Here is a 111970-nt window from a genome sequence, read left to right as displayed (position 1 = left end):
GGACCCGGGGCCGGCCGAGGGCTCCTCACCCTGAGGGGGCGGGGCCGTACCCGTCAGGCACCACCCCGCCTACCCGTCACGCACCGCCCGTCTACCCGTCACGCACCGCCCCGGTGGAGGCCGTCCAGCACGGCCAGCTCCTCCTCGGTCAGCCGCAGGGCGCCCGCGGCCACGTTCGCCGCCAGGTGCTCCGGGTCGCCGGTGCCGGGGATGGCCAAGAGGTGCGGGCCCTGGTGGAGCGTCCAGGCGATCCGTATCTGCGCCGTGCTCACCCCGCGCGCCCGCGCCACGGCGAGCAGTGCGTCGGGCTCGGTACCGGCCGCGCCCGCCTCGCGGCCCGTGCCGGCGATCGAGTAGAACGGCACGAAGGCCACGCCCTGCTCGCCGCAGTCCCGCACGAACGTGTCGTGCTCGGGACGCACACTGAGGCCGTACGGGTTCTGGACGCAGACCACCGGCGCGATGGCCAGGGCTTCGGCGAGGTGGGCGGGGGTGACGTTGGAGATGCCCAGGTGGCGGATGAGGCCCGCCTGGCGCAAGTCGGCCAGGGCGCCGAAGCGTTCGGCGATCGAGTCGCTGCCGACGATCCGCAGGTTCACCACGTCCAGATGGTCCCGGCCGAGCTGGCGCAGGTTCTCCTCGACCTGGCCGCGGAGCTCGGCCGGGGTGGCGGCGTGGCGGATCCAGGCGCCCGAGGGGTCGCGGCCCGGGCCGACCTTGGTGGCGATCACCAGGTCGTCGGGGTAGGGGGCGAGCGCCCGGTTGATCAGCTCGTTGGCGGAGCGCAGGGACGAGAAGTAGAACGCGGCGGTGTCGATGTGATCGACGCCGAGTTCGACGGCGCGCCGGAGCACGCCGATGGCCCGGTCGCGGTCGCTGGGGGCGGCGTCCGCGGCGAACGCCGCTCCCCGCTGCGTCAGTCGCATCGCGCCGAACCCGATCCGGTTGACCTCCAGGTCGCCCAGCTTCCAGGTCCCCGAGGCCGCGGCGTCGATCGTCTCCTGCGTGGTGCCCTCGGTCCTGTCGTCGATCGTGCCGTCGGTCGTCCGTTGCGTCGTGTGTTCGGTCATGCCGGGAATGATCACCCGCGGGCGGTCCCCGCACCAACACTGCGGGCATGACCGCATCCTTGGGCCTAGGAGGTGTCTTGTCGATCAGGCCCGATGAACTGGACGACGCGGTCCGCGCGGCCCTCGCCCTGTGCCTCTCCGACCTCGGCCGGGAACGCGAGGGCCTCTCCCTCATCTTGGGAGCCCTGGCCGACCATCTGCCGCGCTCTCAGCGGTCGATGCGGAACCACCCCCGTCTCCTGATCGAGCCCGAGGCGGCACAGCCGCCCCCGCGGGGACGGAAAACCATTACCGCGCAGGCCGCGCGAGGCGGAGACTCGTCGCATGAGTGACATGGGGGCGTTCCGGGAAGCGGTCACCGCGTGGGCGGCCGGTGGTCCCGGCGACGCCGCGCGCGAGCTGGCGGCGCGGCTGCCGGTCCGTACGGTCGTCCTCCTCGAAGGGCCGAGCGACGTCGCGGCGGTCGGCGCGCTGGCCCGGCGGCGCGGCCGGGACCTCGCCGCCGAGGGCGTCTCCGTCCTGCCGATGGGCGGCGCGATGAACGTCGGCCGCTTCGCCCGCCTCCTCGGGCCGACCGGTCTCGGCCTGCGCCTGACCGGTCTGTGCGACGAGGCGGAGCGTCCGTACTACGCCCGGGGGTGGGAGCGGGCCGGAGCGGCGGAGCAGGGGATCTTCGTCTGCGCGGCGGATCTCGAGGACGAGCTGATCCGTGCCCTGGGCCCGCCCCGGGTGGAGGCGCTGGTCGGCGCCGAGGGGGATCTGCGCGCCCTGCGGACGTTCCTGCGCCAGCCCGCGCAGCGGGGCCGCACCGCACAGCAGCAGTTGCGCCGGTTCCTGGGCACGAAGAAGGGGCGCAAGATCCGGTACGGCCACGTGCTGGTCGAAGCCCTCGCCCCGGACCGTGTCCCCGCCCCCCTCGACGACCTCCTCGCCGGTCTCTGACGCGACGCCCTCGCGGCCCGCGCCCCCAAAGCGCCCGGTCGCCCGGGTTGGCGTGACCTGGGTCATTTCGGACGACCTGGGGCGCCGGTTAAGGTGCCGGGGTTTACGCTCCCCATCCGTACGGACGGTCAGCCGTGCCCACAGACGACCTCCTCGCCCCGCTCACGGCGGCGACGACGCAGTGGCTCCTGCGCGCCTACCCCCCGGGCCCCGGCGCGGTCCAGCGCGGCCTCGCGGAGGCCCAGGCCCGGCAGGCCGTGACGCTGGCGGCGTGGCTGCGCTATCCGACGGAGCTCGACGCGGAGCTGGTCGTGCTCTCGGGGCCGGGCGGCGCGGCCCATCTCGACTGGGTCACCGGCGCGGACGCGGACCGGTCCGCGGGCACCGAGGCGTGGCACTCCTGGGTCGACGAGGTCGTGGCCAGCTGGGCCGCCTGCCTCCTCGCTTCGGCGCCCCTCGCCTCCGCCGCCGCCGACGCCGTCACCGCGGCGCGCGGGGAGCGCGTCCCCGTGTCCTTCCGCCGGCTGACGGACCCCGCTGAGGCGGACCACCGGTCGGCGGGTCTGCTGCGCCACCCCGACTTCCTCGCACCGATAGCCGACCTCCACCGCCCGCAGCTCCGCGCCCGCCTGGAGGCCGCTCAGGCGGTGTGACGGACGCTGTACGGGGTGTCGTCTCCGCGGCCTTGACGGGCGCGACCTCTCCGGGGCGGTTCCCGTGGCCGCTGTCGCCGCGCTCTGCCCCGGCTTCCCGGGCGCGCCCGTCGGTGGGCGGGCGTCGAGGCCGCGGGGCGGCCCTCCGACGTGATCGTCGCCCCTGCGCACGCCTCGGGCCCGCAACCGCCCACATCCGCCCGCTTTCGCCCGCGCGCAGGGAAGCGAGGGCCCGGCACGTGCCGGGCCCTCGCTTCCCTGCGCCGGGGGTCAGCCCTGCCGGCCGCGGCCGGAGAGCATGTCCCGCAGGCGGTCGACCATGCCGGTGCCCGGCGCGAGGATCTTGTTCGCCGGCGGGGTGTCCGGCGCGGAGGGGTGGGGGCGGGTCGGCGCGGTCTTCTTCGCGGAGCGGACCTTCTCGCCCAGGTCGTCCAGCGCCGAGGCGGAACAGGACTCGGCCAGCAGCGGGAACAGCCGGTTCTCCTCGTCGGCGACGTGGGCGCCGACGCTCGCCTTCAGCCGGGTGATGAGCGTGTCGAACATGCCGTCGCCCGGCTCGCAGCCTTCGAGCTCCTTCAGCATCCGCTCGACTTCGGCGTGGTCGGCGACCTCCTTGTCGGCGAGGTCGTCCCCGTCGTCGACGAACCGGCGCACGGACGGGTACAGGTACTGCTCCTCCGCGACCGAGTGCCGGATGAGCTCCATGGTCAGCTGGTCGGCCAGGTCCCGTCGCCGCTCGTCGCCGCTGGGCAGCGCTTCGATCTTCGCGAAGAGTTCGTCCACCTCGCGGTGGTCCGCGGTCAGTTCCTGGATGACGTTTCCGCCGTGTCCCATGATTCGCTCCTTGTCGTTCGAGGCGAGACCGCTCGGTCGCGTGCGGTTCAGCGGCCTTGTACGGGTCCCCCGTGAGGCGCCGGGGTTGTCGCCCCGGCCTCGTACGTCACCCCGGTGGCCGACAGGGCACCACGGCATGGCGCAAGCCCGCCCCTCCGCGGCCGGGCCGGTGGCGTCGGCCCGGCCGGGCGCGGTCAGCCCTGCTCCACCAGCTCCTTGAGGGCGATGTTGAGCCGGAGGACGTGCACGCGGGGCTCGCCGATGAAACCGAGGGTGCGGCCGTCGGTGTGGTCGGCGACGAGCTTCTCGACCGCCCCGACGTCGAGGGAGTTCCGTTCCGCGACCCGATGGACCTGAAGGGCGGCGTACGCGGGTGAGATGTGCGGGTCCAGGCCGGAGCCGGAGGAGGTGACCGCGTCGGCCGGGACGTCGGAGGGCCGCACCGGGAACGTGGGGGTGGAGTTGTCCTCGACGACGGCGGCCTTGGCGTCCGTGACCCACCTGATCAGGTCCTCGTTGTCGCCGGACCGGTTGGTGGCGCCGGAGAGGAGGAGGGAGTACCGGGTGTTGACGCTGTTGGTGCCGAGGCCGTTCGAGGGGCGCGGCTGGAACCATCGCAGGTCCGGGCGCGCGGTCTCCTCGCCGGCCGCGAGGGGCAGCCGGTAGGTCTGGCCGATGAGTTCGGAGCCGACGACCCTGCCGCTCGCGTCCGTGATCTCGGAGCCGGCGGCTTCGGCCGGGAAGGCGACCCGGGCGATGCCGGTGACGGTCAGCGGATAGAGGACGCCGGTGATCACGGTCAGGACGAGGAGGGCGCGGAGACCCGCCCAGAGCAGCCGCCCTGTGGTGCCTGCGGAGTTGTTCATGGTCGGTCAGCCGATTCCGGGGAGGAGGGAGAGGAGCATGTCGATGAGCTTGATGCCGATGAACGGGGCGATCAGGCCGCCGAGGCCGTAGACGCCGAGGTTCCGGCGGAGCATCCTGTCGGCGCCGGCCGGCCGGTAGCGCACGCCCTTCAGGGCGAGCGGCACGAGGGCGACGATGATCAGTGCGTTGAAGACGACGGCGGAGAGGATCGCGGACTCCGGCGACGAGAGGCCCATGATGTCGAGCCTGTCCAGCGAGGGATAGGCGACGGCAAACATCGCGGGGACGATCGCGAAGTACTTGGCCACGTCGTTGGCGATCGAGAAGGTGGTGAGCGCGCCCCGGGTGATGAGGAGCTGCTTGCCGATCCCGACGATCTCGATGAGCTTGGTCGGGTCGGAGTCGAGGTCGACCATGTTGCCGGCCTCCTTCGCGGCCGACGTGCCGGTGTTCATCGCCACCCCGACATCCGCCTGGGCGAGCGCCGGGGCGTCGTTCGTCCCGTCGCCGGTCATCGCCACGAGCCTGCCGCCGGCCTGTTCGCGCTTGATGAGGGCCATCTTGTCCTCGGGGGTGGCCTCGGCGAGGAAGTCGTCGACGCCGGCCTCCTCCGCGATGGCCCGGGCGGTCAGCGGGTTGTCGCCCGTGATCATGACGGTCCTGATGCCCATGCGGCGCAGCTCGGCGAAGCGCTCCCGCAGGCCGTCCTTCACGACGTCCTTGAGGTGGACGACGCCGAGGACGCGCGCCCCCCGGTCGTCCTCCACGGCCACCAGCAGCGGTGTGCCGCCGGCCTGCGCGATCCGGTCGGTCAGCGCCCGCGTGTCCTGCGGTACGGTCCCGCCGCGCTCCTCGACCCAGGCGACGACGGATCCGGTCGCTCCCTTGCGGATCATGCGGCCGCGTCCGTTCTCGACGAGGTCGACGCCGGACATACGGGTCTGGGCGGTGAACGCGATCCACTCGGCGTGGTCCGGTTCGCCTTGGAGAGGGGCGGGCTGCGGGTACTTCTCCGTCGCCAGGGTCACGATGGAGCGCCCCTCGGGCGTCTCGTCGGCGAGCGAGGACAGCCGGGCGGCGTCGGCGAGTTCGGCCTCCGTGACGCCCGTGACGGGGGCGAATGCGGCGGCCTGCCGGTTGCCGAGGGTGATGGTGCCGGTCTTGTCCAGGAGCAGGGTCGACACGTCGCCGGCCGCCTCCACGGCACGGCCCGACAGGGCCAGGACGTTGCGCTGCACGAGCCGGTCCATGCCGGCGATGCCGATCGCCGAGAGCAGGGCCCCGATCGTGGTCGGGATCAGACAGACCAGCAGCGCGGCGAGGACGACGAGTGAGGTCTGCTCGTCGGCGCCGGCGTAGATCGCGAAGGGTTTGAGGGTGACGACGGCGAGGAGGAAGACGATCGTCAGCGAGGCGAGCAGGATGTTCAGCGCGATCTCGTTGGGGGTCTTCTGCCGGGCGGCGCCCTCGACCAGGCCGATCATCCGGTCGATGAAGGTCTCCCCGGGCTTCGTCGTGATCCTGACGACGATCCGGTCCGACAGCACCTTCGTACCGCCGGTGACGGCCGATCGGTCGCCGCCCGACTCGCGGATGACCGGGGCCGACTCGCCGGTGATGGCCGACTCGTCGACCGACGCGACCCCCTCGACGACGTCGCCGTCTCCGGGGATGGTGTCGCCGGCCTCGCAGACCACCAGGTCGCCGACGCGCAGCTCGGTGCCGGGGACCCGCTCCTCGCCGGTCGGGGCGACGCGGCGGGCGACGGTGCCGGACTTCGCCTTGCGCAGGGTGTCGGCCTGGGCCTTGCCTCGGCCCTCGGCGACGGCCTCCGCGAGGTTGGCGAAGACGGTGGTCAGCCAGAGCCAGCCGGTGATCGCCCAGCCGAACAGGTCGTGCGGGTTCCTTATCGCGAGCACGGTGGTGACGACCGATCCGATCAGCACCACGAACATGACCGGGGACTTCACCATCACCCGCGGGTCGAGCTTCCGGATCGCGTCGGGGAAGGAGGCGAGGAGCTGCCGGGGGTCGAAGAGGCCGCCGCCGATCAGCGCTCCGGCCGCGGGGGCCGGCGCTCCGTGGGGCCGTACGCCCTGGCTGGGTACGCCTTGGGGCCGTACCCCGTGGGTGCGTATATCGTCGGTCATGCCGCGAGCCCTTCGGCGAGCGGGCCCAGTGCGAGGGCCGGGAAGTAGGTCAGGCCGGTGGTGATCATGATCGTGCCGATCAGGAGGCCGGCGAAGAGGGGTTTCTCGGTCCGCAGGGTGCCCGCGGTCTCGGGTACGGGCTGCTGCTCGGCCAGCGAGCCCGCAAGGGCGAGGACGAACACCATGGGCAGGAACCGGCCGAGGAGCATCGCGATGCCGAGGGTCGAGTTGAACCACTGGGTGTCGGCGTTCAGTCCCGCGAAGGCGGAGCCGTTGTTGTTGGCGCCGGAGGTGTAGGCGTAGAGGATCTCGGAGAAGCCGTGCGCGCCCGTGTTCGTCATCGAGTCCGCCGGAGTGGGCAGGGCCATCGCGGCGGCGGTGAAGGAGAGCACCAGGGCCGGGGTGATCAGCAGGGAGCAGGCGGCGTACGTGATCTGGCGGGTGCCGATCTTCTTGCCCAGGTACTCCGGCGTGCGGCCGACCATCAGGCCGGCGATGAAGACGGCGATGACCGCCATGATCAGCATGCCGTAGAGACCGGAACCGACACCGCCCGGGGCGATCTCGCCGAGTTGCATGCCCAGCAGGGTGAGGCCGCCGCCGAAGCCGGTGTACGAGGAGTGGAAGGAGTTCACCGCACCGGTGGAGGTGAGCGTGGTGGCGACCGCGAAGATCGACGAGCCGCCGATCCCGAAGCGGGTCTCCTTGCCCTCCATCGCGCCGCCCGCGAGGTCGAACGCCGGGCCGTGGTGCGCGAATTCGGTCCACATCATCAGCGCGGTGAACCCGAGCCAGATCGCGCCCATCGTCGCGAGGATCGCGTACCCCTGCCTGAGCGAGCCGACCATCCTGCCGAAGGTGCGGGTCAGCGCGAAGGGGATGAGGAGGATCAGGAAGACCTCGAAGAGGTTGGAGAGGCCGCTGGGGTTCTCGAAGGGGTGGGCGGAGTTGGCGTTGAAGTAGCCGCCGCCGTTGGTGCCCAGCTCCTTGATGGCCTCCTGCGAGGCGACCGCGCCGCCGTTCCACTGCTGGGTGCCGCCCGTGAACTGGCCGACCTCGTGGATGCCGGAGAGGTTCTGCAGGGCGCCGCAGGCGACGAGCACGAGGGCGCCCACGACGGAGATCGGCAGCAGGATCCGGACAGTGCCGCGGACCAGGTCGGACCAGAAGTTGCCCAGCTCGCCCGTGCGGGAGCGGGCGAAGCCGCGGACCAGGGCGACCGCGACCGCGATGCCCACCGCCGCCGAGACGAAGTTCTGTACGGCCAGGCCGCCGGTCTGCACGACGTGGCCCATGGCCTGCTCGCCGTAGTAGGACTGCCAGTTCGTGTTGGCCACGAAAGAGGCGGCGGTGTTGAACGCCTGGTCCGGGTCGATCGACGCGAAGCCCAGCGAACCGGGCAGGCTCCCCTGCACGCGCTGGAGCAGATAGAGGAAGAGGACGCCCACCCCGGAGAAGGCGAGCACGCCGCGCAGATAGGCGGGCCACCGCATCTCCGTGTCCGGGTCGGCGCCGATGGCCCGGTAGATCCACAGCTCGACGCGCAGGTGCTTCCCGGAGGAGTAGACGCGGGCCATGTGGTCGCCGAGGGGGCGGTACGCCAGCCCGAGCGCGACGGCCAGGGCGAGAAGCTGGAGCACACCGGCGAGCACGGGACTCATGGGCGTGGAACTCATGTGCGTGGGACTCATAGCCGTGCTCAGAACCTCTCCGGCTTGAGCAGGGCGAGGACGAGATAGACCAGCAGGGCGACGGCCACGAGCAGACCGACGATGTTCTCGGCACTCACAGCTTCGCCACCCCCTTGGCGATGAGAGCCACCAGCGCGAACACCGCGATCGTGGTGACGACGAAGGCCACGTCGGCCATCGTGAGCTCCTGAGGGAAGAACGGTTTCTCTGACGTGACGAGAAAACCTCCTCCCCGCCGGTCCGCCGCTTCCGTTGACGCCTCCCATACGCGGGGCGGCGCCCTCTTGACGGATCTCCTACGGGGACACGGCGAGCTCAGCCGGGGTGACCGCCCCACGCGGGTCCGCAGGAGTTCCGTCACCGGCCGTGTCACGTGGACGGAAGGCCCCTGCCCGCCCCCCGGGCGGCCGGGCTATCTCCTCCGGCGACTGCTCAGCAGCAGGGCTCCGCACAGCGCCCCGAGGACGAACATGAGGAGCAGGGCCAGGTAGAGCGGCATGGTGACGACGGGGACGAGCAGGCGGATCCTGACATCGGCGGTGTTCTGGGCGATGAGGACGATGGCGAGGGCGGCGAACACCAGCATGGCGATGCGGGGCGGGGTCAGCATGCCCCGCCCCCTGCCGGCGCTCCTGTGCCCGTCCGACCGACCGGATTTCCGCGTGTCTTCTCGGCTCATGGGGTCATGCTCGCCTCGATCGGGCGGGAGGGCCCGGATGGGCGGGGCCACCCGGGTGAATCGTGTGACGGCCGGTCCCGTCGGTCGGGTGCGGGCGCCCGGCCGTCCCCGGGTGTCGCTGGGCCGCGGCCGGGCGCCGTCGAACTACCGTGGCATGTCCGATCCGATCATCGACAAGGGTGAGCGCATGGCAGAGCCGAACACCGGACAGAGCACCACGTTGACCGTCCTGGAGCAGGACGGAGCGCTCCTGCTGCGGGCCGTCGGCGGGGTCGAGCCGCCCGCGAGTCTGCCGGTGGTGGACGAGCGGGGACGGATGGTGGGGGTCTACACCCTCTCCCCCGGCGACAGCACCGACGACTTCCCGCCGCTGGGCCGGCTGAAGGTCGGCCGCGAGGACACCGGCTCGGACCTCACCTGAGGTCCGGCCTTCCCGGCGCCGCGTGCGGGCGCCCCTCCACGTCGTCGAGCACCGGCGGGGGCCTTACAAGGACATCGTGCCGAGCTCGCGGGCGATGCGGACGAACGACCGGACCATCGGGCTGTCGTGGTCCGACCGCCAGACCAGCCCCCAGCGGAGGAGGGGCATGTCACGCACGGACACGTACGTCACGTCGGGGCGGACGTAGAAGCGGGTGACCTGATTGCCCAGGGGGTGGATGACCTCGCCGTCGGCCACGAGCGTGTACAGCTCGTCCAACGTCGTGACCAGGAACTTGCGTTCGATAGCACGACCGCCGGCTGCGGAGAACGGGACGAAGGCGTCCTCGAAGTACGCGGGCTGGAGTCCGTCCGGCCCCGCGACGCCGTGGTCCGCGAACGCCTCCACGGTCACCGACGAGCGCCCGGCCAGCCGGTGGTCGGCCGCCACCAGTGCGACCCTGGGCTCCTCGAACAGCACCGGCCCCACGGTCAGATCGGGTTCCTCCACCGGAAGCCAGGACAGCAGCAGGTCGATCTCTCCGTTGCGCAGCGGCGCGAACGGGTCGATGTAGCCGTTGTGCTTCAGTCGCAGTCCCCACTGCGGATGGCGCGAGCGGAAGGCGTCCCAGAAGGGCCGCAGTTCGTGGCCGTTGGTGACCATGAGGCCGATCCGCAGGATGTCCGTCTTGCCCTGGGCGGTGAGCCGTGCCCGGTCCACGCTCGCCTTCAGGCCCAGGAACGCCGGCCGCAGGTCCCCGAGCAACTGCTCCCCCACCGGCGTCAACGTCACCCGGCGGCTGGTCCGCTCGAAGAGTTTCGCCCCGATCGACCGTTCCTGCTTCTTGATCGCCTGACTGATCCGTGCCGCCGAGACGTGCAGCCGCTCGGCCGTCCTTCCGAAGTGCAGCTCCTCGGACAAGGTCAGGAAGATCTCGATGTCGCGCAGCTCCACGCTCCCCCACGCCCCCGCTCGTTCGTTAACCCCGGGCTTAACCGGCGTTGCATGATCGGCCGTCGATCCGCCTCTTGTCCAACCCGGACCCTCACGGCCCCTGGCGGCGGGCGGCGGGGCGGCAGAGACGTCGCGGCGCAGGTCGGCTCCGTACGAGACCGGACCGGCGGCGCCGATGACGAGCGTGAGGCCTGACCGCGGCACCGTGGCTGTCCCGTCGGCCGCGGACGCCGAGGCCACGGAACCAAGTCCCCAGGCGTCAGTCGCTCCGCGGCCCGGGGGCCACGCACAGGGCCCAGATGACGAAGGCGTCGATCGCGATGAAGAGCAGCGCCCACCACGGTGTGTAGGGAAGCCACATGAAGTTCGCGATCATGCTGAGACCGGCAAGCCCCACGCCGACGACCCGGGCCCAGGTGGCGCCCTTGAACAGGGCGAAGCCGGCGAGCGCGATCACGATGCCCAGGATGAGGTGGATCCAGCCCCAGCCGGTGAGATTGAGCTTGTAGACGTAGTCGTTGGTGGCGATGAAGACGTCGTCCTTGGCGAGGGCAGAGATGCCCGCGAGCAGTGTCATGATGCCGGTGAAGATCATCATGACGGCGGCGAAGACGAGCCAGCCGCTGCCGTGCGCCGTCTTTCTCGAACCGGATTCCCGCACATGGGTCGTCATGACAGGTTCCTCCCTGTCGTTCCGGGCTGCCCGTCGACGTTTCCGTACGACGAGTCGGATACATCCAATCTGAGCCCTCGCGTTCCACGACGCACATCGACGCCCCACACGGCCTCGTCGATCCGTCATGGAGCCCGCGGCACGGCCTCCATGGCGGTCACGCGCACTCGAGCCGTGCGCACCATGGCGTCCCCCCACATACGCCTCTGACCTGTGCGTTCCCTCGTATGGACCCCCTGTGGGGTCACTGCCTGCCCTCGGACCATCCGGCCAGGTGGGACGCCTCGCGGCCGATCGTCGTGGATTCGCCGTGGCCGGTGAGGACCGATGTCTCCGGGGGCAGCGTCAGCAGCCTCTCCCGGATCGAGTTCACGATCGTCGGGAAGTGGGAGAAGGACCGGCCGGTGGCGCCGGGTCCGCCCTGGAAGAGGGTGTCGCCGGTGAAGACGGTGGCCAGGTCGGGGGCGTACAGACAGACCGCTCCGGGAGCGTGCCCCGGGGTGTGCAGGACTGTCAGCCCCGTACCTGCCACCTCCAGGACGTCTCCGTCGGCGAGTTCCCCGTCGGGCTTCCGATCCGGGTGGGTCTGCTTCCACAGGGGCTGGTCGTCGGGGTGGAGCAGGATGCGGGCGCCGGTGGCGGCGGCGAGGGCCGGGGCGGCGTCGATGTGGTCGTTGTGGGCGTGGGTGCAGACGATGGCGCGGAGGGTACGGCCGTCGAGGGCGGCGAGGATGGCGGTGGCGTCGTGGGCGGCGTCGATGACGATCGCCTCGGTGTCGTCGCCGACGATCCAGACGTTGTTGTCGACGTCCCAGGTGCCACCGTCGAGGGAGAAGGTGCCGGAGGTGACCAGGTGGTCGATGCGGGTGGCCATCAGAACACCACCACCGAGCGCAGGACGTCGCCCTCGTGCATGCGGGCGAACGCCTTCTCCACATCGCCCAGGCCGATGGTCTCGGTGACGAACGCGCCCAGGTCGATGCGGCCCTGCTGGTGCAGGTCGATCAGCATCGGGAAGTCCCGGGAGGGCAGACAGTCGCCGTACCAGGAGGACTTCAGCGCACCGCCGCGGCCGAAGACGTCCAGGAGCGGGAGGTCCAGGCGCATCTCAGGGGTGGGCACACCCACCAGGACGACGGTGCCGGCCAGATCGCGGGCGTAGAACGCCTGCCTGTACGTCTCCGGGTGGCCGACGGCCTCGATGACGACATCGGCGCCGAAACCGCCGGTGAGTTCGCGCACGGCCTCGACCGGGTCGGTGGAGCGGGAGTTGACCGTGTGGGTGGCGCCCATGGAACGGGCCGTCTGCAGCTTCCGGTCGTCGATGTCGACGGCGATGATCCGCGCCGCACCGGCGAGGCGGGAGCCGACGATCGCCGCGTCCCCCACACCACCGCAGCCGATGACCGCGACCGTGTCGCCGCGGCCGACGTTCCCGGTGTTGATCGCCGCGCCGATACCGGCCATGACACCACAACCCAAAAGACCGGCGACCGCCGGAGCCACGGACGGGTCGACCTTGGTGCACTGACCCGCGGCGACGAGGGTCTTCTCGGCGAAGGCACCGATACCCAGGGCCGGGGAGAGCTCGGCCCCACCGGCGAGCAGCGTCATCTTCTGCCGGGCGTTGTGCGTGTCGAAGCAGTACTGCGGACGCCCCCGCAGACAGGCCCGGCACGCCCCGCACACGGCACGCCAGTTCAGGATCACGAAATCGCCCGGGGCCACGTCGGTGACACCCGCGCCGACCGACTCGACGACACCCGCGGCCTCATGACCGAGGAGGAAGGGATAGTCCTCGCTGATGCCACCCTGCTTGTAATGCAGGTCGGTGTGACAGACCCCGCAGGCCTGGACCTTCACCACGGCCTCACCCGGACCCGGATCGGGAACGACGATCGTCTCCACCCGTACGGGTTCCCCCTTGCCCCTGGCCACCACGCCTTGTACCTGCTGTGCCATCGCTCGGCCCTTCTCGTCGCTGCTGTTCGGTGGTTGGTCGGTTCGTTCGGTCCGCGGGATCGACCGGTGTCGGCCGCCCGGGCGGTCAGGGGAGGTGACGTGCGATCACGATGCGCATGATGTCCGAGGTGCCCTCCTCGATCTCCTCCAGCTTGGCGTCCCGCATCCACTGCTCGACCGGGTACTCGCGGGAGTAGCCCCAGCCGCCAAGGGTCTGGACGGCGGCCCAGGTGCAGAACATGGCGGCGGTGGACGCGGTGAGCTTCGCCATGGCGGCCAGGCCGGTGATGTCCGCACCCTGGTCGGCGGCCCGGGCGGCGCGCAGGACCATCAGCCGGGCGCCCTCGATGCGGTTCGCCATGTCGGCGAGCCGGAAGGCGACGGCCTGGTGCTCGATGATCGGTTTGTCGAACTGGATGCGGGTGCGGGCGTAGTCGCGGGCGTACTCGTACGCGGCGCGGGCGGCGCCGACGGCGGCGGCGCCGAGCACGATGCGGGAGATGTCGAAGGTGCGCATCAGGCCGTGGAAGCCCTGGCCTTCGTCCCCGAGGCGGTTCTCCTCGGGGACGAACACGCCGGTCAGATAGAGCTCACGGCAGACGATGGCACGCTGGCCCATCTTGCGCATGGGCTCGCCGAAGGTGAGGCCCTCGGTCTCCGCGTCCAGCAGGAAGGCGGTGACTCCCCGGGACCGCAGGGAGGGGTCGGTCTTGGCGAAGACGACGTACTGGCGGGCGGCGCCGGCGTTGGAGATCCATGCCTTCTGGCCGTCGAGCACGTAGCCCCCGTCCGAGCGCCGGGCGGTGGTCGTGATGGAGGCGGCGTCGGAACCGGCTCCGGGTTCGGTGGTGGCCAGGGCCGTCATCGGCGCGTCGGGGCCGGTGAGCGGCCGGAGCCAGCGTTCCTTCTGCGCGTCGGTGCCGAGTTCGAGGACGGGGTCGGCGAAGAAGCCGTTGGAGCACACGAGGTTGCCGATGCCGGGGTCGCCGAAGCACAGCTCCTCCTGGACGAGGCACTGGGTGAACACGTCGGTGAACCCGCCGCCGCCGACCTCGGCGGGGAGCATGAAGTCGGTGATGCCGACGTCGGCGGCCTTGCGCCAGATGTCGACGGGGGTGACGACGTCGGCCTCGTCGACCTCGCGGCCGCGGGGACGGATCTCCTTGGCGGCGAAGTCGCGGCAGAGTGCGACGACCGCCCGCTGTTCGTCGGTGAGCGGCCAGGGTTCGGTGAGGGCGTTCATGGTCTTCCTCCGGTGGTGAGGCTGGGGCGGGGGTCCCGGGGGCTCGCGAGGGGTGCCGGGTTTCAGCGGCCGGTGTCCTCGATGAGGTGGATGAGGGTGGGCCGGTCACTGTGGAGGGCGGCCTCCAGCAGGGGGCCGAGTTCGTCGGGGGTGTCGGCGCGCACCCCGTGGCAGCCCATTCCGGTGGCGATCGCGGCGAAGTCGGGCCGGGGCAGGTCGACGGCGTGGACGGGGTCGGCACGGTCGGCCATCTCGTTGCGGATCTCGCCGTAGCCGCCGTTGTCGGAGACGACAACGGGCAGGGGCAGCCGCAACTGGGCGGCGGCGGCGAGTTCTTGGACGGTGAACATGATCCCCCCGTCGCCGTGCAGGGCGATGACGGGTGCGTCGGGGTGGGCGAGCTTCGCGCCGATGGCGGCGGGCAGGCCGTAGCCCAGGGTGCCGAGGCCGCTGGGGTAGAGGAACGAGCGGGGGCGGTGGGCGGGGAGGTTGGACAAGGCGCCGTAGTAGCAGGCCATGGCGGAGTCGCCGGCGAGGTGGCCGTCGCGGCCGAGCGCGGTGGCGAGCCGGGCGGTGAGGCCGAGGTGACCGGCTCCTTCGGCGCGGGCCTGGGCGGTGAACGCGGCCCGGGCGGCGGCGGCCCGGGCGTGGGCGGGGCCCGCGTCGGCCGGCGGGCCGGGCGGCAGCCGGTCGGCGAGGGCGCGCAGGGCGAGGGCGGCGTCGCCGAGCACGATGACGTCGGGTCGGGCGTTGGTGACGGCGCTCTGCGCGTCGATGTCGACGCGGACCAGGGGGCCACGGATGTCGAAGGGCCCGTTCCACAGGTCGCTGGGGGCGAGTTCGGTGCCGACGGCGAGCACGGCGTCGGCTTCGGCGACGAGGGTGCGGACGGCCTCGTGGTGGAGGCCGGCGCCGATCGCGAGGGGGTGGTCGTCGTCGAGGGTGCCCTTGCCGTTGGCGGTGGTCACGACGGGTGCTCCGAGGCGTTCGGCGAGTTCGCGGAGCTCGGGTGCGGCGCCGGCGCAGCCGCCGCCCGCGAGGATGACGGGGCGCAGGGCGGTTCCGAGGACGTGGGCGGCGGCCGTCGCCTGTTCCGTTCCGGGGACGGCGGGGGGTACGGGGACGGGTGGTACGACGGGGGCGGGGGCCCGCTCGTCGAGCAGGTCGAGGGGGATCTCCAGGTGGACGGGGCGGGGGCGGCCGGTGGCCATCGCCGCGTACGCCTGGGCGACGGCGAGGGGGATCTCCTCGACGCTGGTGACGCGGTGGCTGTAGGCGACCACGGCGTCGAGTGCGGCTCGCTGGTCCTTGACCTCGTGGAGGTGTCCGTTGCCGCGGCCGGGGTGGCGGAGCGGGAGGCCGGGAGAGACGAGCAGGACGGGGATGGAGTCCGAGTAGGACTGGGCGGCGGCGGAGGCGGCGTTGAGAACGGCGGGGCCGGTGGTGGTGAGGCAGACGCCGGGTCGACCGGTCACCCGGGCCCAGCCGTCGGCGGCGAAGGCGCCGCCCTGCTCGTGGCGGGGGGTGACGTGCCGGATGCCGTGGCGTGCCAGGGCGGCGTAGACCGGCAGGTTGTGGGTGCCGGGGATACCGAAGACGGTGCGGGCGCCGTGCAGGTCGAGGGCGTGGACGAGGGCTTCCCCTCCGGTGACGGCGGTCATGCGCCGCTCGGCTCGGTGGTGTAGACCGACTTGCCGAGCCACTGGCCGCCGTCCACGACGAGGACGTCGCCGGTGACGTACGCGGCCCGGTCGCCGATCAGGAAGGCGGCCGACTCCGCGACCTCCTCGGGTGTGGTGAAGCGGGCGGCGGGGACGCTGGCGAGGACTCGTTCGCGGGCGGTGTCGGTCGGCCAGAGGGCGGCCGAGGCGCCTTCGGTCTCTGTGGGTCCGGGGGCGATGCAGTTGAGGCGGACGCCCCGGGGGGCCCATTCGACGGCGAGGGTGCGGGTCATGGCGAGGACTCCGGCCTTGGCGGCGGCGCTGTGCACGGTGCCGGGGTGGCCGTGCCAGGCGTAGCTGGCGATGACGTTGAGGACGGCGCCGCTGCCCTGGGGCAGCATGTGGCGGGCGGCGGCACGGGTGCAGTGGAAGGTTCCGTTGAGGACGATGTCGATGACGGCCTTCCAGCCGTTCGGGGAGAGTTCCTCGCCGGGGAGGACGAAGTTGCCGGCGGCGTTGTTGACGAGGACGTCGAGCCGGCCGTGCCGCTCGGCGACGCCGTCGACGGCGGCGTCCACGGCGGCGGCGTCGCGGACGTCGCAGGTGACGGCGTCGGCGCTGCCGCCCGCGGCCTCGATGAGCGCGACGGTCTCGCGCAGGGGGTCCGCGCGCCGGCCGACGACGGTGACGTGGCCGCCTCCGGCGGCCCAGCGGCGGGCGACGGCCCGGCCGATGCCCGAGCCTCCGCCGGTGACCAGGGCGGTGCGCCCGGCGAACTCGTCGGGTTGTACGTGGTGGTTCATGACTCTCCCTGGGTCGCGGGGGCGGGGCCGTCCGGGTGGGTGAGGACGAGCGCGTCGACGGCGAGGGCTCCGACGGGGCCGACGCGCAGGGGGTTGATCTCGACCTCGGTGCCGGCGGTGGGAAGCGCGGCGATGAGCTGCGACACCGCCACGACGGCCTGGGCCGCGGCGCCGGTGTCGACGGCGGGGGCGCCGCGCCAGCCGTCGAGGAGGGGTGCGCAGCGCAGGGCGCGGAGCATCGTGTGCGCGCGGTCGAGGTCGACGGGGGCGCGTTCGGTGACGGTGTCGCGGTGGAGTTCGGTGCGGGTGCCTCCGGCTCCGACGGTGACGAGGGGACCGAGGCGGGGGTCGCGGCGTGCGCCGATGAGGAGTTCGACCACGTGCGGGCGGGTGTCCTGTTCTTCGAGGACGTAGGGTCCGGGGCCGAGCCGGGCGCGCATGGCGGTGAAGGCGTCGGCGGCGGCGGCCGGGTCCGGCAGGCCGACGTGCACGCCGCCCTGCTCGCTCTTGTGTTCCAGCCAGCCTGCTTTGAGGACGTAGGGGGCGTGGAGTTCCCTTGCGGCTGCGGCCGTGCCGTCGGCGTCATGGACCTCGCGTCCTCGGGGGAAGGCGAGGCCGTGGCCGCCGAGGAGGGTGCGGGCGGGCCAGTAGCCGGGGGCGGCCGTTCCGGCAGGGGCCGGGACGGTGAGGGGGACGGGCGGGGGCGGAGCCGCGCGGAGGGCGGCCGCTCCGGCGAGGGCGTCGACGGCCGCGTCGACGGTGGGGAAGACGGGGACGCCGGCTTCGCGCAGGGCGTGAGCGGTGGCGCCGTCGGGGCCCATGGTGTGGACGACGAGGGGGCGGTCGTGGTCCCGGGCGGCGCGGGCGAGTGCGTCCGCGACGCGTCGTTCCGCTTCGGCGAGCGCGGGGGTGTCGACTCCGTAGCGGCCGAAGTAGCCGGACAGGAGCACGCTGTCGATCTCTTCGGAGCGGAGCAGGCGTTCGACGACGTGGTGGTAGGTGTCGAGGTTCCGTTCGCCGCCCCCGGCGAGGTCGACGGGGTTGGCGGTGGCCGCCCCGCCCGGGAGCAGGGCGCCGAGGCCGACGGTGGTGGGGTGGCTCAGTTCGGGGACGTCCAGGCCGCGGGCGGTGGCCCGGTCGGCGGCGATGGCTCCCTGGCCGCCGCTGTCGCTGACGATCGCGATCCGGGTCCCTCGTGGGCGGGGGCCGGAGAGCAGGCAGGCGGCGACGTCGACGAGTTCGGCCGGGGTGGCGAGGCGCAGGGCTCCGGCGGACCGGCAGACGGCGTCGACGAGTTCGGCAGGGGAGGTGAGGGCGCTGGTGTGGGAGCGGGCGGCGCGGGCACCGGCCTCGCTGGTCCCGACGGAGAGCAGGAGGACGGGTTTTCCGGCGGCACGCAGGACCCGTACCGCCTCGAAGATCCGTCCTCCGTCCTCGAAGCCCTCGACGTAGAGGGCGACCGCGCGGGTGGCCTCGTGGTCGGCGAGGTCCTGGAGGAGGTCGGCCGTGGTGACGTCGAGCTGGGCGCCGACGGAGACGAAGCGGGAGATGCCGAGGCCGGCGCGGCGGGCGAGGAGGGCGAGCTCGCTGCCGACCTGGCCGCTCTGGGAGATGACGGCGAGGGGGCCGGGGGCGAAGTCGCCCCAGGCGATCCGCAGGGAGGAGGAGGAGTCGAACAGGCCGAGGCTGCCGGGTCCGATCAGCCGGGCGCCGGCCGCGGTGACGCGGGCGGCGAGTGCGGGGGCGTCGGGGACGCCGGCGGTGATGCCGAGCAGGCCGCGCACGCCGAGAGCGAGCGCTTCGTCGACGACCGCGGGGACTTGGGCGGCCGGTACGCAGAAGGCGACCAGGTCGGGGGCGTCGGGGAGTTCGCGCAGCGAGGTGGCGCAGGGGTGGCCGAGGATCTCGCCGCCGCTGCGGGTGACGAGGTGGACCGCCCGGCGGTGGGTGCCGTCGAGGGCGCCCCGGGCCAGCCAGTGGCCCCATTTCGCCGGGTCGGCGGAGGCGCCGACGACGGCTACCGAAGCGGGGTCGCGGAAGACGGCGAGGCCGTCGTCGCGGGTGCCGCGGGGGGTCGGGGTGGCAGTCATGTGTCCGGCATCCCCTCAGGGTGACGAGGCGGGCGGGGAACGAGGGTCCGGAGAGCGTCTTACTGACTCGCCGAACAGTTGGAATCACTAGAACCCTGTGGCGGGACAGCGGGCTTTGTCAATGCTTTCGAAGCACTTTTACTGACTGATGCGTCAGTCGAAGAAAGTGAGTCGCGGCCGACTTCGCCGGGAGGGCGGACAGGGCGTCCGGGAGCCTTGACAGCCCCGAAGCCGCTCCTGCATCGTCGTTCAGCAGCAGCTCCCCGCAGGGCGTTCCCAGGGCCGTTCCCTGCCGGACGCCGAGACCCGACCGCCGAGGTCGGCTCCCTCCTCCTTCCCGTCGCCTCCGTACGCCCCGGCGCCCCTGCCCGCCGGCCGGGACGGAGGACGGGATCCCCGCCGCAAGGCCCATCCGCCGGGAGGCCCATCCATGAACGTCCACCCCGGAACCGAGCCGTACGACGTCGTCGTCGTCGGCCTGGGCGGGCTCGGGTCCGCCGCCGCCTGGCATCTCGCCGCGGCGGGGCACCGGGTGCTCGGGATCGAACAGTTCGAGCTGGGGCACGACCGCGGCGCGTCGCACGACACGTCACGCATCCTGCGCCACAGCTACCACCGTCCCGACTACGTGCGCCTGACCAAGGACGCCTACGCGGACTGGGCCCATCTGGAACGGAGTGCGGGCCGGACGTTCGTCACGCGGACCGGCGGCCTCGACCTGTGCCCCGAGGGCTCGGCCATTCCTCTCGACGACTACCGGGACAGCCTCTCGGCCGAGGGCATCGGATTCGAACTGCTCGGCACCGACGACATCCGGGCCCGCTGGCCGCAGATCTCCGTCCCCGACGGCACGACCGGCCTCTTCCAGGACCGCACCTCGATCGTCCCGGCGGCCCATTCGACCGCCATCATGCAGGAACTGGCCACGAAGGCGGGCGCCCGGCTGCTCGACCGGACGACGGTCACCGCGGTCCGCCAGGGCGCGAGGGGCGTCGAGGTGGAGACGGACCGGGGCGGGTTCGGCGCCGGGCACGTCGTCCTGTGCACCGACGCGTGGGCCAACACCCTGCTGGGACCGCTCGGGTGGGGGATCCCCCTCACCACCTTGGAGGAGCAGGTCACCTACTTCGCGCCGGAGTCCCCCGCCCGTTTCGGCCCGGAGGCCTTCCCCGTCTGGATCTGGCTCGACGACCCCTCGTACTACGGCTTCCCCTGCTACGGGGAAGCCACCGTCAAGGCCGGGCGGGACTGCGGCGGCCCCGAGGTGACGCCGGACCGGCGCTCCGGCCTCACCGACCCCGCCATGCTCGCCGAACTGTCCGGCTTCATGCGTGAGCGGTTCCCCGGCAGCGGCCGGCCCGTGCGCTCCAAGCGCTGCCTCTACACCCTGACCCCGGACCGCGACTTCGTACTCGGACCGGTTCCGGGCGCGGAACGCGTCCTGGTCGGCCTCGGCGCCGCACACGCCTTCAAGTTCGCCCCGACCATCGGCCGGATGCTGTCCGAGCTCGTCGCCGACCCCGCGCTCGCGGGCACCGAGCCGTACACCGCCTTCCGGCTTGACCGGCCCGCCCTCACCGACCGGGGCCACCCGGTCAACTGGATGACCTGACCGCCGGGCCGCGTCCCGCACCTGCCCCGAAGTACGCACGCGCCGCCCGGCGGGTGCCCGTGAAGGACGGAAGCCATGACAACGACCTCCCCGCACCCCTCCCGCACCACGTCCCCGCCCCATCTGGAGGTGACCTGGACCGACCCGGTCACCGGCCGCAAGGGGTACGTCGTCATCGACCGGCTGGTCCGGGGCGTGGCGAGCGGCGGCCTGCGGATGCGCGAGGGCTGCACCCTCGACGAGGTCCGCGGTCTGGCCGCCGGGATGACCCGCAAGGAAGCCCTCCACTACGACCCCGGCAACCGCTACATCCCCCTCGGCGGCGCGAAGGGCGGCATCGACTGCAGCCCGCACGACCCGGCGGCCGACGCCGTGCTCGGCCGGTTCCTGGAAGCCGTGGGGGCCCTGCTCAAGCATCACTGGACCACCGGTGAGGACCTCGGACTGCGACAGGACACCCTGGACCGGGTCCTCGCCGGCCTCGGCGTGGAGAGCTCCGTCGAGGCGGTCTACCCGCTGCTGGAGGACCCCGCCGGGGCCCGCCGACGGCTCGCCGACGCGTTCGCCGTCGACGTGGACCGCATCCCCCTCCCCGACCTCGTCGGCGGGCTCGGCGTCGCCGAGTCCGCGCTCACCGCCCTCGACCGGCTCGGGATCCCCCGCACGTCGGCCCGCGCGGTGGTCCAGGGCTTCGGCTCCATGGGCGGAGCCACCGCCCGCTACCTCGCCCGCGCCGGTGTGCGCGTGGTCGCCCTCGTCGACGCGCTCGGCGTGGTCGCCAACCCCGACGGGTTGGACGTCGAAGAGCTGCTGCGCACCCGTGACGCCCTGGGCGGCATCGACCGGTCCCGGCTGCGCCCCGGCGACACCGAGGCGGACGGTGACACCTGGCTCGACGTCGAGTGCGAGGTCCTCGTCCCGGCCGCGGTCTCCTACTGCGTCCATCCCCGGGACCAGGCGCGGATCACGGCGCGGGTGATCGCCGAGGCGGCGAACATGCCGGTCCTGCCGGAGGCCGAGGCCGCCCTGCACGCGCGCGGCGTCCTGGTGCTGCCCGACTTTGTCGCCAACTCCGCCACCAACGCCTGGTGGTGGTGGACCCTGTTCGGCGACATCGGCGCGGACGCGACCGAGGCGGAACGCAAGGTGCGGGATGCGATGCGGCGCCTGACCTCGGACATGCTCGTCCGCGCCGAGAACCTCGGCATCACGCCCCGCGAGGCCGCGCTCGTGGTGGTCGACCGCAGACTCGCCGCCATCGAAGAGAGGTTCGGCGGGCCCGGGGCCCACGCCGCCGCACGTCGGGAAGGGAGCCGTCCGTGACCGAGCGCACCGATGTCGTCGTGGTCGGCGGCGGGCTCATGGGAGCGGCCACCGCGTGGGCCGCCGCCCGCCGCGGCCTCTCCGTCCTGCTGCTGGAGCGGTTCCGCCCGGGGCACGCCCGGGGCAGCTCGCACGGCAGCGCGCGCATCGTACGGCGGGGCTACGAGGACGCCCTCTACACGGAGTTGACCGGACGGGCCTTCGAGCTCTGGCGGGAACTGGAGCTCGACGCCGGCACCCCGCTGCTGCGGCTGCTCGGCAGCGTGGACTTCGGCAAGCGGGCCTACGCGGAATCGGTGGCCGGGCGCCTCGCCGACGCCGGGGTGCCGCACGAGGTGCTCGACGCCCGGGAGGCGGAAGGACGCTGGCCCGGCATGCGCTTCGAGGGGCCCGTCGTCCACCACGCGCAGGGCGGCACGGTCGACGCCGCCGCGGCGGTCGCCGCGTTCACCGAGGGGTCCGTCCGGCGCGGAGCCGTGATCCGCCACGAGGCCGCCGTGACCGCGCTGGTCCCGGAGGCCGGCGGGGCCCGTATCCTGCTCGCGGACGGCGGCGACGTACGCGCCGGGACCGTGGTCGTCGCCGCCGGGGGATGGACCGCCGGACTGCTCGACGGGCACCTCGCGCTGCCGCCGCTGACCGTCACCCAGCAGGAGACGTTCCACTTCCGCCGGCTCGACCCGGCCGCGGCCGCCTGGCCGAGCGTGCTCCACGAGCACGGGGACGGGATCTACCACCTCGCGGGAGGCCGGGACGGCGGCCCGGGCGACGACCGGAAGATCGGCGAGCACTACGCGGGCCGCCGGACCACCGCCGAGGACCGCGACGGGGTGGTCTCCGAGGCGGCCCGGGCCCGGGTCGTGGACTACGTACGGGAGTGGCTGCCCGGCCTCGACCCGGCTCCGCGGGGCGAGACCACCTGTCTGTTCACCTTCACCCCGAGCGAGGACTTCCTCCTCGACCGGTCCGGGCCGTTCGTGGTCTGCTCCCCGTGCTCGGGACACGGCGCGAAGTTCGCCCCGCTCATCGGCGAACTGGCCGCCGACCTGGTCACGGGAGCCGGTGGGACGCCCGCCCCGTTCCGGCTGGCCGCCCACCTCGCGGGACCGCGCGCCACCCGGCCGGCGTCCTGACATGGCAGTCAGTACGGCGGGTAGGGTGTCCCTCGTGGCACGCAAACAGGTGGTCTTGCGCCGGGAAGAGATCCTCGACGCGACGGTCGAACAGATCAACCGGCGCGGCATCGCGACGACCCGGGTGGCCGACGTCGCGACGGCACTCGGGGTGAGCAGCGGGCTGCTCCACTACCACTTCGCGACCAAGGAACTCCTGATCGAGGCGGCCTTCACCCACGCCGCCCGGCGGGAGATGGAGAGTCTGCGCAGCGTCGTCGGCCGGTCGGGGTCCGCGGTGACCCGGCTGAAGTCCTTGCTGCGGCTGTACCTGCCCACCGGGCAGGCGGCCGACTGGCGGCTGTGGATCGACGGCTGGTCGGCCGGCATGCGGGACCCCGGACTCCACGACGTGATGCGCACCATGGACGAGGAGTGGAAGGCCTCGCTCACCGAGCTGATCCGGGACGGCGTGGAACGGGGGGAGTTCCACTGCACCGACCCCCGGACCGCGACCTGGCGGATCACGCTGTTCCTGGACGGCATCGCGGTCCAGCTGGTCGCCCGCCACGGCGCGCTGCAGAAGGCGGAGGCCGCGGGCTGGGTGCGGGAGCACGTGGCCGGCCAGCTCGGGATCGAGGCGTCCGCTCTGGAGCCGGGGCGCTCCGCCGCCTCGGCATCGGCCCGATCCTGACGGCGGACGCCGTCTGGTGACAGCGGGCGCCGTCTCGTGACAGCGGCGCCGTCTTGGGCGGCGGGCGCCGGCCGCCACGAGCGGACGGCGTCTTCGACCACCGGCCGGGCGGGCCGGCCTCCTCTTCGGCTCTTCCGTGCCTCGGCCCACCCGGTCTCCCACCGTTCGCCAGGGACCTGGCACGCCCTTCTGTATTGACTGACGAATCAGTCAGAATCTAGGCTTACCGCATCTCGCCCGGCACGTCCCGCGCCCCGTCCTCGCACGGCCGTACTCGTCCAGGGGGACACCGTGACCGCATCCCCGCCCCGCCCGGCCGTTCCCTCTGCCGCGGCGCGCCGCAGCCGCCGCGTCGCCATCGCGGCGCTGACCTGCGCCACCGCCGTCTGGGGCTGGAGTTATCTGGCGACGGCCTGGCTGCTCCCCGAGACGGGGACGGCGAGCCTCGTCGCCGTCCGCTTCGTCCTCGCCGGCCTGGTCATGGTGGCCGCGCGGCCCCGCGCGGTGTTCTCGCTCGGTCGGCGCCACACCCTGGCCGGGCTGGGACTTGCGGTCTTCCTGGCCTCCGGCACCCTGCTTCAGATCGAGGGGCAGCACCACCTGCCGGCCTCCCAGTCCGGCTTCCTGGTCTCGCTGTTCGTCGTCCTTACCCCGTTGGCCGGCAGGGCCCTCTTCGGGACCCGGGTGTCCGCGGGGGTCTGGGGCGGGGTGGCCGCCGCGACGGTCGGCCTGGCCGTGATCTCGTTCGACGGAGTGTCGCCGGGGGTGGGGAGTTGGCTCACCCTGGCCGCGGCCGGGTCGTACGCGGTGCAGGTCGCGTTGCTGTCGGAGTACGCGGCGCCGGACAAGGTCTACGGTCTGGCCGCGCTCCAGATCCTCGGCACCGGAGCGATCGCCGCGGTCTGGGCCGTCCCCTCCGGCATCGACCTGCCGGACACCGGGGCGGGCTGGGGCTGGCTGGCGTACTCCACCCTGCTCGCGACGCTCGGCATGTACGCCGTGCAGACCTGGGCGCAGTCCCGGATCGACGCCGCGGGCGCCGCCGTCGTCCTGGCCTGTGAACCGCTGTTCGTAGCGGCGTTCAGTCTCGCCGTCGGGATCCCGCCGACGTACCGGACGCTCCTCGGGGGCGCCCTGATCATGCTGGCCATGTACCTGGTCATCTCCGCGGACCGGCCCGGAACGCGGGAGCCGGCGACCGCCTCCGGCTAGAAGGCGGTCGCCGACAGTGGAGGGGACGTTCGACCGCGGCCCGCGCCCGTCTCCCCCGCGCTAGCCCCGTCGCTCCGAGGTCATCACTCCGACGGCGTCAGGGTGTCCTTGACGACCTGGCCGCCCTTCATCACGAAGCGGACGTCGGTGAACGCGGCCAGGTCCTCCGGCGGTCCCGCGACGGCGATCAGGTCGGCGTACTTGCCCGGGGTGACCGAGCCGATGCGGTCCTCCCATCCCAGGCACTCGGCGCCGCTCAGCGTGGCCGCGCGGAGCACCTCCAGGGCCGTCATGCCGTGGGCGGCCATGGTGGCGAGCTGACGGGCCTGCATCCCGTGCGGGAACCCGCCGGCGTCGGACCCGAACCCGATCCGGACCCCGGCCCGGACGGCCCGCGCGAACGCCTCGCGCTGGGCCAGCGTCGCGTGGTCGTTCTTCTCCCGCGCCTCCTGGTCGAAGCCGGCGTCTGCGGCGTGGTCGGCCAGCCAGTCGCTCCACCAGATGTCCGCCGACAGGTAGGTGCCGTGCCGGAGCATCAGCTCGATGCCCTCGTCGTCCAGGTAGCAGCCGTGCTCGACGGAGCGGGCCCCGGCCCTGACGGCGCGTTTGATGCCCTCCGTCCCGTGGGCGTGGACGGCGACGTGGGCGCCGTAGTGGCCCGCCTCCTCCACCGCCGCCCGGATCTGCGCCTCCGTCAGTTCGGGAGCGCCGGGGACGGTCCCCGCTGCCATGACGGCGCCGGTGCCGATCAGCTTGATGAGGTCGGCGCCGTGATGCAGGATCTCGCGGACCCGCTCGCGCACGTCGTCGACGTCGCGCACGGAGCCGAAGCGGAACTCCTTGGGCAAAGTGATGTCGGGGGCCAGACCGGTGATCATGCCTCCGCCGGTGGAGACGGTGACATAGGCGCCCGCGACCGCCATGCGGGGCCCCGGCACCGTCCCGTTGTCGATGGCGTCCCGCAGGGCCACGTCGACGAACGCCCGGAAGGTGCCGAGGTCGCGGACGGTGGTGAAGCCGGCGAGGAGGGTGTCCCGGGCATGGCCGATCGACTCGAACGCCTGCTGCGCGGCGCTCTGCCGGAGCTCGTGCACCGGGTCCCCGCAGGCGGCGATCCCGACGAGGTGGGTGTGCAGGTCGACGAGACCGGGACAGAGCGTGGCGTCCCCGAGGTCGAGGACCCGCACGCCGTCGGGGACCGGCGCGGTGCCGGGGAGGACCGCGGCGATCCGGTCGCCGTCCACCAGCACGACGCGGTCGTCGAGGACCTCGCCGGCGACCACGTCGACCAGCCGGGCACACCGCAGGGCGATCGTCATGTCCTTCGCGCTCCTCTGTTCCGGGGTGGGGTTCGGGCCCGGGGCGCCACGGGGGCGCCCCGGGAGCGGAGTCACTGCTCCAGTACGGCCATGGCGGCGTTGTGACCCGGGATGCCGCTGACGCCTCCGCCGCGCACCGCGCCCGCACCGCAGAGCAGCACGTTCTCATGGGCGGTCTCCACGCCCCAGCGGCCGGTGGTTCGCGACTCGTCCAGGAAGGGGAAGGCCAGGGACCGGTGGAAGATGTTGCCGCGGGGCAGCCGCAGCTCGTTCTCCAGGTCGATCGGGGTCTTGGCCTCGATGCAGGGGCGGCCGTCCTCGTCCATGGCGAGGCACTCGGTGACCGGCTCGTCGAGCACGGAGTCCAATTCGGCGAGAGCCGCCTTGAGCAGGGTCTCCCGCTTGCCAGCGTTGTCTTCGTCGAACAGACGGGCCGGCACGTGGAGTCCGAACATCGTCAGCGTCTGGTAGCCGCGCGCGACGAGTTCGGGCGAGAGGATCGTCGGGTCGGTGAGCGAGTGGCAGTAGATCTCGGAGGGGGGCGCCGAGGGCAGCACGCCCGAGGCGGCCTGCCGGTAGGCGGTGTCCAGCTGCGCGTACCCCTCGGAGATGTGGAACGTGCCGGAGAACGCCTCGCGGGGGTCGACGGAGGTGTCCTTGAGCCGGGGCAGGCGGCGCAGCAGCATGTTGACCTTCAGCTGGGCGCCCTCGGCGCGCTCGGCCGGCGGTTCGTCGCCGACGAGGGCGGCGAGCGCCTCGGGCGAGGCGTTCACCAGGACCTTGCGGGCGGCGACGCTGCCCTCCCCGGCCGCCGTGCGGTAGGCGACCTCGGTATACGGGGCACCGGGGGCGATGCTCAGCGCCTCGTGTCCGGTGACGATCTCGGCGCCGGCCTCGCGGGCGGCGCCCCCGAGGGCGTCGGTGAAGGCGCCCATGCCGCCGATCGGGACGTCCCAGTCACCGGTGCCGCCACCGATGATGTGGTACAGGAAGCAGATGTTCTGGGCGAGGGACGCGTCGTGGGCGTCGGTGAACGTGCCGATGAGACCGTCGGTGAGGACGACCCCGCGGACCAGGTCGTCCCGGAAGCGCTCCTCCAGGGCCACGCCCAGCGGCTGCTCGAAGAGCATGTTCCAGGTGGCGTCGTCACCGATCCGGGCGCGCAGCGCCTCGCGGGTGGGCAGCGGCTCGGTGAGCGTCGGGAAGACCTTGCGGGCGACGTCGCCGGTCGTGGCGTAGAACGCGCGCCAGGCCTCGTACTCGGTGTCGGAGCCGGTGAGGGCCCGGAACGAGGCGCGGGTGCGCTCCTCGCCGCCGCCGACGAACAGCCCGGTGGCCCGGCCGTCGCGGACGGTGGGCGTGTAGGAGGAGACCGACCGCTTGCGGACCGCGAACCGCAGGCCGAGGTCGTCGACGATCTTCGACGGCAGCAGGGAGACGAGGTAGGAGTAGCGCGACAGCCGCGCGTCCACTCCGGCGAAAGCCCGCGTCGAGACGGCGGCGCCGCCCGTGACGTCGAGGCGTTCGAGGACGAGGACGGAGCGCCCGGCCCGGGCCAGATAGGCGGCGGCGACGAGGCCGTTGTGGCCGCCACCGACGATGACGACGTCGTAGACGTCCTTGGAGATTCCGGCGTGTGCAGTCATGACTCTTGGTAGCACTCTCCCGTCTTGCATCGCAAGGGTTCTATGGTGATTTACTGACTGACTAACCAGTCAAGAACTAGCCCCTGGATCATCTAGGGCTGGCTATCATTTGAGCAGCTCAAATGCCTCCGCATCGCAGATACGAGGCGCCATGCAGGGCTCGAATCTTCTCCACGCGCCGCACTCGATCTGACTGATTCAGCAGTCAACGTCGAGCCGCTTCCCGATGCGCCGGCGGCGGGGCGAGTCGGCCGGTACCGCGCCCAGCAGCCGCTGGGTGTACGCATGCCCGGGGCTGTCGGTGATCTCCTCGGCGGTACCCCGCTCCACGACCCGGCCGCGCAGCAGGACGTCGACCTCGTCGCTGATCCTGCGGACCACGTCGAGGTCGTGCGTGATGAACAGGTAGGACAGCCCCCGCCGCCGCTGGAGGTCTAGCAACAGGTTCAGGATCTGCGCCTGGACGGAGACGTCCAGCGCGGAGGTGGGCTCGTCGCAGATGACCAGTTCGGGATCGGTGGCCAGAGCACGGGCGATGCAGACGCGCTGCCGTTGGCCGCCCGAGAAGCGGTGCGGCCACGCGTCGGGCGGAACCCCCTCCATCCCCACGGCGTCGAGCAGTTCACGCACCCGGGCGTCTCGGTCCGCCCGGTGGAGGCCGTGGGCCCGCAGCGGTTCGGCCACGGCCTCGCCGATGGTCATGCGCGGGTCGATCGACTCGTAGGGGTCCTGGAAGACCATGCCCACACTGCGGCGGAAGGCCTTGCGGGCGCGGCGCCCGCGCACCGGCTCGCCGCGGAAGCGGACGGTGCCGGCGTCGGCCCGCTCGAGGCCGACGACGATCCGCGCCAGGGTGGACTTCCCGGAGCCGGACTCCCCCACGATGCTGACCGTGCGGCCCGCCTCGATACGCAGATCGACCGCGTCGAGGGCGGTGAAACGGCCGTACCGCTTTGTGATGCCGGTCGCTTCCAGCAGGGGCGCTTCCGGGCCCGTCCTCGGCGCCGCGGTCATCGTCCGTCCTCCAGTCGGTGGCAGGCGGCCACGTGATCCGCGGCGAGCCCTTTGAGCCGGGGGACTTCGACCCCGCAACGGGCCTCGGCCTCGGGACATCGGGGGTGGAAGGGGCAGCCTTCCGGTACGCCTCCGGTGGGAGGGCTGCCGGCGATGGTCGTGTAGGGCTCCTTCGGGGCCGCGTCACGACCGCTGCGGAAGCACTCCAAGAGTGCCCGCGTGTAGGGGTGCCGCGCACCCTCGAAGAGACCGAGCACATCGGTGTGCTCCACGAGCCGCCCGCCGTAGAGCACGGCGACGTGGTCCGCGATCTCCGCCACCACCGATATGTCATGGGTGATCCAGACGACGGTGAGGCCGTACTCCCGCTGGAGCCGGCTCACCAGGCCGAGGATCTCCGCCTGCACCGTCACGTCCAGCGCGGTGGTCGGCTCGTCGGCGATGAGGAGCTGAGGGTGGAAGGCGAGCGCCATCGCGATGATGACGCGCTGGCGCATGCCGCCGGAGAGCGCGTGCGGGTACAGGCGGGCCACCCGCTCGGGGTCCGGGATGCCGACGTCGGCGAGGGCGCGCCGGGCGAGTTCGGCGGCTTCGGCGCGGGACGCGCCGCAACGGACCTGATGCACCTCGGCGATCTGGCGCCCCACCCGGACGACCGGGTTCAGCGCGGCGGAGGCGTCCTGGGCCAGGTAGGCGGCGGTCCGGCCGCGGGCCTCGCGCAGGGCCCGGCCGCCCAGCGCGGTCAGGTCGACGTCGCCGACCCGCACCGAGCCAGCGGTGATCCGGGCCCCGGCGGGGAGGAGCCGGCCGGTGGCCAGGGCGAGCGTCGACTTGCCGGATCCCGACTCTCCGACCAGGGCGGTGGTGGTGCCCGCCGGTACGTGCAAGGACACGTCCCGGAGGGCGGTGTGGTCGCCGTAGGCGACGCTGAGGCCGTCGATGCCGACGTCGCTGCCGAGGCGGCACGCGGGGGTCTGTGCGGGAGGGGCGGTCATGGCGTCTCCGAGGCGGCACGGGGGTCGATGGCGGTCCTGACGAGGTCCACCAGCAGGTTCGCCGTCACGACGAGGGTCGAGGCGACGATGACCGTGCCGGTGAGGAGCGGGCGGTCGAGTTCGGCGAACGCGGTGGTCTGGAGCTGGCCGATGCCCGGCCAGCCGAAGATCGTCTCGACGAAGACGACACCGGAGAGGAACACCGCCACGTCCATGCCGAGCAGGGTGACCACCGGTGAGGCCGTGTTGCGCACGACGTGGCGCAGGACGATCCTGCGGCGGCTGAGCCCCTTGGAGACGGCGGTGCGCACATAGGCCGAGGCGAGGGCCTCCCGTGTGCTGTCGCGCACGACGTTGGCGTAGTAGGGGGCGCCCAGGACGCCGAGGGTCAGGGCCGGCAGCACGAGCTGGGCGGGCCCGGCGCCCCCGTCGATGGGGAAGAGCGGCCAGTGGTATCCGAAGAGGAGCAGCAGCAGGAAGCCCAGGGAGAACACCGGCATCGACAGCAGGCCGACGTTGACGGTGGCCAGGAGCCAGCTGCGCCGGGGCCGCAAGGCCTCCCACAGGCCCCACAGTCCGCCGATGACGACCTCGACGACGACGGCCGCGGCAGCGAGGAGGGTGGTGGCGGGGAGGCGTTCGAGGACGAGGGAGAGGACGGGTCGGTCGGTGGCGTACGAGGTGCCCAGGTCGCCCCTGGCCACCGAGCCCAGGTAGTGGCCGAGCTGCGACCACAGCGGGTCGTCGAGGTGCAGCCGGGCACGGATCTCCGCGAGGACCTCCGGCCCTGCCTTGGGCCCGGCGATGCTGCGGGCGGGGTCGCCCGGGACGACGTACTGGAGGACGAAGGTGAGCAGGACCACCGCCAGGACGGTGAACAGGCCCAGGAGGATGCGTATGCCTATGCGTCGAGCCATGAGCGGCGCTCCGAGAGGGGATTGCGGCGGTTGAGCCCTTCGGCGATCAGGACGAAGGCGAGGACGGTCGCGATGACCAGGACCAGGGGGACGAACAGGGTGTGCGGGGCGTAGGTCATGCTCGCGGAGCCGTCCGCCAGCATGTTGCCGATCTCCGGGGTGGGCGGCTGGATGCCCGCCCCGAGGTAGGAGAGTCCGGCGCCGACGATGACGACGGCCGCCCCGTTGAGCGCCGCGACGTTGAGCAGGGCGGTGGACAGGTGGGGCAGGACGTGGCGGCGCAGCGTGGCGGGGCGGCTGACGCCGTGGGCCAGGGCCGCCTCCACGTACCCGCGGCCGCGCAGCCGTGTCGTCTCGCCGTGGACCAGGCGGGCGGTCCAGGCCCAGTAGAGCGCGGTGACGACGATGATGATGCCGGTGGTGCCGCGGCCGACGATGCTCGCCAGCGCGAGCCCGGAGAGCACGGTGGGCACGGACAGGAAGACGTCGACCACGCGCATCAGGCACTGCTCGACCCAGCCGCGGTAGAAGCCGGCGACGAGCCCGACCGCGGCGCCCAGGCCGACGGAGGTGAGGTTGGCGACCAGGGCGATGGTCAGGGTGGCGCGCAGTCCGTGGAGGGAGCGGGCGAGCATGTCCCGGCCGATCGCGTCGGTCCCCAACGGGTGACCGGGTGTGCCCACCCCGCTGGGCAGACCCGCCGCGGTGAGACTGTCGGTGTGGAGGGTGTAGGGCGACCCGGCGAGCGGGGCGAGGAGGGCGAGAAGGGCGAGGGCGCCGAAGAGGGAGAGCCCGGCGAGCCAGAGCGGCCGTCCCCCCTTGCGGGCCGGGCCGCTCGGGGCGTCCGGCCGGCCGGGGAGCGGGGCGGGCGCGGAGGCCGGGCCGATGGCGACGGGTGCGGTCATCGTCCCACCCACAGCCGGTCGTAGTAGGTGCCGGTCTCTCCGCGCATCCGGTAGTTGCGCAGGTGCGGGGCGCGGGCGGCGAGGAAGTTCATGCTGCCGACGTAGACCCCCGCGGCGTCGCGGACGAGCTCCTCCTCGACCTCGGCGAGCAGCGCGTTGGCCTCCTCCGGGGTGCGGCCCTTGCGCGCCCGGGCGGTGAGCTCGTCCACCCGTGCGTTGGCGTAGCCGGTGTAGTTGTAGGCGGCGGAAGAGGTGAAGTTGGAACTCACGAGTTCCAGGGCGCTGTTGAGCGTGAGGTAGAGGTGGGTGCCGTAGAGGTCGCCCTCTCCCCGCGCGGTGGCGTCCTCGAAGGCGGACTGGCTCATGCCGTTCAGTTCGATCTCCACTCCCACCGCGTCGAGCTGTTGCTGGAGGACCTGTCCGAGCAGGGGCCAGGGGTCCTGGGTGCCGTGCAGGAACTCCAGGCGGAGTCTGCGTATCCCCGCCCGGTCCAGGAGTTCGCGCGCGCGGCCGGGGTCATGGCCGTAGGGTTGCGCGGTCCGCCGGTAGCGGTCGAGGGCCTTCGGGAACGGACTGCCCCAGGGGTCGGAGAGCCCGAAGTTCAGGCGCATCAACTGCTCCCGGTCGACGGCCCAGTTCAGGGCCTGTCGGACGCGGGGGTCCTTGAGCTCCCGGCGCTTGTGGTTGACGGAGAGCCACTGGGTGCCGCGGACCGGGATCTGCTGTACGTACTTCTCCCGTACGGCGGGGTCGGCGGTGAAGCGGGCCGCCTGGCTGGCGACCAGGCCTTCGCCGAGGACGTCGACCCGGCCGCCGGAGAGCTGCAGGGTCTGGAGGGGGTAGTCGATGCCCCACCGGTACTCCACCCGGTCGAGGAGCGGTGTGCCGCGCCAGAAGTATCCGTCGAAGGGCTCGAACACGGCCCGCTTCGCCTTGCTGTCGTAGCGGGTGATGCGCATCGGCCCGGTGCCGACGGGGGTGCGGCCGAAACCCGTGCCGAGCCGTCGGATCTCCTCGGCGGGCAGGGCCGCGGTGTACGGCATGCAGAGCAGTGCGGGGAAGAGGACGTCGGGCTCGGCGAGTCGGATCTGCAGGGTGTGCGGGTCTCGGGCCCGCAGCCCGGTGACGGTGCGGGCCTTGCGTTCGGACACCGCCTGGGCGCCTTCGATGCCGAGGAGGTAGCTCGCGGCCCAGGACTCCAGGGCGGGGTCGAGCAGTCGGGTCCAGGTGTAGACGTAGTCCTGGGCGGTCACCGGGCGCCCGTTGTGGAAGCGGACGTCGGGCCGCAGGCGGATGGTGTAGGAGCGGCCGTCGCCGGAGACCTCCGGTGGCGCGGCCGCCGCGTTCGGGGCGGGGCCGCCGGACTGTCCGGCGTACTGGTAGAGCGGGGCGTACAGGAGGGTCGAGATCGCCTCCCAGCTGTGCAGGTCCCAGCCGACCGCCGGGTCGTAGGACTGCGCCTCGTCGGACCAGGCGGTGATCACCCGACCGCCCCGGCGGGACCCGGCCGGGTCCCCCGGTCCGGGGGCCCACGCCGGCACGTCGGCCGGTGGTCCGGGGCGCGCGGGCGGTGGGTCGCCCGCGCAGCCGGTGAGCAGGAGGGCCGCGGTTCCGACGGCGCCGGCGGCGAGGACCTGCCGCCGGTCCGGTCCGGGATGGTGTGGTCCGGTCATGGGTGTCCTCTCAGGGTGGCCCCGTACGGGGTGACCGGTGGGCGGGAAGGGGTTCGGCGGGGAGGGACTCGCCCGGCGTGCGCCGTCACCACTGGATGGTCTTGAGCTCGGTGTACTCGTGGAGCCCGTGCACGCCCAGCTCGCGGCCGACGCCGGACTGCTTGTAGCCGCCGGTCGGTGCGAGAACGCTGAACTGCCCGTCGTTCACGGTGACCAGTCCGGTGCGCATCCGCCGGGCGAAGTCCTCGGCCCGTCGTGCGTCGGCGCACCACACCGCTCCGGCCAGTCCGTAGACCGAGTCGTTGGCGATGCGGACGGCCTCGGCCTCGTCGCGGTACGGAAGCAGGCAGACCACGGGGCCGAAGATCTCCTCCCGGGCGACGGTCATGTCGGGGGTGACGTCGGCGAAGACCGTGGGCAGGACCCAGTGCCCGGCCTCCAGTCCTTCGGGGACGCGGTCCGCGGCCGCCTTTCCTCCGGCGACGAGACGGGCGCCCTCCGCGATGCCGGTGTCGATGTACGCGAGCACGTCGGCGTACTGCCGGGAGGTGGCGACGGGGCCGAGGTGGTCGCCGGGGAGTGCCGGGTCGCCGAGGGTCAGGCGGGCGGCCTCCTGCGCGGCCAGGGAGACGGTCTCGGCGTACAGCCTCTCGGGGACGAGGACGCGCGTGCAGGCGGTGCAGGTCTGGCCCGCGTTGGCGAAGGCGTCGGCGAGGGCGGTGCGGACCGCGGCGGGCAGGTCCGCGACCGTCGGCCCGTCGGGGTCGTCGGCGAGGATCACCCGGGCGGACTTGCCGCCCAGTTCGAGTCCGACGCGTTTGACCGTGGCCGCCGCGTCGGCCGCGACCGTCCGGCCGGCCTCCGTGGAGCCGGTGAACGAGACCGCGTCCACGTCGGGGTGGGTCGTCAGCGCCTTGCCGACGACCGCGCCGGAGCCTGTGACGACGTTGAAGACACCGCCCGGCACGCCTGCCTCGGTGCAGGCGGCCTCGAAGACCTCGGCGAGCCGGTAGGCGTTGAGGGGTGCGTCGCTGCTGGGCTTGAGGACGAGGGTGCATCCGGCGGCGAGCGCCGCGGCGGCCTTGGCCGCGATGAGGTAGAGCGGATAGTTCCAGGGGGTGATGGCCGCGACGACTCCCACGGGTTCGCGGACGATCTGGGAGCTGCCGATCCGTTCCTCCCAGGCGAGCCCGTCCAGGAGCTCGGCGTACGAGGCGAAGACGTCGGCGGCGAGTCGTGTCTGCACCAGGCGGGCGCTGTCGACGGGTGCGCCCATCTCGGCGCTGATCAGCGCCGCGAACTGGTCCTCGTCCTTCCTGATGCCCTCCGCGACGGCGGTCAGCAGCCGCTGCCGGGTGCCGGTGCCGGAGGCGGACCAGGCCGGGAACGCCTGCCGGGCGGCGGCGACCGCCGCGTCCACGTCCTCGGCCGTACCGTCGGGTACGCAGCCCACCGAGTCGCGGCCGGCGGGGTCGCGGACCAGCACACAGGGCCCGTCGAGGCCTGCGGCGGGGACGTGCCAGGCGCCGCCGATCCAGAAGTGCCGGCGCTCCTCATGGGCGCGTGCACTGGTGGCGTGGATGACCGGATGACCCATGGTCGTGCTCCTCACGGACGCCTGGGGTTCGGTGGAGGCCGCACCCCGGAGCCGAAAGACGAGGGGGTGTCTGGCTGGTTCCGAACGTAGGCCTCTACTGATTCGCGAGTCAATAGAGGGTGCGCGAAATACTGACGCGCGGATCAGCTTCCGGTTGACTGAGAACGCCCGACAGGGCGGACGCGAGACTGCGGCCCTCGTCCGCGGAACGGAGGGGCGGTCGGATCGCTCCGGGACGCGTGCTCGGGGTGCGGAAGGGCTCGGCGGAGCCATGGGAAGCCGATGACGAGACGTCGGGCAGCCGGAGAGTCAGTTTGAGCTGTGGTCCACGAGGAGGTGAGATCGCACCAGGTCGATGAACTCCTCGGAAGCCTCCACATTGACCAGGTGTCCTTTCCCTGGCAGGACGTGAAGGACGGCAGAGGATACGGAACGAACGAGGGCCTCAGCGTCCTCCACGGTGGCGAGCCGGTCCTCGCCGCCGGCGATCACGAGGGTGGGAGCCGTCATGGCGGGCAGGCCGCTGGTGGCGTCGAACGCCCGCTGGGCCAGGTAGAGCTTGCGCCAGTCATCGAGAGACTGCTCTTCGGGCTCGTCATCGGGGTAGTGCAGGAAAACGTCGTTGGCAGGGTCGGCGAGGAAGTCTGCCGAGAACAGCCATGGGCAGATGAGGTCAAACATCTGCTTGGGCGTGGCTCCGCCTTCGTACACGTCCAGGACCGCGTCGAGGAACATCCGGGACTGCCGGTTCATGACCGCGAAGGTGGATGCGAGGACAAGCCGCCGGAGCATGGCCGGATGTCTGAGAGCGAACGCCTGGGCGACCAGACCCCCCATCGAGAAACCCAGCACGTGGGCGGAGACAAGCTGCTGGTCCGCGAGGACGGCGGCGACATCGTCGGCGAGGTCGTCCATGGTGTGACCGTCCCGCGCAGCGGGTGTCCGGCCGGATCCACGCAGGTCGATCGCCACTACCCGGAATCGGTCCGCCAGAGCGGTCCGCTCCACCTCCCAGAACGAGACGTCACCACCCAACCCGTGGAGGAGCACCAGCGGCTCCCCCTCTCCTTCTACGGTCCAATGGACCGGCCCGGACGATGTCTGCGTGAACGGCATCGGCGCTACTCCTGCTTCGCGTGTGGTGTCGATCCGAAGCAGTCATTCTCCGTGGGGATCGCGGCAGGAGGCCCAGGGATCACCCCTAGTCTTCTCAGGCGGGAATCGGTTTCGCATGGGTGCCTCATCGCTGGTCCGGGTGGGTCGCGACTGACGCACAGTAACCACACACGACTGAGCATGGCCGTGCCGGACGTCCGGTCGCGCATGTCGCGGCCAGGTGAGTCCGAGCCCCGGTCACCGGCGGGTCCGACATCGGAAGGGCGGAATACGCGGGTCTGGTCGACCCGTCGGACACCACTCCGCACTGGGCGCCGACGCCGGAGTCTGCACCGAACCGCTAGCCGAGGCCGGATCGTGAAACTGTTTCCTCCACCGCGCACGGCTGACTCTGCCCGATCGCCCGCCCGGCACCGTGGGGTGCCGTTGCGCACATGACCGGCGCCCTAGCGTCGTCGGCCTGTGCGGGCAGCATGCGCATTTACCCAGGCTGCCCGGAAGAAGAACATGATGCCCCCGAGCCCGAAGAGTGCCCCCAGGGCCGAGCAGGCCATGACGAGACCGCTTCCAGCGCCCAGGACTCGTGGTACAGCGTTGAACAGTACGAGAAGCCAGAAACCGATCAGGGCCAGGGCAACGCACCGCAGGGCCGCTATCCGGCACAACCAGTCAGGGGCACGTCCCGTCAGGATGAGCAGTGGCAGCGGCAGCAGCACCAGTGTGCTGACGGCCAGTCCTGCAGCATGGAAAAGCGAGTTTCCGTTCATGATCCCTCTGTGGTGTGAGGATCAGACTAAAGGATGGTTAGGTGCGACCAGCCCCGCGCGTGCTCGCCTTGGCGGGACCTGCCGGACGAGCTGGGCCCCTTCAGACCGCTCACAAGGAACTGATCAGGTGGGCCGTGGAGGTGACCTGGGAACGGATCCTGGCTTCACTCCTGGCAGCAGCCGACGACGCTGGTGACATCGGCTGGACCGTGGCGGTGGACTCCACCCTCTGCCGCGCCCACCCGCACGCCGCCGGCGCCAGGAAAAGGGCGCGCCGGGCCGTGCTGAACCTGATGACCATGCGCTCGGACGGTCCCGCGGCGGCCTGAGCACGAAAGTGCACCTCGCCAGCGACAGCCGTGCACGGCCTCTGGTCCTCCGCGTCACCGGAGGCCGGGCGGGTGACGCGCCAGCCTTCGGGACCGTCATGGCAGGCATCCGTGTTCCGCGTGGCGGTCCTGGCAGACCGAGGACTGGGCCGGAGGCAGTCCTGGCGGACCGCGCGTACTCCTCCCGCGCGATCCGCGGGCATCTCCGCGCGGGATCCGCGCTGTCATTCCACAGCCGCCCGACCAGGTCGGCCACCGTCTCCGGCAAGGACGTGCCGGCGGGCGCCCGTCCACTTTCGACGCCGAGGCGCACAATCAGCGCAACGCGGTCGAACGATGCATCAACCGGCTCAAGCAGTGGCGCGGCCCGGCCATGCGAACGGACAAGCTCGCCATCGTCTACCAGGCCGCACTCCACTTCGCAGCGATCCTGATCCGGACGCGACCACCGAACGCCGAGGACGACCGCTTGCCAGGGTAGGTCTGACTCAGGGTACCGACGTGGCGTCAGTTGCCTTCACCTGCAAACCGAACACCTTCCGGACCTCTTCGCGACGAACAGATGCCGATATGCCGTCACCTCGCGCTCAGGGATGCCACAGAGCGTCGCCCTATCCGCCAGGGCGTGCTCCAGCGCAGGGTCACCTGTCTCCCAGCATGCGGTGAAGCCCGTCGGGGCAAGCCCGAACGTGAATCTGAGGGATCGGAGACGGTGACCAAGCTGCGGCATGGCCACCACCCTCGCACGTGGCCCGATCACCGTGAAGTCAATGAGACAGGCTCTAGGCGTCAGCGACGGGAGGGCGTTCCCCGCGTGCGTGGGGAACAGACGCCGACCAGCAGCCGTCCCACCGCGAACATGGAGCACGGGACGAGCGCTGGCTGGGTGAAGCCGCCCCCAAGGCCCGTGCTCGTGGCCGCGCGATGAGCACTCCTGTCCTCGACGAAGCCACCGCGCTCTCCTGGTACGCCTTCATTCGCGAGCGCCTGGAAGAGGAGAGGCAGGCCGCCGTCAAGCTGCGGGATGAACCCTCCATGGCCGCGTACCGCACGCAGCGCCGCACCGTGATGCGAGAGTACGGCGCACTCCTTGAAGCCCTTGGCCGCGGGCACATCGCTGCGGCGGAGGACCGCCTCCGGGGGCTGCGGAACCGGGCGTCGAAGTGGAAGTCGCACCCGGAGTACCCGGTGCCGGTCTCCGACGGCTCGATGCCCTGCCCAGCGCCCGCCCCCGGGACGCGGCACCCGTGCACGAAGCGGAACCCGAAGGAGCGGATCACGGCAGAGGGCCCCGGCAAGGTCTCGTAAGCCGAGGAGGCACCGGACCTGCCAGCGCCCGTCAGCACGCGGCCGGCGCATGGCAGAGGGAGCCACGCGTCCCACAAGCAGGACAACACCCCAGCACCGCCGCCCCGATGAAGGACTCGTACGGTCCCGGGGCGGTCCGACCCGCTTTCGGGGGCGGACGGCGGACTGCGCGATTGTCAGACCCGTGTGCGAGCGTGTCCCACACGAGGAAGCCGTGCGGCGGGTGTCGGAGGGGGATCGATGACAGCGATGGACGACGGCTGGACGGGCATGGGCTGGGACTGGACGGATCACGACGACATTCGTCGGCGCCTCGACGAGGGTGCTGATCCGGAGCGCTGAAACTGGGGCCGGCCGCTGCACCGTGCAGCGTCGTTCGGTTCCTCGGAGGTCGTCGCGGAGCTGGCCGGTCGGGTGGCGGACGTGGGCGCACTGGAGGACGGAGTGACGGCTCTCTGGGAGGCCGTGGTCTCCCGGAAGCCCGAGAACGCGCGGGCCCTCGCCGCAGCCGGAGCAGATCCCTGGCGGCCTTCGCTCGGTGGCTGGTCACCGGGACGGCTGAGCCTGGCGGGACCGACACCGGGCCTGTTCCCGGTACCGGACGGGGTGGGCCTGACCGACGGGGAGCGGGCGGCGGCGCAGGAGGCCGCACGGCTCGTCGCGGCCCTGGGCGACTTCTACTACGACGGCACGGGACTGGCCTGCGTGGCCGGGATCGACGCGGCCGAAGCTGTGCGCCGCCTGGAGGCGACACCGGTGGAGGACGAGGTCATGGACGAGTTGCTCGAAGCCCCCCACGAGTACGACATGGACGAGAGCCTCCGGTTCGTCGGCGTGACGTCCGTACCGGGCGGCTGCGTCGTGACGCAGCCCTGGGGGTACGCGCCGTCGATGCCGGGCGTGATGTCCCGGCTCTCCGCCGGCACCGTCTGCTACGGCCTGTACGCCAACCCCAAGAGCGGCAACCAGGGGTGCATCGCCCGGCACGGGAACATCGACGGCTCGGACCTGCACCCGGGTGGCGGACCGAACGAGAACGACACCCCCGAGGAGGTGTTGAGCTCCTACCTCTACCAGTACCGGGCCGTGGCCTACTGCTGCGCCTTCGCGGGACTGCGCCCGACCGACGCGCGCACCGTCGTCGGCCCTCCCGACGTGTGGGTCGAGCTGCCGGACCGCGATCACTGGAGTCACTGACCCGAGCGGGGCGCAGCACGGGACGCGGCGCGGATTGCTCCGACCGCAGGACCAGGTCGGGCCGCGCCGGAGAAACGGCCGGCTCGTTGGTCGAGCGTCCGGATACTCGACCAACGCCCCGGCTCGGCAAGCCTTTTCACCGCACTGCTCCCCCCAAGAACGTGCCCGATCAGCACAACCCGGACAGCCCCTCTCCAGGTATTACACAGGCCTTCGGCGGGGTGGCAACGGCAGGCCATGGAGGCCAGCTGCACACGAGCGGGCCGAAATATGGTGTCCCACCACAGACGCTTGCGACTTCCCTTTGGTGTGGCGACACCGACACGTCCCCGTACCTGCTTGGAAGTGGTGCACATGGCCGCCGCAACACCCTCCCCGACGCCACCGAACCTCAAGCGGATTGTCGCCGCCAGGCTGATCGGCACCACCATCGAGTGGTACGACTTCTCACCAGGGCCGCGGACGCGGCCCTGTGCTGGACGCCGCCGTGCTCCATCGAGCCGATGCCGGGCCGGGCCGGTGAGACCCGCCCTCACACCGGCGTCGTCACCGCCGGGCGTCCGGCGTTGTGTCTGGTGCCCCGTCCCGCCCTGAAAACTGCTGCGCTGACTGCACAGGACGAGGAGACGTCTGCACGGTGCTGGACCGGCCGGTCCGGCTCGGGGCGCCGTACGCCTCCGGCGGGTCAGCCGCGGAGGTGTACGGCGAGGGTGGCGAGCCAGGCGCCGGGGGTGAAGGGTGCCGGCGGTTCGACCTCCGCGCCGAGCGTCACCAGCGCGAGGGCCAGGCCGTCCTCGTCGAGGCCCAGGGCGAGGAGATCGTGCAACTCCCCCGTCAGCTGGGCGACGAGCCCCGTGTCGGTGCCCTCCAGGTAGTCGGCGAGCGCGGCCTGGTGGTCGCCGAACTCGTCCGGCAGGTCCTGCGTGAACCAGCCGCCGGCCAGTTGGGCCAGCTCGGGGAAGCGGGCCCGCCACTCCCACGGCGTCGTGGGCGCGGCGGGCGGTGGGGCCTGGCCGGTCGCCAGGCTCTCGTCGAGCCGGTCGGCGAGGCCCGTCAGCCAGTCCCGGATCTCCTCCGGCGGCAGCCCCACGTCGGGCAGCCGGTAGTACTCGCCGAGCCGCTGCCGCAGCCGCCCCGGCGGATTGGCGGCGTAGACGCGTAGCTGCTCGGCCGCGACGGCGATGGCCCAGGGCCGGGTGCGCCAGGTCTGCCGCAGATAGCCGGCCACCGCCTCGGGGGCGTGCGGACCAAGGCCCAGGTGGGCGCGGACGACCTGGTCGAGCTCGCCGTACTTGCGGTCGTGCTCGGCGGGGTTCAGGGACACACAGGCCTCTTACAGGTCGATGGGCAGCGAGGAGTGCACGGTGAAGGGGTACGCGCCGGGCTCGCCGGGCACGATCCTGCGGAGCACGACCCGGGCGGCGCGCACCGGGATCGGTTCCTGGCCGGCCAGCGCCATCCCGGTGGTGAGCAGCGTGCCCACCGGGTCGGGGCGGGTGGGCCAGGCGGCCTCGATCACGAGCCTCTGCCGGGTGGACTGGGCGAGCCAGCGGTGGATGACCTGCTCGTTCAGCGCGATCACCTGCTGGGTGGCCCATTGGGCGGTCACCCGGTCCGGGTACGTCGCGGCGCGGTCGGCGCGGGCCGGGACGGGCGACGCGGGGGGTATGGGAGGTGCGGGAGGCGTCGTCATGTCAGGCCCCGCCCCAGCCGCGCAGCGTGGCTCGCTGGGCGGCGGAGTAGTTGGCCTGCCCGGTGGTGACGACGGCGTGCAGCCACTTCTGCGCGGCCTGCAGGTCCTCCATCTGCCTGTCCCAGCGGTCGAGTTCGTCCACGAACACCTCGCGGGCCTCTCCCTCCCAGGCGAGGACGACCGGCACCGTACGGTCGTACAGCGCGCCCAGTCGCTCGTTGAGCTTCTTCACGATGTCCTCGAGGTCGCCTGCTATCTCGCGCAGCGCGACCACGTCGACGGATATCGAGCCGTCTTCGTTCACGTTTCCCCCTGCCTCACGTCTGTTTCAGGTACGCGTTCAGATGTGGTTGATCTTGCTGGTCGGCGCCGCTCCACCGGCCGGGCCCGCGCTCGATCCCTCGCCGGACAGTTCGCGTACCTCGGCGTCGATGTCGACCTTCCCCATCTCGGCCCGGAACCCCCGCAGGACGTCCAGCTCCTGGCGCGTGAACCCGTCCCGGCTCATCCGGACGGCGTTCGCAAGCACGCCCAGGATCTCCCGGACCCGCACGGCGTCGGCCCCGGCCTCGCGGTGCAGCTTCCGGTACTCCGTCGCCGCCTCACTGCGCCACCGCGCCTCGGCCCGGTCCACGAGCGCGTCCATCCGGCGCACCACCCCGTCGATGTGCGTCCGCATGGCGTCCAGGTCGTCGGCGAGACGCTTCAGGTCCTCGTCCGACACGGCGAGGGTCGGCTCGATGGGCATGGCGGGTGGCTCCTTCCAGGGTCGGGTGGGTCAGTGCTGCTCGGCGAAGTGGACGTGGACGGCGTCGAGGAGGAGGCGGACGCGTGCGTGGGTCACGTACGGCATGACGGTGGCGAAAGCCGCGTCCAACTCGGCTGGCGTGCGGAACAGGTACAGGATGCGCTGCAGTTCGCCGGCGAGGTTGCCGAGTCGCTCATGGCAGTCCTCCGGGTGCTCGCTGTTCAGGATCTCCTCCAGAGCCTCGTCCACGTCGTCGTACTCCCCCGAGAACATCAACGAGAGGAAGTGCTCTGTCTGCGCGAAGCGTCCGCGCGCCTCCCAGAAGGAGAGCGGCAATTCTGTCATGTCCGGGTAGGAGCGGAGCTGGCGTTCGCGGAGGAGCGCGGCCAGTGAACGCAGGAAGTCCGCCGGTGGATCGTCGCCGGCCGCGCGCGCCAGCCTCTGGCGATACACGGCGGGCCTTGCCTCGAACGCCTCCGTGCCGACCTCGTCGGCGAGGAGGTCGAGCAGCGAGGCCAACGCCACCAGTGGCATCACGTCGGAGATCGCGCTGGAGTCTTGCAGGAACCGGGACAGCCGCTGGAGTTCGTCCTCCAGCGGCGCGGCCCCCGCATCACGCGAGGAGGCAGCGACGTCCAGCAGGAGCCCCACCGCGCCCTGGGTGAGGAACTCTTCGTGTCTTGTGGTCACATGGCGCATGCTGTGTCAGTGCTGCTCGGCGAAGTGGACGTGGACGGCGTCGAGGAGGAGGCGGACGCGTGCGTGGGTCACGTGAGGTTTGACGGTGGCGAAGGCGGAGTCCAGTTCGGCAGGCGTACGGAACATGTACAGGAGGCGCTGCAACTCCCCGGCAAGGTCGGCGAGCTCCTGACAGTCCGGATGTTCGCTGGTCAGGATCTCCTCCAAGGCCTCGTCCACGCTGGCGTACTCCCCCGAGACCATGCTGCTGACGACGGCTGACGTCAGCGAGAATCGGTGACTCGCCTCCCAGTTGGACAGCGGCAGCTCCGTCAGGTTCGGGTGGAAGAGGAACTGGCGGTCACGGATGAGGGCGGCCAGCGAGTGCAGGAAGTCGGCAGGCGGATCGTCGCCGGCCGCCCGCGCCAGGACCTGGCGATACTCGGCGGGCCTCGTCTCGTACGCCTCGGTGCCGACCTCGTCGGCCAGGAGGTCGAGCAGGGATGCCAGCACCGCGGGCGGCATCGCCGCTGACGTCGCCCTGGAATCCAGCAGGTAGCGGGACAGGCGCTGGAGTTCGTCCTCCAGCGGTGCGGCACCCGGGTTGCGCGACGCGACGGCGATACGCAGGAGGAGCCCCACCGCGCCTTCAGTGAGGAATTCGTGGTGCTGCGTGTTCATGAGGCGCATGTTACGGCGGGGACGGGAAGGCGGTGCGGACATAGAAGGTCCCTGAATCCGGCGAGTAGGCGAGCACGAGCTTCACGCTGTGGACCTGGGTTGGCTGGGCGCTGAAGCCGTGGGAGGCGAAGTCGGACTTCGAGACGGAGGATCCCGTCACGACGGGTTTGCCGTTCGCGTCCGTGACGGTGAACTCATCCAGCGTCGGCGACGAGCCGGGTTTGAACGTACCGTTGGCCACCCGTTGCTTCTGCTTCTCCATCCATTGCTCGATCGTCCTGATGTTGTCGGAGTCGTTGAGTGCGGCCTGCACATGCTTCTGGGCGGCGGGCAGGTCCCGGAAGGCCGAGGCGGTGACGCCCTGGTCCCGTACGCGCATCCGTAGCTGGTCCGGGGTGAGGCCGACGTGCCGGTCGATCGTGTGGGCGTCCTTCCCCGGCCTCAGCGGGTCGTTCGGGGTGGCCTGGTAGGGGTTGGTCTCCCACTCCATCGAGGCGAGGTCGATGCCGAACCGGTTGTTCGGGTCTCGCGACTGCTCGTTGAGCGGGACGATCGAGCGGTCGAACTCGAAGAGCGAGCGCGCCCCGAACGCCTCCGCCAGTGCCGACTGCGACTGGAAGGTCGGTACCGCGCGCGAGGCCTCGCGCAGGGGTTCGAGCCGGGCCTTCACCTTCTGGGTCTGGGCCCGCAACTCGGTCTCGTAGGTGTCGACCGCCGCGTTGACGGCGTCCGTGTCGATGGCGACGAGCACCGCCGCGCCCAGGCCCTTCCACATCTTCTTGAGGCGCTCGAAGAGGTCCCCCACGCTCTTGATGTCGGCGACGTCGAGGATTGCCAAGGCGTCCTTGATGGCCTTGTACAGGATCTCGCGCAGCTCGGTACGGACCTTCTCCGCGGCCTCCGCGTACGAGCGGATGGCCTGGGCCAGGATCTGGGCCGTGGTGCTGAGGACGCCGAACACCGGGAGGCTCGTGCCCGCGCCCGTCTGCGGCTTGTGGGCCCACTCGTAGCCGGCCGTGTTCTTGCCCCAGGCCGTCGTGCCCCAGAGCGACGACACGAACTGAAGCATCGCCCCGTGCCAGTCGCCGTTGGCATTGTCCGTGATGGTGTCGATCGTGCCGCTGAGCTGTCCCTGGATGATGCCGATGCCCGTCTGGAACGGCAGCCAGGCTTGCGAGAGCTCGTTGACCCTGAGGTAGTTCGGGAGCGGCAGGATCTCCAGGGCCCGGCCGGCCCGCAGGGCCTCCTCGATCACGGTGCGCATCAGGGAACCGGGTATGTCGCCGTCGAAGACGTCGGCGAAGTCGTCGACGGGGTTGCCGTCGCGCACGCCGAAGGGTGGCGGGGCCGTGTAGGCCGGCGGGGCGGTGATGACCTGCGGCGGCGGCTGTGGTGCGAAGGGTGGGTTGAGCGGGTGGGTCGCCGCGTCCGCCTGCCGGAAGTTGTTGGCCGTGGTGGTGAAGCCGACCGCCGCACCGCCGACAGCGACGACGGCCTTACCGTGCACCTCCAGGAGGAGGGTGACGACCGCGGCGTACTGGGTGGCGAACTCGGCTGTGACGGCGCCGGATCCGCCGACCTTGGAGTAGCCGGCGTGGACGTCGAGGAACTGCACGAGCGCCTTGTGGAACGACTGCTGCTCGACGGCGAGGGCCGCCGACACCTGGTACAGGTGGAACGGCTGTACGTCGAAGCCGCCGGGTGCCGTCCACGGGTTGGTCACCGAGGGCGGGGGCGGCGGAGGCAGTTGGGGCGGCGGACCTGAGGTCGGCGGGGTCGGTGACGCGTTCGGGCTGGGTGACGGCGTCGGCTGGGGGCTCGACGTGTCCGACGGCTGACTCGGCGACGGCAGGTGCGTCGTGCCGGGCGTCGGTGTCGTACCGGGTATGGGTGTCGTGGTGGGTTGCGGGGTCGGGCTGGTGCTCGGTGACGCCGTGCCGGACGGGCTCGGGGTAGGCGTACTCACCGGCGCGTTCCGCCCGTTCCGCACGCCGCGCTCACCACACCTGGGTACGCGTACGCACCCCTGCCCCGTCCTTGCACCATGAGTCCCCCGACTCCGTCTGACTAGGACCGAAGCTAACATCACGGATCGTCAAACTGCATGAACAAGAGCATGGTTGATCGAAAAGTGGCGCGCCTCACCCGCCCCCGCGCCCGCGCCCGCGCCCGCGCAGAACGTGCCGCCCTCGCCCCACAGAACGGCGGCGGGCCCCCGAACCGCCCACATGGCGGCCCCACGCACCCCAGCCGCCAGAACTATGGTGTCCCACCACATACGACGGTGACCAGCGTGTTTCTACGGTGTGGCGACACGCAAACGTCCCCGTCATCCGCCAGGAAGTGGTGCCGATGTCCTCCCCCGCGACCGCTCCACCCGCCGAGTCGAATCTCAAGCGCATCGTCGCCGCGAGTCTCATCGGCACCACCATCGAGTGGTACGACTTCTTCCTCTACGGCTCAGCCGCCGCGCTCGTCTTCAACAAGCTGTTCTTCCCCGACTCCGATCCGTTGGTCGGAACACTGCTGTCGTTCCTCACGTACGCGGTCGGGTTCGCCGCCCGGCCGCTGGGCGCGCTCGTCTTCGGGCACTACGGGGACCGGCTCGGGCGCAAGAAGCTGCTGGTGCTGAGCCTGTTGCTGATGGGCGGGGCGACCTTCGCCATCGGGCTGCTGCCGACGCACGCCACCGTCGGTTCCGCCGCGCCGCTGCTGCTCACCGCGCTGCGGCTGGTGCAGGGCTTCGCGCTCGGCGGGGAGTGGGGCGGGGCAGTCCTGCTGGTGTCGGAGCACGGGGACGCCAAGCGGCGCGGGTTCTGGGCCTCCTGGCCGCAGACTGGGGCGCCGGCAGGGCAGCTGCTGGCGACGGGCGTACTGTCGGCGCTGACCGCGCTGCTCTCCGACGCGGCGTTCCTGTCGTGGGGCTGGCGCATACCGTTCCTGCTCTCCGGTGTGCTGGTCATCGTCGGCCTGTGGATCCGCCTGTCGGTGGACGAGTCACCCGTGTTCAAGGCCGCTCTCGCCGCCGCCGAGGAGCGGAAGGCGGCGGCCGGGCAGGTGGAGAAGATGCCGCTGGTCGCCGTCCTGAAGCACCACTGGCGCGATGTGCTCGTCGCCATGGGCGCCCGCATGGCGGAGAACATCAGCTACTACGTCATCACCGCGTTCATCCTCGTCTACGCCACGACCTCGGTGGGTCTCAGCAAGCAGACCGCGCTGAACGCCGTCCTGATCGCCTCCGCCGTCCACTTCGCCGTCATCCCCCTCTGGGGCGCGCTCTCCGACCGGATCGGCCGCAAGCCCGTGTATCTGATCGGCGCGGTCGGCGTCGGCGCCTGGATGTTCCCGTTCTTCGCCCTCATCGACACCAAGAGCTTCGGCAGCCTGCTGCTCGCCGTCACCGTCGGACTGGTCCTGCACGGGGCGATGTACGCGCCGCAGGCCGCGTTCTTCTCCGAGATGTTCGCGACCCGGATGCGCTACTCCGGCGCCTCCATCGGCGCGCAGTTCTCCTCGGTCGCCGCCGGGGCCCCGGCGCCCCTGATCGCCACCGCGCTGCTCGCCGACTACGGCTCCTCCACGCCGATCGCGCTGTACGTCATCGCCGCCGCACTGCTCACGATCGTCGCCCTCGCCTGCGCCCGCGAGACCCGCAACCTCGACCTCTCCGACATGACCGAGGACACCACCCCCGCCGTGGTCCCGGTCCGGGCGGACGCCTGAGCCCTTCCTCACCCCGGCGAAGGCGCCGGTTCCCCACGGGGAGCCGGCGCCTTCGCCGTCAACGCCTCACCGTCCGCCCCGCCGAGGCCCTCAGCGGGCGACCGCCGGCGCCATGGCGTGCAGGCGCAGGGCCAGTTGGATCTCCAGGGCGCGGGCCGGTGACTGCCAGTCGGGGCCGAGGAGGCGTCCGATCCGTTCGATGCGCTGGGCAACGGTGTTCACGTGGACGTGGAGGTCGTCCTTCGTCCGCGCGGGGCTCATGCCGCTCGCGAAGTACGCGTCCATGGTCCGCACCAGGTCCGTGCCACGCCGCGCGTCGTACGCCACGACCTCGCCGATCGTGCGGTCGACGAAGCCCTCGATGTCCCGGCCGTCGGCGAGGAGCAGACCGAGGAAGCCCAGGTCCTCGGCGGCCGCACCCTCTCCGGAGCGGTGCAGCAGGCGCAGCGCGTCCAGGCAGCGGCGGGCCTCCCCGTAGGCGATGGCGACCTGGCCGGGGCGGGCGAGCGACGCTTCGACGGGGGCGGAGGCGCCGACGGTGACCGGTTCGCGCACGGCGCCGCCGAGGTGCTTGGCGGTCTGCCGGGCCAGTTCGGCGGCGCTCTCGCCACGGCCGAGGGGAAGCAGCAGCACCGTCCCGCCGTCGCGCGCGGAGGCGAGGCCGTGCCGGGTGGCGGCCAGGTGCGAGGCGGCCGACCAGAGCCGCTGGCGGTCGGCGCTCTCCCGTACCCCGCTCTCCCCTTCGCTCCCCGCCCCGCCCCGGTCGATGCGGGCGGCGAGCACCACATGGGGCGCGTCGATGTCGGTACGGAGGCGGACGGCGCGCTCGCGCAGCAGGCGGCGGTCCCGGTCGGGGGCGTCGAGGAGGTCGTCGAGCAGTTCGCCGCGCACCCGCTGTTCCGCCTCGCCGGCCGAGCGGCGGGCCAGCAGGAGTAGGGAGGTGACCAGGGCGGCCCGCTCCAGGGTGCGCTGGTCGACGGGGTCGAGGTCGGGCTGGCCGCTCAGGACGAGGGCGCCGAAAGTCTCGCCGCCGGCCGAGACCGCGGCCACCCAGTGGTCCCCGTCCCGGATCGCGTGGCCGTCGGCGACCGGTGCGGTGGTCCCCGCGCCCTCGACGAACGCGACCGTGCCGCCGAGGACTTCGGAGACGGCGCTCGCGACGTCCGGGACGCCGCCGCCGCGCAGGACGAGTTCGGTGAGCCGGTCGTGGACCTCCGAGGCCCGTTCGATGACGCCGCTGTGCTCGCGGATGATGTCGTTGGCCCGCTCCAGCTCGGCGAGGGCGGAGCGGGTCTCCGCGAGGAGGTTGGCCGTGTCGATGGCGACGGCGGCGTGCGCGGCGAGGGAGCCGAGGAGGGCGACCTGTTCCCGCTCGAAGACGCGGGCGCGGCGATCGGCGGCGTAGAGCACCCCGATGACCTGGCTGCCCAGCGTCAGGGGCACGCCGAGGATGGCGACGAGCCCTTCGTCGCCCACGGCGGAGTCGATGGTGGCGGTGTGCTGGAAGCGGGGGTCGTCGAAGTAGCTCTCGGTGACGTATGGCCGGGCGGTCTGGGCGACGAGACCGCCGAGCCCCTCCCCCATGCCGAGCCGGACCTGCTGGAAACGCGCCGAGACCGAACCCTCGGTGACGCGCATGTACGTGTCGCCGGCGACGGGGTCGTTGAGGCTGAGGTAGGCGACCTCGGTGCCGAGGAGGGAGCGGGCGCGCTGGACGATGGCGCGGAGCACCGCGTCGAGGTCGCGCAGTCCGGCGAGGTCGTGGGCGGTCTCGAAGAGGGCGGAGAGCTCCGCCTCGCGGCGGCGCCGCCCCTCCAGCTCGGCCCGCACCCGCAGGGCGAGCCGCTTGGCCCGTTCGAGCCCGGCCAGCGCCTCGGGGCCGGCGCCGCTCGCGCGGGCGAGCAGCACGGGCCGGTCGTATGCCTCCGTCGCGGCCCCTCGGGCGAGGAGTTCCAGGTAGGAGACCTGTTCTTGGGACATGGACACAGGGATACCTGCCGTACGGGTGATCGCACCAGCCCTGTGGACGACGCTCAGTGCGCGGTCCAGCCCCCGTCGAGGGTCAGGGAGGTGCCGGTGATGAAGGACGCCTGCGGGGTGCAGAGGTAGAGCACCGCCTCGGCGACCTCGTCGGGTTCGATGAGCCGCTTCAGCGCCGAGTCCTTGAGGAGGACGTCGGCCAGGACCCGCTCCGGGGGGATGGCGTGGGCGGCCGCCTGGTCGGCGATCTGCCGCTCGACCAGTGGTGTCCGCACATAGCCGGGGTTGACGCAGTTGGAGGTGACCCCGTGGGCGGCGCCTTCGAGCGCGGCGGTCTTGGAGAGTCCTTCGAGACCGTGTTTGGCGGCCACATAGGCGGACTTGTAGGCGGAGGCGCGCAGGCCGTGGACGGAGGAGACGTTGACGATCCGGCCCCAGCCCTGGGCGTACATGTGCGGCAGGGCGCCCCTGATCAGCCGGAAGGGGGCCTCCAGCATGACCGTGAGCACGGTGTGGAAGACGTCGGGCGGGAACTCCTCGATGGGGCGGACCAGTTGCAGTCCGGCGTTGTTCACGAGGATGTCGGCGCCCGCGGCGGCGGCCTCCGCGGCGTCCAGGTCGGTAAGGTCCAGGAGCTGCGGCTCCACCGTGCCGGGGAGGCCGGTGGCCTGGTCGGCGAGGGCCGCGAGCCCGTCGCCGGCCCGGTCGACGGCGCGGACGCGAGCTCCGGCGGCGGCGAGCCGGAGCGCGCAGGCGCGTCCGATGCCCCCGGCCGCGCCGGTGACGAGCGCGCTGCGACCGGTGAGGTCGAGCGCGACGGAGGCGAGGGCGGGAGCCGGGGCCGGGGCGGGGGCCGGCGCTTCGGCGGAAGTCCCCGCCGGGCGGGGCGGGACGAGGGGTGCCGGGGCCGGTGCGGGACCTGAGGTGGAGGGGGCGCTCATGCTCCGCACCTTATGAAGCGCCCCACCCGCGACCGATGTGCGCTGCACCCATACTTCAGTGTTGTGGCGTGGTGTCGAACCATGTGGGTCCGTCGGAGAGCGCCTGCTCGATCCGGAAGCGCGCGAACCGCTTCAGCTCCGGGAGCCGGTCCACCTCGAACCAGCCGACCTCCGTGGACTCCTCGTCGTTCACCCGCGCCTCGCCGCCGACGGCCCGGCAGCGGAAGGAGATGTCCATGAACTGGCACTGGTCGCCGTTGGCGTAGACGACGGGCTTGCGCAGGGTCTCGACGAGCACGACCCGCTCGACCTCGCAGCGCACGGCGGTCTCCTCGTACACCTCGCGCACGGCGCAGTCGGCGGGCTGCTCGCCGGGCTCGACGATGCCGCCGATGATCGACCACAGGCCGTTGTCGGCGCGCCGGCCGAGCAGCACGCGACCCCGGTCGTCGAAGACGACGACGCTCACGCCCGGCAGGAACAGCAGCTGGTGGCCGGCGGTGGCCCGCAGCTCGCGGATGAAGTCAGGAGTACCCATGCCCCGACCCTAGACGCCGCCGATCAGGCGCCCTCGGACCGGGCCTCCCGGCGGGCGCGCAGGGAACGGAGCGCCGACCAGCCGAGTCCGGCGGCGGCGAGCGCGACCAGAAGCGCCTCGGGCAGGGTGCCCATGCGGGTGGCCGGGGTGAGCGAGGAGCGCAGCGGCACCTCATCGACCAGCACGTCGGGGGTGAACATCCGCGATTCCCGCACGATCTTCCCGTCCGGCATGATGATCGCGCTGACGCCGCTCGTGACCGGCACGACGACGGAGCGGCTGTGCTCGACGGCCCGGACCCGGGACATCGCCAGCTGCTGGTAGGTCATCTCGCTGCGGCCGAAGGTGGCGTTGTTGCTCGGTACGGTGATCAGCTGGGCGCCATGGGTGACGGTGTCCCGCACGGCCCAGTCGAAGGCCGCTTCGTAGCAAGTGGCGAGCCCTACGCGGGTCCCCGCGAGGTCGAAGACCCCGACTTTGTCGCCGGGGCCGAAGTCGCGGCTCACCCGGTCGACGTCGCTGTTGAAGAGGCGGACGAAGGGCCGCATCGGGATGTACTCGCCGAACGGCTGGACGTGCCGCTTGTCGTAGGTGGCGACGGGGCCCTTCTCCGGGTCCCACTCGATGAGGGTGTTGCGCAGCTTGCCGGTGTCGGGGGCGATGACCGCGCCGATCACGGTCGGGACCCCGATCGCGCCGACCGCCTCGTCGATGACGTCCCTGGCGTCGGGGTTGGCCAGCGGGTCGATGTCGGAGGAGTTCTCCGGCCACAGCACGAAGTCGGGCTGGGGCTTCCGGCCGGCCTTGACGTCCTCGGCCAGCTCCTTGGTCCGGTTGGCGTGGTTGTCGAGGACGGCACGCCGCTGGGAGTTGAAGTCGAGCCCGAGGCGCGGCACGTTGCCCTGGACGGCGGCGACGGTGGCGGTGCCGTCCTCGGCCGCGTCGTCGACCAGGGGCAGCGCGGCGACGGCGCCGGTGACCGGGACGAGGACGGCGAGGACGGCCGCGGTGAGGGAGCGGCGCGCGAAGGCGCCGGTCACCCGGCGGGCGCGGAGCTGCCGGAGGATCTCGTACAGCCCGAAGCCGCAGAGCGCGACGGCGAACCCGAGCACCGGGGTGCCGCCCACGGCGGCCAGGGGCAGGAAGACGCCGTCCGCCTGCCCGAAGGCGATCTTGCCCCAGGGGAAGCCGCCGAAGGGCACACGCGCGCGTGCCGCCTCGGCGAGGATCCACACCGCCGCGGCGAACACCGGCCAGGCGGGCAGTCGCGAGACGACCGCGATCCCCAGGCCCGCGGCGGCGACGAACAGCGCCTCCACCGCCGCGAGGGCGATCCAGGGCACGGGGCCGACCTCCTCACCCGTCCAGACGAGCAGGGGCAGCAGGAAGCCGAGCCCGGCGAGATAGCCGAGGCCGAAGCCGGCGCGCGGCCGGCGGCCGTGGAGGGCCCAGCCGAGGAGCGCGAAACCGGGCAGCGCGAGCCACCACAGCGGGCGGGGCGGGAAGCTCAGGAAGAGCATGATCCCGGACAGCGCGGCGGCGCCCGGCCGCAGGAGCCGCCGCCCGATGCGCCGGGGCCCGCCGTCGGCGGCCGGTTCGGGGTCCGGGGCGGGGCCGGAGGCGTCGACGGGGGAGATGGTGGTGCTCACACGCGGAGTCTACGGCGCGGCCCGCCGACCAGGGCGGGACGGGCGCGGGCGACGTCGGCGACGGAGTCCGACGCGGCAGCGCCCCCGTCTCGACGGAGGCTTCCCCTCCGGAGGCCGACCCGGGCCACTCCCCCTTCTTGACGGGGGCGTCCCGCCGAGGCGCCGGCGGGGACGGTTTCCCGCCTCACCGGCGACCCGGGCGCCTCCCGCCCCAGCTCCGCCCCGCGCGACCGGCCGAGGCCCCCCACTCTTGACCGGACCTCCCGGCCCCGTTGGCCGACCCCAGCTCCTCCCGCCCCGTGCGACCGGCCCCTGCCCCCTCGGCACCCGACCCCGCACCCCACCGCCGTCCCGCCCCGCCCCCGCCTCGTCCACCACTGCTGCAACGTTTCTGCGCTTTCTCTCCACAAACCCCTGCCGTCCCGTTACGGTGTCCGCCAGGCTGAACGGGGGTCGACGGGCATGGCTGCACCTGCGGTCGAGCGGGTGGCGGCGCGGGAGCGCGGCCGAGCGCCGGACGTCGCCGGGGCCCTGGTCCTGGGCGCCTGTGCGGCATGGTCGCTGATCAGCGCCGCCGGCCGGGACGCCCGCCCGGAGGGGATCCTCCTCGCCGTCCTCGCCCTGTCCGCCGGCTACGCCTGCGGCCGGATCTGCGGCACGCTCCTGCCGGTCGCCGCGGCGGCGGCCGCGTCGCTGGCGGCGCTGGGCCTGGCGCTCGCCTCGGGGCCCGGCGTCCCCGGCGCCACGCCGGCCGCGGCCGTCCCTCCCGGTCACACGGGAGCGGCCGCGGCGCTGCTCGTCCTCGCGGCCGGCGCGGCCTGCTGCGCGGCCGCGGCGGCCGACGCGGGGCCCGTACGGCTGCTGCTCCGGGGGCTGGCGCTCGGGATCGCGGGCGTGGCTCTGGCGCTCGGCTCGGTGGTGGGCTCCCTCGCCGCGCTGGGGGTCCTCCTCTGCTCGCTCGCCGCGGTACGGATGCGGCGCCGGGCCGTCGGCCTGGCGGGGCTCGTCCTGGCGACCGGTCTGGTCGCCGGCGCCTCCTGGGCGGTCGCCGAGGACGCCCTGCCCGAGGGGCTGACGGTCTCGCTGGAGGGCCAGCTGACCGGCCATCGGGTTCTGCTCTGGCGGGACGCCGTGACGCTGGCGAAGGAGAACCCGCTCCTGGGCGCCGGCCCCGACCGGTTCGGTGCGCTGAGTCCGACCGCCCGGGAGACGCTCGCGGCGGACGGCAAGCCGCACTCGGCGCCGCTCCAGCAGGCGGCGGAGCAGGGCGTCCCCGGGGTCGTGCTCCTGGGCGCGGCCTACGGATGGCTGGTGTGGGGCCTGGGCGTCTCGCCCCGCTCGACGGCGGTGACGCTGACGGCCGGCGCCACGCTGACGGCCCTCGCGGTTCTGGCGACGGTCGGCAACGCGCTGAGCTTCACCCCGGTGACCGCGGGCATCGGCCTCCTCGCGGGCCTCGCGACGGCCCGCCCCCCGTCGGCGGACCCGCACGGCGCCTGGCGGGCGGGCGTCCGGGACGGCGCCTAGGCCGTGCCCGTAAAGTCTCGCCTTGCACGCGACGCCTGCACGCTCCCCCGTGGCCCTTCGGGCACGGGAGGTGCCCCCACGCTGCGTTGTCGGGATCACCCGAGTACGCCCCGTACGAGGGCGACCCTCCGCCTTGCGATCGCACGCACCAGACGCCGCGGGCCCTGCCCTGCGCGCAGACGGCGCTACTCTCCCGACACGACCCAGGCCGTATTCGTAAAGTCCGGTCCGGCCCGGCATCGCCCGCACACGCTCGCGGCCGGGCGTACGCCACGCCGGGCCCCCGTCAGGCGCTCGTCGGCCCCGTCGGGGTCGGTGGGGCGGGAGGGCCTGCGGCGTCGGGGGTGGGTGGGGTGACGGGGGTGGTCGTGGCGGGCTGGGTCAGGCGGCCGCGGATGACGCGGACGGCCTCCTCCGCGTCGTCGACCGTGACCGTGAACACGCGTCCGTCGACCAGCTCCAGGACGAGCGCCTCGCCCCGGCGGACGATGACCCCCATCCCCTTCTCGGGGCGCCACCGATAGCCCCAGCCGCCCCAGTGACGCGGGGTGACCGGCGCGACCTCGACGCCGACCACCTGGGAGAGCGGGATCCGGCGGCGCGGTACGCCGACGTGCCCGCAGCGGACCTCCAGCGCGGTGTCGTCGACCTTGACCGCCACATGGACGAACGCGAGGGTGCCGAACAGCATCAGGAGCCCCGCCGCCACGCAGCCGATGACCGACATGAGCAGCGGCGCGATGCCGGAGGTCCACGGGGAGTCCACGGCCAGCTCGATGCCGAGCGCCACGAACGCGACGCCCGCGAACGCCAGCAGCCACTGGAAACGGTTGGTGGCGCGGCCCGTCCAGACCTCGGGAACCGGAACGTCGGTGTTCGGCGGCCGGGGGTGATGGGGATGACGGCGATGGTCCCTCATGGCTCGCAGCCTACTCACACTCCGCTCACGCGGCGCCCGCTGCGCACCCGGGCCGGATGCCGTCAGCGGGCCGCGGTCGCCGCTCCGAGCAGCCGCCCTTCCGCGTAGGAGAGGGCGGCGGACGGCAGTGCGGCGGGCCGGCCGCTGTGGATCACGGTCAGACCGCCGACGGGGGCCGCCGCGGATGCGGGCTCGGCGCCGATGCGGCGCAGCGCTTGTGCGGCGACTGCCCCTGCGGAGCCGTGGAAAACCACGTCGGGCAGGTCGGTGTCCTGGACGGCCGTACGGATCCGCTCGACGACCAGTTCGTAGTGCGTGCACCCGAGGACGAGGGCGTGGACGCCCCGGGGGGTGAGGGCGGCCGCGGCCGCCACGGCGCGCTCGACGGCGACCGGGTCGGCGCTCTCCACCGCGTCGGCGAGGCCGGGGCAGGGCACCTCGGTAACCTCGGCGCCTTCGGCGAACTCGCGGATCAGTCCGCTCTGGTACGGGCTGCCGGTGGTGGCCGGGGTCGCCCAGATGGCGACCTTGCCGCCGTTCGAGGCCGCCGGCTTGATCGCGGGGACGGTGCCGATGACCGGGATCCGCGGCTCGAGTTCGGCGCGGATGGCGGGCAGGGCGTGGACGGATGCGGTGTTGCACGCGACGATCAGGGCGTCCGGCTCGTGGGCCGCTGCCGCGCGGGCGACGGCCAGCGCGCGGAGGGTGAGGTCGTCGGGGGTGCGCGGGCCCCAGGGCAGGCCGTCGGGGTCCGAGGAGAGGACGAGATCAGCGTCGGGCCGCAGGCGGCGAACCGCGGCCGCCGCCGGGAGCAGGCCGATTCCGGAGTCCATGAGCGCGATCTTCACCCGGTCACCCTAGCCGACCACCCTTGCGTCCCCGGCGATCTGGGGCAGACTGCGGCGAATGAGCGCCATTGCCTGGATCGCCGTGGGTTCGCTGGCCGCCTGGGGGTGGCTGCTGCTGGGTCAGGGGTTCTTCTGGCGCACCGACCAGCGCCTCCCCGGAGACGTCGGAGACATCGGCCACGCGCGCGTGGAGCCGCGGCACTGGCCGCGCGTCGCCGTCGTCGTACCGGCGCGGGACGAGGCGGAGGTGCTGCCGCTGAGCCTGCCGTCGCTGCTCACCCAGGACTATCCGGGCGAGGCGGAGGTGGTGCTGGTCGACGACAACAGCGCCGACGGCACGGGCCGGCTCGCGCGACAGCTGGCCGAGCGGTACGGCGGGCTGCCGCTGACCGTCGTCACCCCGGGCGAACCGGAGGCCGGCTGGACCGGGAAGCTGTGGGCGCTGCGGCACGGGATGGCGCTGGCACGCGCGCGGGGACCGGAGTACCTGCTGCTCACGGACGCCGACATCGCGCACGAGCCGGACAGCCTGCGGCTGCTGGTGACCGCGGCCACGGCGAACGATCTGGACCTGGTCTCCCAGATGGCCCGGCTGCGGGTGGCGAGCGGCTGGGAGCGGCTGGTCGTCCCGGCCTTCGTCTACTTCTTCGCCCAGCTCTACCCCTTCCGCTGGATCAACGGCCGCCGGCCCCGCGCGACGGCCGCCGCGGGCGGCTGTGTCCTGCTGCGGACGGAGACCGCCGTGCGGGCGGGCGTCCCGGAGGTGATCCGGCAGGCGGTGATCGACGACGTGTCGCTGGCTCGCGCGGTACGCCGGGCCGGCGGGCGGATCTGGCTGGGGCTCGCGGAGCGGGTCGACAGCATCCGGCCGTACCCGCGCCTCGCCGACCTGTGGCGGATGGTGTCGCGCAGCGCGTACGCCCAACTGCGCCACAACCCGCTCGTGCTGGTCTGCACGGTCGCCGGTCTCGCCGTCGTCTATCTCGCTCCCCCGGTCGCCCTGCTGGCGGGGATGTTCGGCGGCGACGCGATGGCGGGGGCGGCCGGCGCGCTCGCCTGGGCGGTGATGGCGGGGATGTACCTGCCGATGCTCCGCTACTACCGTCAGCCGCTCTGGCTCGCTCCGACGCTCCCCTTCACCGCTCTGCTGTACCTCCTGATGACGGTGGACTCGGCCGTCCGGCACTACCGAGGCCAGGGGGCGGCGTGGAAGGGCCGGACGTACGCCCGGCCCCAGGCCGCCCCCGATCGGTAGGCGCACGGACGGGCTCCCGGGCTCCGGTCATTTGCGGCCGGGGGTCCAGTTCATGCCCCAGCCGTAGGCCTGGTCGACCGTTCGTTGCGGGCTGACTCCGCGCTGGGGGACGAGGTAGCGGGCCTCGCGCCGGACGACCAGGTCGCCGTTCTCCTGGGTGAGGAGGGCGAGGGCGCAGACGGTGGAGGGGACGGTGCAGTCGTCGAGGGAGAAGTCGACGGGCGCGCCGTGCTGTGGCTGGAGGGTGACGGTGGCGTGCAGGTCGGCGAAGCTGCGCGCGCCTTCGTAGATGGTGACGAAGACGAGGACGCGGCGGAGTTCGCCGCGGTGGTCGAGGTTGATGGTGAGGTTCTCGCCGGAGGCGAGGTCTCCGGTGCGGTCGTCGCCGTCGAGATGGATGTACGGCGGCTGGTGCAGGGAGCCGAAGGCGTTGCCGAGCGCCTGAACCACTCCTTTGCGGCCGTCGGCGAGTTCGTAGAGGGCGCACAGGTCGAGGTCGAGGTCGGCGTGCTGGGCGATGGCGCGGCCGAGTTTGGCGCCCCAGCCGGTGAACTGTTTGCGGGTCTGCCAGTTCAGGTTCACGCGCAGCGCCCCGGAGGTGCCGCCCTGCTTGGCGAGGGAGACGGTCGGCGACTCCTTCGTCAGGGTGACTTTGGTGAGGCGCACGGGCTGGGAGGGTGCCGGCGCGGCGGGCGGCGGTACGGCTGCGGGGTGCGGGGCGGCGGCGGGCGCCGGTACGGCTGCGGTTCGCGGGGCGGCGGCGGGCGAGAGGGGCGCGGCCTGAGGGGCCGTCGGCCGTTGGGGCTCGTCGACCGCGATGCCGAAGTCCGTGGCGAGACCCTCCAGGCCGGAGCCGTACCCCTGCCCCACGGCCCGGAACTTCCAGGCGCCCTGGCGGCGGTAGAGCTCCCCGAGGACGAAGGCCGTCTCCACGGTGGCGTCGGTGCTGTCGTACCGGGCGATCTCGGCCCCGCTCTCCGCGTCGAGCACCCGGATGTGCAGTCCGGGGACGCCGCCGAAGGTGCCGCCGTCGGCGGAGGCGGCGAGGACGATCCGCTCGACGGCCGGCTCGACACGCCCCAGGTCCACTTCGACGGCGTCCGTCACGGGCCCCGACGCACCCCTGGAGGCGTCCTTCCCCTCGTGCCGGACGGCCCCGGAGGAGTGCCGCGGCTGGTTGTAGAAAACGAAGTCGGCGTCGGAGCGCACTTTCCCCGACACAAGGAGTAGCGCCGAGGCGTCGACATCCGGCACACCCGCACCTGAACGCCACCCCAATTCCACGCGCACCTTCCGCGCGGGCACCGGAACATTCGCTCCTTTAAGCATGGACACGCTCGCCCCCATCACGGCCGCTCGGACAACAAGATTTCTTTACGTCAACCTAATGCCGGGCATGCCGGACCGACCCGGCCGACCCGTGGGTAACCCCTCCCCAGCTCGGGTTTTCAAGATCGACGCTCTCTTGAGCGACCGTTTTTGTCGCGTTCGCTCGCATTGTCGATCGACAGTCGCGCAGAACCAGTCAAACAACCCTCTTATCGGGCTCCCCAACCAGCACATCGTGGGCTTAACTTATGTGCCATGACCTCCCCGCGCTCCACCTACGGAGGCGGTTACTACACCGCGCCGTCGTTCCCCGACACCCCGATCTACGACTCCCTGGTCGCCGAGCGGGGCACGCCTCAGATCGCTCCGATCCGAGTGCCTTCCGCCTACGACACCGGCAACAGCTACCTGCCGGCGCTGCCCTCGGCCCTGCCCGCCCTCCCGGCGGCACCCAGCCACTCCACCCCGTCCTACGGTGGCAACGCCTACGGCTACCCCCAGCCCATGCAGCAGCAGATGGCCCCCGTCCCGCTGCAGCACGCCCCGGCGCCGTACATCCCCCAGCAGCCGGCCGGCCCGCGCGGCTACCCGGGCGCCCAGCCCCAGCAGCCGCAGCGCCCGATGGGCACGGGGTACGAGGCGATGCGTCCGGCGGCCGCACGGCCCGCGCCCGCTCCGTACGACGACCCCTACAACCGCCCCTACCAGGGCGGGGGATATTGACCGACCCCGGAGCGGAGCGACTGGCAGGATGACGGCATGTCGATCGCTGTCGTGCGCTCCCTCCACGTCCACCCGGTCAAGGCGCTGCGCGGATGCGCGCGCGCCGAGGCGGAGGTCGAGCCATGGGGACTGGCCGACGACCGCCGCTGGGCCGTCGTGGACGCGTCCGGCAGCGTGATGACGCAACGCCGACATCCACGGATGGCGTTGGCGTCGGCCGAGCCGCTGCCGGACGGCTCCCTCAGGCTGTCCGCTCCCGGCCACGCGCCCCTGACCGTCGAGGTGCCGCGGCCGTCGTCCACGATCCGGGTGGAGGTCTTCGACACTCCCGTGGACGCGGTACCGGCCGGCCCGGCGGCCGACGCGTGGTTCAGCGCCTTCCTGGAGACCGAGGCCCGGCTCGTCCACATGGACGAGCCGGCGCACCGCCGTCCGATCAACCCGGCGTACGCGCTGCCCGGCGAGACGGTGAGCTTCGCGGACGGCTATCCCCTTCTGGTCACCACCTCCGCCTCCCTCGACGCCCTCAACGCGCTCATCGCGCAGGGCGAGCACGCCGGTGAGGGACCCCTGCCGATGGACCGTTTCCGGCCGAACGTGGTCCTGGACGGCACCGCGCCCTGGGCCGAGGACGACTGGACCCGGCTCGCCATCGGCGAGGTCACCTTCCGGGTCGCCCGCTCGTGCGGCCGGTGCGTGGTCACCACCACCGACCAGACGACCGCCGAGCGCGGCAGGGAACCGCTGCGGACCCTCGCCCGGCACCGCAAGGACGGCAACCGGCTGATCTTCGGGCAGAACCTGGTCCCCGAGCACACCGGCACCCTCCGGACCGGCGACGAGGTCAAGATCCTCGACTGAGGCGCACGCGCCCGGCCGCCCGCCCTGGCGTGTCGCGAGGCAGCTCCTCCCGCCCGCCGTCGGTTGAACCACCGGCGCCCGCACCGACGCCTCCCTCCAGGCCGCCGTGGACCGACGACGGTGGACGCCCCGTGTCCCCGCCGATGGAGCGGGAGACCGCAAAGACCCACGCCGTCGTCGTCGGCGTCTTCGCGGCGGCCCTGACCGCCGTGTTCCTCGAGGCCGCCGGACGGGCGGTCGTACGCCGTCTCGTACACCGTCGGTACGCACGCCTCGACCGTGCGTGGGCCCGGACCGGTCCCGGCTCGGGCCGTACGGACGCGGGCAGCTGACTCGTCAACCCCTCGCCCCCGCGCGCGCTACGGTGGGGCATCGGATCAGCGGCGTCGCATGAGGCGGGGGCAGAACACACCCATGGCACAGGGCACGGTCCAGGTCACGCACACCGGCACCTCGCGGTGGCGCCGGCGCACGGGTGAGTACGCCTCCCTCGCCGCGGCTCTGGAGGCCGCCGGAGACGGCGACGTCCTCACCGTCGCGCCCGGCACGTACCGCGAGAACCTCGTCATCCAGCGGGCCGTCACCCTGCGCGGGCCCGAGGGCGGCCTCGGCTCGGTCCGGATCGCCCCGGTCGACGGCGTGCCGCTCACCGTCCGCGCGTCCGCCACCGTCCAGGACCTGCACGTCGAGGGCCAGGACACGGCCGCTCCCGCGCTGCTGGTCGAGGACGGCACACCGGAGCTGCTCGACCTGCGGATCGTGACCCGCTCCGCCGCCGGGCTCGAGGTCCGCGGCGCGGCCCGGCCCACCGTCCGGCGCTGCACGGTCGACAACCCCGCCGGGGTCGGGATCGCCGTACTGGACGGTGCGGGCGGGGTGTTCGAGGAGTGCGAGGTCGTCTCGGCCGGCCAGTCCGGCATCTCCGTGCGCGGCGGCGCGCACCCTCGGCTGGAACGCTGCCGGGTCCACCACGCCTCGGGCGCGGGGATCACCGTCAACGGCGAGGGCAGCGGCCTGGAGGGGATCGGCTGCGAGGTGTACGAGATCAAGGGCGCCGGGCTGCAGATCGCCGCGCGCGCCACCGCCCACCTCACCGACTCCTCCGTGCACCGCACCTCGGCCGACGGCATCACGCTGGACACGGACGCGGTCCTCACCCTCTCCGACTGCGACATCCACGACATCCCCGAGAACGCCGTCGATCTGCGCTCCCGTTCCGTCCTGACGCTCACCCGCTCCACCGTGCGCCGCTTCGGGCGCAACGGCCTCTCGGTGTGGGACCCGGGCACGCGGGTGGACGCCAACCAGTGCGAGATCCACGACAGTACGGGTGACTATCCGGCGGTCTGGGTCAGCGACGGTGCGACGGTCGTCCTCGACGCCTGCCGGGTGCACGACGTGCCCGACGCGCTGTTCGTCCTCGACCGGGGCTCCCGCGCCGACGTCGTCGACAGCGACCTGTCGCAGGTGCGGAACACCGCGGTCTCGGTGAGCGACGGGGCGACCGCCCAGCTCGACGACTGCCGGATCCGGGAGGCCTCCACGGGCGCCTGGTTCCGCGACCACGGCAGCGGCGGCACGCTGAGCGGCTGCACCATCGACGCCGTGCAGACCGGGGTCATCGTCACCAAGGGCGCCGACCCCACGATCGAGCGCTGCACGGTCACCTCGCCGGCGGAGGCCGGGTTCTACGTCTCGGCGGAGGGGCGCGGCTCGTTCGCCGGCTGCCGGGTGACCGGGAGCGGCGGATACGGCTTCCACGTGATGGACGGCTGCCGCACCACCCTGCGCAAGTGCCGCACGGAGCGGTGCGCGCGCGGCGGGTACGAGTTCGCCGAGGACGGCCCCGTGGCGGAGGAGTGCACGAGCGACGAGAGCGGGGTGCGTACGGCTCCGGCCGACAGCGGCTCCGTCCTGACCGCGCACGCCTCCGCGACCCGGACGGCGGGACTGCTCGGCACCGTCCCGGGGCCGCGCGCCGCCGCGCCCGCGCCCCCGGTCGGGGCGGACCCCGAGCCGGCTCCCGCCGTGGTCGAGGCGCGCTCCTCGCAGGACGTGCTGGGCGAACTGGACGCGCTGGTGGGCCTGGAGAGCGTGAAGCTGGAGGTCCGCACGCTGACCAACATGATCGAGGTGGGGCGCAGGCGCCAGGAGGCCGGGCTCAAGGCGGCCTCCGTCCGCCGCCATCTGGTCTTCACCGGCAACCCCGGCACCGGCAAGACGACGGTGGCCCGGCTCTACGGCGAGATCCTGGCGTCGCTCGGCGTCCTGGAGCGCGGCCACCTGGTCGAGGTGTCCCGGGTCGACCTGGTCGGCGAGCACATCGGCTCGACCGCGATCCGTACCCAGGAGGCGTTCGACCGGGCGCGCGGCGGGGTGTTGTTCGTCGACGAGGCGTACGCCCTGTCGCCCGAGGACTCCGGGCGGGACTTCGGGCGTGAGGCGATCGACACCCTGGTGAAGCTGATGGAGGACCACCGTGACGCGGTCGTCGTCATCGTCGCCGGCTACACCGCGGAGATGGAGCGGTTCCTGACCGTCAACCCCGGTGTGGCGTCCCGCTTCTCACGGACCATCACCTTCAGCGACTACGTACCGGACGAGCTGGTGCGGATCGTGGAGCAGCAGGCCGACGAGCACGAGTACCGGCTCGCGCCGGGCACGGACGAGGCGCTGCGGAAGTACTTCGGCGAACTGCCGAAGGGCCCGGCGTTCGGCAACGGGCGCACGGCCCGCCAGACGTTCGAGTCGATGGTGGAGCGGCACGCCGGCCGGGTCGCCGTGCTCGCCGAGGCGAACACGGACGACCTGACCCTGCTCTATCCGGAGGATCTGCCCGAACTCCCCTGAGGCGCGGCCCCGTCGCCGCCGCGCCCGGTCCCCTCGGAGCGCTGGCGGGGCAGGGCGGGCGGCAACCGGTCGAGGAGTCCGGTGCGTTCGTCGGCGAAGGACGGGTGGGCCTGGTAGTCGGAGTGCCCCAGGATCGGTTCGGGCAGCGGGTGCGCGTGGGTCCGGCCGTAGGCGACGGGGTCGAGCAGGACGGGGCAGTCGACGGCGGGCTTGTCCCCCTCGGCGGGCACCCGGACCGGGCCGCCGATGGGGTCGGTGGCGCGGTAGAGGTTGCTCCAGCAGTGCACCGTGCGGTGCAGCCCGCGCAGGGCGTCCGGGCCGAAGTAGGCCGGGAACCACCGGCCGTAGAGCCGCTCCAGCGGGGAGCCGTAGGTGAGCAGCGCGACCCGCTTGCGCGTCGCGGGCGGGAGCTGCCAGACGGCGGCCGCGGCGAGCACGCTGCCCTGGGAGTGGCCGGAGATGACGAGCCGGCCGCCGGTGTGGCCGGTCCAGGAGCGCATCCGCCAGGTCAGGTCCGGGACGGCCCGTTCGGCGTAGCAGGGCGGGGCGAAGGGGTGCGCGGCGCGCGGCCAGAAGGTGCCGACGTCCCAGAGGATGCCGATGGTGCGGCGGGCGGAGGGGTCCTTGTAGGCGCGGCGGCCCCAGGTGACGAACAGTATGAAGCCGAAGCCGATCATCCAGGAGCCGAGGGCCTGGGCGGTGTCGGCGGCGGAGGCGATGGCCGGGTGGGCGCCGTCGAAGGCGCGCCCGGGGACGTTGTCGCTGGCCCAGGCGCCGGCGACCGACGCGGCGCCGAGCAGCAGGGTGGCCCCGGAGACGATGCCGACCAGGGCGGGCGCGGCGTCGGTGAGTCCGGCGCGGGCCCGGCCGGAGGCGATGCGTCCGGTACGGACCGGGTCGGGGTCCTCCGTGCCGTAGTCGGTCTCGACGACGGGCCCGAGGCGGCGGGCGGCCCGCGCGGTCCGCAGGGCGAGGAACGCGCACGGCACGAGGAGCATCAGGAGCAGCACCGGGATGACGGACGCCTGCCAGCTCAGCAGCACGGGCGGCCCGACGAGCGGCCCCTCCCCCATGCCGGGGGTGGCGGGCCCGTCGAGCCAGTCGGCGACGCGCTGGGCGACACCGCCGGACATGACGCCGCCGAGCGCGCAGGCCAGCATGGCGACGGCGGGTCCGCCGAGGCCGTACATGGCGGTACGGGGGTGGCGGTGGGGGCGGTGCAGCAGGAGGGCCACGACGCCGAGGGCGACGACGAGTCCGCCCTGGGCCAGGGTCAGGGCGCCGAAGGCGACATCGCCGGGGAGGGTGCCGGTGGAGCGCCAGCCGGGCCGGGACCATCCCGCGTACACGACGGCCAGCAGCAGCACGACGAGGGAGGCGCCCGGCAGCCAGGAGACGAGCGCGCGTTCGACGCGCAGGTCGAGGCGCTTCTCGCTGCGGCCCCGGCGGCAGACCACCCAGAGGATGACGGCGGCGAGGACGACGAGGGCGGCCTGGAGGCCGCGGCCGAGGTATTCGCCGAGGGAGTCGGCGGCCTGCCGGTCATGGCGGACGGCGGCGCCGATGAGGGCCGCCGCCACGGTGAGGAAGCCGACGGCCGTGTGGGCGGCGCGGAGCCGGGCGACGATCCGGCGCCCGTACCAGAAGCCGGGGCGGCCGAGCGCGGGCCGGAGCCGGACCGGGGGTTCGGAGCCGGCGGAGGAGGCGGAGGCGTCCGCCTCGGCGGGGTCGACGGTGGCGGCCTCCGCGTCGGAGGAGTCGGCGTCCGGCGCGGGCGCGAGCAGCGGCTCGGCGGCGGGCGGACCGGGCGCGATGAGAGGCGCGGCGGAGGCCGTCTGCGGGGTCTCGGCGGCCAGGTCGTCGTACCCGGTGGGCGGGCGCTGCGCCTCGTAAGCGCTCCAGGTGCGGTTGGAGAGGTACCAGAGGAGTCCAACGAGCACGGCCGGGACGACCGAGGCCAGGGCGAGGCGGCGGCCCGGCTGGGACCACCAGCCGCCGCGGTCGGCGGAGAGGAAACCGAGCCAGGAGCGGTCCTCCGCGCAGGCGGCGACACCCGCGCACTGCCACGCCGTCAGGTCGAGCGCGACCTCGCAGGCGGCGGCGGTGAGCAGCGCCGTCAGGGTGAGCGCGACGAGCCGCACCAGGACTCCGTACAGCCGCAGCAGGCCGGCGCGGCCGTGTGCGGGCGGGCGCATCCAGTGCGCGAGGTTGGCCACCATGAACGGCAGGAGCAGCAGCCACAGGGCGCGGGCTCCGTTGCCGGAGGTGAGGTTGGACCAGCAGTACGCCTCGGGGACCGGCCGGTCGGCGTAGCGCTCGGGGTGCTCCTCGGCGTCCAGGTCGTCGGCACGGCGGTGCATGGCGGCGGTCGTGTCTCCGGTGACCCGGACGGTACGCGGGTCGTCCAGCATGTCCTGCGGCGTGGCGCCGCCGACACCGTGGACGAGGAGTTCGAGCGCCGCACCCCCGATCTTCCGGACAGGTGTGGCAGGGGACACTTCGGTGTCTCACTCTCTGGATGGGAGTATGCGACGGCACACACAGGATCGCGGAAGGCCGCGGGGTCGCGCAGGGCCTCTCACGGAATCCGTCGGCAATCCCCCAGTCCCCTGCGGAAGGAACGGCACCCGGTGGTGAGCGACCATCAGAATCTCCTCGCCGAACAGCGGCGCGCCCTCATTCTGGACGAGGTCAGGCGACGTGGCGGTGTCCGGGTCAACGAACTGACGCGGCGGCTCAACGTCTCGGACATGACCGTCCGCCGGGACCTGGACGCACTGGCCCGGCAGGGCGTGGTGGAGAAGGTGCACGGCGGCGCGGTGCCGGTGGTCGAGGCCAGCACGCACGAGCCCGGATTCGAGGCCAAGTCCGCCTTGGAAGCGGGCGCGAAGGACGAGATCGCCCTGGCGGCGGCGCGGATGGTGACGCCGGGCGCGGCGATCGCCCTGTCGGGGGGTACGACCACGTTCGCCCTGGCCCGGCAGTTGCTGGAGGTGCCGGATCTGACCGTGGTGACCAACTCGGTCCGGGTCGCCGACGTCTTCCACACCGCGCACCGGCCCGGCTCGGCGGCCGAGACGCGTGCCGGTGCGGCGACGGTGGTCCTGACCGGCGGGGTGCGCACCCCGTCGGACGCGTTGGTGGGCCCGGTCGCCGACCAGGCGATCCGCTCGCTCCACTTCGACATGCTGTTCCTCGGCGTGCACGGCATCTCCCTGGAGGCGGGCCTGTCGACGCCGAACCTGGCGGAGGCCGAGACCAACCGGCTGCTGATGCGCTCGGCCCGCCGGGTGGTGGTGGTCGCCGACCACACCAAGTGGGGGACGCTGGGGCTCAGTTCCTTCGCGCGGCTCGACGAGGTGCACACACTGGTGACGGACCGGGGCCTGTCGGCGCGGACGCGGGCGGAGATGGCGGAGCATCTGCCGGGTCTGGTGGTGGCGGGCGAGGAGACGTGACAGGGGCGTCCGCACGCGGGATCGTGAGCGGCGTGAACACAGAGAGTTCGCGGTGAGCGCCTTCCGGATCGAGCGCGTCACCGCCCTTCCCGCGCCCGAGGCGTGGCGGCGCCTGACCGACTGGCCGGCCCACGGCGCCCGCGTGCCACTGACCCGTACGCACGTACTGACCCCCGGTCCCCCCGGCGTGGGCACCCGGTTCGTGGCACGGACGGGCATCGGCGGGCTCGTTTTCGACGACCCGATGGAGGTCGTTCGCTGGGAGCCGCCGACCGGGCCCGAAGCGCGGGACCGGCCCGGCGTGTGCGCCCTGGAGAAACGCGGCCGCCTGGTGCTGGGCCGGGCGCGGATCGAGGTGTACGCCCTGCCCTCGGGCGGCTCCCGCGCGGTGTGGACGGAGGAGCTGCGGGTACGGGCGGTGCCGCGCGCCCTGGATCCCGTGCTGGCCCTGGCGGGGCGGCGGATGTTCGGCCGCGTCCTCGACGGACTGCTGGACGGCTGAGACCGGCCGCCGGACGGCCGGGAAGGACTCCTGGGCATCTGACGGACCGCCAGCTATGGTGTGCGGACTTCTGCCCTGCCCCCTGGGAGGTACGGTCCATGGCGCGCCGACTCAGGCTCGTGGAAACAGACTTCGCCGCCTTGGCGCCGCTGCGCCTGGTCTTCACGGCCGAGCTCGCGGCCCCGCCGAACGCCGTCTACCGCTCGCTGGCCGAGGAGGTCGGGAGCTGGCCTTCCTGGTTCACGGCGGTCGTCTCCGCGACCCCGACCGGCGGCGGCACGGGCCGTACGGTCCGGTTGCGCGGCGGGGTGCGGTTCCAGGAGACGATCATGGCCGCCGACCCGGACAGGCGCTACGCCTACCGGGTCGACGAGACCAACGCGCCGGCCGTGCGCGCCATGGTGGAGGAGTGGTCCCTCTCCCCCGCCGGGCCCGGCACGCGGGTCCGCTGGACGATGGCCGTGGACGGCCCCGCCCCCTGTCTGCTGGCGATGCGGCTGGCCCGGCCCGGCGTGGGCAAGGCCTTCCGCGACGCCATGCGCCGGCTGGACCTGCGGCTCACTCCGGCCAGGCACCCGTCGCGAGGAAGCGGTCGATAGCCGCCGCGTAGGGCGCGATGTCCAGCCCCTGCCTGGCCAGCCAGGCGTCGGAGTAGTACTTGTCGAGGTAGCGGTCGCCCGGGTCACAGAGCAGCGTGACGACGCTGCCCGTACGGCCCTGTCCGACCATCTCGGCGACGATCTTGAACGCGCTCCACAGCCCGGTGCCGGTGGAGCCGCCCGCCTTGCGGCCGATCGCGGCCTCCAGGGCGCGGACGGCGGCGATGCTGGCGGCGTCCGGGACCTTCATCATCCGGTCGATCGCGCCGGGGACGAAGCTGGGCTCCATACGGGGCCGGCCGATGCCCTCGATACGGGAGCCGCAGTCGGCCGTCGCCAGGGGGTCATCGTGGGTCCAGCCGTCGAAGAAACAGGAGTTCTCCGGGTCGGCGACGCAGATCCTGGTGTCGTGCTGCAGGTAGTGCACGTAGCGGGCGATGGTGGCGGAGGTGCCGCCGGTGCCCGCGGTGGCGACGATCCAGGCGGGCTCGGGATACCGCTCCAGCCGGAGCTGCTGGTAGATCGACTCGGCGATGTTGTTGTTGCCGCGCCAGTCGGTGGCCCGCTCGGCGTAGGTGAACTGGTCCATGTAGTGCCCGCCGGTCCGCTCGGCGAGGGCGGCCGACTCCTCGTACATCTTGCGCGAGTCGTCGACGAAGTGGCACTGGCCGCCGTGGAATTCGATGAGACGGCACTTCTCGGGGCTGGTCGTGCGGGGCATCACGGCGATGAACGGCACACCGATCAGCTTGGCGAAGTACGCCTCCGAGACGGCCGTCGAGCCGCTGGACGCCTCGATGACGGGCTTGCCGGGACGGATCCAGCCGTTGCACAGGCCGTAGAGGAAGAGCGAGCGGGCGAGGCGGTGCTTGAGGCTGCCGGTCGGGTGGGTCGACTCGTCCTTGAGGTAGAGGTCGATGCCCCACTCCTCGGGCAGGGGGAAGCGCAGGAGGTGGGTGTCGGCCGAGCGGTTGGCGTCGGCCTGGACCTTGCGGACGGCCTCCTTGAGCCAGGCGCGGTACTCCGCGTCGCTGCGGTCGACGTCGATCGTGGCCGAGGCGCGCATGCCGGCGCTCTCGTCGGCGCCCGCGGTGACCTGGCCTTCGGCCGTCGGTGCCCCCGCCCCGGCGTCCGACGCGGTGCTCGGCGCCGCGTCTCTCGCGGTGTTCTCGTTCTCCGTGGTGCTCATGCGCCCTTGTCCCTCTCGTTGGCCCCAGACGTTGCCCCACTGTCGACGATAGCCCCCTCACCTGCGCAAACCTTCGCTTTGGGGTTCCATAGGATTCGCTTGCGCAAGGGCCCCTGGTGTGGCCGCCGTCCGCCCGGCACACTGGTGGGGACAACCGGAGCGAAGGGGGCGGAATGGGCGAGACGACGGAGCCCGAGTTCACGGCCACGGGTGTACGCATCGAGCGGTGGCCCCGGTCGCTGACCCGGGCGGGCGAGGTCCGCATCGAGGACGGCAGGCTGTCGCTGCTGACCAGCTACGGCAGCGAGATCGACAGCGCGCCGGTGAGCGCGGTCCGGGCCGGGCGGCCCTGGTTCGCGAAGCCGGACGAGACGGTGGCGAAGGTGAACGGGACCCGCTACCGCCTGACCATGGACGGACCGCGGGAACACGCCTCGGGGTCCGGTCGCTTCCTCGCGGCCTTGAAGCGGGCGTCCCGGACGCGCTGACCCCGCACCCGCCACCACCGGGGCACCGCGCCCGGGGCACCGCGCCGGGGCGGGCGCGGGTCGCCGCGAGTTGCGGAGCCGTCACACCTGGTTCACGCTGGGAGATACCTCACAGAGGGTTTACCGGCGGTGACGCTGTGAACCAGCCCGCCGCCGCCGTGCACAGCGCAGTGAAGATCCGACCCTTCGTCTTCTTCCGGACCTACTTCGGGGAGTCGCAGCCGTGATCAGCGAGCCAAGAAGGCACTGCACGGTGGAGCTCCAGGCCCTGCCGTCGCGGATCGGTCAGGTCCGCAGAATCGTTTCAGCGCATCTGCGCTACTGGCATCTCGACGCCTTGATCGACCATGCGGCGCTCGGCGTGACCGAGCTGCTGACCAACGTCCACCGGCACGCCCAGCCGGACAAGACCTGCACCGTCGAGATCGAGCTGATGCTCGAACGCCTCACGGTCTCGGTCCATGACAACGACCCGCGGATACCGGACTTCGGCGGCACGCCGGGCTCGCGGAACGCCATGACCGCCGACCAGTTCGCCACCTCGGGCCGCGGCCTGGCCATCATCGAGGCGGTGAGCGAGAGCTGGGGCATCCGCCCGCACGGCGAGCGCGGGAAGGTCGTGTGGTTCACCCTCCCGGCACCCGCCCCCACCGTGGCGCTGCCCTCCCGCCTCCACTCGGTCTACGGCGCGACCACCGACGGCCCCTTCGCCGGGCTCGGCCGCCTGGGCGCCGCGGCGGGCACGAGCCTGGACGGCATCCCGTTCGGCACGCCGACGGAGCCCCTGCCCTCGCCGGTGGCCGCCCGCTCGGCCCTCACCGGCTGACCTCCGGCCGCGCCGCCGCCTCCCGGCCCCCGCGGCTCGTGGGACCGGGAGGCGGCGTTTCGGCAGGTCAGTCGGTACGCCCCCGGGAGGTGGCGTTTCGGCAGGTCAGTCGGTACGTCCCCGGGAGGCCGCGGCGCGGCCGAACTGTTCCTCCAGGACGGTCAGCCGGCGCCAGTACTCGTCCTCGTCGATCTCACCGGCCGCGAAGCGGTGGCCGAGGAGCGCGATCGGGGACCCCTCGCCGGGGATGGCATGCGCCCGCCGACCGCGGGGACCGCGCCACCCGGCGCGGCGCAGCACGGCGACCACGGTGACGATCACCGCCGCCCAGACCAGGGGGAAGAACAGGACCCAGGGACCGGGGCCCTCGTAGGCGAGCGTGTTCATGGCCGTTCAGCTCCTCGTGCGTCCGTCGTACGGGTCGACAGGTCGAGCGTCGCGCGGGAAGGGGGCCCGGGGCGTCGTACCGCCGGCGGCATCGTCCGTACGCCCCCGGGAGTAGCGGGCGCCGCCCCCGCTTCTCTCTGTACCTACTGGTATGTACACTCCTGCCATGAGTACGTCCGCCATGAATACGTCCGAGCGCTTGATCGAGGCCACCCGCGCACTCCTGTGGGAGCGCGGTTACGTCGGCACCAGCCCCAAGGCGATCCAACAGGCCGCTGGGGCCGGGCAAGGCAGCATGTACCACCACTTCGCGGGGAAGCCCGACCTGGCGCTGGCGGCGATCCGGCGGACCGCCGAGGAGCTGCGGGAGCAGGCGGAGGCCGTGCTGGGCGGCGACGGGCCGGCGTACGCGCGCCTGGAGGCCTACCTCCTGCGCGAGCGCGACGTGTTGCGGGGCTGCCCGGTCGGCCGGCTGACCATGGACCCGGACGTCATGTCCGACGAGGTCCTGCGCGCCCCGGTCGACGAGACCCTGGACTGGCTGCGCGCCCGGCTGGCCGGGATCGTGCGCGAGGGCCTGGAGAAGGGCGAGTTGGCGGGACCCGCGGATCCGGCCGCGCTGGCGGCGACGATCGTCGCCACCGTGCAGGGCGGATACGTACTGGCCCGGGCGTCGGGCTCCCCCGCGGCCTTCGACACGGCCGTGCGCGGCCTGCTCACCCTGCTCACGCCCCGCACCGCCTGACGCGCCGCCACCCCTCCGCGTCGTCGGTCGCAGCCACGGTCACGGCCGCCGCGGAGTCGCAGCCGCCTCGCAGTCGAAGTCGCAGTCAAAGTCGCGTTCGCTTGAGAAAACCGGAGGCCGTGCGATGCACGCCATGCAGTACGAGATCACCCTGCCCGCCGACTACGACATGGGGATCATCCACGAGCGGGTGGCCACGAAGGGACCCCTCCTGGACGACTTCCGCGGGCTCGGGATCAAGGCGTATCTGGTGCGGGAGCGGGAGGACGGGTCGCCGGTGAACCAGTACGCGCCGTTCTATCTCTGGACCAGCCCCGAGGGCATGAACTCCTTTCTGTGGGGCCCGGGTTTCCAGGGCATCGTGAACGACTTCGGTCGGCCGGTGGTGCAGCACTGGACGGGCCTCGCGTACACGGAGGGGCCGGCGTCCACGGCGGCGCCCCGGATCGCCACGCGCCGCAAGATTCCGGTACCGGCCCACACGCCACCGGCCCAGGCCGTCGCGGAGGCGCTCGCCCGGCACGCCCGCGAAGCGGAGGCCGCCGGCGCCGTGGCGAGCGCACTGGCCGTGGACCCGCGCCACTGGGAGCTGTTGCACCTCACGCTGTGGGCCGCCGACAGCCCCGAGGTGCCCGCCGACGCGGACGTCGACCGCTTCCGGGTCCTCCATCTCTCGGCTCCCGAGCGGGGCTTCCTCGGCGGCCCGCTCCGGGAGTGACGCGGGCGTTCCTCGCCGCTCCTCCCGCCGTCATGTTTACGTAACCAGATCCCCCCGGCCGACAGTTCGAAACCTGCGATCAACTCCTTGACAGCACTGGGGAGTTCTCGCAAACTTTCCGGGAAACCTCGTGTTTACGTAAACATAACGTCGGGCCGGGAGCGCCCCTGCCCGCATCGACCCCCACATCCCCTCTTTCCCCCCACCGGAGCCGGTCCGTCCGCGCCCCCCGACGCGGGGCGCCGCGACCGACGACCCACATCCGAGGTATCGCGCATGCGACGTACGACATCGACAACGGCGGTCATCGTCTCCGCCGTGGCCGCCCTTCTCCTCTCCCTGCTGACCACCACGGGCACCGCCCAGGCCGTCCCGGCCGCCATCGCCAACGGGACGCAGTTCACCGACCCGAACGGCGAGCCCGTGAACGCCCACGGCGGCGGTGTGATCAAGGTGGAGAACCACTACTACTGGTTCGGCGAGAACCGGAACAGCGACAACAGCTTCCGGTACGTCTCGGTGTACCGCTCCACCGACCTGAAGACATGGGAGTTCCGCAACAACGTCCTGACCGCGGAGAGCGACCCGGAGCTGGCGGGCGCCAACATCGAGCGGCCGAAGGTCATCTACAACAAGTCGACCGGCCAGTTCGTGATGTGGATGCACAAGGAGGGCAGCGCCTCCGACTACTCCGAGGCGCGCGCCGCCGTGGCCGTGTCCGACACCGTCGACGGCGACTACACCTGGAAGGGCAGTTTCCGGCCGCTCGGCCACATGTCCCGTGACATCACCGCCTTCGTCGACACCGACGGCACCGGCTACATGATCTCCGCGGCCAACGAGAACGCCGACCTGCACATCTACCGCCTCACCGCCGACTACACGCAGATCGACGCGCAGGTCCAGAAGCTCTGGGCCGGGCAGTCGCGCGAGGCGCCCGCCCTGTTCAAGCGCGACGGCGTCTACTTCCTGCTCACCTCCGGCGCCACCGGCTGGCCGCCCAACCAGCAGAAATACGCCACCGCCACCGGCATCACCGGCGAATGGAGCGACCTCAAGGACATCGGCGACTCCACGACGTACCGCAGCCAGACCACCTACGTGCTGCCGGTCCAGGGCACGGAGGGCACCAGCTACCTGTACATGGGCGACCGCTGGGCCGGCGCGTGGGGAGGCAAGGTCAACGAGTCGGCGTACGTGTGGCTGCCGCTCGAGTTCCCCACCAGCACCACCATGACCATGGGTTACTCCCCCGAGCTGACCATCGACACCGCCGCGGGCACCGTGACCGGCCTGGACGTGGCCTGGGAGGCCCTGGCGGCCCGCAACAGCGGCAAGTGCGCCGACGTCACGGGCTTCGAGACCGAGGACGCGACCCTTTTCAGCCAGTGGAACTGCGGGGGTGAGGTGAACCAGCACTTCTGGCTCAAGGACGTGGGCGACGGCTTCGTCCAGGTCGTGGCCCGCCACAGCGGGAAGTGTCTGGACGTGAGCGACGCCTCCACCACGGACGGCGCGCAGGCGGTGCAGAACGCCTGCGACGGCGCGGCGTCCCAGCAGTGGAAGGTCGAGACCTCCGACACCAGCGACTACGTCCATCTCGTCGCGCGGCACAGCGAGAAGTGCCTCGACGTCTCCGAGTGGGGCACCTGGAACGGCGCCACCCTCCAGCAGTGGACCTGCAACAGCGGCGACAACCAGAAGTGGAACCGGTCGACGGTCTGACCGACCGGGACCGGCGCGCCTCCCCACCAGGCGCGAACCCCGGGGCCGGCTTCCGCGGCGACACAGCGCCCGGAGGCCGGCCCTTCGCCGTGCCGCACCCCGTCGACAGCACCCCGCCCGGCCCGCAGTTCCGGCCACGCCCCTCGCACTTCTTTCCGCCACCGACCTTGGCCAGGAAGCGTGTTGCTTCTTGTTTGTTCTTGTTGAATGCTGATGTTCGTCGCACATTCTCTGCAAGTGGCTCATTTCTGAACCATGTGAGAGGTAACGGGGTGCAAGGCAACAATCGATTAATCGATGACCCGATGATCAGCATCGTCGTCCCCTGCTTCAACGAAGCCGACGTGCTTCCGCACACGCACGCACGGCTGAACGCCGCGCTGCGCACACTCGACGTCCGCCGCACCGAGATCGTCTATGTCGACGACGGCAGCGCGGACGACACCTGGAAGACCCTGCTGTCGCTCGCACGGCAAGACGAGCGTGTCCGCGCGATCAGGCTGAGCCGGAACTTCGGGCACCAGTCGGCGTGCCTCGCAGGCCTGCGGTCCGCCGGTGGCGACGCGGTGGTCGTCATCGACGCGGACCTGCAGGACCCGCCCGAACTCATACCGGAGATGGTCGACCTCTGGCGGGAGGGGTGGGCGGTGGTCTCCGCCAGGCGCCGTCGGCGCGCGGGCGAGACGACCTTCAAGAAGGCCAGCGCCTACGCCTTCTACCGGCTCCTCAACGCGGTGTCGGACCACCCGCTCGCCCTCGACACGGGCGACTTCCGCCTGCTGGACCGCGCGGTGGTGCGCGGCCTGGCCGACCTCGACGACAGGAACCTGTTCCTGCGCGGCGCCATCAGCTGGTTCGGCCACCCGGAGACGAGCATCTCGTACGACCGGGACCCCCGGTTCGCCGGGGAGTCGAAGTACACCCTCCGCAAGATGCTCGCCCTGTCCCGGCGCGGCATGCTCGCGGGCTCCGTCGCACCGCTGCGGATGACCAGTTACGCGGGTGTCTCCGCCCTCGCCGGCGGCCTCGCCCTGTCCTCCGTCCGCCGGGATCCGGGACCGCTGACGCGTTCCTGCGGTTTCGCCGCCCAGGCGCTCGCCCTCGGGGTGCTCGGCGAGTACCTGCACGCCGTGCTCCGGCAGGTGCAGAACCGTCCCGACTACGTCATCGAGGAACAGTTCGCCCGTACTTCCTACCCGGTCCCAGTCGTGGAGGGCTGCGCACGATGAACACCCGTACGGAACAGCCCGGCGACCCCTCGCCGGCCCCCGTGGACGTCGTCATCGTCGGCGCGGGCTTCACCGGCCTGTCGGCGGCTCTGGAACTGGCCGCGCTTGGCATGCGCTGCCGCATCATCGAGAGCGAGGACTCCATCGGGGGCCTGGCCGCGAGCTTCGCCGTCGGCACCACCAGGCTGGAACGCTTCTACCACCACTGGTTCGCCTCGGACAGCGAGATGCTCCGCCTGTGCGAGCAGTTGGACATCTCCCACCTCGTCGAGGCGCACGAGACCCGCACCGGCGTCTACTTCGCCAACTCGGTCTACCGCCTCTCGGCCCCGCTGGACCTTCTGCGGTTCGCCCCGCTGCCCCTCGCGGACCGGCTCCGCCTCGGCCTCCTCGCGCTGCGCGCCCGGCGCGTCCGCCACTGGCGCGAGCTGGAGGCGCGGACCGCCCGTGAGTGGCTGATCTCCCTCGGCGGACGTCGGGTGTACGACGTGGTCTGGCGCCCGTTGCTGGAGGGGAAGTTCGGCAGGTACGCCGACCAGGTCGGCGCCACCTGGATGTGGACCAAGCTCCACCTGCGCGGCGGCAGCCGCACCAAGTCCGGCCGCGAGACGCTCTATTACATCAAGGGCGGCTGCGAGGCCCTGCTGACCGCACTGCACGAGCGGCTCGAACTGCTGGGCGTGGAGGTCGTCACCGGACAGGCCGTCGAGGCCGTCCACGCGGACGAGCGGGGGGTCACGGGCGTCGCCACCGCCCAGGGCTTCCACCCCGCCCGGCAGGTCCTCGTCACCGCGGCGCCGCAGATCGCGGCGGGTCTGCTCCGGCACGACGGGGCGGAGCACCCGGCCGTGCCGGAGACCCGCCGTGCCTGGGACGCCGTGGACTACCTCGGCAACGTCTGCCTGGTGCTGGAGAACGACCGGAGGCTGTCCGACACGTACTGGCTGAACGTCAACGACCCCGACTTCCCCTACGTGGGCGTCATCGAGCACACCAATCTCGACCGGCCCGAACGCTACGAGGGCAGGCACGTCGTCTACCTGTCGAAGTACCTGCCGACCGACGCCGAGCTGTACCGCATGAGCGACGAAGAGGTCTTCGACCACAGCCTGCCGTACATCCAGCGCATGTTCCCGGACTTCCGCCGCGAGTGGGTCCAGCGCTACCACGTCTGGCGTGCCGCGTACGCCCAGCCGGTGATCACACCCCACTACAGCCGCGTGATGCCGTCGGTGGAATCGGCTGTTCCCGGCCTCTATCTCGCGGGCATGGCCCAGGTCTTCCCCGAGGACCGGGGCACCAACTACGCCGTCCGCGACGGGCGCAGGGCCGGGCAGCTCATCGGCGACCGCGCCGCGTCGCTCGTCCCTTCCCCTTCCGACGCCTCCCGGAGCGCCGATGTCTGAACTCCTCACGCTGGACGACTGCGACAGCATGACCACCGAACAGGTGCACGACATGTACCGCAGGTACGTCAGCCGCAGCCAGGTCTCCCTCATCGGCTCCTTCGGCTTCGGGCGCGACCTCGTCGACCACGCCCAGGGCGCGTGGATCCACCTCCGGGACGGACGCCGCGTCCTGGACTTCACCGGCGGGGTGGGCGTGCTCAACCACGGCCACAACCACCCCCGTGTCCTCGCCGCCCGACGCCGCTTCCAGGACGCCCGCCGGATGGAGGTGCACAAGAACTACCTCTCGCCGTATGTCGCTGCCCTCAGCCACAACCTGGCCGAGCTGCTCCCGGGCGACCTCGATGTCAGCTACTTCCCCAACTCCGGGGCGGAGGCGGTCGAAGGGGCCGTGAAGCTGGCGTACAAGTACCACCGCGGCCGGCGGGGCACGATCCTGCACACCGACATCTCCTTCCACGGCAAGCTCCTGGGCGCGGGCACGCTCACCGCCTCCCCCGAGATCCACTTCCCCTACCCGCGGATCCCCGGCGCCGACTCCTTCCGCTACGACGACCTGAAGTCCTTCCGGCTCGCCCTGGAGCGGCACACCGGCAGCGACGGGGACTCCGACGTCTACGCGGTGGTCATCGAGCCGTTCAGCGCCTCCAGCCTGCGCGCGTGCTCGCCGAAGTTCCTCCACGAGGTGCGGCGGCTGTGCACCGAGCGCGACATCGTGCTCGTCTTCGACGAGGTCTACACCGGGTGGGGCAAGACCGGGGAGCTCTTCCACTTCATGCACCACCCCGGCCTCGTCCCCGACATCGTGACCACGTCGAAGTCCTTCGGCGGCGGCAAGGCCTCCATCTCGGGCTACATCACCCGGGAGCCGATCTTCCGGGCCGCCTACGACAACCTCTCCGACGCCACCCTGCACAGCACCACGTACTACGGATTCGGCGAGGAGACGGCCACCGCGCTGGAGGCCGTCAACGTCGCCGTGGAGGAGGACTTTCCCGGCCGCGCCCGCGCCCTGGGACGGCGACTGGGCACGGGCCTGCGGGACATCGCCACGCGCCACCCCAAGCTGGTGCAGCGAGTCAACGGCCTGGGCGCCCTGCACGGCGTCTTCCTCGATCCCGGTCTCACGATCCCCGACCGGCTGCGTTCCGCCCTGCCCACCTCCCTGGCCCGGGACCCGCAGGTGATGGAGAAGCTGCTGACGGGCGCCGTCGTCGGCGCCCTCTACCGCGATCACGACATCCTGACCTTCTTCGGGTCCAACCGTTCCATCGCCCTGGTCGTGTCCCCGCCGCTGGTGACCGCCGACGACGAGGCGGACATGTTCCTCCGGGCCCTCGACGACGTGCTCGGCCAAGGGGCGACCCGACTGGTCGCCGCACTGCTCAAGGAGAAGGTCGGCACGTGAGCCCCACCGACGTCCTGACCGCCTCCGGCCTGCCCGCCTGCTGGGCCGCGGAGTACGACGTGCTGCGGCCGGAGCAGGCGCGCGCCCTCGCGGTCCTGCACACCCGCCACACCCTGGCCCGGATGCCGGCCGCCTACCGGCACGCGGTGGCCCTGGCCCTGCGCGCGTTCCCCTTCGCCTTCTACGCCGTCACGCGCCGACGGCCCCAGGACGCGCCACCGGACGTCGTCCGCCAGGGCATGACACGCCTGCGACGCACCCCCGGATACGCCCAGATCCTGCGAGCGACCACCGCTCTCGCGCTGTACGGCGCCCTCGACGGCGGCGTTCCCCTCCAGCGGACGGGGGACACGCCGTGACCAAGCCGTTCTCCCGCCCCGAGGCCGTGACCGAGATCGCCTGCGACGCGCTGGTGATCGGATCCGGCGCCGGAGGAAGCGTCGCCGCGCTCGAACTGGCCCTGGCCGGACGGTCGGTGACGGTCCTCGAAGAAGGGCCGCGCGTCACCACCCGGGAGCTGGCCGCCACGTCCCCGGCCGCTTCCATGCGGCGCCTGTACCGCAACGGCGGAGCCACCCCCGTCTTCGGAGCACCGCCGATCGCCTTCGCGGAGGGGCGCTGCGTCGGCGGGACCACGGTCGTCAACGGCGGTCTGTTCTGGGAGCCTTCGGCGGCCCTGCTCGACCGCTGGGCCGCATGGTCCGGTTACGGGGGGTACCGCGCGCCGTCCCTGGGCGGGCACTTCGCGGAGATCAGCGGCCGGTTGGGCATGACCGTCCAGGAGCACGGGGACGGCAACGCCGACTCCCGTCTCCTGGCCGAGGCCGCGTCGTCCGAGGGATGGCGCTGGCAGCACCCCCAGCGGGTCGTGACCGGATGCCTGCACCGCAACCAGTGCGCGACCGGTTGCCCCAGTGGGGCGAAGCAGAGCATGGCCGAGTCCTACCTCCCGCGCGCGCAGGCGCTGGGCGCCGTCGTCCGCCCCCACACGCGCGTGGACCGTCTCGTCCACGAACGCGGCGTGGTGCGGACCGTCGAGGCGACCGGACCGGACGGACAGCGCCTGCGCTACCGGCCCCGTACGGTCTTCCTCGCCGCGGGCGCCACCGGCTCACCCGCGCTGCTCCGCCGCAGCGGCATCCACCGACGGCGGGCCGGGCGGGACATGGCCCTGCACGTCAACCTGCGCACCATCGCCCGGTTCCCGGAGCCGGTCGACTCCCACAAGGGCACGATCTTCACCGCGCAGGTCCAGGAGTTCTCCGACCTGGGCATCCTGATCATGCCCTCCAACCAGACGGCGGGAAGCCTCGGCGCCGCGCTCGCCGGCCGGGACCCCCGTACGGTCGGCGCCTATCTCGACGCACAGGCCCACCTGGCCACGTACACCACACAGGTACGTCTGCAGGGCACGGTGGCGATGTCCACGGGCGCCGGCGGCATGACGTTCCTCCGGCACCGGATGACGAAGGCCGACCACCACGCGCTGCGGCTCGCGTTCCGCCGCACCGCCCGCCTGCTCCTGGCGGCCGGGGCCACCGAGCTGGTCCCGCCCACCGGCGCCGCCGGCGTCCTGCGCACCGGGGACGACGTCGAGGCGTACGCGGAACGGGTGCGCCCCGCCGACTGGGAGCTGGTGTCCGTCCACGGCATGGCCGGCTGCCGCATGGCCCGTCCGGAACGCGGCGGCGTCTGCGATGACCACGGCCGTCCGCACGGCTTCGCCCATCTGCACGTGTGCGACGCCGGTGTGCTGCCCGGGGCGACCGGCATCAGCCCCCAGGGAACGATCATGGCCTTCGCCCACGAAATCGTGCGCCGACACCTGGAGTCCGCGTGACCGACAGCGCCACACACGCCGGCCCGTCCACGAGCCCGGCCGACGGCGGCCCCCGCGCCTTCACCGGTGCGGCGGTCGTCGCCTCCTGCCTGGGCTTCGTCCTGATCGGCGCCCTGCAGGCCCTGTACGGTCCGGCCATCCCGGCCTTCCGTGACGAGTACGCCCTCTCGCCGTCCGCCGCCGGTCTGGGGCTGAGCGCCCACTTCGTCGGCGGCGTCGCGGGCGTCCTGGTCTTCGACCGCCTCTACGGCCGCATCGGCAACCGGGCCCTCCTGGGCGGCTCCTACCTCCTCATGGGCCTGGGCGCGGTCGGCTTCGCCCTCGCCCCCGACTGGCCCTTCGCCCTCGTGGCCGCGCTCCTGGCGGGGCTCGGTTTCGGCGGCGTGGACTACGGACTGAACCAGCTCTTCGCCACCGGCTTCGGCCACCGGTCGACGGCCATGCTGAACATCCTCAACGCGCATTTCGGCGTCGGCGCGATCCTCGGCCCGGCCGTGATCGCCGCCGCGGGCGCGGACCGGTACCCCGCCGTCTTCCTCGTCTTCGCCGTCCTCAACCTGCCGTTGCTGCTGTGTCTGAAGGGGGTCCGCGACACGCCACCGCCCCCGGAGGCGCCCTCCGCGGCGTCGCCGCGCACGGCGGTCCGCACCCGCAGCCTGGTCACGCTCCTGACCGTGTTCGTCGCGCTGTACGTCCTGCACGTGGGCATCGAAGCGGGAGTGGGCGGCTGGGAGCCCACCCATCTGGAGACCGTCGGCTACAGCGCCGGATTCGCCGCCACCGCCACCTCGGTGTACTGGCTGATGATGACGGTGGGGCGTTTCCTCGTGGCGCCACTGGCCCTGAAGGTCTCCGCACAGACGATCATCACCGTCTCCTGTGCCGGGATGACCCTCTGCCTGCTGCTCGCCGCGATCCCGGGTGCGGCTCCCTACGCCTACGCGGGAGTCGGTCTCTTCATCGCCCCGATCTTCCCCACGGCGTTGCCGTGGCTGAACCGGGCGGCGCCCCAGGCCGCGAGGGCCGGCGCGCTGGTGATCGCCGCGTCCATGGTGGGCGGCGTCGCCGCCGGGCCCGTCCTCGGCAAGGCCATCGAGTGGTCGGGCGTCCGCGCGGTGCCGCTCCTGCTGGGCTTCGTCTCGGCCCTCTGCCTCGCGGCCACCCTGTGGCTGATCCGCGCGACGCGCCCCGCTTCACCGCCCGCACGGGGCGACTGACGGCGGGCCGCTTAGCAGATCGTTACCAAGTACGCCGCGACTTCGCTGGTTTGCCACACGATCACACAGGTATTCTCACCCTCCACGCGGAACACGCCACCCGGCCCGCACCCTTGCGGTGCGGGTGGTGCGGGGCCCGATGCGGAGTCCCGCGTCTCCCGGCCCGCGCGCGTCGCGCGAAGGCAGCGCGTGAAGCGTGTCCTGGAACAGCCGACAGGAGTTCAGTGAGCACGCATCCCTGCCCGCAGTGCGGTGGCCGCCCTCCGTGTGTCTGCGCCTCCGCACGCGACGCGGCCGTGACGCGCCAGGGCGAGGGCACCGTCGGGGAGTTCGGCCAGGAGTGGATCCGGCCGTACGTCGGTCTCCACGAACCCGTGCCGGTCGACGCTCCGGCCGCTACGACCGCAACCTGGGTGACGTCCCGGATCACGGACGACACTCCCCGGCCGGCCGACCCGGACCGTCCCGTGCCGCGCACGGCCGGGACCAGGGCGTCACACCGCGCAGCGGCCGGCCCCCGGAAGCGGCGCCGGGCCCTCCCCCTCACCGCCGCGCTGGCCGCCCTGGCCGGCTCCGCCGCGATCGTGGGGGCGTACGCGTTCACCCGGGGCTCCGACACCGTCGAGATGACGGGGAACCCGCCCGCGAGCCGGCTCGAAGTGGTGGACGGGGAGGAAGACGGGACCGCATCACCCTCACCGGACCGGAGCAGCGCGTCCCCCACCGGCCCCGAACCGACCACATCGGCGAACGCACGCGCCGGCGCCGGCACGTCCACTTCGGCTTCGCCCTCGCTTCCCGGCACCTCCCCGGGCACGAGCCGCACACCGCTTCCCGGACCCGCCCAGGGCAGCCCGGCGGCCACGGCGACGACCCCCGCACCGGCGACCCCCACCGAGGGGCCGACGCTGCGCCGGCACGACCGGGGACCCGAGGTCGCCGAACTGCAGGGTCGGCTCGGCCGGTTGGGCCGGTGGCCCTTTCCGCAACGGGATCACTTCAACCGCCATCTGTACGACGCGGTGCAGCGCTTCCAGGCGGACCACGGCATCGTCGACGACGCCCCCGGGGTCTACGGTCCGGCCACGCGCCGGCAGCTGGAAGCCATGACCTCGTGACGGCGACGGGCCGCGCGGGCCCAGTTCGGTCTTCGGGCGGACCGGGCTACGTTCCGAACGCGCCCTAGGGGGTGTCTTGTCGATCCGGCTTGATCGACAAGACACCCCCTAGGCGACCGGGACGAGGGTCAGGTACGCGATGCCGAGGACCTCGCGGTAGCCGTTCAGCCAGGCCGAGCGCTGGCGGTCCACGCGGGTGCGGGCCTCGGCGGCGAGGGGGTGGTCCGGGTGGGCGGCCAGCCAGAGTTCGGTGGCGTGGCGGTAGCCCGACTCGAACTCCTCCCACTCCTCGCGGCTCGCCGTCTCGATCCAGGCGGGCCGGAAGCCCGCCTCGATCGCCAGGTCCACCAGCCCGCCGAGCGACAGGTGGTCGTCGGTCCGCGCGTCCGGCCACATCCCGGCGAGCTGCTCCGCCGTCGGCGTACGCTCCCAGAAGCCCTCGCCGAGCACGACCCGCCCGCCCGGCGTGACCAGGCGTCGCAGTTCACGCAAGGCCGCGGCCGGGTCGTGCGGCTGGTCGGGGTCGCAGAGGGCCTGGCTCGAACCGAGGCACAGGATCGCGTCGACGGGCCCGCGCGTGGTGCCGAGCGCCGACTCCTCGACGAACTCCACCCGGTCGGCGAGTCCGCGTTCCCCGGCGAGGACACGGCCCCTGGCCAGGTCCTCCCCGTTGATGTCGAGTCCGACACCGGTGGCGCCGGGCGCGGCTTCCAGGACGCGCATCAGGAGTTCGCCCCAGCCGCAGCCGATGTCGAGGACGGTGGCGGGCGCGGGGGCCGCGAGCCGCTCGATGAGGCGGGTCGCCCGGGCCTCGGAGAGCGGGCCGTGGAAGGTGAGGTCGCCGAGACGGGGCGGAAGATCATTCGCGGTCATGGCGGGGAGGTTAGTGCGCGGACCGGGGGTCCGCCCCTCCATTTCCGTCCGCGGCGGAGCGCCGGGGCACGGGCCGCACGAGACCCCGGGCGCACGCACCCCCGGTCGGGGCGGCGCGGGCTTCGGGATCCGCGTGCCCGGCAGACCGGGGCGTAGGACGCCGCCCTCTAGGCCACCGGTCGGCCGAGGGCGGCCAGCGGGTCGTCGAGGACCGGCTGCCAGGCCAGCTCCGCCGCGCCGACCAGGCTGTTGTGGTCCAGCGTGCACGGCAGGATCGGCACGCCGCCGCTGCGCCCCCACAGGCTGCGGTCCGCGACGACCGCACGGAGCCGGTTGGGGTCGGCGTCGAGCAGCTCGCGGTGCAGGCCGCCGAGGATGATCCGGTCGGGGTTGAGGATGTTCACCAGCCCGGCCAGGCCGAGCCCCAGACGGTCGATCAGCTCCTCGGTCGCGGCCCGAACCCCCGGGTCGTCCGGCCTGGTACGCAGCAGGTCGCGCGCCTGTTGAAGCAGCGACACCTCCGGCCCGGGCGCGCGACCGGCGACCGTGAGGAAGGCGAGCGGGTCGGTCTCGACGTCCAGGCAGCCCCGGCTGCCGCAGTGGCAGGGGCGGCCCTCGGGGTTGACGGTGAGGTGGCCGACTTCGAGGGCCAGGCCGGAGCTGCCCGTGTGCAACCGGCCGTCCAGGACGAGGGCGCCGCCGACGCCCCGGTGACCGGTGGCCACGCACAGCAGGTCCTTGGCGCCCCGCCCGGCGCCGTGGCGGTGCTCGGCGAGGGCGGCGAGGTTGACGTCGTTGCCGGTGAAGGCGGGGCCCTCGATGCCGGCGGCGCGGACGCGTTCGGCGAAGATCTCCCGTACCGGAGCGCCGGCCGGCCAGGCGAGGTGGAGCGGGTTGAGCGCCGTACCCTCCGGTTCGGCGACGGCGGAGGGCGCGGCAAGCCCGGCCCCCACGCAGCGCCGGCCGGTCTCGCGGAGGAGCGCGGCGCCCGCGTCGACGACGGCGCCGAGCACCTGGGCGGGGTCGGCGGAGACGGTGACACAGCCGGGGGCGGTGGCGACGATGGTGCCGCCGAGGGCGACCAGCGCGGCCCGGAAGCCGTCGGAGTGGACCTGGGCGGCGAGGGCGACGGGGCCCTGGTCGGCGACGGCGAGGCGGTGCGAGGGGCGGCCCTGGGAACCGGCGGCCGCGCCGGGGTTCGAGTCGACCCGGATGAGCCCCAGTGCCTCCAGCTCGGCGGCGACGGCTCCGGCGGTGGCGCGGGTGACGCCCAGCTCGGCGGTGAGGACGGCGCGGGTGGGCGCGCGGCCCGTGTGCACCAGTTCGAGTGCGGGTCCGAGCGCTCCGCGCCCCCTGTCCAGACGTGTCTTGGTCGTCGTCGCCTTGCCGTTCATGGGGGCGAGTCTCCCATGATCGGGGAGAGCCCCGGTTTCGGCGGGGGCCGAGGGGGTAGCGGCGCGGCGGAAACACGAGGTGCGCGGGAGGTGTCATGGCACGCTCCGAGGCGAGTGCGCGGGCGCGGGCGCTGGTGGCGGACGAGGCCGGGCGGACGTACGCCGAAGAGGCCGGAATCCGACTGAAGGACACGCCGCAGCCGCTGTACCAACTGCTCGTGCTGGCTCATCTGCTGAGCGCCAGGATCCGGGCGGCCACGGCGGTGGCGGCGGCCCGGGCCCTGTTCGAGGCGGGGATGCGCAGCCCGCGGGCGATGCGCGACGCGAGCTGGCAGGAGCGGGTGGACGCCCTCGGCGAGGGCGGCTACCGGCGGTACGACGAGCGGACCGCGACACAGCTCGGCGAGGAGGCCGAGCTGCTCCTGGAGAAGTACGGCGGCGATCTGCGCCGGATGCGGGCCGCGGCGGACGGGGACGTGGACGCGCTGGGAGCGGCGCTGCGCGAGATGCCGGGGATCGGTCCGGCGGGCGCGGACATCTTCCTGCGGGAGGTGCAGGGGGTGTGGCCGGACGTCGGCCCCTATCTGGACGAGCGCGCTCTGGAAGGCGCCCGCCGGGCCGGCCTTCCCGCCGACCGTGCGGCCCTGGCGGAGCTGGTTCCGGGCAAGGACCTCCCGGCCCTGGCGTCGGCCCTGGTGCGGACCTCGCTCGACCGCCCCGCTAAGGGTTCGTAGGGGAGAGCTTGGGCGCGCGCCACGGGCGCCCTACGGGACGGCAGGGCGGTGGCCCGCACCGCACAAGGCGCCCTCCGGGACGCCGGCGGCCTCCCCTCGCTCGCCCTCTCCCGAGGACGATCGGCTCGGCGACGGAGCCGCCCGGATCCGCCCGCACGGAGCAGCGGGTGCGCGTAGCCCGCCGTACTCCGTCACCTCCCGCGCCGCCTCCCCGGACCAGCGGGCGCCCGCCGCCCGTCCCTGGCCGAGGCCATCCGTCCCTGGCCGAGGCCGCCCGCCGTACGCTGCCACCTCCCGGGACCAGAGCGACCCGCCGCCCGCGACCAGTGCGTCCCGTCCCCCACCCCCGGACCCGGGGTCACTCCTCGTACTCCGTCACCTCCAGCGCCGCCTCGCGTACGTCCGGGTCCGCGTGGCGGCGCAGGGTCCGCAGCAGGTCACGCCACTCCGCGGGCCAGCTCAGTCGGGCGCCCATGCCCGACACCACGCCGACGGCGAGCAGGCCGTCGATCGTGTCGCCGCCCGTGGCGGCGCCCAGCAGGGCGGTGCGTACGGCCGAGGTGTCCTCCAGGCCGTCGACGGCCATGGAGGCGCGGGAGTCCAGGCTCCGGGCGACGGTGGCGGCGGCCACCCGGCTGTGCCGGACCGTGTCGGCCAGCTCGCCCAGCTGCGCGGAGAGCCCGGGGGCGTCCTGGTCGAACGCGACGAGGGAGACGAGCAGGCGCGCGCGGACGGCCGCCAGGCCGGGCTCGCCCGCCAGCAGGTCGGCCACCGCACGCGGCACGTGGCGGGAGGAGGTGGCCGCCCGCAGCGATTCCGCCAGCGACCGGAGTCGCCGGCGGGCCGGGAGGTCCCGGCCGTGCGGGTCCTCGTAGCCGTCCTCCTGCTCGCGGCGGACCCCGGCGAGGAGCGTGGTGACGGTGGTGTGCAGCAGGCCGCCTTCCGCCGCCCCGCCCACGGGGTGCGGCGCACCGGAGCCGGCGAGGTCGGCGAGCGCGGTGGAGTGTGTCCGCCAGACGCCGCCCGCGGCGAGGTCGGTCACCCGGTCGCGGAGGACGGTGAGCACGTCGGGCGTGGAGGCCGCCCATCGCGGAAGGGCCCGGTTCGCCGCCGCGCGGACGTCGGGGTCGTCCGCGGCGGACAGGTCGACGACGAGCCGCCCGTACCGCGCGCGGTACGCGGCCGGCAGGGCCCGGGGAAGGGTCTCGACGAGCGCCATCCGCACCGGGGGCGCGTCGCGCGCGGCCTCCTCCAGCACCTCCCAGGTGCCGGGCTCGCCGAGCAGCCCGGGTGCGGCCCGGACGATCACCGCCCGCACGTCGGGGTGCCCGCCGGGGGCGCGGAACGCGGCGGCCAGCAGCGCGGCGGCCCGGGCCGTGGGGAGGAACCGTGCGGCCAGCCGGACGGCCTCCTTGCGGCTGGTGACCTTGGCGTCGCTTCCCGGTGCCAGAACGGCGGCCAGCTCTTCGGCGAGCGGTTCCGGCGCGCTGTGCGCGGCGGCCTTGCCCACGGCGTGGACGGCCACCCGCGCCCGGTCGCCGCCCGCGTGGTCCAGCAGGATCCGCAGCGATTCGGCGGGCCGGTCCGGTCGGACGGCGGCGACGAGGGCGGCCTCCGCGAGCACCACCTCCGGTGCGTCCAGATACGCGTCGACCACCTCCCGGCCGTGGCCGCCGGGCAGGGCTCCGGCGGCGAGCAGGGCGGCGGCCCGCTCCCTCAGGGGCCGGGACGTGTCCGCGACCGCCGCCCGCGCCACCCGGGCCGCCGCCTCCTGCTGGCGCGGCAGCCAGCGGTCGGCGTACGCCACGTCGGGCAGCGGGCGGTCGGCGCCGCGCGGCAGGAAGCGTCCGTACGGCGGTTCCTCGGCCAGCAGCGCGTCGAGCAGGTCGGTCCGCCGTCGGGCCACCACCTCCCGTACGGCGGGAAGGACGGCGGCCGAAGGCTCCCGTTCCAGGATTCGGCTCACTCGCGCCTCGCGCGTGCGCGGATCCGCCAGCCAGTGTCGGGCCGCGGTGGCGGCGGCCTCGTCGCTCCCGGAGCGGAGGGCGCTCTCCAGGAGATCCTGGAGACCGGGGATGTCGTGGGCCCGCCGGCCGAGCGCGGCGGCGAGACCGAGGAGGGGTGCGTGGTCGCCCTTGTCGGCGGCCGTCTCCAGCCACGGCCGCACCGCGGCGAAGACCTGGTGTTCCTGGCCCCTGCGGAGCGTGGCGCCGAGGGGGCCGAACACCAGCGTGCCGGTGTCGCCGGTGATCAGGGGCAGGGCGGCGAGCGCCCAGGCGGCCAGGGCGGGCCGACCGGACACGGGGGCGGGCCGGTCGGGGGACGTGCCGTCACCGGCCTGCGCGGAAGGGCGTTCCTCCGCCGTGGCGGGCGTACCGGAGGCGGTTCCGCTCGCGCTCACGTTTCCGCCGCTGTTTCCGCCGCCCACCGGCTCCGTCGTCCGGTCGGTCCGACGGTCGACGGACCCGGGACCGCCGGACTGTCGCCCCGCATCGGCCGTACGGGGAGCCGGGCCGGCGCCCCCGCGGCCGTCCGCCCTCCCCGTGTCGGTGTCCGCGTACGCCACCACCAGGCCGAAGGCCAGGCGGCAGAGGGCGCCGCGGCCGGCGTCCGAGGCGTCGCGGGCGTCCAGCGCGTCCCGTAGGACGCGGTCGAGCCCCGGCACGTGCCGGTCGTGGAGCACCGACGGGGGCAGTCCGGCCAGGGCGTCCAGGGCTTCGGCGCGTACGGGGTCGCGCTCGTTGCGCAGCCGGCCCATGAGGTCGAGGGCGTCGGTCACCGCGTCGGGGCCGCCGTCCCGGCCGGCGCAGGCGAGCAGCTCCCGCCACACCCGGGCCCGGTCCTCGGCGTCGGGTTGCCGGAGGGCGTCCAGCATCCGGGGCCGCGCCTCGGCGTAGGGCCCGTACGCGGCGGTCTCCAGCACGTCCCACCAGAAGTAGCCGCCCTCCGCGTCGGCCTCGGCGAGCCAGCGCCTGACCTCGGCCCACCGGCGCTCCCGGGGAAGGACGTCGAGCAGGTCGTCGGGGACGTAGCCGGTCGACGGCTGCCGCCCGTTCAGGGAGTCCAGGAAGGCGGCCCGGCGTCCCAGGGGCATCGCCTTCAGCAGGGCGGCGAGGTGCGGTGGGTGCCGTAGCCACGCGCGGGCGAACCGTCCCAGGGACGGCGGTTCGGCCCTCACCAGCGCGCGCACGGCGCCGGGCGACAGCCGCTGGGGATACCGCTGGTGGTCGCGGTCCGGGGAGAGGAGCCATCGCAGGGTGCGTTCGGCGTCGGCGTCGAACAGCCCGGCCACCCGCTGCCAGATCGGGTGCGGCAGCGTGCCGGGCCCGTACCGCTCCAGCAGGTCGAGGACACGGTCCGGGCGGAGCCACACCAGGACGGCCAGGCCGTGGGCGTTGCGCTGCCACCACCCGTCGCGCTCCCAGCGGTCGTACAGGTCGGCGAGGTCGCGCCCGGCCTGGTCGAGGAAGGCGTCCGGATGGCTCCGCGCCAGCCGGGCCGGCCGCTCGACGGCGTGGGCGACCTCGGGAAGCAGCGCCGCGACGAACGGTGCCGAGCAGGCGGGCAGCAGCCGCGCGGCTTCGGCGTCGCCCCATGTGGCGCGTAGGCGCGGTACGAGCCGTTCGGCGAGCGCCGTGCGGCCGCCGGCGAGCACGAGCCGGGCCAGGCGGGCGCGCAGCGCGGCCGACGCGCCCTCGTGGGCGGCCTCCACGGCATCGTCCGGGACCGGGAGCGTACGGGCGGCGCGCAGGGCGTAGCCGCCGACCACGGGGTCGGGGTCGGTGAGCCGGGCGACGAGGAACGTCTCGCGCCGTCCGACGAGCGCGGCGAGGGCGGCGAGTCGCCGCTCGTACGGGCCTCGCCGGTCCAGCTCGTCGAGCACGGTCTCCAGCTCGCCGCCGGCTTCGAGGCCGGGGACGCTGAGCGCCAGGTGCCGCAGTCGACGGTGGTGCGGGAGGGGGTCGAGGGCGGCGAGCAGGCGGTCCACGGCGTACGGCATCCGGTGATCATCCCGTCGTCGCCGTGATCCCGGCCACTGGTTTTCCGGCGGGAGGCCGGTTGAAAACCACCCGGCCGGACCCCTATCCTGCATTTGTGCCGCTACTAAACAAAGTACGGACGGCCGCAGCGGGGAGCCCCGGCGGAGACACCGCCGCCCACTCCCTGTCCCGCCTCCGCTCCGCCCTGACCCTCTTCTTCGCCCTCGACGGATTCCTCTTCGCCGGCTGGGTGGTCCGCATCCCGGCCATCAAGCAGCAGACCGGCTCCAGCGCGAGCGACCTCGGGCTCGCGCTGCTCGGCGTCTCCGCCGGGGCCGTGGTGACCATGACGCTGACCGGGCGCCTCTGCCGGCGTTACGGCAGCCACGCCGTCACGGTCGTCACGGCGCTGCTGCTCTCCCTCTCCATCGCGCTGCCCGCGCTGACCGGCTCGCCGCTCGCCCTCGGTCTTGTCCTGCTCGTCTTCGGCGCGGCCTACGGCGGGATCAACGTCGCCATGAACAGCGCGGCCGTCGACCTCGTCGCCGCCCTGCGCCGCCCGGTGATGCCCAGCTTCCACGCCGCGTTCAGCCTCGGCGGGATGCTCGGCGCGGGCCTCGGCGGCCTGGTCGCCGGCGGCCTGTCCCCCGCGACGCACCTGTTCGCCCTGACGGCCGTCGGCCTGCTGCTCACCGCCGTCGCCGGCCCCGTCCTGCTCCGGCACCCCTCCCCGGCCCCGCCGGAGGCCGAAACCGTCCCCCAGGCCGCGGCCGCCCGATCACACGGCCGGGCAGGATCGCGGAGCGGAGAGGGATCCGAGGCAAATGACGGATCACAGGGCCGGAACGGATCGCGCAAGCTCGTGATCGTGTTCGGCGTGATCGCGCTCTGCACGGCGTACGGCGAAGGGGCCCTGGCCGACTGGGGCGCGCTGCACTTGGAGCAGGACCTCGACGCCCACCCGGGCATCGCCGCCGCCGGCTACTCCCTCTTCGCGCTGACGATGACCCTCGGCCGGCTCTCCGGCACCGCCCTGCTCGAACGCCTCGGCCAGACCCGGACCCTGGTCGCAGGCGGCACGACCGCCGCCGCCGGAATGCTGCTGGGCGCCCTCGCCCCCACCATCTGGGCCGCGCTCCTCGGCTTCGCCGTGACCGGCCTCGGCCTGGCCAACATCTTCCCCGTCGCCGTGGCGCGCGCGGGAGCCCTGGCCGGCCCCAGCGGTGTCGCCACCGCCTCCACCCTCGGCTACGGCGGCATGCTCCTCGGCCCCCCGTCGATCGGCTTCCTCGCCGACTGGTTCTCGCTCCCGGTCGCCCTCACCACCGTAGCGGTCCTCGCGGCCGGTGCCGCGGTGATCGGCTTCGCGGCCCGCAACGCCAAGGCACCCGAGCCGAGTTGACCGAGGATCGCCCGGCGCCACGGGACGGGTGGCCTCCGGGCGGCCGGAGACGAGGGCCATCCGCTACCCGTCCCGTCGGCTGGCAGAATCCCGGCACATGGAGATCATGAAGACAGCCGCCCACATCGAGACCCTCGACGCGCAGGGCCGGTCCCTCGCCGAGATCGCCGCCGCGGCGGGCATGGACGCCGAGGTCGCGACCTGCCCGGGCTGGCGGGTACGCGATCTGCTGCGGCACACGACGATGGTGCACCGCTGGGCGGCCGCCTTCGTCTCCGAGGGCCACACCTCCTACCACCCCGACGGCGGCGAGCCCGATCTCGACGGCGACGCCCTGCTCGCCCACTACCGCGAGGGGCACACCCGGCTCGTCGCCGCCCTGCGTCAGGCACCGGACACCCTGGAGTGCTGGGCGTTCCTGCCCGCCCCCTCGCCCCTCGCGTTCTGGGCCCGGCGGCAGGCCCACGAGACGACCGTCCACCGCGCCGACGCCGCATCCGCGCTGCCCGGGGGCGCGCCGGGACAGGTGGACCCGACCGCCGCCGCGGACGGAATCGACGAGCTGCTGCGCGGCTTCCACGCCCGCGACCGCAGCCGGATGCGGACCGCCGAACCGCGCACCCTGCGCGTACGGGCGACGGACACCGGTGACGTATGGACCGTGCACCTGTCGCCGGAGCCGCCGCGGACCGACTACTCGGGCGCGCACCCGGCAGGCCCCGGAGACACGGCGGGCATGGCGGGCACAGGCGTGGCGGCGGGCCCGGCGCGAGCGGCGGACTGCGAGCTCAGCGGGCCCGCCGACCGGCTCTACCTCACGCTCTGGAACCGGCTCCCGCACACCGCCGTGTCCGTGACCGGCGACGCCTCCCTCGCCGAGCTGTGGCGGAAGAACTCCGGCATCACCTGGTCGTAGACCGACGCGGCGGGGGCGGGGCGGCGGGGGCGGGGCGGTCAGCCCAGCCAGCCCGGGCGCACGAGCCCCGACTCGTAGGCGAGGACGACCAGTTGGGCCCGGTCCCGGGCCCCGAGCTTCACCATCGCCCGGCTCACATGCGTCTTGGCGGTCAGCGGGCTGACGACCAGCCGTCCGGCGATCTCCTCGTTCGAGAGGCCGATCCCGACCAAGGCCATCACCTCCCGCTCCCGCTCGGTGAGTCCGTCGAGGCCGCGCGCGTCCGCCGGGACCTTGGAACGGGCCGCGAACTCCTCGATCAGCCGGCGCGTCACCCCCGGCGAGAGCAGCGCGTCCCCCTCCACCACCGCGCGCACGGCCCGCAGCAGCTCCTCCGGTTCGGTGTCCTTGACGAGGAAGCCCGAGGCGCCGGAGCGGATGGCCTCGAAGACGTACTCGTCCAGCTCGAAGGTGGTCAGCATGACCACCCTGACCGCGCCGAGGGCGGGGTCCCCGGTGATCGCACGGGTGGCGGCCAGACCGTCCCGCCGGGGCATCCGGATGTCCATGAGGACGACGTCCGGGCGCGCCTCACCCACCAGCGCCACGGCCTTCTCGCCGTCCGCCGCCTCCCCCACGACCTCGATGTCCGGCTGGGCGTCCAGGAGCGCGCGGAACCCCGCCCGTACCAGCGACTGGTCGTCGACGAGCAGGACGCGGATCACGGCGTCTCCTTCGGGCGGACGGGCAGGACCGCGCGCACCCGGAAGCCGCCGTCCGGCCGGGTGCCCGCCTCGATGGTGCCACCGAGCGCCGCGGCACGCTCCCGCATGCCGGCGAGTCCGTGGCCGCTGCCGCCCGCCTCGGCGCTCGCGCCTCCGGTGGACGCGGCGGCGGCCGGTCCCTCGTCGTCGATACGGAGTTCCAGACGGCCGGGGGTGTAGTGGATCACGACCCGGGCGGTACGGGACGCGGAGTGCCGGACCACGTTGGTCAGCGCCTCCTGCACGATCCGGAAGGCCGCGAGATCGGCGCCGGGCGGCAGCGCCACCGGCTGCCCCTCGGTGACGGCGTCCACGGTGAGCCCGGCGGAGGCAGCCTGCTCGACGAGTTCCGGCAGCCGGTCGAGCCCGGGCGCCGGCGTGCGCGGCGCCTCTCCGGGCGCCCGCAGGGTCGCCAGCACCTGACGTACCTCCCCCAACGCCTCCTTGCTCGCCGCCTTGATGGTGGTGAGCGCCGTACGAGCCTGCTCCGGGTCGCTGTCGAGGAGGGCGAGGCCGACCCCGGCCTGGACGTTGATCACGGAGATCGAGTGGGCGAGGACGTCGTGCAGTTCGCGGGCGATCCGCAGGCGTTCCTCGTCGGCCCTGCGCTTCTCGGCCGCGGCGCGTTCGGCGCGCTGCTGCGCCCACTGCTCGCGGCGGACCCTGACCAGTTCGGAGGCGGCGAGGATCGCGACGACGAAGGCGGCGACGGGGAGTTCCCGCCCCCAGGGGGCCGCCGGGTCCCCGCCGGGCGGGAGGTGGCGGTACAGCCAGTGGCCGATCAGCAGGTTCCCGAGCCAGAGCCCGCCGAGCGCCGCCCAGGCCGCGTACCGGTGCCCGTGCACGATCGCGGCGTAGCAGGCGACGGCGACGGTGAGGAAGACGGGGCCGTAGGCGTACCCGGCGGCGAAGTACGCGAGAGTGGCCGCCGCCACGCCGAAGACGACCGGGACCGGGTGGCGGTTGCGCAGCAGGAGCAGCGCGGCCCCGGCCAGCAGCAGCACGCGGCCGAGCGCGTCCAGCGGCTCCCGGTCGGGCTGCCCCTGCGACGCGAAGCCGGAACCCACCGTCACGAAGACCGCCAGGAGCAGTGTCGATCGCCAGGGCAGTCCGCCGCCGGGCCCGGGCCCCGCCCACTGCCACAGCCGGGCCGGCCCGCTCCGCGCCTCGCGTGCCGAGGGCGGTCCGCCGCGGCCGGGTGTCCGGTGTTCGTCCATGGCCGCCACGCTAGACGCGGACGGGACGCCCCGGCGTCAGCCGGGCGTGGTGGTCACGCCTACTCCCGGGGAAGTACGCCGTCCGCGCGGAGGGTGTCCGCCGCAGTGAAGGTGAACCACCGGAGCTCTGTGACCAGCAGTGGCTCAGGTGCACTGAGACCGGGACGGGGCTTCGTCTCAGTCAACCTGGCCGGTGGAAGCCTCTGTCGAGACTTCCCGTTCGGTGGCGAACTCGTCCAGGAGCTGGAAGAGCACAGCGATCGCGTGCTGCTCGTCCTCCTCCGGCAGTTCCCACATATTGGCCCAGCCGTCGGGAAGCGCGATGTGCAAGACCTGGCCGGGCCAGGCGTGCTGACACTCCTTGCCTCGTCGAGCGACGAGCCACTCATGCCATCCGGCAAGTCCAGGGGCGCCGTGGCGGATCGCGTGCTGGTCGTAGCCGAGTAAGAACGCCGTCAGCACGTGGAAGGTTGTCCTTCCGACGAACATGCCCGGCCTCTGACCGACATGGGCGAAGTACTCGCGCTCGCTCATCTCCGAGAGCTGCTTCATGAGGTCCTCCCTTTCCAGCTCAGATCAGGCGTTGTCGGCGGAGGAATGGAGAACGGTCTCGGCGATCTCGCGGACCCGGTCCAGGGTGATACCGGTTCGCTGCTCGACCGCGAGGGGATGGTCCGTGGGTTCCAGCTCGATAAGAGGGCGCTCGCCGACCGGGCGGGTGTGAACGTGGGTCTTCAAGTTGATGGTGCTCGGGAAGCAGAGGGAAAGATCGGTGCTCAGCCAGCCGAAGTACGGCTCCTCTGCCTCGCGGCCGGGGGTGTCCCACCTGTCCGCGGCGCGAGCGAAGCTCTCGCGGCTCAGGGAGACCCAGACGCCCCATGAGAACACGTCGTCGCTGCCGATGACCGGTATTTCGATCAGACCTTTGACGAAGTAGTACTGGGCCTGGATCACGCACTGATCCGAGGAGAGCAGGCTGTCCGAACGATCAGCGAAGCTCTCGTCCCACACGTAGGGGGCGGTGGCCGAGTAGTTCATCGCCGGCTCCGAGTGGTGCGCCCCACAGCACGAGCAGGTGAAACCGAGATCGTTGGTCATGATCGGAGCCTAATCGGGCCCGTATCGGCCGCGGCATCCAGGCCGTCGATGGGCCCCGTGCCGCAGCGACGATGGACCCCACAGGCGCCCTGACCAGCCGCAGATCAGGTTTGAGGCAGACAGCGCGGGGCTTTGCCTTCATCGAGCCTGGGGGCATCACCTGTGGTCGGCCCTGCGCCATCGGGGCGGCATGTACCGGCCGACTTCGCAGCATTGTTCACTGGTCGGCGTAGCCAGCACGGACGACCGGGCAAGCTGTTCACGCGCCGGCGGCCGCGATCCTGTTGCCCGGGTCCGTGCGACCACCTTGCCGTCTCGACGCTCTGCCGGCCGTACCCTTCGCCGGGAACGGACAGGACGATCTTCCGGACCGTCGCCCGCCCGGTCCAGCAAGTCCGCCGCAGCCCGAACGGCCTCCTGCGCCTGCTGCTCGCGCTCGCTCAGCATCTGTGGACCCGGCCGAAGGCGAACTCGCCGGGGAGCGCCGACGCTGTCGTCGCAGCGCCGGCGAATCGATCCGTCAGAGCCTGCCCGGGCTCGGCCCGGTCAGGGACCCGAGGGGTCCCGGCGGTATCAGGGCTTTTCGGGAGCCGTCGGGTCCGGGGTGCCCGGGGCGGCGTCCTCGGGGACCGAATCGGCGATGGACTCCGCCGCGTCCGGGCCGTCCGCGGAGCCGGGGGCGATGCCCCGGCCCGCCGCCGTGCCGCCCGCCGCCGCCATACGGCGGTCCAGGAGGTCCAGCGCCCGGCGCGCCAGCCCGTTCGAGCGCACGAGGCCGGCGAGCGTGGTGGAGCCGCGGGTGATGTCCGTGAAGGCGTTCCACGCCGGTCGCAGGCCGGTGATCGCCGCGTGCAGCAGACCGGGGCGGCGCTCGAAGAGCGCGAGCATCCGCCGCCCGACCGCCATCTCCACGCCGAGGCCGGCCTTGATCGCGAAGGCGTAGTTCAGCGCCTGGCGGCGCGCGTCGACGGCGTCGTTCGCCTCGGCGATCCGCACCGCCCACTCGCCCGCGAGCCGCCCCGAGCGCAGCGCGAACGAGATGCCCTCGCGGGTCCACGGCTCCAGGAGGCCCGCCGCGTCGCCGCACACGAGGACGCGGCCGCGCGAGAGCGGCGAGTCGTCGCTGCGGCAGCGCGTGAGGTGACCGGAGGAGATCGCCGGTTCGAAGCCCGCCAGACCCAGGCGGGCGATGAAGTCCTCCAGGTACCGCTTGGTCGCCGCGCCCTCGCCGCGTGCCGAGATGACACCCACAGTGAGCGTGTCGCCCTTGGGGAAGACCCAGCCGTAACTGCCCGGCATCGGCCCCCAGTCGATGAGGACCCGCCCCTTCCAGTCCTCGGCCACCGACGGCGGTACGGGAATCTCCGCCTCCAGGCCGAGGTCCACCTGGTCGAGCTTGACCCCGACGTGGGCGCCTATCCGGCCGGCGCTGCCGTCCGCGCCGACGACGGCCCGCGCGAGGAGCGTCTCGCCGTCGGCGAGGACCACGGCGACGGTCCGCCGATCGGGGACGGCCGGTCCGTGCTGCTCGACGCGCGAGACGGTGGCGCCGGTGCGCAGCTCGGCGCCCGCCTTCTGCGCCTGCTCGACCAGGCCGGCGTCGAACTCGGGACGGTTGATGAGGCCGAAGAGCATCCGGCGCGAGCGCCGGGTGCGGGCGAAGCGTCCGTTGTGGGAGAAGGTGACGGCGTGCACCCGGTCCTGGAGCGGGAGTTCGAAGCCCGGCGGGAGCGCGTCGCGGGAGGGCCCGATGATGCCGCCGCCGCAGGTCTTGTAGCGGGGCAGTTCCGCCTTCTCCAGGAGCAGGACCCGGCGGCCGGCGACCGCCGCGGCGTAGGCCGCGGACGCGCCCGCGGGGCCCGCCCCGACGACGATCACGTCCCAGACGGTCGGAGCCCCCTCGGGGAAGAGCGTCTCCGCACCGGCTTCCGCACCGGCCTCGGGAGCGCCCGCCTCGGCTTCCCCGGCGGCCCGGTCCGCTGCCTCCGGACTCCCGCCGGTCCCGGCATCGCCGTGGGCGTCACCTTCGCCGTGGGCATCGCCGTGGGCATCGCCATCGGCGCCGGAAGCGGCCTGCGCCGCCTCGGGGGCCGGAAGGACCTCCTGGGCCTCACTCGCCTCAAGGGCCTCACGGGCCTCGGATGCCTCGGATCCGGTCCCCGTCTCCGGGGCGGCGAAGGCCGCTTCCGACTCCGCCGCTCCGGCGTCTGCGTTCTCGCTGCTCACGATGTGCTTCTGCTCCTGATCCGACCGGTGGTCCCTGCTCTGTACCGCATCCTACGGCGCGGCCCTCGACGGCCCGCGCCGTAGGATCGACCGTACGTTCGCCGTACACCCGACAACGGCAACGCCACTCTTAACGTCGCACCCACCAGGAGCGTGCCCATGACCGCGAATCCGATCGCCGAGACCGTCGCCGGCCTCATGCCCCGTGCCCGCGCGGAGCTCGCGGAGCTGGTGGCCTTCGAGTCGGTCGCGGACGAGGCCGTGGCGCCCCGCAGCGAATGCGAGGCCGCCGCCGCCTGGGTGGCCGACGCGCTGCGCGCCGAGGAGTTCCAGGACGTGGAGCTGCTCGACACCCCCGACGGCTCGCAGTCGGTGTACGGCGTGCTGCCCGGCCCGGCCGGCGCCCCGACCGTCCTCCTCTACGCGCACTACGACGTGCAGCCGAAGCTGGACGAGTCGGCGTGGCTCAGCCCGCCGTTCGAGCTGACGGAGCGGAACGGACGCTGGTACGGACGGGGCGCGGCCGACTGCAAGGGCGGCTTCATCATGCACCTGCTGGCGCTGCGCGCGCTGAAGGCGAACGGCGGGGTGCCGGTCACGGTCAAGATGATCGTGGAGGGGTCGGAGGAGCAGGGCACGGGCGGTCTGGAGCGGTACGCCGAGGCGCACCCCGACCTGCTGGCGGCGGACACGATCGTGATCGGCGACACCGGCAACTTCCGGGTCGGTCTGCCGACGGTGACCGCGACCCTGCGCGGGATGACGATGATCCGGGTCCGGATCGACACCCTCGAAGGGAACCTGCACTCCGGCCAGTTCGGCGGTGCCGCGCCCGACGCGCTGGCCGCGCTGATCCGTGTCCTGGACACGCTGCGCGCCGAGGACGGCTCCACGGTCATCGACGGTCTGCCGGCCGACGCCGTGTGGGAGGGCCTGCAGTACCCGGAGGAGGAGTTCCGCAGGGATGCCCGGGTCCTGGACGGGGTGGGCCTGCCGGGCAACGGCACGGTCGCCGACCGGATCTGGGCTCGCCCGGCGGTCACCGTCATCGGCATCGACTGCCACCCGGTGGCGGGTGCGACGCCGTCGATTCCGTCGACCGCCCGCGCCCAGATCAGCCTGCGGGTCCCGCCGGGCCAGGACGCCGCGGAGGCGACCCAGCTGCTCTTCGCGCACATCCAGAAGCGAGTGCCGTGGAACGCGCGGGTGAGCTTCGAGCAGATCGGCCAGGGCCAGCCGTTCAGCGCGGACGTGACGAGCCCGGCGTACACCTCGATGGCCGAGGCCATGCGGATCGCCTACCCAGGCGAGGAGATGCAGGCCTCCGGCATGGGCGGCTCGATCCCGCTCTGCAGCACGCTCGCCGCGCTCTACCCGAAGGCGGAGATCCTGCTGATCGGCCTGAGCGAGCCGGAGGCGCAGATCCACGCGGTGAACGAGTCGGTGTCCCCGGAGGAGCTGGAGCGGCTCTCGGTGACGGAGGCGCACTTCCTGGTGAACTACGCGCGCTCGAAGCGGGTCTGAGCGGAGGATCCGCCGGACGCGGCGCCCGAGGGGTCGGCGGGCCCGCCGTCCCCTCGGGCCGGCGGTTCGGCGGTTCGGCTGGCTCCGGGGGCCGGCGGGGAGCGGGTGTTCAGCGCTCGGCGAAGCTCGCCGAGAGCGTAGCGGCCTACGGCGGACGGACGTGATGCGTACGTTCGCCGTATGGACCTCATCGAGATCACCCCGCGGCTGCACATGCTCCGTTTCCCCATCGGCCAGGCATATCTGTGGCGGGACGGCGACGAGTCGACCCTGATCGACGCCGGGTGGGTGGGCGCGGCCGACGCGATGGAGACGGCGATACGGACGGTGGGTCTCGACCCCGCGCGGCTGCGCCGGATCGTGCTCACCCACTGCCACCGCGACCATGTGGGCTCGGCCGGGGAACTGGCGGAGCGGTACGGCGCGGAGATCCTGGCCCACCGCCTGGACGCCCCGGTGGTCCGCGGCGACGCCCCGGTCCCGGAGCCCGACCTGCTCGACTGGGAGCTCCCGCTGTACGAGCACGGCCTGACCGTCCCCGAGGCTCCGCCCACCCGGGTGGACCGCGAACTGGAGGGCGGGGAGGTGCTCGACTTCGGGGACGGGGCCGTGGTGGTGCACACGCCGGGGCACACCGACGGCTCGCTCGCGGTCCATCTGCCGCGCCACGGCGTGCTGTTCACCGGGGACACGGTCGCCGCCGTGCAGGGGGTGACGTTCGGCGTCTTCCATGTGGACCGCGACCGCGCGAGGACGTCGATGCGCCGGCTCGCGGAGCTGGAGCCGGCCGTCCTCTGCTGCGGCCACGGCGACCCGGTGACGCAGGACGCGGCGGACCTGCTGCGGTCGGCGGCGACGACGACGACGGACGCCTAGGGCGTGTTTCGAAAGTCACGCCTGGCCGCGGGCGGACGACTTCCGAACCACGCCCTAGGGAGCCTCCGGTCAGTCCCCTCGGACCGGCCGACGGGCCCGTACCCGCCCGACCGCCGCAGCGATCAGCCGACGGGCACGCCGGCCTCGCAGTTCAGGACGGTGCCGCGTTCACGGGCGCGCAGGGCCCAGCGCAGGCGCTGGTAGCGGACGGGCGGGAGCATCTCGGCGGCCTCTTCCTCGGTGACGAAGCGCCAGGCGCGCAGTTCGGCCCCGGGCAGCAGGAGGCGGTCGGCCCGGGCGGCGGGCAGCCGGCCGCCGTCGAAGAGGAACCGCAGACCGCCGTAGCCGGGCGGCTGCGGGCGCTCCCAGTCGACGAGCAACAGGCGGGGCACGGCCTCCAGTTCGACGCCGATCTCCTCGGCCACCTCGCGCATGCCCGCGCGGGCCGGGGGCTCGCCCCGTTCGACGACGCCGCCGGGGAACTCCCAGCCGGGCTTGTAAGTCGGATCGACGAGAAGGAAACGATCTTGCTCGTCGAAGAGCAGCACGCCCGCGGCCAGCGTCTCGCCGGTCGGCTCGGGCGTCTGGACGATGCCGCAGGAGCCGGCGGCGCCGCTGCCGAGGGCCTCGACGACGGCGGCGGCCGCCTCGGCGACGGAGAGCGCTGAGGTGTCGACGGTGTGGGCGTCGGCGTCGAGCCAGTCGGCCCGGGCGGCCCGGTAGGGTTCGATGTGGTCCAACGACCACTGGCGGACGCGCTCGAAGCTCCTGGGGTCGGAGCCGTCCGGCGTCCGGGCCGTGATCCGTTCGCGCAGGATCGTTTCGTCGGGAGCGAGCAGCACATGCCGCACCTCGATGCGACGGGCGGCGAGACCGCCGAATATCTCGTCGCGGTACTCCTGCCGCAGCAGGGTCATCGGGACGATGAGCACACCGCCGACCTCGGCGAGCAGAGCGGCGGCGGTGTCCACGACCATGCGGCGCCAGATCGGCAGGTCCTGGAAGTCGTTGACCTCGGCGAGTCGTTTCTGCGGAAGCAGCCAGCCCATCGCGCCGCCGATGAGCTCGGGGTCGTACAGCGTGCTGTGCGGGATCAGATCGACCAGCTCGCGCGCGGTGCTCGACTTGCCCGCGCCGAACGCACCGTTGATCCAGACGATCACGATTCCCCCTCTTCGGTAGCCCCCAGTGGCTTGCCCGCAACACCCTGCCACGGAAACCCCCGCGGGCAATCGGGCGATTCGGCCGGGCCGCAGGCCTGGTCGGGCCGGACGGGGGTACGCGAAGAGCAGACGCGTCACCGAACGAACGCGCGTGCGGGGCGGTGCGTAACACTTCGGGGCCGGCTGTCGTTGAACCGGCAAGGCAAGGGGGTGCGGAGATGAACCGTACGGTATTGGAGAAGTTTCCCGCGGGCGGTCCGCGGGGCAGTTGGCCGGCGGAGGAGTTCGCCAGCGCACGCCGGGACGAAGGACTCCCGGCGAAGGTGATCATGGACCTGGAGTCCGACACCTTCCTCGTCATCGTCGAACAGCGGACGGCCCGTTCCACCTCGGCCCGTCCGCCGAAGACGCCCCAACCGGCGGGCCGCTGACGGCCCCTGCCCGTCGAGCGGACGGCGCTACGTCCCCGACACGGCCCGGCCCGTCACGCTCGGCGCGCCGTCGCGGGCGTGGGAGTGCGGGGCGGGGACGCCGCGGCCGCCGCGCCCAGGAGTCCGGCGTCCGTGCCCGTCAGTGCCGGGGCGACCGTCAGGTCGCGGACGAAGGAGAGCGTGGCGTACGACCGCAGGGCGTGGCGGAGGGGCGCGAAGAGGACGTCGCCCGCGCCCGCCACTCCCCCGCCGATGACCGCGATGTCGATCTCCACCAGTGTGGCGGTCGCGGCGATTCCGGCGGCCAGTGCCTGGGCGGCGCGGTCGAAGGAGGCCACGGCGACCGGCTCCCCCGCCTTCGCGGCGGCGGCCACCGCAGCGGCGGAGGTGTCGCCGTCCGGGCCAGGCCGCCAGCCGTTCTCCAGGGCGCGGCGGGCGATGTGCGGCCCGCTCGCGATCCGCTCCACGCAGCCGCGTCCGCCACAGGCGCACGGGTCGCCGTCAAGGTCGACGCTGATGTGACCGATGTGGCCGGCGTTCCCGGTGGGACCCGGGTGCACCCGGCCGTCGAGGACCAGGCCGCCGCCCACGCCCGTGGAGACGACCAGGCAGAGGGCGTTGGCATGGCCCCGGGCCGCGCCCCGCCAGTGCTCGGCCGCCGTCATCGCGACGCCGTCGCCGACCAGCGTGACGGGCCGGCCCCCCACGACCCGGCGGACCCGCTCGACCAGCGGGAACCCGCGCCAGCCGGGGACGTTGACCGGGCTGACCGTGCCCGTGGAGGCGTCCACCGGGCCCGCGCTGCCGATCCCCACCGCGTGCGCCGCCTCCCACAGGGGCGAACGGGCCAGCTCCGCCAGCACCTCCTCCACCGCCCGCATCACCGTCTCGCCGTCCTCGCGCGCGGGCGTGGGCCGCTGCGCACGGAGGAGGATCCGGCCGTCGCCGTCCACCAGCGCACCGGCGATCTTGGTGCCGCCGATGTCCAGTGCGACGACGAGGCCGGCGACGAGGTCGGTGTGCATGGGGCGAGGTCTCCAGGAGGGCAGCCGGAACGATGATCGGTGTGATGTACAGTCTCCCCTCCTCTGACAACGTTGTCCAGGGCCTATGCTCGACAACATCACGACGGTATCCGCGAAGCCGTCCGCCGAGCGTCCGACAAGACAGAGGATCTGCGCACCGTGGCCGACAACGCCCGCCGCCCCGAGCACCGTTACGGCAATCGGCCCACGATGAAGGATGTCGCGGCGCGGGCCGGCGTGGGACTGAAGACGGTCTCCCGGGTGGTCAACGGCGAGCCGGGGGTCACGCCCGACACCGAGCGGCGGGTCCAGGAGGCGATCGACACCCTCGGCTTCCGCCGCAACGACAGCGCGCGCGTGTTGCGCAAGGGCCGCACCGCCTCCGTCGGGCTGGTCCTGGAGGATTTGGCGGACCCCTTCTACGGCCCGCTCAGCCGCGCCGTCGAGGAGGTCGCCCGCGCCCACGGCGCGCTGCTCATCAACGGTTCCAGCGCGGAGGACCCCGACCGGGAGCAGGAGCTGGCGCTCGCGCTCTGCGCGCGGCGGGTCGACGGGCTGATCATCATCCCGGCCGGCTCGGACCACCGCTATCTCGAACCGGAGATGAGGGCGGGCGTGGCCACCGTCTTCGTCGACCGTCCGGCGGGCGGGGTCGAGGCGGACACGGTGCTCTCGGACAGCTTCGGCGGGGCGCGGGCCGGCGTGGCCCATCTGATCGCCCACGGCCACCGCCGCATCGGTTTCATCGGCGACCGGCCGCGCATCCACACGGCGACCGAGCGGCTGCGGGGCTACCGCGCGGCGATGGAGGAGGCGGGTCTTGCGGTGGACCCGTCGTGGGTCTCGCTGGGGCCGACGGACCCGCTGCGGGTACGGGACGCGGTGGAGGCGATGGTGGCGGGCGGGGAGCCTGTGACGGCGCTCTTCGCGGGGAACAACCGGGTCACGGTCACGGCGGTCCGCGCCCTGGCCGGACGCGACCACCCGGTGGCCCTGGTGGGCTTCGACGACATCGAACTGGCCGACCTCCTGGGCATCACGGTCATCGCCCAGGACGCGGCGGCGCTGGGGCGCACGGCGGCCGAGCGCCTTTTCCGCCGTCTCGACGGCATCGACGAGGCGCCGGCGCGGGTGGTGCTGGGCACGACGCTGATCCCGCGCGGTTCGGGGGAGATCGCTCCCCCGGCCTGAGCGCCTCTTCTCTCGTTTGCGGCTCGGTTCGCCGGCCGCCCCGAGCCCGTGGCCTCCGTTACGGCCGCCGGGGCGCCCGGAGGGAGGGGCTCCGGCGCGGCGATGAGTCTCGGGGCACCCGTGGGTCTATCTCTATGACGGAGACAACCGACTCATCGGGAGCACGCCATGGGACTCATCCACATCGAGCTGTTCGCGACCCTCGACCTCGTCGGGCAGGCACCCGGCGGGCCCGACGAGGACCCCGCGGGGTTCCCGTTCGGCGGCTGGCAGGCACCCTTGCTCGACGAGGTCGCCGGGGCGCAGATCGGTGCCGCGTACGAGGGCACGGACGCGCTCCTGCTCGGCCGGCGGACGTACGACATCTTCGCCGGCTTCTGGCCCCACCAGGAGGGTGGCGAGGACAGTGAGATCGCCACGCTCTTCAACCGCGTCCCGAAGTACGTGGCCTCCCGCGGGACGCCCGACCTCTCCTGGGCCGGGTCCTCGCAGCTCGGCCCGGACCTCGCCGCCGCGGTGCGCGAGGTCCGGGAGCGGCACGAGAACGTGAAGGTCGTCGGGAGCCTGAACCTCGTGCAGACCCTTCTGCGCGAGAAGCTGTTCGACCGCGTCGATCTCTGGTTGCACCCGGTGGTGCTCGGCGTCGGCAAGAAGGTGTTCGACGAGGGCGCGGTGCCCACCAACCTCACGCTCCTCGCGCCCCCGGCGGCCGGCCCGAAGGGCGCCGTGTACCTGCGCTACGGGCTCGCCGACGGCACCCCTGCGACCGGCGACATGAGCAAGCCCGACCGCGGTACCGCGAGCGACGGCTGAAGCCGCCCCGCGCCGCTCCGGAGCCCTGACGCCCGGCGGCACCGCTCCGGAGGTCCGCGCCCGGCGGCAGTCCGGCCACGGCGGAGCCGGGCGTCGGCGGATGCCCCTGTGCGTCAGAGCGCTATGCCCGGCTTGCCCGGATATCGTGGGGAGGGTGATCGAGTCTGGACGGCCGCGGCACCGTCGGCGCTACGGCCGGGGGAGGCTTGTGCGGCTGTCGCCGGTCATCCTGACCGTGGTGATCGCCGGTCTGGCCTACGCCACCCCGCCGGAAATGGCGTTCAGCCGCCTCCTACCCGCGGCCCCGGCCCTGGCCGCCGCCATGTGGCCGGTCCTCCCCACCATCCTGCTCGGCACGGTCTGCCTCCTTCTGATGATCGGCCTCAGCCTCGTCTTCCCCGACCTGGGGACGTGGTGGACGGCCGCGGGGATCATCGCGGTGACGGTGGCCGCCGCCTATGGGAGTCATGTCCGGCTCCAGCGGGAGCGCACGCTCTTCCAGGTGCGGCTCGTCGCCGACGCGGCGCAGAAGGTGGTGCTGAGCCCGCTGCCCCGCCGCTTCGGCAGCATCGAGCTCGAGTCGCTGTACGTCGCGGCCGCGGCGGAGGCCCGTATCGGCGGGGACTTCTACGAGGTGGTCGACACGCCCCACGGGGTCAGGCTGCTCATCGGCGACGTGCGGGGCAAGGGCCTGCCGGCGGTCGGGGCGGCCGCCGCGATCGTCAACGCCTTCCGGGAGGCCGCGTACGGCGAGACCGACATGGTCGACGTCGCGCGCAGGCTGGACGCCGGCAGTACCCGCTACAACGCCGCGTTTCCCCCCGAGGGGCCGATGGAGCGCTTCGCCACCGCCCTGCTCGTCGAGATCCCGCACGGGGGCGGACGGATCGACGTCCTCAACTGCGGCCACCCCCCGCCGCTGCTCGTGAACCACGGAAAGGTGCGCATCCTCGAACCGGGCACGCCGTCTCCACCGCTCAGCCTCGCCGAGCTGATCGGCGATCACTACACCGTCGACACCTTCGCCTTCGCCCCCGACGACCTGTTGCTGCTCTACACCGACGGGATCGCCGAGGCGCGCGCCCGCGACGGCGAGTTCTTCCCGCTGGCGGCGTGGCTGCGCCGGCAGCCCCTGGCCCCGCCCCGCGAACTGCTCGCGGCCCTGCACCACGATCTCCTCCGCTACAGCAGGGGCCGGCTCGACGACGACATCGCCGCCCTCGCCGTACGCCTGCGCGCGCCCTGAGCCGGGGAGCGGCCGGCCGCGGTCCCCGGTCCCGGGCGGCTCACCCGGACGGCCGGGCCGGGGCGGGCCCGCCGAGCAGGGCCAGGGTCTCGCTCAGCCGCTCGCGGGCCCAGTCGTACTGTTCGGTGTCGGTGTACGCCCGGAAGTCCGTCTCGATGATCTGGATCAGGGCGAGGTGGAGGTTGTACAGCCGTCGGCGGGTCCGCTCGGCCGGGGTGAACGGCCGGTGGCCGTAACCACGGATGAAGGCCGCGGAGTCGCCGTACGCGCTCGACTCGCTGCCCGCGAAGCCGAACTCCATCAGCGGATCGCCGTAGAACGCCCGCTCGTGGTCGAGGATCGCGACGATCGCGCCGTCGCGCACCATGCAGTTGCCCGGCCACAGGTCCCATTCGACGAACCGGGGCTCGGTCACCTCGTCCAGCGCGCCGGCGTGGGCCGCCACGACGTCGCGGATCACGGTGGGGTCGTGGCCCAGGTCGACGGCGCGTCGCGCGCCGTCGGCCAGCAGTTCCTCGACCATCCGGTGGAAGGCCGCGCGCCAGGTGGGTTCGCCCGGCCCGGCCAGCGGTCCGAAGGCGGGGCCGGGGATGCCGTTCAGCTCCCGCGTGACCGCGCCGAGCGCCTCGTCGTAGGCGTCGGCCTCCGCGCCGGTCAGGGTGGGTCGGATGCCGTTGAGGTTGTGCGCGTCGACGTACGTCATGAAGAAGTAGTCGGCGTCGCACAGCTCACGGGTCCGGTCGGCGAAGTCGACCGCGGGCACGGGGACCTTCGTATGCTCCCGGACCAGCCGCAGCGCCGCCAGTTCGGTGGCCATGGCACCGCGCTCGTACGTCATGACCTCGACGTCCGGCGGCGGCGCGATCTTGAGAACGACCCGTGTGCCGGACCGCAGCCGGATCCGGTAGGCCACGTTGAACCAGCCGTCGCTCAGCTCGTCGGCCCAGTCCTCGCCCGCGTCGCAGACCTCGTCCGGTCCGTAGGCGCGGGCGACCATCGCGCGAAGCGCCTCGACGGGCTGCCGGTTCTTGGTGATGCTCTCCATCAGTCCTCCGCCCGAAGCATGACCGGACGGTAGCAGCGGGACCGCACTGCTGCCTCAACGGGCTTGTCCCGCCTCGCTGTTGCCCGGAAGGACACCGGGCCCCGTACTCCGGTGGGCGCGTGGAGTGCGTGCCGGAGTACGGGGCCCGGTGGAGGCCGCGGGGCGGGGCGGCGGCTCGCTACGGGGCCGTCGTGGTCAGGTCGCCGCGCCGCGGGGCCGCGAAGCGGTCCAGGTCGGTGCGGGTCAGGCCGGTGAGGGCCTGGACCTCGGCCGTGTCCAGGGCGCCGCAGTCGATGCCGCGCAGCAGGTAGGAGCTGAGGGCCTTGGCGGTGGCGGGTTCGTCCATGACGTCGCCGCCGGCGTGGTTGGCGTAGGCGGAGATGCGCTGGGCGGCGGCCTCGAAGCCCTCGCGGTAGAAGGCGAAGACGGCGGCGTAGCGGGTGGGGATGTGGCCCGGGTGCATGTCCCAGCCCTGGTAGTAGGCGCGGGCGAGGGCGCGTCGGGTGAGGCCGTAGTGCAGGCGCCAGGCCTCGTGGACGTGTTCGGTGGAGCCCACCGGGAGGACGTTGGTGGAGCCGTCGGAGACGCGGACGCCGGTGCCTGCGGCGGCGACCTGCATGATCGCCTTGGCGTGGTCGGCGGCCGGGTGGTCGCTGGCCTGGTAGGCGGCGGAGACGCCGAGGCAGGCGCTGTAGTCGAAGGTGCCGTAGTGCAGTCCGGTGGCGCGGCCCTCGGCGGCGTCGATCATCCGGGCGACGGCGGCGGTGCCGTCGGCGGCGAGGATGGACTGGCTGGTCTCGATCTGGATCTCGAAGCCGAGGCGGCCGGCGTCCAGGCCGTGGGCCTTCTCGAAGGCCTCCAGGAGGCGTACGAAGGCGGAGACCTGCTCGGGGTAGGTCACCTTGGGGAGGGTGAGGACCAGGCCGTCGGGGAGGCCGCCGTGCTCCATGAGGCCGGTGAGGAAGATGTCGGTGGTGCGGATGCCGCGGTCGCGGACGGCGGCCTCCATGCACTTCATCCGGATGCCCATGTACGGGGCGGCGGCGCCGTCGCGGTAGGCCTCGGCGATCAGCCGGGCGGCGCGGGCGGCGTCGTGGTCCTCGTCCGTGCCGGCGTAGCCGTCCTCGAAGTCGACGCGCAGGTCCTCGATGGGCTCGCGCTCCAGCTTGGCCCGTACGCGTCCGTAGACGTCCTCGGCGAGGGAGCCGGGGAGGCCGAGGACGGCGGCGAAGGTCTCGGCGTCGCGCGCGTGCTCGTCGAGCGCCGCGAGGGCCTGGTCGCCCCAGGAGCGGATGGTCGTGGCGTCGAAGAGCTGGCCCGGGACGTAGACGGTGTGGACGGGCTGGCGGGTGCCGGGGTCTCCCGGGTAGCGGCGGTCCAGCTCGGCGTCCACGGCTGCGAGGGAGGCGCTGATGCCCTCGCTGACCGCGCCCGCGAGGCTCGTTGCCACCTTCTCCTGCTGACCCATTCCCACACCCTTCTCTTTTCCGCTTCACGGAATCAACAATCCGTATAGCGAAGTTAATAGGCCCCGGGACCTGCGTCAATGGTTGTCCGAAACGGCCGGGGGCCGCACGGTGAGAGATCACCGTGCGGCCCCCGGGCCCGAAAGAAGCGCAGGTCACGCGCGCCAGGTCAGCCCTTGCGGGCCTTGACCTCTTCGGTCAGCTGCGGGACGACCTCGAAGAGGTCGCCGACGACGCCGTAGTCGACCAGGTCGAAGATCGGGGCCTCGGCGTCCTTGTTGACGGCCACGATGGTCTTCGAGGTCTGCATGCCGGCGCGGTGCTGGATCGCGCCGGAGATGCCGGAGGCGATGTACAGCTGCGGCGAGACCGACTTGCCGGTCTGGCCGACCTGGTTGGAGTGCGGGTACCAGCCGGCGTCGACGGCGGCGCGGGAGGCGCCGACGGCCGCGCCGAGCGAGTCGGCGAGGGCCTCGATGATCGCGAAGTTCTCGGCGCCGTTGACGCCGCGACCGCCGGAGACCACGATGGCGGCCTCGGTCAGCTCCGGGCGGCCGGTGGACTCGCGCGGGGTGCGGGCGGTCACCTTGGTGCCGGTGGCCAGCTCGCCGAAGGAGACCGCGAGGGCCTCGACGGTGCCGGCGGCCGGCGCGGCCTCCACGGCGACCGAGTTCGGCTTGACCGTGATGACCGGGGTGCCCTTGGACACCCGGGACTTGGTGGTGAAGGAGGCGGCGAACGCGGACTGCGTCGCGACCGGGCCCTCGGCGCCGGACTCGAGGTCGACGGCGTCGGTGATGATGCCGGAGCCGATGCGGACCGCGAGGCGGGCCGCGATCTCCTTGCCCTCGGCGGAGGACGGGACGAGCACGGCGGCCGGGGACACCGCTTCGTAGGCGGCCTGGAGGGCGTCCACCTTCGGTACGACGAGGTAGTCGGCGAACTCGGGGGCGTCGGCGGTGAGGACCTTCACCGCGCCGTGCTCGGCGAGGGCCGGGGCGGTGGCCTCGGCGCCGTTGCCCAGCGCGACGGCGACGGGCTCGCCGATGCGGCGGGCCAGCGTCAGCAGCTCGAGGGTGGGCTTGCGGACGGCTCCGTCGACGTGGTCGACGTAGACGAGAATCTCAGCCATGGGACTTCCATCTCCTGCGAACGAAAAAGGGGCGGTCTGAGGGGCTCGCGCGAGCCCTGGAGGAACTCCGGGCACGCGGGACGGCCTCCTAGATGAACTTCTGCTCCGCAAGGAAGGCCGCCAGCTGCCTGCCGCCCTCGCCCTCGTCCTTGACGATCGTGCCCGCGGTGCGCGCGGGACGCTCGGCCGCGGAGTCGACGGCGGTCCAGGCGCCTTCCAGACCCACTTCCTCGGCCTCGATCTCGAGGTCGGAGAGGTCCAGGGACTCCACCGGCTTCTTCTTGGCGGCCATGATGCCCTTGAAGGACGGGTAGCGGGCCTCGCCCGACTGGTCCGTCACGGAGACGACGGCCGGAAGCGCGGCCTCGAGCTGCTCGGAGGCGGTGTCGCCGTCGCGGCGGCCGGTCACCTTGCCGTCCTCGACCTTGACCTCGGAGAGCAGCGTGACCTGCGGGACGCCCAGGCGCTCGGCGAGGATGGCCGGGAGGACACCCATGGTGCCGTCGGTGGAGGCCATGCCGGCGATGACGACGTCGTAGCCGGTCTTCTCGATCGCCTTGGCGAGCACCAGCGAGGTGCCCATGACGTCGGTGCCGTGGAGGTCGTCGTCCTCGACGTGGACGGCCTTGTCGGCGCCCATCGACAGCGCCTTGCGCAGGGCGTCCTTGGCGTCCTCGGGGCCGACCGTGAGGACGGTGACCTCGGCGTCGTCCGCCTCTTCGGCGATCTGCAGCGCCTGCTCGACGGCGTACTCGTCGAGTTCCGACAGCAGGCCGTCGACGTCGTCGCGGTCGACGGTCAGGTCATCGGCGAAGTGCCGGTCGCCGGTGGCGTCGGGCACGTACTTCACACAGACAACGATCCTCAAGCTCACGCCGGCTCTCCTACTGCATCGTCATAACGGGCTGCCTTGTTGCTCGCAGCATAGGCGCCTGAAGGGCGGGTTTCCGGTCGGGGCGGCTTGCGCCCCGGCGAAAATATTACTCGCCAGTACAGCCAGTTCGTTACCGGTGAGCAAGCGCTCAGGCGTGTGAGCTTGGCAACGCCCGGACGGCCGGTGCCGTCGGTCGTGCGGGGGTTTCGGTGTCGTCAGTCAGTCGCGCAGGGCGTGGAACCCGCCTTGGTGGTAGAGCAGCGGCCGGCCGGCCCCGGCGGGGTCGCCGGCGACGGCTTCGGCGATCACGATCCGGTGGTCCCCGGCGGGGATCCTGGCCACCACGCGGCAGACCAGCCAGGCGAGGACGCCGTCGAGGACGGGGACTCCCTCGGGGCCGGTGCTCCACCGGGTGTCCGGGCCGAAGCGGTCGGCGCCGCTGCGCGCGAACGTCTCGGCCAGCTCGCGTTGGTGGTCGCCGAGTATGTGCACGCCGACGTGTTCGGCCTCGGCGAGCACGGGCCAGCTCGACGAGGCGGTGCCCACCCCGAAGGAGATCAGGGGAGGCTCGGCGGCGACGGAGTTGAGCGAGGTGGCGGTGAAGCCGACGGGGCGGTCGCCGTGGGCGGTGATGACCGCGACTCCGGCGGCGTGCCGCCGGAAGACGGAGCGCAGGAGGTCGGGGGAGGCCGAGCGGGGGGCGGGTACGGTGCGGAGCTCGGGTGAGGCCGTCATGGAACTGTCCTTCGGCGAGGGCGTGGTGAGAGGGGTCCGTGGGTTCTCAGACACCCTGACAGCGCGCGCTCGCGTGGTGGTCGGGGTCCGCATGGACCCGCCCGTGGCGAAGGAGTTCTGGGGGCAGCACCGTGCCAGCCTGACGATCGGTGGTGGGCACAGTCAAGTGCGTACCGGCATGTGCGAGATGTGTCACGGCGTCAGACCGCCCGGCCGAGCGCCGCGATGACGTCCGCGCGGCGGGGCTGTCCGGCGGCCCGGACGACGATCCGTCCGGCGCGGTCGAGGACGAGCACCGTGGGGGTGCGGACGACTTCCAGCGCGCGCACCAGGTCGAGGCGCTCCTCGGCGTCGATCTCCACGTGGCCGACGCCCTCGACCATGGCCGCGACCTCGGTCAGGGTGCGCCGGGTGGCCCGGCAGGGCTGGCAGAAGGCCGTGGAGAACTGCACGAGCGTGGCCCGCTCCCCCAGCGGGACCCCCAGGTCCGCGGCGTCCAGCACCCGCGCGGCTGCCGCCGTACCGGCTTCCGGTTCCTGCCGCCGCCCGTCCATGCCCGCTCCCTCGCCTCTCCGTCTGCCGTCCGTCCCCTCAGGCCGCCCCTGGGGATGCCCGTACGGGACCCGTACGGGTGTTCCGTACCGCCCCGTGCAGCGTCCCACGGCACCGATCGATTCCCGCCACGACCACCCGGAGTGACGAGAATCTCTCTGCACGAAGCCGTCAGGACTGGTACCGGACGCCCACATGGGGCACGATCTGCCCAAAGCCGAAAACCTACGGCCGCGTAACTTCCGCCGGGAGCAGCCTCCCCAGGAACAGAAGAAGGGGTTCCTCTCTGATGGCAGAACTCGTCTATCGGCCGGTCATCGGCGCCGCCCTCACGATGTTCAAGGCGCTCGACCTCAAGATCGACACGCAGGGTTCGGAGCACATCCCCCGCACGGGCGGCGCGGTGCTGGTCAGCAACCACATCAGCTATCTGGACTTCATCTTCACGGGCCTGGCCGCGCTTCCGCAGAAGCGTCTGGTCCGCTTCATGGCCAAGGACTCGGTCTTCCGGCACAAGGTGTCGGGGCCTCTGATGCGCGGCATGAAGCACATTCCGGTGGACCGCGCCCAGGGCGAGCACGCCTACCAGCACGCGCTGGAGTCGCTGAAGGCCGGCGAGATCATCGGCGTCTTCCCCGAGGCGACCATCTCCCAGTCGTTCACGCTGAAGAGCTTCAAGTCGGGTGCGGCGCGCCTCGCGCAGGAGGCCGGGGTGCCGCTGATCCCGATGGCCCTGTGGGGCACCCAGCGGGTCTGGACGAAGGGCCGCGCGCGGAACTTCAAGCGCAGCCACATCCCGGTGACGATAAGGGTCGGCGAGCCCATGGAGGCCCCGGCGGACCAGTACGCGGGCGCCATCACCCGGCGGCTGCGGGAGCGCGTCCAGGAGCTGCTGGAGGCCGCGCAGCGTGCCTATCCCGTGCGCCCCAAGGACGCGGGCGACACCTGGTGGGTGCCCGCGCACCTCGGGGGTACGGCTCCGACCCCGGCGCAGGTCAAGGAAGCCGGCTGACCGACCGCCCCCGCGCGCGGGGCGTCACTCCGGGGTGCCGACCGTGATCCGCGCCCCGGGGCTCAGCTTCTCCAGGGACTCGGCCAGCTCCGCGCCGGCGGCGAGGAGCTCGTCGTGGGTCATGGGGGCCAGTGACTCCAGCAGGAAGATCGCGTTGGCCGTGGTCTCCTCGATACGGGTGCGCGGCCCCTGGCGCCAGTTCCAGCGGCGGCAGGTGACGCCCGCATCGTCCCGCCAGACGATCTCGCCGGGCTCGGGGTGCTCCACGGTCTCCTCGCCGCCGGCCGTGGTCACGAACGGTTCGTCGCCGGCCGCGCGCAGGAGCCGCATCTCGCCCTGGATGCGGTCCAGGTCCTCGCCGCCGACCGGGATCAGGTGGGCGACGCTGATCGCGTTGTAGGCGTCGACGAGCCGGTTGATCCGGGGCAGGCCGCCGTCCGCGAGCGCGCGCTTGGCGAGCGCCTCGGCGGAGTTGCGGGTACGGGACGGCTTCGCGCCGAAGGCGCTGTAGGCGGCCCGCCAGGCCGCGATGTGCGGGTCCTTGTCCGGAGCGGCGCCGTCGAGGCGCTCCGCGAGGCGTCGGGCGGCGTCGTCGAGGAGCGCCGAACTGGCCTCGTGGCTCGGCCCGTTGACGAGGCCGTGGGCCTCGACGGCGAGGTGGGTGAAGCCGGGTACGAGGGCACGCACCTCGTCGGACACGGTGAGGGTGAGAGGCATCGTCGTCCTTGCGTCAGGGTTCCGTCGGAAGGGTCCGCGAGCGGGACGGCCGGGCGGGAGCGGAGGTCGACGCGCTCGGGAACGGCCGGATGCGGTTCAGCGTACAGCACCGGCGAGTCCACTTCATTGGACTTGGGGCGGACGGCCGCCTGGGGAGGACGCCACCCTCGGCGCGCGGGCCGTCAGCGGCCGTACTCCGCGCCTCATGCGCGCGGCCGTCGACACGGAAGCGGGGGGGGGGGGGGGCGGGGGGGGGGGGGGGGGGGGGCGGGGGGGGGGGGGGGGGGGGGGGGGGGGCGTCTGGGGGAGCAGCGCCTCGGTGATCCGGGACCTGGGAGGGTGCGCGTCGGTGGTC

At 73.0% G+C, this 111970-nt stretch carries 102 protein-coding genes and 2 pseudogenes (1 of these 104 only partly in view); 46 read left to right on the top strand and 58 right to left on the bottom strand.

What is annotated here, in order from left to right:
• Positions 1–34 carry the 3' portion of a ferredoxin gene (locus ACZ6RC_RS16655; protein ID WP_391137774.1) on the top strand. 188 nt of this gene lie to the left of the window's left edge, so only the last 34 of its 222 coding nucleotides appear in the window; its start codon lies beyond the left edge, outside the window; its stop codon occupies positions 32–34.
• A gap of 64 nt (positions 35–98) precedes the next feature.
• Here ACZ6RC_RS16655 and ACZ6RC_RS16650 read toward each other — a convergent pair whose 3' ends face one another.
• Positions 99–1070 (bottom strand): aldo/keto reductase, encoded by a 972-nt coding sequence (locus tag ACZ6RC_RS16650; RefSeq protein ID WP_469583467.1) that lies wholly within the window; start codon positions 1068–1070, stop codon positions 99–101.
• A 47-nt stretch (positions 1071–1117) separates the two neighbouring features.
• Between ACZ6RC_RS16650 and ACZ6RC_RS16645 the strand changes: the two genes are divergently transcribed.
• From ACZ6RC_RS16645 to ACZ6RC_RS16635, 3 genes are all read left to right on the top strand, one after another.
• Entirely contained in the window at positions 1118–1402 is a 285-nt protein-coding gene (locus tag ACZ6RC_RS16645) for a tetratricopeptide repeat protein (protein ID WP_469583463.1), read from the top strand.
• Positions 1395–2012 (top strand): TOPRIM nucleotidyl transferase/hydrolase domain-containing protein, encoded by a 618-nt coding sequence (locus ACZ6RC_RS16640; protein WP_469583460.1) that lies wholly within the window; start codon positions 1395–1397, stop codon positions 2010–2012. The genes ACZ6RC_RS16645 and ACZ6RC_RS16640 overlap by 8 nt, the downstream gene beginning before the upstream one ends.
• Before the next feature lie 134 nt (positions 2013–2146).
• Positions 2147–2665: a hypothetical protein gene (locus tag ACZ6RC_RS16635; protein WP_469583457.1), complete on the top strand. Its 519-nt coding sequence runs from the start codon at positions 2147–2149 to the stop codon at positions 2663–2665.
• A 270-nt stretch (positions 2666–2935) separates the two neighbouring features.
• Here the strand turns inward: ACZ6RC_RS16635 and ACZ6RC_RS16630 are convergent, their stop codons facing one another.
• The 6 genes from ACZ6RC_RS16630 to ACZ6RC_RS16605 form a co-directional block, all read right to left on the bottom strand.
• Positions 2936–3499: a hemerythrin domain-containing protein gene (locus ACZ6RC_RS16630; protein WP_391137782.1), complete on the bottom strand. Its 564-nt coding sequence runs from the start codon at positions 3497–3499 to the stop codon at positions 2936–2938.
• 194 nt (positions 3500–3693) lie between these two features.
• Positions 3694–4365, bottom strand: a complete 672-nt coding sequence (locus ACZ6RC_RS16625) for a potassium-transporting ATPase subunit C (RefSeq protein WP_469583453.1) — start codon at positions 4363–4365, stop codon at positions 3694–3696.
• A gap of 6 nt (positions 4366–4371) precedes the next feature.
• Positions 4372–6516 carry a potassium-transporting ATPase subunit KdpB gene (gene kdpB, locus ACZ6RC_RS16620; RefSeq protein WP_469583449.1) on the bottom strand — a complete coding sequence of 715 codons (2145 nt, stop codon included), beginning with the start codon at positions 6514–6516 and terminating at the stop codon, positions 4372–4374.
• Entirely contained in the window at positions 6513–8177 is a 1665-nt protein-coding gene (kdpA, locus tag ACZ6RC_RS16615) for a potassium-transporting ATPase subunit KdpA (RefSeq protein ID WP_469584343.1), read from the bottom strand. The genes kdpB and kdpA overlap by 4 nt, the downstream gene beginning before the upstream one ends.
• A 38-nt stretch (positions 8178–8215) precedes the next feature.
• A complete protein-coding gene (gene kdpF, locus ACZ6RC_RS16610) occupies positions 8216–8305 on the bottom strand; it encodes a K(+)-transporting ATPase subunit F (protein ID WP_391137793.1) in 90 nt (29 codons plus the stop codon).
• A gap of 314 nt (positions 8306–8619) precedes the next feature.
• Entirely contained in the window at positions 8620–8817 is a 198-nt protein-coding gene (locus tag ACZ6RC_RS16605) for a lipopolysaccharide assembly protein LapA domain-containing protein (RefSeq protein ID WP_391137796.1), read from the bottom strand.
• Between the two features lie 223 nt (positions 8818–9040).
• Here ACZ6RC_RS16605 and ACZ6RC_RS16600 point away from each other — a divergent pair, with 223 nt between their 5' ends.
• Positions 9041–9307: a CBS domain-containing protein gene (locus ACZ6RC_RS16600; protein WP_391137799.1), complete on the top strand. Its 267-nt coding sequence runs from the start codon at positions 9041–9043 to the stop codon at positions 9305–9307.
• A 63-nt stretch (positions 9308–9370) separates the two neighbouring features.
• Here the strand turns inward: ACZ6RC_RS16600 and ACZ6RC_RS16595 are convergent, their stop codons facing one another.
• The 8 genes from ACZ6RC_RS16595 to ACZ6RC_RS16560 form a co-directional block, all read right to left on the bottom strand.
• A complete protein-coding gene (locus ACZ6RC_RS16595; protein WP_391137802.1) occupies positions 9371–10261 on the bottom strand; it encodes a LysR family transcriptional regulator in 891 nt (296 codons plus the stop codon).
• A gap of 259 nt (positions 10262–10520) precedes the next feature.
• Positions 10521–10934 (bottom strand): DUF7144 family membrane protein, encoded by a 414-nt coding sequence (locus ACZ6RC_RS16590; protein ID WP_391137832.1) that lies wholly within the window; start codon positions 10932–10934, stop codon positions 10521–10523.
• Between the two features lie 244 nt (positions 10935–11178).
• Positions 11179–11808: an MBL fold metallo-hydrolase gene (locus tag ACZ6RC_RS16585; RefSeq protein WP_391137835.1), complete on the bottom strand. Its 630-nt coding sequence runs from the start codon at positions 11806–11808 to the stop codon at positions 11179–11181.
• A complete protein-coding gene (locus tag ACZ6RC_RS16580) occupies positions 11808–12896 on the bottom strand; it encodes an S-(hydroxymethyl)mycothiol dehydrogenase (protein ID WP_469583440.1) in 1089 nt (362 codons plus the stop codon). Before ACZ6RC_RS16580 ends, ACZ6RC_RS16585 begins: the two co-directional genes overlap by 1 nt.
• Positions 12897–12981: 85 nt before the next feature.
• Entirely contained in the window at positions 12982–14139 is a 1158-nt protein-coding gene (locus ACZ6RC_RS16575; RefSeq protein ID WP_391137840.1) for an acyl-CoA dehydrogenase family protein, read from the bottom strand.
• Between the two features lie 62 nt (positions 14140–14201).
• A complete protein-coding gene (locus ACZ6RC_RS16570) occupies positions 14202–15800 on the bottom strand; it encodes a thiamine pyrophosphate-binding protein (protein ID WP_469583437.1) in 1599 nt (532 codons plus the stop codon).
• Positions 15797–16603: an SDR family oxidoreductase gene (locus ACZ6RC_RS16565; RefSeq protein ID WP_469583434.1), complete on the bottom strand. Its 807-nt coding sequence runs from the start codon at positions 16601–16603 to the stop codon at positions 15797–15799. The genes ACZ6RC_RS16570 and ACZ6RC_RS16565 overlap by 4 nt, the downstream gene beginning before the upstream one ends.
• Complete coding sequence (locus tag ACZ6RC_RS16560) at positions 16600–18693, bottom strand: acetate--CoA ligase family protein (protein ID WP_469583431.1); 2094 nt, start codon at positions 18691–18693, stop codon at positions 16600–16602. Before ACZ6RC_RS16560 ends, ACZ6RC_RS16565 begins: the two co-directional genes overlap by 4 nt.
• 430 nt (positions 18694–19123) lie before the next feature.
• Here ACZ6RC_RS16560 and solA point away from each other — a divergent pair, with 430 nt between their 5' ends.
• The 5 genes from solA (at position 19124) to ACZ6RC_RS16535 (ending at position 24646) form a co-directional block, all read left to right on the top strand.
• Positions 19124–20305 (top strand): N-methyl-L-tryptophan oxidase, encoded by a 1182-nt coding sequence (gene solA / locus ACZ6RC_RS16555; protein ID WP_469583427.1) that lies wholly within the window; start codon positions 19124–19126, stop codon positions 20303–20305.
• A 75-nt stretch (positions 20306–20380) separates the two neighbouring features.
• On the top strand, positions 20381–21628 hold the full coding sequence (locus tag ACZ6RC_RS16550) for a Glu/Leu/Phe/Val dehydrogenase dimerization domain-containing protein (RefSeq protein ID WP_469583424.1): 1248 nt from the start codon (positions 20381–20383) through the stop codon (positions 21626–21628).
• On the top strand, positions 21625–22761 hold the full coding sequence (locus ACZ6RC_RS16545) for an FAD-dependent oxidoreductase (protein ID WP_469583420.1): 1137 nt from the start codon (positions 21625–21627) through the stop codon (positions 22759–22761). Before ACZ6RC_RS16550 ends, ACZ6RC_RS16545 begins: the two co-directional genes overlap by 4 nt.
• 34 nt (positions 22762–22795) lie before the next feature.
• Complete coding sequence (locus ACZ6RC_RS16540) at positions 22796–23434, top strand: TetR/AcrR family transcriptional regulator (protein WP_391137862.1); 639 nt, start codon at positions 22796–22798, stop codon at positions 23432–23434.
• Positions 23435–23725: 291 nt separating this feature from the next.
• Positions 23726–24646: a DMT family transporter gene (locus ACZ6RC_RS16535; protein ID WP_469583417.1), complete on the top strand. Its 921-nt coding sequence runs from the start codon at positions 23726–23728 to the stop codon at positions 24644–24646.
• Positions 24647–24729: 83 nt separating this feature from the next.
• On the opposite strand, the gene ACZ6RC_RS16530 is transcribed toward ACZ6RC_RS16535, so the two are convergent.
• From ACZ6RC_RS16530 to ACZ6RC_RS16490, 9 genes are all read right to left on the bottom strand, one after another.
• Positions 24730–25965, bottom strand: coding sequence for a metal-dependent hydrolase family protein (locus ACZ6RC_RS16530; protein WP_469583414.1), 1236 nt, complete (start codon positions 25963–25965; stop codon positions 24730–24732).
• Between the two features lie 71 nt (positions 25966–26036).
• Entirely contained in the window at positions 26037–27611 is a 1575-nt protein-coding gene (locus ACZ6RC_RS16525) for a phytoene desaturase family protein (protein WP_469583410.1), read from the bottom strand.
• 198 nt (positions 27612–27809) lie between these two features.
• Positions 27810–28625, bottom strand: a complete 816-nt coding sequence (locus ACZ6RC_RS16520) for an ABC transporter ATP-binding protein (protein WP_453619924.1) — start codon at positions 28623–28625, stop codon at positions 27810–27812.
• Positions 28622–29620, bottom strand: coding sequence for an ABC transporter ATP-binding protein (locus tag ACZ6RC_RS16515; protein ID WP_469583406.1), 999 nt, complete (start codon positions 29618–29620; stop codon positions 28622–28624). The genes ACZ6RC_RS16520 and ACZ6RC_RS16515 overlap by 4 nt, the downstream gene beginning before the upstream one ends.
• Positions 29617–30537: an ABC transporter permease gene (locus tag ACZ6RC_RS16510; protein ID WP_391137882.1), complete on the bottom strand. Its 921-nt coding sequence runs from the start codon at positions 30535–30537 to the stop codon at positions 29617–29619. Before ACZ6RC_RS16510 ends, ACZ6RC_RS16515 begins: the two co-directional genes overlap by 4 nt.
• Positions 30522–31442 carry an ABC transporter permease gene (locus ACZ6RC_RS16505; protein WP_391137885.1) on the bottom strand — a complete coding sequence of 307 codons (921 nt, stop codon included), beginning with the start codon at positions 31440–31442 and terminating at the stop codon, positions 30522–30524. The genes ACZ6RC_RS16510 and ACZ6RC_RS16505 overlap by 16 nt, the downstream gene beginning before the upstream one ends.
• Positions 31439–33115 (bottom strand): ABC transporter substrate-binding protein, encoded by a 1677-nt coding sequence (locus ACZ6RC_RS16500; RefSeq protein WP_469583401.1) that lies wholly within the window; start codon positions 33113–33115, stop codon positions 31439–31441. Before ACZ6RC_RS16500 ends, ACZ6RC_RS16505 begins: the two co-directional genes overlap by 4 nt.
• A gap of 85 nt (positions 33116–33200) precedes the next feature.
• The gene (locus ACZ6RC_RS16495) at positions 33201–34712 is read right to left on the bottom strand and encodes an aldehyde dehydrogenase family protein (RefSeq protein WP_469583398.1); all 1512 of its coding nucleotides are present in this window, start codon (positions 34710–34712) and stop codon (positions 33201–33203) included.
• Between the two features lie 309 nt (positions 34713–35021).
• Positions 35022–35828, bottom strand: a complete 807-nt coding sequence (locus ACZ6RC_RS16490) for an alpha/beta fold hydrolase (protein WP_469583395.1) — start codon at positions 35826–35828, stop codon at positions 35022–35024.
• Positions 35829–36649: 821 nt separating this feature from the next.
• Between ACZ6RC_RS16490 and ACZ6RC_RS16485 the strand changes: the two are divergent.
• The 4 genes and pseudogenes from ACZ6RC_RS16485 to ACZ6RC_RS16470 form a co-directional block, all read left to right on the top strand.
• Positions 36650–37405 (top strand): annotated as a pseudogene (locus tag ACZ6RC_RS16485) (IS5 family transposase); the annotation flags it as partial.
• Between the two features lie 443 nt (positions 37406–37848).
• On the top strand, positions 37849–38232 hold the full coding sequence (locus ACZ6RC_RS16480; protein ID WP_469584406.1) for a hypothetical protein: 384 nt from the start codon (positions 37849–37851) through the stop codon (positions 38230–38232).
• Between the two features lie 26 nt (positions 38233–38258).
• Positions 38259–38374, top strand: a pseudogene (locus ACZ6RC_RS16475) (IS5/IS1182 family transposase); the annotation flags it as partial.
• A gap of 281 nt (positions 38375–38655) precedes the next feature.
• Complete coding sequence (locus ACZ6RC_RS16470; protein WP_469583392.1) at positions 38656–39429, top strand: ankyrin repeat domain-containing protein; 774 nt, start codon at positions 38656–38658, stop codon at positions 39427–39429.
• Between the two features lie 685 nt (positions 39430–40114).
• On the opposite strand, the gene ACZ6RC_RS16465 is transcribed toward ACZ6RC_RS16470, so the two are convergent.
• The 7 genes from ACZ6RC_RS16465 to ACZ6RC_RS16435 are packed head-to-tail and all read right to left on the bottom strand — an operon-like array spanning position 40115 to position 44952.
• Positions 40115–40753: a contact-dependent growth inhibition system immunity protein gene (locus ACZ6RC_RS16465; RefSeq protein WP_469583388.1), complete on the bottom strand. Its 639-nt coding sequence runs from the start codon at positions 40751–40753 to the stop codon at positions 40115–40117.
• Between the two features lie 9 nt (positions 40754–40762).
• Entirely contained in the window at positions 40763–41122 is a 360-nt protein-coding gene (locus ACZ6RC_RS16460; protein ID WP_391137900.1) for an RNase A-like domain-containing protein, read from the bottom strand.
• A gap of 1 nt (position 41123) precedes the next feature.
• The gene (locus ACZ6RC_RS16455) at positions 41124–41426 is read right to left on the bottom strand and encodes a WXG100 family type VII secretion target (protein ID WP_469583384.1); all 303 of its coding nucleotides are present in this window, start codon (positions 41424–41426) and stop codon (positions 41124–41126) included.
• Between the two features lie 36 nt (positions 41427–41462).
• Positions 41463–41870, bottom strand: coding sequence for a WXG100 family type VII secretion target (locus ACZ6RC_RS16450; RefSeq protein ID WP_391137906.1), 408 nt, complete (start codon positions 41868–41870; stop codon positions 41463–41465).
• Between the two features lie 30 nt (positions 41871–41900).
• Entirely contained in the window at positions 41901–42560 is a 660-nt protein-coding gene (locus ACZ6RC_RS16445; protein ID WP_469583380.1) for a hypothetical protein, read from the bottom strand.
• A 15-nt stretch (positions 42561–42575) separates the two neighbouring features.
• Positions 42576–43229 carry a hypothetical protein gene (locus ACZ6RC_RS16440; protein WP_469583376.1) on the bottom strand — a complete coding sequence of 218 codons (654 nt, stop codon included), beginning with the start codon at positions 43227–43229 and terminating at the stop codon, positions 42576–42578.
• A gap of 10 nt (positions 43230–43239) precedes the next feature.
• Complete coding sequence (locus ACZ6RC_RS16435; protein WP_469583373.1) at positions 43240–44952, bottom strand: RNase A-like domain-containing protein; 1713 nt, start codon at positions 44950–44952, stop codon at positions 43240–43242.
• 629 nt (positions 44953–45581) lie between these two features.
• Between ACZ6RC_RS16435 and ACZ6RC_RS16430 the strand changes: the two genes are divergently transcribed.
• Positions 45582–46952 carry an MFS transporter gene (locus ACZ6RC_RS16430; protein WP_391137918.1) on the top strand — a complete coding sequence of 457 codons (1371 nt, stop codon included), beginning with the start codon at positions 45582–45584 and terminating at the stop codon, positions 46950–46952.
• 90 nt (positions 46953–47042) lie between these two features.
• Here the strand turns inward: ACZ6RC_RS16430 and ACZ6RC_RS16425 are convergent, their stop codons facing one another.
• Genes ACZ6RC_RS16425 through lnt form a run of 4 tightly spaced genes read right to left on the bottom strand, consistent with a single transcriptional unit; the run spans position 47043 to position 52060 of the window.
• On the bottom strand, positions 47043–48932 hold the full coding sequence (locus ACZ6RC_RS16425; RefSeq protein ID WP_469583369.1) for a helix-turn-helix domain-containing protein: 1890 nt from the start codon (positions 48930–48932) through the stop codon (positions 47043–47045).
• A gap of 53 nt (positions 48933–48985) precedes the next feature.
• Entirely contained in the window at positions 48986–49873 is an 888-nt protein-coding gene (locus ACZ6RC_RS16420; RefSeq protein WP_469583367.1) for a 3-hydroxybutyrate dehydrogenase, read from the bottom strand.
• A 55-nt stretch (positions 49874–49928) separates the two neighbouring features.
• Positions 49929–50411 carry an NUDIX hydrolase gene (locus tag ACZ6RC_RS16415; RefSeq protein ID WP_391137926.1) on the bottom strand — a complete coding sequence of 161 codons (483 nt, stop codon included), beginning with the start codon at positions 50409–50411 and terminating at the stop codon, positions 49929–49931.
• 23 nt (positions 50412–50434) lie between these two features.
• Positions 50435–52060 carry an apolipoprotein N-acyltransferase gene (gene lnt / locus ACZ6RC_RS16410; RefSeq protein ID WP_469583361.1) on the bottom strand — a complete coding sequence of 542 codons (1626 nt, stop codon included), beginning with the start codon at positions 52058–52060 and terminating at the stop codon, positions 50435–50437.
• Positions 52061–52522: 462 nt separating this feature from the next.
• On the opposite strand from lnt, the gene ACZ6RC_RS16405 reads away from it, so the two are divergent.
• Entirely contained in the window at positions 52523–53587 is a 1065-nt protein-coding gene (locus ACZ6RC_RS16405; protein WP_469583358.1) for an O-antigen ligase family protein, read from the top strand.
• Positions 53588–53873: 286 nt separating this feature from the next.
• On the opposite strand, the gene ACZ6RC_RS16400 is transcribed toward ACZ6RC_RS16405, so the two are convergent.
• The gene (locus ACZ6RC_RS16400) at positions 53874–54506 is read right to left on the bottom strand and encodes a hypothetical protein (RefSeq protein WP_469583356.1); all 633 of its coding nucleotides are present in this window, start codon (positions 54504–54506) and stop codon (positions 53874–53876) included.
• Positions 54507–54568: 62 nt separating this feature from the next.
• On the bottom strand, positions 54569–55354 hold the full coding sequence (locus tag ACZ6RC_RS16395; protein ID WP_391137938.1) for a glutamate racemase: 786 nt from the start codon (positions 55352–55354) through the stop codon (positions 54569–54571).
• Positions 55355–55412: 58 nt separating this feature from the next.
• Between ACZ6RC_RS16395 and ACZ6RC_RS16390 the strand changes: the two genes are divergently transcribed.
• The gene (locus tag ACZ6RC_RS16390) at positions 55413–56609 is read left to right on the top strand and encodes a glycosyltransferase (protein WP_469583352.1); all 1197 of its coding nucleotides are present in this window, start codon (positions 55413–55415) and stop codon (positions 56607–56609) included.
• 27 nt (positions 56610–56636) lie between these two features.
• Here the strand turns inward: ACZ6RC_RS16390 and ACZ6RC_RS16385 are convergent, their stop codons facing one another.
• On the bottom strand, positions 56637–57956 hold the full coding sequence (locus tag ACZ6RC_RS16385) for a TerD family protein (RefSeq protein ID WP_469584341.1): 1320 nt from the start codon (positions 57954–57956) through the stop codon (positions 56637–56639).
• 237 nt (positions 57957–58193) lie between these two features.
• Here ACZ6RC_RS16385 and ACZ6RC_RS16380 point away from each other — a divergent pair, with 237 nt between their 5' ends.
• The 4 genes from ACZ6RC_RS16380 (at position 58194) to ACZ6RC_RS16365 (ending at position 62372) form a co-directional block, all read left to right on the top strand.
• Complete coding sequence (locus ACZ6RC_RS16380; protein ID WP_391137944.1) at positions 58194–58661, top strand: DUF6643 family protein; 468 nt, start codon at positions 58194–58196, stop codon at positions 58659–58661.
• A gap of 36 nt (positions 58662–58697) precedes the next feature.
• A complete protein-coding gene (locus ACZ6RC_RS16375; protein ID WP_469583348.1) occupies positions 58698–59522 on the top strand; it encodes an MOSC domain-containing protein in 825 nt (274 codons plus the stop codon).
• 131 nt (positions 59523–59653) lie between these two features.
• The gene (locus ACZ6RC_RS16370; protein ID WP_469583345.1) at positions 59654–59854 is read left to right on the top strand and encodes a hypothetical protein; all 201 of its coding nucleotides are present in this window, start codon (positions 59654–59656) and stop codon (positions 59852–59854) included.
• Between the two features lie 82 nt (positions 59855–59936).
• Entirely contained in the window at positions 59937–62372 is a 2436-nt protein-coding gene (locus tag ACZ6RC_RS16365; RefSeq protein ID WP_469583342.1) for a right-handed parallel beta-helix repeat-containing protein, read from the top strand.
• Here the strand turns inward: ACZ6RC_RS16365 and ACZ6RC_RS16360 are convergent.
• The gene (locus tag ACZ6RC_RS16360; protein ID WP_469583339.1) at positions 62342–64870 is read right to left on the bottom strand and encodes a hypothetical protein; all 2529 of its coding nucleotides are present in this window, start codon (positions 64868–64870) and stop codon (positions 62342–62344) included. The genes ACZ6RC_RS16365 and ACZ6RC_RS16360 overlap by 31 nt on opposite strands.
• 135 nt (positions 64871–65005) lie before the next feature.
• Here ACZ6RC_RS16360 and ACZ6RC_RS16355 point away from each other — a divergent pair, with 135 nt between their 5' ends.
• The 3 genes from ACZ6RC_RS16355 (at position 65006) to ACZ6RC_RS16345 (ending at position 66931) form a co-directional block, all read left to right on the top strand.
• Complete coding sequence (locus ACZ6RC_RS16355; RefSeq protein WP_469583337.1) at positions 65006–65830, top strand: DeoR/GlpR family DNA-binding transcription regulator; 825 nt, start codon at positions 65006–65008, stop codon at positions 65828–65830.
• 52 nt (positions 65831–65882) lie between these two features.
• Positions 65883–66332, top strand: a complete 450-nt coding sequence (locus tag ACZ6RC_RS16350) for an SRPBCC family protein (protein WP_469583334.1) — start codon at positions 65883–65885, stop codon at positions 66330–66332.
• Positions 66333–66430: 98 nt separating this feature from the next.
• A complete protein-coding gene (locus ACZ6RC_RS16345; protein WP_391137965.1) occupies positions 66431–66931 on the top strand; it encodes an SRPBCC family protein in 501 nt (166 codons plus the stop codon).
• Here the strand turns inward: ACZ6RC_RS16345 and cds1 are convergent.
• Entirely contained in the window at positions 66891–67997 is a 1107-nt protein-coding gene (gene cds1 / locus ACZ6RC_RS16340) for an L-cysteine desulfhydrase Cds1 (RefSeq protein WP_469584338.1), read from the bottom strand. The genes ACZ6RC_RS16345 and cds1 overlap by 41 nt on opposite strands.
• 296 nt (positions 67998–68293) lie before the next feature.
• Between cds1 and ACZ6RC_RS16335 the strand changes: the two genes are divergently transcribed.
• Positions 68294–68608, top strand: coding sequence for a hypothetical protein (locus ACZ6RC_RS16335; RefSeq protein ID WP_391137971.1), 315 nt, complete (start codon positions 68294–68296; stop codon positions 68606–68608).
• A gap of 223 nt (positions 68609–68831) precedes the next feature.
• On the top strand, positions 68832–69434 hold the full coding sequence (locus ACZ6RC_RS16330) for an ATP-binding protein (protein WP_469583329.1): 603 nt from the start codon (positions 68832–68834) through the stop codon (positions 69432–69434).
• A 105-nt stretch (positions 69435–69539) separates the two neighbouring features.
• On the opposite strand, the gene ACZ6RC_RS16325 is transcribed toward ACZ6RC_RS16330, so the two are convergent.
• Complete coding sequence (locus ACZ6RC_RS16325) at positions 69540–69821, bottom strand: SHOCT domain-containing protein (RefSeq protein ID WP_391137977.1); 282 nt, start codon at positions 69819–69821, stop codon at positions 69540–69542.
• Between the two features lie 181 nt (positions 69822–70002).
• On the opposite strand from ACZ6RC_RS16325, the gene ACZ6RC_RS16320 reads away from it, so the two are divergent.
• The 10 genes from ACZ6RC_RS16320 (at position 70003) to ACZ6RC_RS16275 (ending at position 81230) form a co-directional block, all read left to right on the top strand.
• Positions 70003–70566, top strand: a complete 564-nt coding sequence (locus ACZ6RC_RS16320; protein WP_469584333.1) for a TetR/AcrR family transcriptional regulator — start codon at positions 70003–70005, stop codon at positions 70564–70566.
• A 124-nt stretch (positions 70567–70690) separates the two neighbouring features.
• Entirely contained in the window at positions 70691–71284 is a 594-nt protein-coding gene (locus ACZ6RC_RS16315) for a DUF4865 family protein (protein WP_469583326.1), read from the top strand.
• Positions 71285–71560: 276 nt separating this feature from the next.
• The gene (locus tag ACZ6RC_RS16310) at positions 71561–73009 is read left to right on the top strand and encodes an RICIN domain-containing protein (RefSeq protein ID WP_469583322.1); all 1449 of its coding nucleotides are present in this window, start codon (positions 71561–71563) and stop codon (positions 73007–73009) included.
• 305 nt (positions 73010–73314) lie between these two features.
• Complete coding sequence (locus ACZ6RC_RS16305) at positions 73315–74238, top strand: glycosyltransferase family 2 protein (RefSeq protein WP_469583319.1); 924 nt, start codon at positions 73315–73317, stop codon at positions 74236–74238.
• Positions 74235–75644 (top strand): NAD(P)/FAD-dependent oxidoreductase, encoded by a 1410-nt coding sequence (locus ACZ6RC_RS16300; protein ID WP_469583317.1) that lies wholly within the window; start codon positions 74235–74237, stop codon positions 75642–75644. Before ACZ6RC_RS16305 ends, ACZ6RC_RS16300 begins: the two co-directional genes overlap by 4 nt.
• Positions 75637–77055 carry an aspartate aminotransferase family protein gene (locus ACZ6RC_RS16295; protein ID WP_469583313.1) on the top strand — a complete coding sequence of 473 codons (1419 nt, stop codon included), beginning with the start codon at positions 75637–75639 and terminating at the stop codon, positions 77053–77055. Before ACZ6RC_RS16300 ends, ACZ6RC_RS16295 begins: the two co-directional genes overlap by 8 nt.
• Positions 77052–77414 carry a hypothetical protein gene (locus ACZ6RC_RS16290; protein WP_469583310.1) on the top strand — a complete coding sequence of 121 codons (363 nt, stop codon included), beginning with the start codon at positions 77052–77054 and terminating at the stop codon, positions 77412–77414. Before ACZ6RC_RS16295 ends, ACZ6RC_RS16290 begins: the two co-directional genes overlap by 4 nt.
• A complete protein-coding gene (locus ACZ6RC_RS16285; RefSeq protein ID WP_469583307.1) occupies positions 77411–78895 on the top strand; it encodes an FAD-dependent oxidoreductase in 1485 nt (494 codons plus the stop codon). Before ACZ6RC_RS16290 ends, ACZ6RC_RS16285 begins: the two co-directional genes overlap by 4 nt.
• On the top strand, positions 78892–80112 hold the full coding sequence (locus ACZ6RC_RS16280) for an MFS transporter (protein ID WP_469583305.1): 1221 nt from the start codon (positions 78892–78894) through the stop codon (positions 80110–80112). The genes ACZ6RC_RS16285 and ACZ6RC_RS16280 overlap by 4 nt, the downstream gene beginning before the upstream one ends.
• 296 nt (positions 80113–80408) lie before the next feature.
• Positions 80409–81230, top strand: a complete 822-nt coding sequence (locus ACZ6RC_RS16275; RefSeq protein WP_469583302.1) for a peptidoglycan-binding domain-containing protein — start codon at positions 80409–80411, stop codon at positions 81228–81230.
• A gap of 108 nt (positions 81231–81338) precedes the next feature.
• Here ACZ6RC_RS16275 and ACZ6RC_RS16270 read toward each other — a convergent pair whose 3' ends face one another.
• Both ACZ6RC_RS16270 and ACZ6RC_RS16265 read right to left on the bottom strand, forming a co-directional pair.
• Positions 81339–82103 carry an SAM-dependent methyltransferase gene (locus tag ACZ6RC_RS16270; RefSeq protein ID WP_469583300.1) on the bottom strand — a complete coding sequence of 255 codons (765 nt, stop codon included), beginning with the start codon at positions 82101–82103 and terminating at the stop codon, positions 81339–81341.
• 167 nt (positions 82104–82270) lie between these two features.
• Positions 82271–83497: an ROK family protein gene (locus ACZ6RC_RS16265; protein ID WP_391137989.1), complete on the bottom strand. Its 1227-nt coding sequence runs from the start codon at positions 83495–83497 to the stop codon at positions 82271–82273.
• A gap of 95 nt (positions 83498–83592) precedes the next feature.
• On the opposite strand from ACZ6RC_RS16265, the gene ACZ6RC_RS16260 reads away from it, so the two are divergent.
• Positions 83593–84231, top strand: a complete 639-nt coding sequence (locus tag ACZ6RC_RS16260) for an endonuclease (protein ID WP_469583296.1) — start codon at positions 83593–83595, stop codon at positions 84229–84231.
• Between the two features lie 358 nt (positions 84232–84589).
• Here ACZ6RC_RS16260 and ACZ6RC_RS16255 read toward each other — a convergent pair whose 3' ends face one another.
• Positions 84590–88231, bottom strand: a complete 3642-nt coding sequence (locus ACZ6RC_RS16255) for a hypothetical protein (RefSeq protein ID WP_469583294.1) — start codon at positions 88229–88231, stop codon at positions 84590–84592.
• 95 nt (positions 88232–88326) lie between these two features.
• On the opposite strand from ACZ6RC_RS16255, the gene ACZ6RC_RS16250 reads away from it, so the two are divergent.
• Together ACZ6RC_RS16250 and ACZ6RC_RS16245 are read left to right on the top strand one after the other, a co-directional pair.
• Positions 88327–89613: an MFS transporter gene (locus ACZ6RC_RS16250; RefSeq protein WP_469583292.1), complete on the top strand. Its 1287-nt coding sequence runs from the start codon at positions 88327–88329 to the stop codon at positions 89611–89613.
• Positions 89614–89719: 106 nt separating this feature from the next.
• Entirely contained in the window at positions 89720–90529 is an 810-nt protein-coding gene (locus tag ACZ6RC_RS16245) for a maleylpyruvate isomerase family mycothiol-dependent enzyme (RefSeq protein ID WP_469584330.1), read from the top strand.
• 38 nt (positions 90530–90567) lie between these two features.
• Here ACZ6RC_RS16245 and ACZ6RC_RS16240 read toward each other — a convergent pair whose 3' ends face one another.
• The 5 genes from ACZ6RC_RS16240 to ACZ6RC_RS16220 all read right to left on the bottom strand — a co-directional run bounded on the left by ACZ6RC_RS16240 (position 90568) and on the right by ACZ6RC_RS16220 (position 95465).
• The gene (locus tag ACZ6RC_RS16240; protein WP_469583289.1) at positions 90568–91233 is read right to left on the bottom strand and encodes a response regulator; all 666 of its coding nucleotides are present in this window, start codon (positions 91231–91233) and stop codon (positions 90568–90570) included.
• Positions 91230–92489 (bottom strand): sensor histidine kinase, encoded by a 1260-nt coding sequence (locus tag ACZ6RC_RS16235; RefSeq protein WP_469583286.1) that lies wholly within the window; start codon positions 92487–92489, stop codon positions 91230–91232. The genes ACZ6RC_RS16240 and ACZ6RC_RS16235 overlap by 4 nt, the downstream gene beginning before the upstream one ends.
• 177 nt (positions 92490–92666) lie before the next feature.
• A complete protein-coding gene (locus ACZ6RC_RS16230; RefSeq protein WP_469583283.1) occupies positions 92667–93041 on the bottom strand; it encodes a hypothetical protein in 375 nt (124 codons plus the stop codon).
• Positions 93042–93065: 24 nt separating this feature from the next.
• Complete coding sequence (locus ACZ6RC_RS16225) at positions 93066–93527, bottom strand: DUF2199 domain-containing protein (RefSeq protein ID WP_469584327.1); 462 nt, start codon at positions 93525–93527, stop codon at positions 93066–93068.
• Positions 93528–94160: 633 nt separating this feature from the next.
• Positions 94161–95465 carry a geranylgeranyl reductase family protein gene (locus tag ACZ6RC_RS16220; RefSeq protein WP_469584324.1) on the bottom strand — a complete coding sequence of 435 codons (1305 nt, stop codon included), beginning with the start codon at positions 95463–95465 and terminating at the stop codon, positions 94161–94163.
• Positions 95466–95972: 507 nt separating this feature from the next.
• On the opposite strand from ACZ6RC_RS16220, the gene ACZ6RC_RS16215 reads away from it, so the two are divergent.
• Positions 95973–97337, top strand: a complete 1365-nt coding sequence (locus ACZ6RC_RS16215) for a dipeptidase (protein WP_391138009.1) — start codon at positions 95973–95975, stop codon at positions 97335–97337.
• Positions 97338–97517: 180 nt separating this feature from the next.
• Positions 97518–98213: an MBL fold metallo-hydrolase gene (locus ACZ6RC_RS16210; RefSeq protein WP_469583280.1), complete on the top strand. Its 696-nt coding sequence runs from the start codon at positions 97518–97520 to the stop codon at positions 98211–98213.
• 122 nt (positions 98214–98335) lie between these two features.
• On the opposite strand, the gene ACZ6RC_RS16205 is transcribed toward ACZ6RC_RS16210, so the two are convergent.
• Entirely contained in the window at positions 98336–99379 is a 1044-nt protein-coding gene (locus tag ACZ6RC_RS16205; protein ID WP_469584321.1) for an NUDIX hydrolase, read from the bottom strand.
• 215 nt (positions 99380–99594) lie between these two features.
• Between ACZ6RC_RS16205 and ACZ6RC_RS16200 the strand changes: the two genes are divergently transcribed.
• Positions 99595–99807, top strand: a complete 213-nt coding sequence (locus ACZ6RC_RS16200) for a hypothetical protein (RefSeq protein WP_391138016.1) — start codon at positions 99595–99597, stop codon at positions 99805–99807.
• A gap of 53 nt (positions 99808–99860) precedes the next feature.
• On the opposite strand, the gene ACZ6RC_RS16195 is transcribed toward ACZ6RC_RS16200, so the two are convergent.
• The gene (locus tag ACZ6RC_RS16195) at positions 99861–100832 is read right to left on the bottom strand and encodes an ROK family protein (protein WP_469583277.1); all 972 of its coding nucleotides are present in this window, start codon (positions 100830–100832) and stop codon (positions 99861–99863) included.
• A 210-nt stretch (positions 100833–101042) separates the two neighbouring features.
• Here ACZ6RC_RS16195 and ACZ6RC_RS16190 point away from each other — a divergent pair, with 210 nt between their 5' ends.
• From ACZ6RC_RS16190 to ACZ6RC_RS16180, 3 genes are all read left to right on the top strand, one after another.
• The gene (locus tag ACZ6RC_RS16190; RefSeq protein WP_469584318.1) at positions 101043–102023 is read left to right on the top strand and encodes a LacI family DNA-binding transcriptional regulator; all 981 of its coding nucleotides are present in this window, start codon (positions 101043–101045) and stop codon (positions 102021–102023) included.
• Between the two features lie 168 nt (positions 102024–102191).
• The gene (locus ACZ6RC_RS16185; protein ID WP_469583274.1) at positions 102192–102836 is read left to right on the top strand and encodes a dihydrofolate reductase family protein; all 645 of its coding nucleotides are present in this window, start codon (positions 102192–102194) and stop codon (positions 102834–102836) included.
• Positions 102837–103044: 208 nt separating this feature from the next.
• Positions 103045–104082 carry a PP2C family protein-serine/threonine phosphatase gene (locus tag ACZ6RC_RS16180; RefSeq protein ID WP_469583270.1) on the top strand — a complete coding sequence of 346 codons (1038 nt, stop codon included), beginning with the start codon at positions 103045–103047 and terminating at the stop codon, positions 104080–104082.
• Positions 104083–104122: 40 nt separating this feature from the next.
• On the opposite strand, the gene ACZ6RC_RS16175 is transcribed toward ACZ6RC_RS16180, so the two are convergent.
• The 6 genes from ACZ6RC_RS16175 to ACZ6RC_RS16150 all read right to left on the bottom strand — a co-directional run bounded on the left by ACZ6RC_RS16175 (position 104123) and on the right by ACZ6RC_RS16150 (position 109888).
• Positions 104123–105127: a phosphotransferase family protein gene (locus ACZ6RC_RS16175; RefSeq protein WP_469583268.1), complete on the bottom strand. Its 1005-nt coding sequence runs from the start codon at positions 105125–105127 to the stop codon at positions 104123–104125.
• A gap of 178 nt (positions 105128–105305) precedes the next feature.
• Entirely contained in the window at positions 105306–106595 is a 1290-nt protein-coding gene (locus ACZ6RC_RS16170; protein WP_469583265.1) for a DUF6986 family protein, read from the bottom strand.
• A gap of 167 nt (positions 106596–106762) precedes the next feature.
• On the bottom strand, positions 106763–107725 hold the full coding sequence (locus ACZ6RC_RS16165) for an electron transfer flavoprotein subunit alpha/FixB family protein (protein WP_469583261.1): 963 nt from the start codon (positions 107723–107725) through the stop codon (positions 106763–106765).
• A gap of 88 nt (positions 107726–107813) precedes the next feature.
• Positions 107814–108599 (bottom strand): electron transfer flavoprotein subunit beta/FixA family protein, encoded by a 786-nt coding sequence (locus tag ACZ6RC_RS16160; RefSeq protein WP_453619971.1) that lies wholly within the window; start codon positions 108597–108599, stop codon positions 107814–107816.
• A gap of 219 nt (positions 108600–108818) precedes the next feature.
• The gene (locus tag ACZ6RC_RS16155) at positions 108819–109334 is read right to left on the bottom strand and encodes a flavin reductase family protein (protein WP_469583257.1); all 516 of its coding nucleotides are present in this window, start codon (positions 109332–109334) and stop codon (positions 108819–108821) included.
• A 200-nt stretch (positions 109335–109534) separates the two neighbouring features.
• Positions 109535–109888 (bottom strand): TlpA family protein disulfide reductase, encoded by a 354-nt coding sequence (locus tag ACZ6RC_RS16150; RefSeq protein ID WP_391138043.1) that lies wholly within the window; start codon positions 109886–109888, stop codon positions 109535–109537.
• 287 nt (positions 109889–110175) lie between these two features.
• Between ACZ6RC_RS16150 and ACZ6RC_RS16145 the strand changes: the two genes are divergently transcribed.
• A complete protein-coding gene (locus tag ACZ6RC_RS16145) occupies positions 110176–110898 on the top strand; it encodes a lysophospholipid acyltransferase family protein (RefSeq protein ID WP_391138046.1) in 723 nt (240 codons plus the stop codon).
• A gap of 24 nt (positions 110899–110922) precedes the next feature.
• On the opposite strand, the gene ACZ6RC_RS16140 is transcribed toward ACZ6RC_RS16145, so the two are convergent.
• Positions 110923–111615, bottom strand: a complete 693-nt coding sequence (locus ACZ6RC_RS16140; RefSeq protein WP_469583253.1) for a B3/B4 domain-containing protein — start codon at positions 111613–111615, stop codon at positions 110923–110925.
• Positions 111616–111970: the final 355 nt, after the last annotated feature.

This window comes from Streptomyces sp. NPDC048353 (assembly GCF_055587165.1).
The sequence above is the reverse complement of the archived record's forward strand: the minus strand, read 5'-3'. Positions and strand labels throughout refer to the sequence as shown.

What these genes read in the sequence shown, in the direction of transcription:
- ACZ6RC_RS16650 (WP_469583467.1), bottom strand. Translation starts at nt 1,070, where the DNA reads ATGACCGAACACACGACGCAACGGACGACCGACGGCACGATCGACGAC.
- ACZ6RC_RS16645 (WP_469583463.1), top strand. Translation starts at nt 1,118, where the DNA reads ATGACCGCATCCTTGGGCCTAGGAGGTGTCTTGTCGATCAGGCCCGAT.
- ACZ6RC_RS16640 (WP_469583460.1), top strand. Translation starts at nt 1,395, where the DNA reads ATGAGTGACATGGGGGCGTTCCGGGAAGCGGTCACCGCGTGGGCGGCC.
- ACZ6RC_RS16630 (WP_391137782.1), bottom strand. Translation starts at nt 3,499, where the DNA reads ATGGGACACGGCGGAAACGTCATCCAGGAACTGACCGCGGACCACCGC.
- ACZ6RC_RS16625 (WP_469583453.1), bottom strand. Translation starts at nt 4,365, where the DNA reads ATGAACAACTCCGCAGGCACCACAGGGCGGCTGCTCTGGGCGGGTCTC.
- kdpB (WP_469583449.1), bottom strand. Translation starts at nt 6,516, where the DNA reads ATGACCGACGATATACGCACCCACGGGGTACGGCCCCAAGGCGTACCC.
- kdpA (WP_469584343.1), bottom strand. Translation starts at nt 8,177, where the DNA reads ATGAGTCCCGTGCTCGCCGGTGTGCTCCAGCTTCTCGCCCTGGCCGTC.
- ACZ6RC_RS16605 (WP_391137796.1), bottom strand. Translation starts at nt 8,817, where the DNA reads ATGCTGACCCCGCCCCGCATCGCCATGCTGGTGTTCGCCGCCCTCGCC.
- ACZ6RC_RS16600 (WP_391137799.1), top strand. Translation starts at nt 9,041, where the DNA reads ATGTCCGATCCGATCATCGACAAGGGTGAGCGCATGGCAGAGCCGAAC.
- ACZ6RC_RS16590 (WP_391137832.1), bottom strand. Translation starts at nt 10,934, where the DNA reads ATGACGACCCATGTGCGGGAATCCGGTTCGAGAAAGACGGCGCACGGC.
- ACZ6RC_RS16585 (WP_391137835.1), bottom strand. Translation starts at nt 11,808, where the DNA reads ATGGCCACCCGCATCGACCACCTGGTCACCTCCGGCACCTTCTCCCTC.
- ACZ6RC_RS16580 (WP_469583440.1), bottom strand. Translation starts at nt 12,896, where the DNA reads ATGGCACAGCAGGTACAAGGCGTGGTGGCCAGGGGCAAGGGGGAACCC.
- ACZ6RC_RS16575 (WP_391137840.1), bottom strand. Translation starts at nt 14,139, where the DNA reads ATGAACGCCCTCACCGAACCCTGGCCGCTCACCGACGAACAGCGGGCG.
- ACZ6RC_RS16570 (WP_469583437.1), bottom strand. Translation starts at nt 15,800, where the DNA reads ATGACCGCCGTCACCGGAGGGGAAGCCCTCGTCCACGCCCTCGACCTG.
- ACZ6RC_RS16565 (WP_469583434.1), bottom strand. Translation starts at nt 16,603, where the DNA reads ATGAACCACCACGTACAACCCGACGAGTTCGCCGGGCGCACCGCCCTG.
- ACZ6RC_RS16560 (WP_469583431.1), bottom strand. Translation starts at nt 18,693, where the DNA reads ATGACTGCCACCCCGACCCCCCGCGGCACCCGCGACGACGGCCTCGCC.
- solA (WP_469583427.1), top strand. Translation starts at nt 19,124, where the DNA reads ATGAACGTCCACCCCGGAACCGAGCCGTACGACGTCGTCGTCGTCGGC.
- ACZ6RC_RS16550 (WP_469583424.1), top strand. Translation starts at nt 20,381, where the DNA reads ATGACAACGACCTCCCCGCACCCCTCCCGCACCACGTCCCCGCCCCAT.
- ACZ6RC_RS16530 (WP_469583414.1), bottom strand. Translation starts at nt 25,965, where the DNA reads ATGACGATCGCCCTGCGGTGTGCCCGGCTGGTCGACGTGGTCGCCGGC.
- ACZ6RC_RS16525 (WP_469583410.1), bottom strand. Translation starts at nt 27,611, where the DNA reads ATGACTGCACACGCCGGAATCTCCAAGGACGTCTACGACGTCGTCATC.
- ACZ6RC_RS16520 (WP_453619924.1), bottom strand. Translation starts at nt 28,625, where the DNA reads ATGACCGCGGCGCCGAGGACGGGCCCGGAAGCGCCCCTGCTGGAAGCG.
- ACZ6RC_RS16515 (WP_469583406.1), bottom strand. Translation starts at nt 29,620, where the DNA reads ATGACCGCCCCTCCCGCACAGACCCCCGCGTGCCGCCTCGGCAGCGAC.
- ACZ6RC_RS16510 (WP_391137882.1), bottom strand. Translation starts at nt 30,537, where the DNA reads ATGGCTCGACGCATAGGCATACGCATCCTCCTGGGCCTGTTCACCGTC.
- ACZ6RC_RS16505 (WP_391137885.1), bottom strand. Translation starts at nt 31,442, where the DNA reads ATGACCGCACCCGTCGCCATCGGCCCGGCCTCCGCGCCCGCCCCGCTC.
- ACZ6RC_RS16500 (WP_469583401.1), bottom strand. Translation starts at nt 33,115, where the DNA reads ATGACCGGACCACACCATCCCGGACCGGACCGGCGGCAGGTCCTCGCC.
- ACZ6RC_RS16495 (WP_469583398.1), bottom strand. Translation starts at nt 34,712, where the DNA reads ATGGGTCATCCGGTCATCCACGCCACCAGTGCACGCGCCCATGAGGAG.
- ACZ6RC_RS16490 (WP_469583395.1), bottom strand. Translation starts at nt 35,828, where the DNA reads ATGCCGTTCACGCAGACATCGTCCGGGCCGGTCCATTGGACCGTAGAA.
- ACZ6RC_RS16480 (WP_469584406.1), top strand. Translation starts at nt 37,849, where the DNA reads ATGAGCACTCCTGTCCTCGACGAAGCCACCGCGCTCTCCTGGTACGCC.
- ACZ6RC_RS16460 (WP_391137900.1), bottom strand. Translation starts at nt 41,122, where the DNA reads ATGACGACGCCTCCCGCACCTCCCATACCCCCCGCGTCGCCCGTCCCG.
- ACZ6RC_RS16450 (WP_391137906.1), bottom strand. Translation starts at nt 41,870, where the DNA reads ATGCCCATCGAGCCGACCCTCGCCGTGTCGGACGAGGACCTGAAGCGT.
- ACZ6RC_RS16440 (WP_469583376.1), bottom strand. Translation starts at nt 43,229, where the DNA reads ATGAACACGCAGCACCACGAATTCCTCACTGAAGGCGCGGTGGGGCTC.
- ACZ6RC_RS16430 (WP_391137918.1), top strand. Translation starts at nt 45,582, where the DNA reads ATGTCCTCCCCCGCGACCGCTCCACCCGCCGAGTCGAATCTCAAGCGC.
- ACZ6RC_RS16425 (WP_469583369.1), bottom strand. Translation starts at nt 48,932, where the DNA reads ATGTCCCAAGAACAGGTCTCCTACCTGGAACTCCTCGCCCGAGGGGCC.
- ACZ6RC_RS16420 (WP_469583367.1), bottom strand. Translation starts at nt 49,873, where the DNA reads ATGAGCGCCCCCTCCACCTCAGGTCCCGCACCGGCCCCGGCACCCCTC.
- ACZ6RC_RS16415 (WP_391137926.1), bottom strand. Translation starts at nt 50,411, where the DNA reads ATGGGTACTCCTGACTTCATCCGCGAGCTGCGGGCCACCGCCGGCCAC.
- ACZ6RC_RS16405 (WP_469583358.1), top strand. Translation starts at nt 52,523, where the DNA reads ATGGCTGCACCTGCGGTCGAGCGGGTGGCGGCGCGGGAGCGCGGCCGA.
- ACZ6RC_RS16400 (WP_469583356.1), bottom strand. Translation starts at nt 54,506, where the DNA reads ATGAGGGACCATCGCCGTCATCCCCATCACCCCCGGCCGCCGAACACC.
- ACZ6RC_RS16390 (WP_469583352.1), top strand. Translation starts at nt 55,413, where the DNA reads ATGAGCGCCATTGCCTGGATCGCCGTGGGTTCGCTGGCCGCCTGGGGG.
- ACZ6RC_RS16385 (WP_469584341.1), bottom strand. Translation starts at nt 57,956, where the DNA reads ATGGGGGCGAGCGTGTCCATGCTTAAAGGAGCGAATGTTCCGGTGCCC.
- ACZ6RC_RS16380 (WP_391137944.1), top strand. Translation starts at nt 58,194, where the DNA reads ATGACCTCCCCGCGCTCCACCTACGGAGGCGGTTACTACACCGCGCCG.
- ACZ6RC_RS16375 (WP_469583348.1), top strand. Translation starts at nt 58,698, where the DNA reads ATGTCGATCGCTGTCGTGCGCTCCCTCCACGTCCACCCGGTCAAGGCG.
- ACZ6RC_RS16365 (WP_469583342.1), top strand. Translation starts at nt 59,937, where the DNA reads ATGGCACAGGGCACGGTCCAGGTCACGCACACCGGCACCTCGCGGTGG.
- ACZ6RC_RS16345 (WP_391137965.1), top strand. Translation starts at nt 66,431, where the DNA reads ATGGCGCGCCGACTCAGGCTCGTGGAAACAGACTTCGCCGCCTTGGCG.
- cds1 (WP_469584338.1), bottom strand. Translation starts at nt 67,997, where the DNA reads ATGCGCGCCTCGGCCACGATCGACGTCGACCGCAGCGACGCGGAGTAC.
- ACZ6RC_RS16335 (WP_391137971.1), top strand. Translation starts at nt 68,294, where the DNA reads ATGGGCGAGACGACGGAGCCCGAGTTCACGGCCACGGGTGTACGCATC.
- ACZ6RC_RS16325 (WP_391137977.1), bottom strand. Translation starts at nt 69,821, where the DNA reads ATGAACACGCTCGCCTACGAGGGCCCCGGTCCCTGGGTCCTGTTCTTC.
- ACZ6RC_RS16320 (WP_469584333.1), top strand. Translation starts at nt 70,003, where the DNA reads ATGAATACGTCCGAGCGCTTGATCGAGGCCACCCGCGCACTCCTGTGG.
- ACZ6RC_RS16315 (WP_469583326.1), top strand. Translation starts at nt 70,691, where the DNA reads ATGCACGCCATGCAGTACGAGATCACCCTGCCCGCCGACTACGACATG.
- ACZ6RC_RS16310 (WP_469583322.1), top strand. Translation starts at nt 71,561, where the DNA reads ATGCGACGTACGACATCGACAACGGCGGTCATCGTCTCCGCCGTGGCC.
- ACZ6RC_RS16305 (WP_469583319.1), top strand. Translation starts at nt 73,315, where the DNA reads ATGATCAGCATCGTCGTCCCCTGCTTCAACGAAGCCGACGTGCTTCCG.
- ACZ6RC_RS16300 (WP_469583317.1), top strand. Translation starts at nt 74,235, where the DNA reads ATGAACACCCGTACGGAACAGCCCGGCGACCCCTCGCCGGCCCCCGTG.
- ACZ6RC_RS16295 (WP_469583313.1), top strand. Translation starts at nt 75,637, where the DNA reads ATGTCTGAACTCCTCACGCTGGACGACTGCGACAGCATGACCACCGAA.
- ACZ6RC_RS16270 (WP_469583300.1), bottom strand. Translation starts at nt 82,103, where the DNA reads ATGACCGCGAATGATCTTCCGCCCCGTCTCGGCGACCTCACCTTCCAC.
- ACZ6RC_RS16265 (WP_391137989.1), bottom strand. Translation starts at nt 83,497, where the DNA reads ATGAACGGCAAGGCGACGACGACCAAGACACGTCTGGACAGGGGGCGC.
- ACZ6RC_RS16260 (WP_469583296.1), top strand. Translation starts at nt 83,593, where the DNA reads ATGGCACGCTCCGAGGCGAGTGCGCGGGCGCGGGCGCTGGTGGCGGAC.
- ACZ6RC_RS16255 (WP_469583294.1), bottom strand. Translation starts at nt 88,231, where the DNA reads ATGCCGTACGCCGTGGACCGCCTGCTCGCCGCCCTCGACCCCCTCCCG.
- ACZ6RC_RS16245 (WP_469584330.1), top strand. Translation starts at nt 89,720, where the DNA reads ATGAAGACAGCCGCCCACATCGAGACCCTCGACGCGCAGGGCCGGTCC.
- ACZ6RC_RS16235 (WP_469583286.1), bottom strand. Translation starts at nt 92,489, where the DNA reads ATGGACGAACACCGGACACCCGGCCGCGGCGGACCGCCCTCGGCACGC.
- ACZ6RC_RS16230 (WP_469583283.1), bottom strand. Translation starts at nt 93,041, where the DNA reads ATGAAGCAGCTCTCGGAGATGAGCGAGCGCGAGTACTTCGCCCATGTC.
- ACZ6RC_RS16225 (WP_469584327.1), bottom strand. Translation starts at nt 93,527, where the DNA reads ATGAACTACTCGGCCACCGCCCCCTACGTGTGGGACGAGAGCTTCGCT.
- ACZ6RC_RS16215 (WP_391138009.1), top strand. Translation starts at nt 95,973, where the DNA reads ATGACCGCGAATCCGATCGCCGAGACCGTCGCCGGCCTCATGCCCCGT.
- ACZ6RC_RS16210 (WP_469583280.1), top strand. Translation starts at nt 97,518, where the DNA reads ATGGACCTCATCGAGATCACCCCGCGGCTGCACATGCTCCGTTTCCCC.
- ACZ6RC_RS16200 (WP_391138016.1), top strand. Translation starts at nt 99,595, where the DNA reads ATGAACCGTACGGTATTGGAGAAGTTTCCCGCGGGCGGTCCGCGGGGC.
- ACZ6RC_RS16195 (WP_469583277.1), bottom strand. Translation starts at nt 100,832, where the DNA reads ATGCACACCGACCTCGTCGCCGGCCTCGTCGTCGCACTGGACATCGGC.
- ACZ6RC_RS16190 (WP_469584318.1), top strand. Translation starts at nt 101,043, where the DNA reads ATGAAGGATGTCGCGGCGCGGGCCGGCGTGGGACTGAAGACGGTCTCC.
- ACZ6RC_RS16185 (WP_469583274.1), top strand. Translation starts at nt 102,192, where the DNA reads ATGGGACTCATCCACATCGAGCTGTTCGCGACCCTCGACCTCGTCGGG.
- ACZ6RC_RS16175 (WP_469583268.1), bottom strand. Translation starts at nt 105,127, where the DNA reads ATGGAGAGCATCACCAAGAACCGGCAGCCCGTCGAGGCGCTTCGCGCG.
- ACZ6RC_RS16170 (WP_469583265.1), bottom strand. Translation starts at nt 106,595, where the DNA reads ATGGGTCAGCAGGAGAAGGTGGCAACGAGCCTCGCGGGCGCGGTCAGC.
- ACZ6RC_RS16165 (WP_469583261.1), bottom strand. Translation starts at nt 107,725, where the DNA reads ATGGCTGAGATTCTCGTCTACGTCGACCACGTCGACGGAGCCGTCCGC.
- ACZ6RC_RS16155 (WP_469583257.1), bottom strand. Translation starts at nt 109,334, where the DNA reads ATGACGGCCTCACCCGAGCTCCGCACCGTACCCGCCCCCCGCTCGGCC.
- ACZ6RC_RS16150 (WP_391138043.1), bottom strand. Translation starts at nt 109,888, where the DNA reads ATGGACGGGCGGCGGCAGGAACCGGAAGCCGGTACGGCGGCAGCCGCG.
- ACZ6RC_RS16145 (WP_391138046.1), top strand. Translation starts at nt 110,176, where the DNA reads ATGGCAGAACTCGTCTATCGGCCGGTCATCGGCGCCGCCCTCACGATG.
- ACZ6RC_RS16140 (WP_469583253.1), bottom strand. Translation starts at nt 111,615, where the DNA reads ATGCCTCTCACCCTCACCGTGTCCGACGAGGTGCGTGCCCTCGTACCC.